Source organism: Acidovorax sp. GBBC 1281, assembly GCF_028473645.1.
Taxonomy (GTDB): Bacteria; Pseudomonadota; Gammaproteobacteria; order Burkholderiales; family Burkholderiaceae_C; genus Paracidovorax.
This window is the reverse complement of record NZ_CP097269.1, coordinates 5578499-5690272: the sequence shown is the minus strand read 5'-3', so window position 1 is coordinate 5690272 and position 111774 is coordinate 5578499. Positions and strand designations below refer to the sequence as shown.

Annotated in this window: 101 protein-coding genes, 7 pseudogenes and 1 riboswitch (1 of these 109 running past the window's edge); of the genes and pseudogenes, 45 read left to right on the top strand and 63 right to left on the bottom strand. The window is 69.2% G+C overall.

Going from position 1 to position 111774, the window contains the following annotated elements; all coding sequences use genetic code 11:
- The 3 genes from mnmE to M5C96_RS26695 form a co-directional block, all read left to right on the top strand.
- Positions 1-1066, top strand: partial view of a tRNA uridine-5-carboxymethylaminomethyl(34) synthesis GTPase MnmE gene (mnmE, locus tag M5C96_RS26705; protein WP_272566395.1) — the 3' portion only. The gene continues 356 nt to the left of window position 1, outside the view; 1066 of the gene's 1422 nt are visible here — the last part of the coding sequence; the start codon falls outside the window, past its left edge; it ends in the stop codon at positions 1064-1066.
- A gap of 85 nt (positions 1067-1151) precedes the next feature.
- Positions 1152-1646 (top strand): Crp/Fnr family transcriptional regulator, encoded by a 495-nt coding sequence (locus M5C96_RS26700; RefSeq protein ID WP_272566394.1) that lies wholly within the window; start codon positions 1152-1154, stop codon positions 1644-1646.
- Positions 1647-1764: 118 nt separating this feature from the next.
- Positions 1765-2622 carry a hypothetical protein gene (locus M5C96_RS26695; RefSeq protein ID WP_272566393.1) on the top strand — a complete coding sequence of 286 codons (858 nt, stop codon included), beginning with the start codon at positions 1765-1767 and terminating at the stop codon, positions 2620-2622.
- A 64-nt stretch (positions 2623-2686) separates the two neighbouring features.
- Here M5C96_RS26695 and M5C96_RS26690 read toward each other — a convergent pair whose 3' ends face one another.
- From M5C96_RS26690 to M5C96_RS26680, 3 genes are all read right to left on the bottom strand, one after another.
- A complete protein-coding gene (locus M5C96_RS26690; protein WP_272569855.1) occupies positions 2687-5284 on the bottom strand; it encodes a sulfite reductase flavoprotein subunit alpha in 2598 nt (865 codons plus the stop codon).
- Positions 5285-5712: 428 nt separating this feature from the next.
- Positions 5713-6267 (bottom strand): adenine phosphoribosyltransferase, encoded by a 555-nt coding sequence (locus tag M5C96_RS26685; protein ID WP_272566392.1) that lies wholly within the window; start codon positions 6265-6267, stop codon positions 5713-5715.
- 132 nt (positions 6268-6399) lie between these two features.
- Positions 6400-8385: a monovalent cation:proton antiporter-2 (CPA2) family protein gene (locus M5C96_RS26680; RefSeq protein ID WP_272566391.1), complete on the bottom strand. Its 1986-nt coding sequence runs from the start codon at positions 8383-8385 to the stop codon at positions 6400-6402.
- Between the two features lie 58 nt (positions 8386-8443).
- On the opposite strand from M5C96_RS26680, the gene M5C96_RS26675 reads away from it, so the two are divergent.
- The 4 genes from M5C96_RS26675 to M5C96_RS26660 are packed head-to-tail and all read left to right on the top strand — an operon-like array spanning position 8444 to position 11509.
- Positions 8444-9445 (top strand): KpsF/GutQ family sugar-phosphate isomerase, encoded by a 1002-nt coding sequence (locus M5C96_RS26675; protein ID WP_272566390.1) that lies wholly within the window; start codon positions 8444-8446, stop codon positions 9443-9445.
- The gene (locus tag M5C96_RS26670) at positions 9445-10056 is read left to right on the top strand and encodes a KdsC family phosphatase (RefSeq protein ID WP_272566388.1); all 612 of its coding nucleotides are present in this window, start codon (positions 9445-9447) and stop codon (positions 10054-10056) included. The genes M5C96_RS26675 and M5C96_RS26670 overlap by 1 nt, the downstream gene beginning before the upstream one ends.
- A complete protein-coding gene (gene lptC, locus M5C96_RS26665; RefSeq protein WP_272566386.1) occupies positions 10053-10670 on the top strand; it encodes an LPS export ABC transporter periplasmic protein LptC in 618 nt (205 codons plus the stop codon). Before M5C96_RS26670 ends, lptC begins: the two co-directional genes overlap by 4 nt.
- 47 nt (positions 10671-10717) lie before the next feature.
- On the top strand, positions 10718-11509 hold the full coding sequence (locus tag M5C96_RS26660) for an SDR family oxidoreductase (protein ID WP_272566384.1): 792 nt from the start codon (positions 10718-10720) through the stop codon (positions 11507-11509).
- A 126-nt stretch (positions 11510-11635) separates the two neighbouring features.
- Here the strand turns inward: M5C96_RS26660 and M5C96_RS26655 are convergent, their stop codons facing one another.
- Both M5C96_RS26655 and M5C96_RS26650 read right to left on the bottom strand, forming a co-directional pair.
- Positions 11636-12175: an RNA recognition motif domain-containing protein gene (locus M5C96_RS26655; RefSeq protein ID WP_272566383.1), complete on the bottom strand. Its 540-nt coding sequence runs from the start codon at positions 12173-12175 to the stop codon at positions 11636-11638.
- A gap of 250 nt (positions 12176-12425) precedes the next feature.
- Positions 12426-12791, bottom strand: coding sequence for an RNA recognition motif domain-containing protein (locus tag M5C96_RS26650; RefSeq protein ID WP_272566382.1), 366 nt, complete (start codon positions 12789-12791; stop codon positions 12426-12428).
- A 224-nt stretch (positions 12792-13015) separates the two neighbouring features.
- A riboswitch (yybP-ykoY riboswitch) is annotated at positions 13016-13213 on the top strand.
- A gap of 10 nt (positions 13214-13223) precedes the next feature.
- Between M5C96_RS26650 and M5C96_RS26645 the strand changes: the two genes are divergently transcribed.
- The 7 genes from M5C96_RS26645 (at position 13224) to M5C96_RS26615 (ending at position 22091) form a co-directional block, all read left to right on the top strand.
- Positions 13224-13790 carry a TMEM165/GDT1 family protein gene (locus tag M5C96_RS26645; RefSeq protein WP_272566381.1) on the top strand — a complete coding sequence of 189 codons (567 nt, stop codon included), beginning with the start codon at positions 13224-13226 and terminating at the stop codon, positions 13788-13790.
- Between the two features lie 160 nt (positions 13791-13950).
- Entirely contained in the window at positions 13951-15141 is a 1191-nt protein-coding gene (gene metX, locus M5C96_RS26640; protein WP_272566379.1) for a homoserine O-acetyltransferase MetX, read from the top strand.
- On the top strand, positions 15138-15722 hold the full coding sequence (gene metW / locus M5C96_RS26635) for a methionine biosynthesis protein MetW (RefSeq protein WP_272566378.1): 585 nt from the start codon (positions 15138-15140) through the stop codon (positions 15720-15722). Before metX ends, metW begins: the two co-directional genes overlap by 4 nt.
- A gap of 372 nt (positions 15723-16094) precedes the next feature.
- Positions 16095-18071, top strand: coding sequence for a methyl-accepting chemotaxis protein (locus tag M5C96_RS26630; protein WP_272566377.1), 1977 nt, complete (start codon positions 16095-16097; stop codon positions 18069-18071).
- 173 nt (positions 18072-18244) lie between these two features.
- The gene (locus M5C96_RS26625; protein WP_272566376.1) at positions 18245-19465 is read left to right on the top strand and encodes a GGDEF domain-containing protein; all 1221 of its coding nucleotides are present in this window, start codon (positions 18245-18247) and stop codon (positions 19463-19465) included.
- An 80-nt stretch (positions 19466-19545) separates the two neighbouring features.
- The gene (locus tag M5C96_RS26620; RefSeq protein WP_272566375.1) at positions 19546-21042 is read left to right on the top strand and encodes a M20 family metallopeptidase; all 1497 of its coding nucleotides are present in this window, start codon (positions 19546-19548) and stop codon (positions 21040-21042) included.
- A gap of 152 nt (positions 21043-21194) precedes the next feature.
- On the top strand, positions 21195-22091 hold the full coding sequence (locus tag M5C96_RS26615) for an alpha/beta hydrolase (protein WP_272566374.1): 897 nt from the start codon (positions 21195-21197) through the stop codon (positions 22089-22091).
- A 59-nt stretch (positions 22092-22150) separates the two neighbouring features.
- Here M5C96_RS26615 and M5C96_RS26610 read toward each other — a convergent pair whose 3' ends face one another.
- From M5C96_RS26610 to M5C96_RS26575, 8 genes are all read right to left on the bottom strand, one after another.
- Positions 22151-22894 carry an SOS response-associated peptidase gene (locus tag M5C96_RS26610; RefSeq protein WP_272566373.1) on the bottom strand — a complete coding sequence of 248 codons (744 nt, stop codon included), beginning with the start codon at positions 22892-22894 and terminating at the stop codon, positions 22151-22153.
- On the bottom strand, positions 22891-24090 hold the full coding sequence (locus M5C96_RS26605) for a GGDEF domain-containing protein (RefSeq protein ID WP_336297876.1): 1200 nt from the start codon (positions 24088-24090) through the stop codon (positions 22891-22893). The genes M5C96_RS26610 and M5C96_RS26605 overlap by 4 nt, the downstream gene beginning before the upstream one ends.
- A 189-nt stretch (positions 24091-24279) precedes the next feature.
- Complete coding sequence (locus M5C96_RS26600) at positions 24280-24723, bottom strand: GNAT family N-acetyltransferase (RefSeq protein WP_272566372.1); 444 nt, start codon at positions 24721-24723, stop codon at positions 24280-24282.
- Between the two features lie 14 nt (positions 24724-24737).
- Positions 24738-27572, bottom strand: coding sequence for an ATP-binding protein (locus M5C96_RS26595; RefSeq protein WP_272566371.1), 2835 nt, complete (start codon positions 27570-27572; stop codon positions 24738-24740).
- 23 nt (positions 27573-27595) lie between these two features.
- On the bottom strand, positions 27596-28291 hold the full coding sequence (locus tag M5C96_RS26590; RefSeq protein ID WP_272566370.1) for a hypothetical protein: 696 nt from the start codon (positions 28289-28291) through the stop codon (positions 27596-27598).
- Between the two features lie 9 nt (positions 28292-28300).
- The gene (locus tag M5C96_RS26585) at positions 28301-29710 is read right to left on the bottom strand and encodes a hypothetical protein (RefSeq protein WP_272566369.1); all 1410 of its coding nucleotides are present in this window, start codon (positions 29708-29710) and stop codon (positions 28301-28303) included.
- A 24-nt stretch (positions 29711-29734) separates the two neighbouring features.
- Positions 29735-30469, bottom strand: coding sequence for a 16S rRNA (uracil(1498)-N(3))-methyltransferase (locus M5C96_RS26580; RefSeq protein ID WP_272566368.1), 735 nt, complete (start codon positions 30467-30469; stop codon positions 29735-29737).
- 59 nt (positions 30470-30528) lie between these two features.
- Positions 30529-31671 carry an aminoglycoside phosphotransferase family protein gene (locus M5C96_RS26575; RefSeq protein WP_272566367.1) on the bottom strand — a complete coding sequence of 381 codons (1143 nt, stop codon included), beginning with the start codon at positions 31669-31671 and terminating at the stop codon, positions 30529-30531.
- An 82-nt stretch (positions 31672-31753) separates the two neighbouring features.
- Here M5C96_RS26575 and M5C96_RS26570 point away from each other — a divergent pair, with 82 nt between their 5' ends.
- Genes M5C96_RS26570 through rsmA form a run of 3 tightly spaced genes read left to right on the top strand, consistent with a single transcriptional unit; the run spans position 31754 to position 36468 of the window.
- Positions 31754-34222, top strand: coding sequence for an LPS-assembly protein LptD (locus M5C96_RS26570; RefSeq protein ID WP_272566366.1), 2469 nt, complete (start codon positions 31754-31756; stop codon positions 34220-34222).
- Positions 34223-34241: 19 nt separating this feature from the next.
- Positions 34242-35663, top strand: coding sequence for a peptidylprolyl isomerase (locus M5C96_RS26565; RefSeq protein WP_272566365.1), 1422 nt, complete (start codon positions 34242-34244; stop codon positions 35661-35663).
- A 37-nt stretch (positions 35664-35700) separates the two neighbouring features.
- Entirely contained in the window at positions 35701-36468 is a 768-nt protein-coding gene (rsmA, locus tag M5C96_RS26560) for a 16S rRNA (adenine(1518)-N(6)/adenine(1519)-N(6))-dimethyltransferase RsmA (protein ID WP_272566363.1), read from the top strand.
- Between the two features lie 112 nt (positions 36469-36580).
- Here the strand turns inward: rsmA and M5C96_RS26555 are convergent, their stop codons facing one another.
- The 11 genes and pseudogenes from M5C96_RS26555 to M5C96_RS26505 form a co-directional block, all read right to left on the bottom strand.
- A complete protein-coding gene (locus M5C96_RS26555; protein WP_217640151.1) occupies positions 36581-36793 on the bottom strand; it encodes a hypothetical protein in 213 nt (70 codons plus the stop codon).
- Complete coding sequence (locus M5C96_RS26550) at positions 36772-37197, bottom strand: barstar family protein (RefSeq protein ID WP_092742419.1); 426 nt, start codon at positions 37195-37197, stop codon at positions 36772-36774. Before M5C96_RS26550 ends, M5C96_RS26555 begins: the two co-directional genes overlap by 22 nt.
- A gap of 137 nt (positions 37198-37334) precedes the next feature.
- On the bottom strand, positions 37335-37739 hold the full coding sequence (locus M5C96_RS26545) for a ribonuclease (RefSeq protein WP_272566361.1): 405 nt from the start codon (positions 37737-37739) through the stop codon (positions 37335-37337).
- A gap of 156 nt (positions 37740-37895) precedes the next feature.
- Positions 37896-40208, bottom strand: coding sequence for an NADP-dependent malic enzyme (locus M5C96_RS26540; RefSeq protein WP_272566359.1), 2313 nt, complete (start codon positions 40206-40208; stop codon positions 37896-37898).
- A 189-nt stretch (positions 40209-40397) separates the two neighbouring features.
- Positions 40398-41867, bottom strand: coding sequence for a M81 family metallopeptidase (locus M5C96_RS26535; protein ID WP_272566358.1), 1470 nt, complete (start codon positions 41865-41867; stop codon positions 40398-40400).
- On the bottom strand, positions 41864-43117 hold the full coding sequence (locus M5C96_RS26530) for a Zn-dependent hydrolase (protein WP_272569852.1): 1254 nt from the start codon (positions 43115-43117) through the stop codon (positions 41864-41866). Before M5C96_RS26530 ends, M5C96_RS26535 begins: the two co-directional genes overlap by 4 nt.
- A 56-nt stretch (positions 43118-43173) precedes the next feature.
- Positions 43174-43878 carry an ABC transporter ATP-binding protein gene (locus tag M5C96_RS26525; protein ID WP_272550174.1) on the bottom strand — a complete coding sequence of 235 codons (705 nt, stop codon included), beginning with the start codon at positions 43876-43878 and terminating at the stop codon, positions 43174-43176.
- Positions 43875-44648: an ABC transporter ATP-binding protein gene (locus M5C96_RS26520; RefSeq protein ID WP_272566356.1), complete on the bottom strand. Its 774-nt coding sequence runs from the start codon at positions 44646-44648 to the stop codon at positions 43875-43877. The genes M5C96_RS26525 and M5C96_RS26520 overlap by 4 nt, the downstream gene beginning before the upstream one ends.
- On the bottom strand, positions 44645-45640 hold the full coding sequence (locus M5C96_RS26515; protein ID WP_272566355.1) for a branched-chain amino acid ABC transporter permease: 996 nt from the start codon (positions 45638-45640) through the stop codon (positions 44645-44647). The genes M5C96_RS26520 and M5C96_RS26515 overlap by 4 nt, the downstream gene beginning before the upstream one ends.
- Positions 45641-45648: 8 nt before the next feature.
- On the bottom strand, positions 45649-46509 hold the full coding sequence (locus M5C96_RS26510) for a branched-chain amino acid ABC transporter permease (RefSeq protein ID WP_272566353.1): 861 nt from the start codon (positions 46507-46509) through the stop codon (positions 45649-45651).
- A 415-nt stretch (positions 46510-46924) separates the two neighbouring features.
- A pseudogene (locus M5C96_RS26505) lies at positions 46925-47194 on the bottom strand (ABC transporter substrate-binding protein); the annotation flags it as partial.
- A gap of 66 nt (positions 47195-47260) precedes the next feature.
- On the opposite strand from M5C96_RS26505, the pseudogene M5C96_RS26500 reads away from it, so the two are divergent.
- From M5C96_RS26500 to M5C96_RS26490, 3 genes and pseudogenes are all read left to right on the top strand, one after another.
- Positions 47261-48343 (top strand): annotated as a pseudogene (locus M5C96_RS26500) (IS5 family transposase).
- A 258-nt stretch (positions 48344-48601) separates the two neighbouring features.
- Positions 48602-49042, top strand: a complete 441-nt coding sequence (locus M5C96_RS26495) for a hypothetical protein (RefSeq protein WP_272566351.1) — start codon at positions 48602-48604, stop codon at positions 49040-49042.
- Between the two features lie 24 nt (positions 49043-49066).
- Positions 49067-49192 (top strand): annotated as a pseudogene (locus tag M5C96_RS26490) (IS5/IS1182 family transposase); the annotation flags it as partial.
- A gap of 6 nt (positions 49193-49198) precedes the next feature.
- On the opposite strand, the gene M5C96_RS26485 reads toward M5C96_RS26490, so the two are convergent.
- The gene (locus M5C96_RS26485) at positions 49199-49450 is read right to left on the bottom strand and encodes a hypothetical protein (RefSeq protein WP_272566349.1); all 252 of its coding nucleotides are present in this window, start codon (positions 49448-49450) and stop codon (positions 49199-49201) included.
- Between the two features lie 132 nt (positions 49451-49582).
- Here M5C96_RS26485 and M5C96_RS26480 point away from each other — a divergent pair, with 132 nt between their 5' ends.
- The 4 genes and pseudogenes from M5C96_RS26480 (at position 49583) to M5C96_RS26465 (ending at position 52552) form a co-directional block, all read left to right on the top strand.
- Positions 49583-50677: an IS630 family transposase gene (locus M5C96_RS26480; RefSeq protein WP_272563777.1), complete on the top strand. Its 1095-nt coding sequence runs from the start codon at positions 49583-49585 to the stop codon at positions 50675-50677.
- Positions 50674-51525: pseudogene (locus tag M5C96_RS26475) on the top strand (IS5 family transposase); the annotation flags it as partial. The gene M5C96_RS26480 and the pseudogene M5C96_RS26475, both read left to right, overlap by 4 nt.
- Before the next feature lie 138 nt (positions 51526-51663).
- Positions 51664-52056, top strand: a complete 393-nt coding sequence (locus M5C96_RS26470) for a BPSL0067 family protein (protein WP_272566347.1) — start codon at positions 51664-51666, stop codon at positions 52054-52056.
- 76 nt (positions 52057-52132) lie between these two features.
- The gene (locus M5C96_RS26465) at positions 52133-52552 is read left to right on the top strand and encodes an STY0301 family protein (RefSeq protein ID WP_272566346.1); all 420 of its coding nucleotides are present in this window, start codon (positions 52133-52135) and stop codon (positions 52550-52552) included.
- A 45-nt stretch (positions 52553-52597) separates the two neighbouring features.
- On the opposite strand, the gene M5C96_RS26460 is transcribed toward M5C96_RS26465, so the two are convergent.
- Together M5C96_RS26460 and M5C96_RS26455 are read right to left on the bottom strand one after the other, a co-directional pair.
- Positions 52598-52846 (bottom strand): DUF3297 family protein, encoded by a 249-nt coding sequence (locus M5C96_RS26460; RefSeq protein WP_272566345.1) that lies wholly within the window; start codon positions 52844-52846, stop codon positions 52598-52600.
- A 248-nt stretch (positions 52847-53094) separates the two neighbouring features.
- The gene (locus M5C96_RS26455; protein WP_272563652.1) at positions 53095-54045 is read right to left on the bottom strand and encodes an IS5 family transposase; all 951 of its coding nucleotides are present in this window, start codon (positions 54043-54045) and stop codon (positions 53095-53097) included.
- 104 nt (positions 54046-54149) lie between these two features.
- On the opposite strand from M5C96_RS26455, the gene M5C96_RS26450 reads away from it, so the two are divergent.
- The gene (locus tag M5C96_RS26450; protein ID WP_272566344.1) at positions 54150-54362 is read left to right on the top strand and encodes a DUF1493 family protein; all 213 of its coding nucleotides are present in this window, start codon (positions 54150-54152) and stop codon (positions 54360-54362) included.
- An 82-nt stretch (positions 54363-54444) separates the two neighbouring features.
- Here M5C96_RS26450 and M5C96_RS26445 read toward each other — a convergent pair whose 3' ends face one another.
- The 4 genes from M5C96_RS26445 to M5C96_RS26430 form a co-directional block, all read right to left on the bottom strand.
- Positions 54445-55698, bottom strand: coding sequence for a nucleoside recognition domain-containing protein (locus M5C96_RS26445; RefSeq protein WP_272566343.1), 1254 nt, complete (start codon positions 55696-55698; stop codon positions 54445-54447).
- A gap of 84 nt (positions 55699-55782) precedes the next feature.
- Positions 55783-56265, bottom strand: a complete 483-nt coding sequence (locus M5C96_RS26440; protein WP_272566341.1) for a DUF2214 domain-containing protein — start codon at positions 56263-56265, stop codon at positions 55783-55785.
- Between the two features lie 8 nt (positions 56266-56273).
- Positions 56274-56666: a DUF6152 family protein gene (locus M5C96_RS26435; RefSeq protein ID WP_272566339.1), complete on the bottom strand. Its 393-nt coding sequence runs from the start codon at positions 56664-56666 to the stop codon at positions 56274-56276.
- A gap of 185 nt (positions 56667-56851) precedes the next feature.
- Positions 56852-57856: a recombination-associated protein RdgC gene (locus tag M5C96_RS26430; protein ID WP_272566338.1), complete on the bottom strand. Its 1005-nt coding sequence runs from the start codon at positions 57854-57856 to the stop codon at positions 56852-56854.
- Positions 57857-58222: 366 nt separating this feature from the next.
- Here M5C96_RS26430 and M5C96_RS26425 point away from each other — a divergent pair, with 366 nt between their 5' ends.
- Both M5C96_RS26425 and M5C96_RS26420 read left to right on the top strand, forming a co-directional pair.
- Positions 58223-58810 carry a Spy/CpxP family protein refolding chaperone gene (locus tag M5C96_RS26425; RefSeq protein ID WP_272566336.1) on the top strand — a complete coding sequence of 196 codons (588 nt, stop codon included), beginning with the start codon at positions 58223-58225 and terminating at the stop codon, positions 58808-58810.
- Between the two features lie 174 nt (positions 58811-58984).
- Positions 58985-59566 (top strand): acyloxyacyl hydrolase, encoded by a 582-nt coding sequence (locus M5C96_RS26420; RefSeq protein ID WP_272566334.1) that lies wholly within the window; start codon positions 58985-58987, stop codon positions 59564-59566.
- Between the two features lie 981 nt (positions 59567-60547).
- On the opposite strand, the gene M5C96_RS26415 is transcribed toward M5C96_RS26420, so the two are convergent.
- From M5C96_RS26415 to M5C96_RS26400, 4 genes are all read right to left on the bottom strand, one after another.
- The gene (locus M5C96_RS26415; protein ID WP_272566333.1) at positions 60548-65050 is read right to left on the bottom strand and encodes an EAL domain-containing protein; all 4503 of its coding nucleotides are present in this window, start codon (positions 65048-65050) and stop codon (positions 60548-60550) included.
- A 124-nt stretch (positions 65051-65174) separates the two neighbouring features.
- Positions 65175-66290 carry a 3-deoxy-7-phosphoheptulonate synthase gene (locus tag M5C96_RS26410; protein WP_272566331.1) on the bottom strand — a complete coding sequence of 372 codons (1116 nt, stop codon included), beginning with the start codon at positions 66288-66290 and terminating at the stop codon, positions 65175-65177.
- 45 nt (positions 66291-66335) lie between these two features.
- Positions 66336-66818 (bottom strand): C40 family peptidase, encoded by a 483-nt coding sequence (locus M5C96_RS26405; protein WP_272566329.1) that lies wholly within the window; start codon positions 66816-66818, stop codon positions 66336-66338.
- 50 nt (positions 66819-66868) lie between these two features.
- Complete coding sequence (locus M5C96_RS26400; protein ID WP_272566327.1) at positions 66869-68215, bottom strand: chloride channel protein; 1347 nt, start codon at positions 68213-68215, stop codon at positions 66869-66871.
- A gap of 175 nt (positions 68216-68390) precedes the next feature.
- Between M5C96_RS26400 and ssb the strand changes: the two genes are divergently transcribed.
- Complete coding sequence (gene ssb / locus M5C96_RS26395) at positions 68391-68960, top strand: single-stranded DNA-binding protein (RefSeq protein ID WP_272566325.1); 570 nt, start codon at positions 68391-68393, stop codon at positions 68958-68960.
- Positions 68961-69066: 106 nt separating this feature from the next.
- Here the strand turns inward: ssb and M5C96_RS26390 are convergent, their stop codons facing one another.
- The 5 genes from M5C96_RS26390 to M5C96_RS26370 form a co-directional block, all read right to left on the bottom strand.
- The gene (locus M5C96_RS26390; RefSeq protein WP_272566324.1) at positions 69067-69339 is read right to left on the bottom strand and encodes a hypothetical protein; all 273 of its coding nucleotides are present in this window, start codon (positions 69337-69339) and stop codon (positions 69067-69069) included.
- 5 nt (positions 69340-69344) lie between these two features.
- Positions 69345-69893 (bottom strand): type 1 glutamine amidotransferase domain-containing protein, encoded by a 549-nt coding sequence (locus tag M5C96_RS26385; RefSeq protein WP_272566323.1) that lies wholly within the window; start codon positions 69891-69893, stop codon positions 69345-69347.
- 102 nt (positions 69894-69995) lie between these two features.
- Positions 69996-70418, bottom strand: a complete 423-nt coding sequence (locus tag M5C96_RS26380) for a DUF6691 family protein (RefSeq protein ID WP_272566322.1) — start codon at positions 70416-70418, stop codon at positions 69996-69998.
- 16 nt (positions 70419-70434) lie between these two features.
- Positions 70435-70863 carry a YeeE/YedE family protein gene (locus tag M5C96_RS26375; protein ID WP_272566321.1) on the bottom strand — a complete coding sequence of 143 codons (429 nt, stop codon included), beginning with the start codon at positions 70861-70863 and terminating at the stop codon, positions 70435-70437.
- Positions 70864-70868: 5 nt separating this feature from the next.
- Positions 70869-71183, bottom strand: a complete 315-nt coding sequence (locus M5C96_RS26370) for an ArsR/SmtB family transcription factor (RefSeq protein ID WP_272566320.1) — start codon at positions 71181-71183, stop codon at positions 70869-70871.
- A 124-nt stretch (positions 71184-71307) separates the two neighbouring features.
- Here M5C96_RS26370 and M5C96_RS26365 point away from each other — a divergent pair, with 124 nt between their 5' ends.
- Together M5C96_RS26365 and M5C96_RS26360 are read left to right on the top strand one after the other, a co-directional pair.
- Positions 71308-72189, top strand: coding sequence for an MBL fold metallo-hydrolase (locus M5C96_RS26365; protein WP_272566319.1), 882 nt, complete (start codon positions 71308-71310; stop codon positions 72187-72189).
- A 150-nt stretch (positions 72190-72339) separates the two neighbouring features.
- A complete protein-coding gene (locus tag M5C96_RS26360; RefSeq protein ID WP_272566318.1) occupies positions 72340-72678 on the top strand; it encodes a serine/threonine protein kinase in 339 nt (112 codons plus the stop codon).
- A 160-nt stretch (positions 72679-72838) separates the two neighbouring features.
- Here the strand turns inward: M5C96_RS26360 and M5C96_RS26355 are convergent, their stop codons facing one another.
- The 6 genes from M5C96_RS26355 to M5C96_RS26330 all read right to left on the bottom strand — a co-directional run bounded on the left by M5C96_RS26355 (position 72839) and on the right by M5C96_RS26330 (position 79391).
- A complete protein-coding gene (locus tag M5C96_RS26355) occupies positions 72839-74500 on the bottom strand; it encodes an L-lactate permease (RefSeq protein WP_272566317.1) in 1662 nt (553 codons plus the stop codon).
- Positions 74501-74717: 217 nt separating this feature from the next.
- Complete coding sequence (locus tag M5C96_RS26350; RefSeq protein WP_272566316.1) at positions 74718-75608, bottom strand: LysR substrate-binding domain-containing protein; 891 nt, start codon at positions 75606-75608, stop codon at positions 74718-74720.
- A gap of 16 nt (positions 75609-75624) precedes the next feature.
- Positions 75625-76752 (bottom strand): tRNA 2-thiouridine(34) synthase MnmA, encoded by a 1128-nt coding sequence (gene mnmA, locus M5C96_RS26345; protein WP_272566315.1) that lies wholly within the window; start codon positions 76750-76752, stop codon positions 75625-75627.
- 193 nt (positions 76753-76945) lie between these two features.
- Positions 76946-77428, bottom strand: coding sequence for an NUDIX hydrolase (locus tag M5C96_RS26340; protein WP_272566313.1), 483 nt, complete (start codon positions 77426-77428; stop codon positions 76946-76948).
- 78 nt (positions 77429-77506) lie between these two features.
- A complete protein-coding gene (locus M5C96_RS26335) occupies positions 77507-78445 on the bottom strand; it encodes a LysR substrate-binding domain-containing protein (protein WP_272566312.1) in 939 nt (312 codons plus the stop codon).
- Between the two features lie 121 nt (positions 78446-78566).
- Positions 78567-79391, bottom strand: coding sequence for a type 1 glutamine amidotransferase domain-containing protein (locus M5C96_RS26330; RefSeq protein WP_272566310.1), 825 nt, complete (start codon positions 79389-79391; stop codon positions 78567-78569).
- A 378-nt stretch (positions 79392-79769) separates the two neighbouring features.
- Between M5C96_RS26330 and paoA the strand changes: the two genes are divergently transcribed.
- Together paoA and M5C96_RS26320 are read left to right on the top strand one after the other, a co-directional pair.
- Complete coding sequence (gene paoA, locus M5C96_RS26325) at positions 79770-80417, top strand: aldehyde dehydrogenase iron-sulfur subunit PaoA (RefSeq protein WP_272566309.1); 648 nt, start codon at positions 79770-79772, stop codon at positions 80415-80417.
- Positions 80414-81370, top strand: a complete 957-nt coding sequence (locus M5C96_RS26320; protein ID WP_272566307.1) for an FAD binding domain-containing protein — start codon at positions 80414-80416, stop codon at positions 81368-81370. The genes paoA and M5C96_RS26320 overlap by 4 nt, the downstream gene beginning before the upstream one ends.
- 116 nt (positions 81371-81486) lie before the next feature.
- On the opposite strand, the pseudogene M5C96_RS26315 reads toward M5C96_RS26320, so the two are convergent.
- The 7 genes and pseudogenes from M5C96_RS26315 to M5C96_RS26285 all read right to left on the bottom strand — a co-directional run.
- Positions 81487-82338: pseudogene (locus M5C96_RS26315) on the bottom strand (IS5 family transposase); the annotation flags it as partial.
- A complete protein-coding gene (locus M5C96_RS26310) occupies positions 82335-83429 on the bottom strand; it encodes an IS630 family transposase (protein WP_272563777.1) in 1095 nt (364 codons plus the stop codon). The gene M5C96_RS26310 and the pseudogene M5C96_RS26315, both read right to left, overlap by 4 nt.
- 67 nt (positions 83430-83496) lie before the next feature.
- Positions 83497-83598, bottom strand: a pseudogene (locus M5C96_RS26305) (IS5/IS1182 family transposase); the annotation flags it as partial.
- A 48-nt stretch (positions 83599-83646) separates the two neighbouring features.
- Complete coding sequence (locus tag M5C96_RS26300; RefSeq protein WP_272566305.1) at positions 83647-84834, bottom strand: acetyl-CoA C-acyltransferase family protein; 1188 nt, start codon at positions 84832-84834, stop codon at positions 83647-83649.
- Between the two features lie 168 nt (positions 84835-85002).
- Positions 85003-85806, bottom strand: coding sequence for an enoyl-CoA hydratase/isomerase family protein (locus M5C96_RS26295; RefSeq protein ID WP_272566303.1), 804 nt, complete (start codon positions 85804-85806; stop codon positions 85003-85005).
- Positions 85807-85899: 93 nt separating this feature from the next.
- Positions 85900-86376: a Cu(I)-responsive transcriptional regulator gene (cueR, locus tag M5C96_RS26290; protein ID WP_272566302.1), complete on the bottom strand. Its 477-nt coding sequence runs from the start codon at positions 86374-86376 to the stop codon at positions 85900-85902.
- A complete protein-coding gene (locus tag M5C96_RS26285; protein ID WP_272566301.1) occupies positions 86373-86570 on the bottom strand; it encodes a heavy-metal-associated domain-containing protein in 198 nt (65 codons plus the stop codon). Before M5C96_RS26285 ends, cueR begins: the two co-directional genes overlap by 4 nt.
- Before the next feature lie 143 nt (positions 86571-86713).
- Between M5C96_RS26285 and M5C96_RS26280 the strand changes: the two genes are divergently transcribed.
- The gene (locus M5C96_RS26280; protein ID WP_272566300.1) at positions 86714-89059 is read left to right on the top strand and encodes a heavy metal translocating P-type ATPase; all 2346 of its coding nucleotides are present in this window, start codon (positions 86714-86716) and stop codon (positions 89057-89059) included.
- 106 nt (positions 89060-89165) lie between these two features.
- A complete protein-coding gene (locus M5C96_RS26275; protein WP_272566299.1) occupies positions 89166-90821 on the top strand; it encodes a methyl-accepting chemotaxis protein in 1656 nt (551 codons plus the stop codon).
- Between the two features lie 118 nt (positions 90822-90939).
- On the opposite strand, the gene M5C96_RS26270 is transcribed toward M5C96_RS26275, so the two are convergent.
- From M5C96_RS26270 to M5C96_RS26260, 3 genes are all read right to left on the bottom strand, one after another.
- On the bottom strand, positions 90940-94050 hold the full coding sequence (locus M5C96_RS26270) for an efflux RND transporter permease subunit (RefSeq protein WP_272566297.1): 3111 nt from the start codon (positions 94048-94050) through the stop codon (positions 90940-90942).
- Positions 94047-95291 carry an efflux RND transporter periplasmic adaptor subunit gene (locus M5C96_RS26265; protein WP_272566296.1) on the bottom strand — a complete coding sequence of 415 codons (1245 nt, stop codon included), beginning with the start codon at positions 95289-95291 and terminating at the stop codon, positions 94047-94049. The genes M5C96_RS26270 and M5C96_RS26265 overlap by 4 nt, the downstream gene beginning before the upstream one ends.
- Positions 95292-95369: 78 nt before the next feature.
- A complete protein-coding gene (locus tag M5C96_RS26260) occupies positions 95370-96728 on the bottom strand; it encodes a TolC family protein (RefSeq protein ID WP_272566295.1) in 1359 nt (452 codons plus the stop codon).
- 112 nt (positions 96729-96840) lie between these two features.
- Between M5C96_RS26260 and M5C96_RS26255 the strand changes: the two genes are divergently transcribed.
- Positions 96841-97560 carry a response regulator transcription factor gene (locus M5C96_RS26255; RefSeq protein WP_272566294.1) on the top strand — a complete coding sequence of 240 codons (720 nt, stop codon included), beginning with the start codon at positions 96841-96843 and terminating at the stop codon, positions 97558-97560.
- Positions 97557-98993, top strand: a complete 1437-nt coding sequence (locus tag M5C96_RS26250) for a sensor histidine kinase (protein WP_272566292.1) — start codon at positions 97557-97559, stop codon at positions 98991-98993. Before M5C96_RS26255 ends, M5C96_RS26250 begins: the two co-directional genes overlap by 4 nt.
- Positions 98994-99036: 43 nt before the next feature.
- On the opposite strand, the gene M5C96_RS26245 is transcribed toward M5C96_RS26250, so the two are convergent.
- From M5C96_RS26245 to M5C96_RS26230, 4 genes and pseudogenes are all read right to left on the bottom strand, one after another.
- The gene (locus tag M5C96_RS26245; RefSeq protein WP_272566291.1) at positions 99037-99567 is read right to left on the bottom strand and encodes a hypothetical protein; all 531 of its coding nucleotides are present in this window, start codon (positions 99565-99567) and stop codon (positions 99037-99039) included.
- A gap of 117 nt (positions 99568-99684) precedes the next feature.
- Positions 99685-100002, bottom strand: coding sequence for a hypothetical protein (locus M5C96_RS26240; RefSeq protein WP_272566290.1), 318 nt, complete (start codon positions 100000-100002; stop codon positions 99685-99687).
- A 121-nt stretch (positions 100003-100123) separates the two neighbouring features.
- On the bottom strand, positions 100124-100429 hold the full coding sequence (locus M5C96_RS26235; RefSeq protein WP_272566289.1) for an NIPSNAP family protein: 306 nt from the start codon (positions 100427-100429) through the stop codon (positions 100124-100126).
- Between the two features lie 102 nt (positions 100430-100531).
- Positions 100532-101649, bottom strand: a pseudogene (locus M5C96_RS26230) (alkene reductase).
- A gap of 352 nt (positions 101650-102001) precedes the next feature.
- On the opposite strand from M5C96_RS26230, the gene tauA reads away from it, so the two are divergent.
- Genes tauA through M5C96_RS26215 form a run of 3 tightly spaced genes read left to right on the top strand, consistent with a single transcriptional unit; the run spans position 102002 to position 104782 of the window.
- Positions 102002-103036, top strand: a complete 1035-nt coding sequence (gene tauA / locus M5C96_RS26225; RefSeq protein ID WP_272566287.1) for a taurine ABC transporter substrate-binding protein — start codon at positions 102002-102004, stop codon at positions 103034-103036.
- 40 nt (positions 103037-103076) lie between these two features.
- Complete coding sequence (locus M5C96_RS26220; RefSeq protein ID WP_442867412.1) at positions 103077-103898, top strand: taurine ABC transporter ATP-binding protein; 822 nt, start codon at positions 103077-103079, stop codon at positions 103896-103898.
- Positions 103895-104782, top strand: a complete 888-nt coding sequence (locus tag M5C96_RS26215; RefSeq protein WP_442867342.1) for an ABC transporter permease subunit — start codon at positions 103895-103897, stop codon at positions 104780-104782. The genes M5C96_RS26220 and M5C96_RS26215 overlap by 4 nt, the downstream gene beginning before the upstream one ends.
- Positions 104783-104825: 43 nt before the next feature.
- Here the strand turns inward: M5C96_RS26215 and gstA are convergent, their stop codons facing one another.
- The 3 genes from gstA to M5C96_RS26200 all read right to left on the bottom strand — a co-directional run bounded on the left by gstA (position 104826) and on the right by M5C96_RS26200 (position 106464).
- Entirely contained in the window at positions 104826-105434 is a 609-nt protein-coding gene (gstA, locus tag M5C96_RS26210) for a glutathione transferase GstA (RefSeq protein ID WP_272566286.1), read from the bottom strand.
- A 39-nt stretch (positions 105435-105473) separates the two neighbouring features.
- Positions 105474-105782 carry a YkgJ family cysteine cluster protein gene (locus M5C96_RS26205; RefSeq protein WP_272566285.1) on the bottom strand — a complete coding sequence of 103 codons (309 nt, stop codon included), beginning with the start codon at positions 105780-105782 and terminating at the stop codon, positions 105474-105476.
- Positions 105783-105867: 85 nt separating this feature from the next.
- Positions 105868-106464 carry an NADPH-dependent FMN reductase gene (locus M5C96_RS26200; protein ID WP_272566283.1) on the bottom strand — a complete coding sequence of 199 codons (597 nt, stop codon included), beginning with the start codon at positions 106462-106464 and terminating at the stop codon, positions 105868-105870.
- Positions 106465-106697: 233 nt separating this feature from the next.
- On the opposite strand from M5C96_RS26200, the gene mnmG reads away from it, so the two are divergent.
- From mnmG to M5C96_RS26170, 6 genes are all read left to right on the top strand, one after another.
- Positions 106698-108704: a tRNA uridine-5-carboxymethylaminomethyl(34) synthesis enzyme MnmG gene (mnmG, locus tag M5C96_RS26195; protein WP_272566281.1), complete on the top strand. Its 2007-nt coding sequence runs from the start codon at positions 106698-106700 to the stop codon at positions 108702-108704.
- Complete coding sequence (gene rsmG, locus M5C96_RS26190; protein ID WP_272566279.1) at positions 108701-109399, top strand: 16S rRNA (guanine(527)-N(7))-methyltransferase RsmG; 699 nt, start codon at positions 108701-108703, stop codon at positions 109397-109399. Before mnmG ends, rsmG begins: the two co-directional genes overlap by 4 nt.
- A gap of 30 nt (positions 109400-109429) precedes the next feature.
- Positions 109430-110044, top strand: a complete 615-nt coding sequence (locus tag M5C96_RS26185; protein WP_272566278.1) for a LysE family transporter — start codon at positions 109430-109432, stop codon at positions 110042-110044.
- Between the two features lie 22 nt (positions 110045-110066).
- The gene (locus tag M5C96_RS26180; protein ID WP_272566277.1) at positions 110067-110837 is read left to right on the top strand and encodes a ParA family protein; all 771 of its coding nucleotides are present in this window, start codon (positions 110067-110069) and stop codon (positions 110835-110837) included.
- Between the two features lie 75 nt (positions 110838-110912).
- Positions 110913-111467, top strand: a complete 555-nt coding sequence (locus M5C96_RS26175; protein ID WP_272566276.1) for an RBBP9/YdeN family alpha/beta hydrolase — start codon at positions 110913-110915, stop codon at positions 111465-111467.
- Positions 111464-111772 (top strand): cupin domain-containing protein, encoded by a 309-nt coding sequence (locus M5C96_RS26170; protein WP_272566275.1) that lies wholly within the window; start codon positions 111464-111466, stop codon positions 111770-111772. Before M5C96_RS26175 ends, M5C96_RS26170 begins: the two co-directional genes overlap by 4 nt.
- Positions 111773-111774 lie beyond the last annotated feature (2 nt).

Here is a 111774-nt window from a genome sequence, read left to right as displayed (position 1 = left end):
CCTGGCGCAGCCGGGCGAGTTCACCGAACGGGCCTTCCTCAACGACAAGATCGACCTGGCGCAGGCCGAAGCCATTGCCGACCTGATCGATGCGAGCACCGAAGCCGCGGCGCGCAGCGCCAGCCGTTCGCTGGCGGGCGCGTTCTCGCACGAGATCCACCGCCTGCGCGATGCGCTCATCCACCTGCGCATGCTGGTGGAGGCCACGCTCGACTTTCCCGAAGAAGAAATCGACTTCCTGCGCAAGGCAGACGCCAGCGGGCAGCTGTCGAATTTGCAGCAGACGCTGGCCGCCGTCATGCAGCGCACGCGCCAGGGCGCGCTGTTGCGCGAAGGCATCAAGGTGGTGATCGCCGGGCAGCCCAACGCTGGCAAGAGTTCGCTGCTGAATGCCCTGGCCGGCGCCGAGCTGGCCATCGTCACACCCATTGCCGGCACCACGCGCGACAAGGTGCAGCAGACCATCCAGATCGAGGGCGTGCCGCTGCACGTGATCGACACGGCGGGCCTGCGCGAGAGCGACGACGAGGTGGAGAAGATCGGCATCGCGCGCGCCTGGGACGAGATCGCCGCGGCCGACGCCGTGCTCTTCCTGCACGACCTCACGCGCGCCGATGCGGCCGACTACCAGTCGGCCGATGCCGACATCGCCGGCACCATCGCCCGGACGCTGCCCGGCCATGTGCCGGTGATCGACGTGTGGAACAAGACCGATCAGGCACCGGGCCACAGCGCAGCCGAAGTGCCGGGCCGACCGGCAGTCCACCTCTCGGCCCGCACGGGGGACGGGCTGGACGCAATGCGCCGCCTGCTGCTGGACGTGGCCGGATGGCAGTCGGCCCCCGAGGGCGTCTACATCGCGCGCGCGCGGCATCTGCAGGCGCTCCAGGCGGTGGACGGCCACCTGATGGAGGCCGCGGCGCAGTTGCATTCGCCGGGCCCGGCGCTCGATCTGCTGGCCGAGGAACTGCGGCTGGCGCAGCAGGCCCTCAACGCCATCACGGGGGAATTCACCTCCGACGATCTGCTGGGCGTGATCTTCTCCAGCTTCTGCATCGGAAAATGACGCACCCGCGGAACGGTTGCGTTTTGTAAGGAGTGGTAAAGAGTGCTTGTGCGCCGAACGCATCGGGCTTAACTTCCGCGCCACTATGAATGCTGTGCTGTCATCCCACACCCCAAAAATGGACCTCACGGGTCTCGTGCAGGCCATCGCCCAGGCGCCGGCGGAAGACAGCATGATGAACCCGCTGACCACGGAGCAATGGGACCTGCTGTCGGGCTACCTGCTGCCCATGTCGCTCGCCACCGGCCACACCCTGTTCACGCAAGGCGCCAGCGACCGCACGCTGTACTTCGTGGAAAGCGGCAGCCTCAGCGTGCATTACGAAGACGAAAAAGACCGCCTGCGCTTGGCGATCGTCGGCCCCGGCTCCGTGGTGGGCGAAAGCGCCTTCTTCTCGCACAAGCCCCGCACCGCCACCGTGCAGGCAGGCGCACCGTCCAAGCTCTGGAACCTGACGGCGCTGCGGTTTTCCGAGCTCTCCAACCGCCAGCCGGCCGTGGCCCTCAGCCTGGCCATGGCCATGGGTTCGGTGCTGTCCAAGCGCCTCGGCAACCGCCGCCGGCGTGTTGCTGCGACCTGACACCTGAGCCCCCCATCGGGCCCGTGCCGGGGCCGGCGGACGCGGGAAAGCCATTGGCTCCCGGAGCGCGCGTTACACTCGTTTTCGAACTTTTGGCGCTATCCGAAAAAGGCACGGCATGTCACTTTTCAGTTGGTTCAACCGCAAACCCCCTGCGCCCCGGCAGCGCCCAGCGGTGGAGCCCTCTGGTCTGCTGAATGCAGACGCCACGGTGCCCCTGGTGCCCGGACGCGGCCCCGGCAAACCGATGGCCGAGCCTGCGGCCGAACACGCGGCCAACCGCAAGAACGAGCGCATGGAGCGGCGCGAATTGCTCTACACCGTGGTGCGCGATGCCATGGTCCGCGCGGGCGTGCTGTCCGCGGGCTACAAATTCAAGGTGCTGTCCTTGGACCAGCGCGGCCGCCAGTTCCTGGTGATGATGGACCTGGCCCGCGAATACGGCGGCGAAACCGTCCGCCTGAGCGAGATCGAGGCGCTCATCGCCCAGACCGCCAAGACCCGCTTCGACATTCTGGTGACCGCCGTGTACTGGCGCATCAACGACCACGTGGCCGTCGGCATGCCCAGCAAGGGCCTCGCGCCCCACGGCGTGGCCGGCCCTTCCGTGCCGCACGTGCCGGCCCCGGTGGCGCGTCCTCCGGTCCACGCGCCGGCCCCTGCACCCGTGGCCGCCCCGCCCATCGATCCGCTGCTCGCGCCGCGCAGCGCGCCCCTGGTGCCACCGGCCCCGCCGGCCCGCGCCCCTGCCAAGGCGTTCGACCCGATCGAGGCCGACGAAGTGGCGGCCTTCAAGCGGGCCCTGGACAACGCCGCTGCGGCCAAGCCCCCCGCACCGGCACCGCGCACGGGGGTGTCCACGCGCTCGGGACCGCTGCTGCCTTCGACGCCCACCGGTTTCGAAGACACGGAAATGCCGGGCAGCGACGCGCGCTCGCCCGACCTGAGCAACACGCAGTACGGCGACCTGCGCTGAGCCGCACCAGCGGCGGCACGGGCCTCATCCCCCCCGCCGCCGCCGCGCGTCGGCCTGCAACGGATCAGTACACGTCGCGCCGGTAGCGGCCATCGGTGATCAGCGCATCGACGGCATCGGCGCCAAGCACCTCCACCATCGCTGCGTCCACGCCGGCCGCCATGCCTTCGGCGCTGCCGCACACATAGACCACCGCGCCCTGCGTGATCCATTCGCGCAAGGGGCCCGCCGCATCGCGCAGCCGGTCCTGCACATGGCGATGGGCCTCCCCATCGCGGGAGAAAACCCGGTCCAGTCGTTCGAGAAAGCCCTGGTTCTGCCAGCCACCGATTTCTTCGGCGCACAGGTTGTCGTGGGCCCGCTGGCGCTCGCCGAACAGCAGCCAGTTGCGCCGGTGGCCCGCCCGCACCCGGGCCCGAAGGTGGGAGCGCAGGCCCGCCAGGCCCGATCCATTGCCGATGAAGAGGCAAGGTGCGTCGCCCGGGGCGGCATCGAAGCGCGGATTGGCCACCAGGCGCAAAGCCACTTCGGCACCCAGCGGGGCATGGGCGGTGAGCCAGCCCGACGCCAGCCCCAGCCCCTGGGCATGCCGCTCCTGGCGGACCAGCAACTGCAGCGCGCCGTCGCCAGGCAGGGAGGCCACGGAATAGGTGCGCGGCGCCAGGGCCACCAGCGCATCGGCACAGGCCTGGGCAGATGCCCCGGCAACGCCCGACGGTGGCGGGGGCAGCACGCTCACCGCCAGGGCCTCGGCCAGCGTGGTCCTGCCGCCCCCGTGCTGCACCGGCGCAGCGCCATCGGCGCCCGCAGCTTGCAACCAGGCCGCGACGGCCCCGGACGCGTGGCGCGGCAGCACCTCCACCAAGGCGCCCGGATGCCATTCGGCCGGGGTGCCTGAGGTGAGCGACACCTCGAACAAGGGGTGGCCCAGGCTACCCGGATTGAGGCAATCGCGCCGCTCCAGGCGCCACGGCGCGTAGACGGGCGCCATACCGCCTTCCGCCAACGCCCCCTCCAGGGCCAGATGCGCGACGCCGTCCAGTGCGGCCAGGGCCTCGCTCCAGCGGGCCAGGGCCGCAGGATCTGCATCGTCCACTTCGATGAGCGGGAACAGCGGCTCGGCGCCCGCCCGGCGCAGGCCTTCGTCCAGGGCGTGGCCGAAGCCGCAAAAGCGCGTGTAGTTGCGGTCGCCCAGCGCGAGCAGGCCGTAGCGCACGCCCTGCAGCGAGTCCGGTGGCTGTTGCGCCAGCAACCGGGCGAAGCGGCGGGCGTTGTCGGGCGGCTCGCCCTCGCCGAAGCTGCTGGCCACCAGCAGCACGCGGCGGTGCCCGGCCAGCATCGCGGGCGTGAGCGCCTGCAGCGATTGCACGGCCACACCCAAGCCGGCGCGCTGCAGTGCGGCCGCGCTCTGCAGCGCCATGCGCTCGGCCTGGCCGGCCTGACTGGCGTAGGCGACCAGCAGCGTGTCGGCGCCCTGCACCGCGCCGCCTGCCGCCAGTGGTGCGGGCTGCCCGTGGGCGGCGCGCGCGGCCTCCGTGGCACGGCGCTGGCGACGGCGCCCCAGGTAGAGCATCCAGCCGGTGACCGCGAAGAGCGGCATGGCCAGGCTGCCCACCATCACCGCCACCCGGCCGGGCAGGCCGAAGTAGGTGCCCATGTGCAAGGGATAGATGGTGGCGAGCGCGCGTGCCGCGGCGCTGCGCTGGGCATGGCGGTCGTCCACCGGCACCTCGCCGGTCAAGGGTTCGATGGACATCCGGTTGCGCTGGCGATCATGCGTTGCATCCGTGGCAAGCCAGGTGAACTGCACGGCCTGCGTGGGCCGCGCCGGCAGGCGCAGGCTGGCCTGGGTCCAGGGCCCTGCCCGCTGCTCGAACGTGCGCCAGGCGCGCGTGAGGTCCAGCGGCGCGGCATCGGCGGCATCGGGCCCGGCCTTGCCGCCCGCGCGCGGGGCAGGGGCTGCCGTGCGCGCCGGGCGCGGAATGCCGGCCCAGCCGTCCACTGTGTCGCGCACCGCATCGAACGCCCAGTAAAGCCCGGTGGCGGTGAGCATGAGGTACACCACCAGCGCCCACGTGCCGACCACCGAGTGCAGCGCCCACAGGAACGAGCGGCCCTTGAGCGCCGGATCGAACGTGAGCCAGGTGCGCCAGCGCAGCGGGTGGCGCGGCCAGCGCAGGTACAGGCCCGAGAGCGACAGCGCAAGCAGGCACAGCGCGAGCACGCCCGTGGCCACGCGGCCGGAGTCGCGCGGCAGCAGCAGCCAGCGGTGCAGCGCCTCGATCCATTCGAAGGCGTCCTGCCCCTTCAGCGCCGGCTGCAGCGCGCCGGTGTAGGGGTGCACGTAGACGGTGTCGCCCCGGCGCTCGCCGGGACGCGCCTGGAAGATCACCCGCGCCGCCGCACCGGGTTGCGATTGCACCGTCAGGGTGCTGATGCGTGGGTGGCCGGGCACGCGCGCCACAGCGTCCACGATCTGCTGCGGGGTGAGCATGGGCCCGGCGTGCGGCGTGACCTGGCGCACGCCGGGGTTGAGGGCGTCCAGGATTTCCTCATGGAAGGACAGCAGCGCCCCGGACAGGCCGATGGCCACGAGCACGGTCCCCGCCGTGATGCCCAGGAACCAGTGCACCTGGAACCACGCCTGCCGCAGCGAGGGCAGCGCCAGCCGGCGCCATGGAGCACGCCGGGCCTCCGATGCCCCGCCCTGCGGCTGGCAAGCCCCGTCAGGGGCCAATGCACCAGCGCTCTGGGCCAGCGGCTGGGATGTGGCGCCGTCGCGGTTCACAGGCCTGCCCCTTCGCCAGGTCCGGCGTGCGCCAGAGCCTGGCCGGGGGCGGAAAGAGAGACAGCCCGCAGGCCGGAGCGGCACGGGTCGAACGGGACAAGGCGAGACATAGCGGACGGAACCCAGGAAAGAAGCGAACGAGAAAAGCCATTCCATCTGCAGCAGCGCCAACGCCCCACGCCGCGGCGGTCTCCAGCCGAACGCCGGAACGAATCCGCCGGATGAGAATGATTGCTAATTTTATCGTGCCTGCCCACCCAGGGGCCGTGGCGGGCCCGGCCAGCGGCGTTCCGTCCCCCGGCTCAGTGGCCGGCGAAGTCCACCAGTGTGTACAGCGGCAGGCCCGCGTCCCGCAGGCGCTGCGAGCCACCCAGCTCGGGCAGGTCCACGATGGCCGCGCCCTCGGTCACCGTCGCGCCCAGCCGCTCCAGCAGATTCTTGCCCGCCATCATCGTGCCGCCCGTGGCGATCAGATCGTCGATGAGCAGCACGCGGTCGCCCGGCTTCACGGCATCGGCACGCAGCTCCACGGTGGCGCTGCCGTATTCCAGTTCGTAGGTTTCCTCGACCGTGGTGAAGGGCAGCTTGCCTTTCTTGCGGATCGGCACGAAGCCCACGTTCAGCTCATAGGCCACGACCGCGCCCAGGATGAAGCCGCGCGCATCCAGCCCGGCCACCACATCGGGCCGCAGGGCCCGGTCCATGTAGCGGTGCACGAAGGCATCGATGAGCACGCGGAACACCTTCGGGTCCTGCAACAGCGGGGTGATGTCCCGGAACTGCACGCCCGGCGCGGGCCAGTCGGGCACCGTGCGGATGTGCTGGCGAAGGTATTCGTTGACGCTGAGGGCTTGCATGGCGCGGAGAAGAAAGCTGGAAGGAAAAGGCCGCCCGCACACGGCCGCACAGGTGCCGCCACGCCGGGGGAAGGGAAAGAAGGGAAGGAATGCAGTGTATCGGTGGGGCAGCCGCTCGCGGCTGCCGGGCGTTCACACCCGCAGCAAGGCGTCTTCCGCCAGCGCCAGCGCCGTGGGGTGGCCCGAGAGCACCAGCGTGTCGCCTTCGGCCAGCACCGTGGCATCGTCCGGCTGCGACATGCGGCCGTCCTTGTGGCGCAGGTTCACCACCCGCACGCCCATCGCATGCAGGGCCAGCGGCCCCAGCGCCTGGCCCAGCGGCCGCACACCGGGGGGCAGCATGATGGACGCCAGCCGCTCCTGGTCGCGCTCGGACACGGTGTCGTCGTCCGCCCCGTGGAAGTAGCCGCGCAGCAGGTTGTAGCGGGCATCGCGCTGGTCCTGCACCAGGCGCAGCACGCGCCGCATGGGCACACCGACCAGCGCCAGCGCATGGCTGGCCAGCATCAGCGAACCTTCGATGGCCTCGGGCACCACCTCGGTCGCACCGGCGGCTTGCAATTTGTCGAGGTATTGGTCGTCCTGCGTGCGCACCACCACCGGCACCTGCGGCGCATGCTCGCGCGTGTTGGCCAGCACCTTGAGCGTGGCGGGAATGTCCAGGTACGTCACCGCCACGGCACTGGCGCGCACCAGCCCGGCCGCCATCAGGGCCTGCAGCCGCGTGGCATCGCCGTACACCACGGAATCCCCGGCCGCCGCGGCCTGGCGCACCCGGTCGGGGTCCAAATCCAGCGCCATGTAGGGAATGCCTTCGCGCTCCAGCATCCGCGCCAGGTTCTGGCCGCAGCGCCCATAGCCGCAGATCAGCACGTGCTTGCTGGTGTTGATCGACTTGCGTGCAATGGTCGTCATCTGCAGCGACTGCTGCAGCCAGTCGCTGGCGACCAGCTTCATCACGATGCGGTTGCTGTACAGGATGAGGAACGGCGTCGCCAGCATCGACAGCACCATCGCGGCCAGGATCGGGTTCATCAGCGCGGGCTGCACCAGCCCGTGCTCCTGCGTGAGCGACAGCAGCACGAAACCGAACTCCCCCGCCTGTGCCAGATACAGCCCCGTGCGCAGCGACACGCCCGTGGTGGCGCTCATGCCGCGCGCCAGCACCAGGATCACACCGGCCTTGACCAGCAGGGGCACCACCAGGAGCAGCAGCACCAGCGCCCAGCGCTCCAGCAGGATGTGCCAGTCCAGCATCATCCCCACGGTGATGAAGAACAGGCCCAGCAGCACGTCATGGAAGGGCCGGATGTCCGTGCCCACCTGGTGGCGGTATTCGGTTTCGGACACCAGCACGCCGGCGATGAAGGCCCCGAGCGCCAACGACAGCCCCGCCGTCTCGGTCAGCCAGGCCAGCCCGAGTGTGATGAGCAGCAGGTTCAGCATGAACAGCTCGTCGCTCTTGCGGCGCGCCACCAGCGTGAGCCACCAGCGCATCACCCGCTGGCCGCCCGCCAGCAGCACGCCCACCAGCACCGTGGCCTTGAGCAGCGCCAGGCCCAGCGCGACGAACAGCTGGTCCGGCCGGGAGCCGAGCGCCGGGATCAGCACCAGCAGCGGCACCACGGCCAGGTCCTGGAACAGCAGGATGCCCAGGACGCGGCGGCCGTGCTCGCTTTCCAGCTCCGCCCGCTCGGCCATCAGCTTGACCACGATGGCGGTACTGCTCATCACCAGCGTGCCGGCCAGGGCCAGCGCCGTCTGCCAGCCCATGTCCCAGATGCCGCCCACGTAGCGCGACAGCAGCAGCACGCCCGCCATGGTGGCCGCCATGGTCAGCGCCACCTGCATCAGCCCCAGGCCGAACACGAACTGGCGCATGGCGCGCAGCTTGGACAGGCTGAACTCCAGGCCGATGGCGAACATGAGGAACACCACGCCGAACTCGCCCAGATGGCGCACGCCTTCGGAGTTCTGGGCCAGCGCCAGCGCATGGGGCCCGATCAGGATGCCCGCCGCCAGGTAGCCCAGCATCGGCGGCAGCTTAAGGCTGCGGCACGCCACCACCCCCAGCACGGCAGCCAGCAGGTAGAGCAACGTCAAGGCAAGTGAGGACATGCACGGATGCTAGCCCAGGCGCGACGCAGGCCCATGGTCCGGCCGATAGAATCCGCGCATGCTTTCCGCCCCCGCCGCGCCTGCGCCCTTCCATGCCGACCAGGCGCTGCGCCTGGCCCGCGAAACCTTCGATATCGAGGCCGCCGCCCTGACCGGCCTGTCGGCCCGCGTGGACGCGAGCTTCGCCAGCGCCGTCGAGCGCGTGCTCGCCACCACGGGGCGCGTCGTGGTGATGGGCATGGGCAAGAGCGGCCACATCGGCCGCAAGATCGCCGCCACCCTGGCTTCCACCGGCACGCCCGCCTTTTTCGTGCACCCTGCGGAAGCCAGCCATGGCGACCTGGGCATGGTCACGCCGGGCGATCTGGTCCTGGGCATTTCCAACAGCGGCGAAAGCGCCGAGCTCACCGTGCTGCTGCCCGTGCTCAAGCGCCTGGGCGTACCGCTCGTGGCCATGACCGGGGGGCTTCAGTCCACCCTGGCGCGCCATGCCGATCTGGTGCTGGACTGCAGCGTGGACCGCGAGGCCTGCCCGCTCAACCTGGCCCCCACCGCCAGCACCACCGCGCAGCTGGCCATGGGCGACGCTCTGGCCGTCGCCCTGCTGGACGCCCGCGGGTTCCGACCCGAAGACTTCGCGCGCTCCCACCCCGGCGGGGCCCTGGGCCGCAAGCTGCTCACGCACGTGAGCGACGTCATGCGCTCGGGCGAGGAGATCGCGCGCGTGGCGCCCGGCGCATCGTTCAGCGAACTCATGCGCGAGATGAGCGCCAAGCGCCTGGGCGCCTCGGCCGTGGTGGACGCTACGGGCCGCGTGCTTGGCATCTTCACCGACGGCGACCTGCGCCGGCGCATCGAAGCCGGCGCGGAGTTACGCGGCGCGACCGCAGGCGAGGTCATGCACCCCGGCCCGCGCACCATCGCCCCCGACGCGCTGGCCGTGGACGCCGCCGAAATGATGGAGCGCCACGCCATCACCAGCGTGCTGGTGGCCCATCCGGACGGTCTTCTCGTCGGCGTGGTGCACATCGGCGACCTGATGCGCGCGAAGGTCATCTGATGGACCAGCCCCTCGCCCGCGCCACGGCCGGTGCGGCAACGCCCGCCAGCCAGCCGCTGCCGCCCCTGCGGCCCGCCCTGCAGTTCGATGCGCAACTGCTGCTGCGCGCGCAGGGCGTGCGCGTGGCGTTTTTCGACGTGGACGGCGTGCTCACCGACGGCGGCCTGTACTTCAGCGAAGCCGGCGAGACGCTCAAGCGCTTTCACACGCTCGACGGCCACGGCATCAAGCTGCTGCAAAAGGCCGGAATCACCCCCGCCGTGGTGACGGGCCGCGATGCCCCCGCGCTGCGCCTGCGCCTGAAGAACCTGGGCGTGGTGCATGCCCGCTTCGGCACCGAAGACAAGCGCCCGGCCGCCGAATCCATCCTGGCCGAACTGGGACTCGACTGGGCGCAGGCCGCCGTGATCGGCGACGACTGGCCCGACCTGCCCCTGATGCGCCGCTGCGTCCTCGCCTGCGCGCCCTGCCATGCCCACATCGAGGCCCGCGCGGTGGCCCACCACGTCACCGCCGCGGCGGGCGGGGCCGGCGCGGCGCGAGAGTTCTGCGACCTGCTGCTGGTGGCCAGCGGCCGCTATGCCCAACTGCTGGAGGCCTACACCGCATGATCGCCACGCTGCGCCGGGGCTGGGACCGGCTGTCCATCTACCTTCCCGTGGCCCTCATGGGGCTCATGGCGCTGGGCACGTGGTGGCTGGTGCGCAACGCGCCCACACCGGCCAAGCCCGTGCAGGAACGCCCGCCGACGCACGAGCCGGACTATTTCATGAAGACCTTCTCGGTCAAGAGCTTCGATGCCACCGGCCGGCTGCAAAGCGATGTCCGCGGCGACTTCGCGCGCCACTACCTGGACACCGACACGCTGGAGATCGACAAGGCCCACATGCGCTCGGTCGCGCCCGATGGCCGCCTGACCATCGCCACGGCCGACCGCGCGCTCACCAATGCGGACGGCTCCGAGGTGCAGTTGTTCGGCAACGCCATCGTCACCCGCGAGCCCCTGGTGCGGCCCGGGCGCGAGCCGCTGCCGCGCCTGCAGTTCCGGGGCGAGTTCCTGCACGCGTGGCTGAACGACGAGCGGGTGCAGTCGAACCAGCCGGTCACGCTGACGCGGGGCAAGGACCAGTTCACCGCCGACACCATGGACTACAACAACCTCAGCCAGATCATGCAGCTGCAGGGCCGCGTGAAGGGCATGCTTATGCCGCCGGCCGGCAAGTGACCGGCATTGGACGGCGCACGATGCCTAACCACCCCTCAGGAGCCCCCATGCCTTCCAGCCCCCTGGTGTTCATCACCGGCGCATCCAGCGGCATCGGCCAGGCGCTCGCCCTGCGCTTTCACCAGGCCGGCTACCGGCTCGCGCTGGTGGCCCGCCGCACGGCAGAGATGCAATCGTGGGCCAGCGCAAACAACATCCCGGCAGATAGCTATCAAATTTATAGCGCCGATGTGGCGCAGCCCGACAGCATCGTGGCGGCGGGCCAGGACTGCATGGCCCGGCAAGGGGTGCCCGATGTCGTCATCGCCAACGCGGGCATCAGCGTGGGCATGGACACCGCCGTGCGCGAGGACATCGACGTGATGGCACGCACCTTCGCCACCAACAACATCGGCATGGCGGCCACGTTCCAGCCGTTCGTGGATGCGATGGCCCAACGCGGCAGCGGAGCGCTCGTGGGCATCGGCAGCGTCGCCGGCATCCGGGGCCTGCCCGGCCACGGCGCCTACTGCGGCAGCAAGGCGGCGGTCATCAGCTACTGCGAGAGCCTGCGGGGCGAATTGCGTTCGTCGGGGGTGCGGGTGGTCACGCTGTGCCCTGGGTACATCGACACCCCGCTCACCCGGCAGAACCGCTACGCCATGCCTTTCTTGATGCAGCCCGGGGACTTTGCCGACCGCGCGTTCGCCGCGATCCGTGCGGGCGCGAGCTACCGCGTCATTCCCTGGCAGATGGGCGTGGTGGCCAAGTTGCTGCGTGTGCTGCCGAACGGGCTTTTCGACCGCCTGCTGTCGGGCCGCCCGAGAAAGCACCGGCAAAAAAGCGGCGCCCCGCATTGACCGGGCACGGGGCCCGCCTCGGGGTTCCAGCCGGCGGCGCCCACAAAAAAGGCCCCTGACAAGGGGCCTTTTGTTCTTGCGCGAGAAGCCTTCACGGATGGGAAGGGCCCTCGCTGCGGGAGAGGATCAGTAGCCGCCGTTGCCGCCACCACCGTAGCCGCCACCGCCACCACCGCTGCGGCCACCGCCGCCGCCATTGCGCGAACCGGAGCCGTAGGGGCTGCGGAAACCGCCATCGCCGCGACCACCGCCGCCGCCATATCCACCACCGCCGCCTTCGCCGCGGCCACCACCACCGTAGCCACCGCCGCCGCCATCACTGCGGCCGCCACCGTAGCCACCGCCACGACCACCGCCGCCGCCGTAGCCGCCACCACCACCGCCGCCACCAAAACCGCCGCTGCGGGGGGGACGGGGTTCCATGGGACGCGCCTCGTTCACCACGATGCTGCGGCCGCCCAGGGGCTGGCCGTTCATGCCCTGGATGGCGGCTTGCGCTTCAGGGTCGCTGCCCATCTCGACGAAGCCAAAGCCCTTCGAGCGGCCCGTGTCGCGCTCCATCATGACTTTGGCGCTCGTCACGGCTCCGAATTGGCCGAAGGCCTGCTCCAGGTCACTGTCACGCACCGAGTACGGCAAATTGCCGACGTACAGTTTGTTGCCCATTACGGGACTCCTCAAAAACACATTGATAAAGCGATGGAGTCCCGAAAACGCAGCCAGTGAATCACAAAGATGTCCCATGCGCGAAACTGACGGATCCCCGCAAACGTCGACGCGAAAAATATCTCGCCGATGCATTATGGGCCATAAATTCCGCAAAAAAGCAAGGTGCCGGACACGGGCCAAACGCGCTGGCTCAGCCATGAAAAAAGGGCCCCGAAGGACCCTTTTTTGAAATGCTGTCAGCGTGAGCTTAGTAGCTGCTGCGGCCACCGCCGTAGCCACCACCGCCGCCGAAACCACCGCTGCGGCCGCCACCACCGCCGTAGCCGCCGCCGTTGCCGCCACCACCGCTGCGGGGGGGACGGGGTTCCATCGGACGGGCTTCGTTGACCACGAGGTCACGGCCGCCGAAGTTTTGACCATGCGCGCCTTGGATGGCGGCTTGCGCTTCGGCATCGCTGCCCATTTCGACGAAGCCGAAACCCTTGGAGCGGCCGGTGTCACGTTCCATCATGACCTTGGCGCTTTGCACGGCGCCGTACTGGCTGAACGTTTGTTGCAGGTCGTCGTCGCGGAAAGAATAGGGCAGGTTGCCCACGTAGAGTTTGTTGCCCATGAAGGACTCCTAAAAAAACAAGAAAACGCGATGGAGCCTGACGCAATCAACAAACCTGTGACGACTTCAAAGACGCGAAACCGACCAATCACCGCTACTTGCGTTCCTGCTTGGCAGAAAGGCAAGGCCCATTATTAACCATCTATTCGGGGTCCAAGCACGAAAATTGGCGCGTCTGCAACGTTTTCATTGGGTATTTACCCGAAGGCTGGAAGCGCATCGTTACAATCGGCCCGTCTTTGGGGAGTAGCCCGCCCGGCGCACAGACCGCACGGGGGCATGCATCAACAAACTCGGGCCTGCGCGGCCTGTGGTGCATGCGGTTCCATCGGAACTGGGCGAGACCATTGACTGCACACCGATCCCAAAGGCCGGCGTCGGGGTGCAGTCAATGCTCTGCGACCTGTCCGGCCGGACAACTCCCTGCCCCCAATGGAAGCCTTTTTCGTTTCGACCGCCATCGTCGCCCTCGCGGAGATGGGCGACAAGACCCAACTCCTTTCCCTCGTTCTCGCGGCGCGTTTTCGCAAGCCCTGGCCGATCGTGCTCGGCATCTTGGTCGCCACGCTGGCCAACCACGCGCTGGCCGGCGCCGTGGGCGCCTGGGTGACGACCGTCGTGGGGCCGCAGGTGTTGCGCTGGGGTCTCGGGCTGTCGTTCATCGCGATGGCGGTGTGGATGCTCATCCCCGACCGGCTGGACGACGACGCATCGGGCGGCGCGCCGCGCTTTGGCGTGTTCGGCACCACGCTGATCGCGTTCTTCCTGGCCGAGATGGGCGACAAGACCCAGGTCGCCACGGTGATGCTGGCCGCGCGCTACAGCGCCTACTGGTGGGTGGTGGCCGGCACGACGCTGGGCATGATGCTGGCCAACGCGCCCGTGGTGTGGCTGGGCGAGCGCATCACGCGGCGGGTGCCGATCCGCGCGGTGCACATGGTGTCGGCGGTGATCTTCCTCGCGCTGGGGCTGATCGCGCTTTTCGCACCCGCGGCCTGAACGCGCACGGGCCCATGGCCGGCGGGCCCGGGCTTTGGTATAGTGCCTCTCGCGCCGATTTGCATAGCTTGCGGGCGCTTTATAAATACCGCTAAAGACCCGTCCGCCAAGTGACAGACACACCGACCCGGCCTCGTTTTTAGCGACGCCGGGTTTTTTCATGTCCTTCATTGCCACGCCCCAGTCCCTGCATTTCGCCGACGCGCTGCCGCTGCAGGGCGGCGGTGCCATCCGCGACTACACCCTCGCCTTCGAGACCTACGGCACGCTCAACGCCGACCGCTCCAACGCGGTGCTGGTGTGCCATGCGCTGAACGCCTCGCACCACGTGGCGGGCGTGTACGAGGGCCAGCCCAAGAGCGAGGGCTGGTGGAACAACATGATCGGCCCCGGCAAGCCGGTGGACACGAACCGCTTCTTCGTGATCGGCATCAACAACCTGGGCTCGTGCTTCGGCTCGACCGGCCCGATGGACACGCACCCGGACACCGGCGAGGTGTACGGCGCCGACTTCCCCGTGGTCACGGTGGAGGACTGGGTGAACGCCCAGGCCCGCCTGCTCGACCGGATCGGCGTGCAGCAGCTCGCGGCGGTGCTGGGGGGCAGCCTGGGCGGCATGCAGGCGCTGTCGTGGGCGCTGCAGTACCCGGACAGGGTGCGCCATGCGGTGGTGGTGGCCAGCGCCCCCAATCTCACGGCGGAGAACATCGCCTTCAACGAGGTCGCGCGCCGGGCCATCGTGACCGACCCGGATTTCCATGGCGGACACTTCTACCGGCACGGGGCGATCCCGCAGCGCGGCCTGCGCATCGCGCGGATGATCGGCCACATCACCTACCTGTCGGACGACGTGATGAACGAGAAATTCGGCCGCCAGCTGCGCCAGACGGTGATGGAGGAAACGCTCCCCACGGCGGCCGCCACCGGCGCGCCTGCCGCGCACGGCGGGCCCACGGGCTACCGCTACAGCACGCAGGACATCGAGTTCCAGATCGAGAGCTACCTGCGCTACCAGGGCGACAAGTTCAGCGAGTATTTCGACGCCAACACCTACCTGCTGATCACCCGCGCCCTCGATTATTTCGACCCCGCGCTCGCCTACGGCGGCAACCTCACGCTGGCCCTGGCACGCGCCACGGCCCGGTTCCTGCTGGTGAGCTTCACCACCGACTGGCGTTTCTCGCCCGCGCGCAGCCGAGAGATCGTGAAGGCGCTGCTCGACAACCGCCGCGACGTGAGCTACGCCGAGATCGATGCGCCGCACGGCCACGATGCCTTCCTGCTCGACGATGCGCGCTACATGGGCGTCGTCGGCTCGTATTTCGACAGCATCGCCAAGGAGTTCGCATGACCGAGAAAGCCACCATGCATGCGATTTCCCGGCTGGTGCCGCACGGCTCGCGGGTGCTGGACCTGGGCTGCGGCGATGGCGCGATGCTGTCGTACCTGCAGCGCGAGCGCGGCTGCACCGGCTACGGCATCGAGATCGACGATGCCAACGTGCTCGCCTGCGTGCGCCGCGGGGTGAACGTGGTGCAGCTCAACCTGGAGGAAGGGCTGGCGATGTTCGGCGACAACTCGTTCGATCTGGTGCTGCAGATCGACACGCTGCAGCACCTGCGCAACACCGAGGTGATGCTGCGCGAGACGGCCCGCGTGGGCCGCGCGGGCGTGGTGGCGTTTCCCAATTTCGCGCACTGGCCCAACCGGCTGTCGGTGCTGCGCGGGCGCATGCCCGTCACGCGCCGGCTGCCGTACCAGTGGTACGACACGCCCAACATCCGCGTGGGCACGTTCAAGGACTTCGAGGTGCTGGCGCACAAGAACGCCCTGCGCGTGATCGACGCCTTCGGCCTGCAGGACGGCCGCGAGGTGCGTTTTCTGCCGAACGCCCTGGCGGGCACGGCGGTGTTCCACTTCGAGCACGCCTGACGGGCGCGGGGCTGCGGCCCGGCGGGCGACTTGCCGAGGCATGGGGGTTGCGTCGGGCGCTGTCCCATGTGCCCGGGGCTCCCCTGCACCGGGTTGCGACACCGCAGAAGTGTCACAAGTGCTACAAAACGCATGAAAATCCGATTGCTATTATTTATGCAGCAACATGCCCTAGAAGGAAATGCGCTGAAGGCATTTTTTGCCCCCGAAAGTGCCGCGGCCAAGCAGGCTAAATCCTTCAATACATAGGTTTTTCCCTTAAAGGAATGCCTTCATCCTGCCAAAGTTACGGTTGCTTACGATGGGGCCGGCGTCTTCCGCAGCGCATCCGCCCCTTCTCCCTCCCCTGCGACCAAACCCGAAAAAACCGCCATGACCCCATCTGTCCGCACCCGATCGGTTGCCCGCCGCGTCACCCTGCTGGCGTTGGCGCTCGTCGCCCTCGCCCTGATCGCGGTGAGCATCGCGATCTCGGTCATCACGACGAAAGCCGCACGCACCCAGATCACCGAAGGCGTGCGCGATGCGGTCGATGCCGTGGGCCAGTCGCTCAACGCGGTGGACGAGGCCAACCGCGAACTGGTGCGCCGCTCGGCCCAGGCGTTCCAGCGCGGCTTCGACCCCAGCATGCAGCTGGACGAGGCCAGCGGGCAGCTGACGAGCTTCGGCATCGCGGTGAACGCCGATTACGGCACGGTGGACAAGTTCAGCCAGGACACGGGCGGCGTGGCCACGGTGTTCGCGAGGAAGGGTGAGGACTTCATCCGCATCACCACCTCGGTGAAGAACGAAAAGGGCGAGCGCGCCCAGGGCACGCTGCTCGACCGGGCGAGCCCCGCCTACCCGCCCGTGCTCGCGGGCCAGCCCTACACGGGCCGCACCATGCTGTTCGGCAAGCCGTATATGGCGCACTACGCGCCGGTGAAGGACGCGGCAGGCAAGGTGATCGCCATCCTGTTCGTGGGCAACGACCTGTCGGCCTTCCAGGAGCAGATGCAAAAGCAGGTGGCCAGCATGCAGTTCTACGAGCACGGCGGCATGTACGTGATCGATCCGCGCAAGGGCCCGCAGGACGCGGTGTTCGTCGCGCACCCCACGGCGCGTGGCAAGAAGGTGCTGGAGGCCTATCCGGGCGCGGCCGATTTCCTCGCCGCCCTGAACGCCAGCGCCGACGGATTCGTGCCGCAGGCCGCCGCGCTGCTGCCCGCTCAGGGCGCGGACCCGTGGGCCTTGAGCACCCGGACCGGCTCGGGCTGGCAGGTGGTGGCCGAGGTGTCCGACCACGAGGCGCTGGCCAGCCAGCGGCGCGCGATGGGGGCAGTGTGGCCGGTGATGGCCGTCGCCCTGGCGGTGGTGGGCGCAGGCATCTTCGCGATGGTGCGCCGCGGCGTGAGCGAGCCGCTGCGCGAGCTGACCGGCGCCGTGACGCTGGTGGCGCAGGGCGACCTCACCCAGGCGTTCGAGACGCGCCGCGCCGACGAGATGGGCGCCTTGGTGCGCGAGGTGGAAGGCATGCGCCAGCGCTACCTGCAGGTGCTGCAGCAGGTGCGCACGGCGGTGGACAGCATCACCACGGCCAGCGCCGAGATCGCCACCGGCAACCAGGACCTGTCGGCGCGCACCGAGAACGCCGCCAGCAGCATCGCCCAGACGGCGCAGAGCATGGAGCAGCTGACGGGCACGGTGCGCCAGTCGGCCGATGCGGCGCGGCAGGCCAACCAGCTGGCCGGATCGGCCGCCGAGGTGGCCCAGCGCGGCGGGCGTGTGGTGGGCGAGGTGGTGTCCACCATGGCCGACATCGATGCCAGCTCGCGCAAGATCGCGGACATCATCGGCGTGATCGACGGCATCGCCTTCCAGACCAACATCCTCGCGCTGAACGCCGCCGTGGAGGCGGCCCGTGCGGGCGAGCAGGGCCGCGGCTTCGCCGTGGTGGCGAGCGAGGTGCGCTCGCTGGCCGGGCGCAGCGCCGAGGCGGCGCGCGAGATCAAGGCGCTCATCGGCAGCTCGGTGGCCCGGGTGGAGGCCGGCACGCGGCTGGTGGAGGACGCCGGGCGCACCATGGGCGAGATCGTGGGCTCGGTGCGGCAGGTGGGCGACATCATCGGGGAGATCACCGCCTCGGCGTCCGAGCAGTCGGACAGCATCGTCACGGTCAACACGGCCGTCAACCAGCTCGACCAGATGACGCAGCAGAACGCCGCGCTGGTGGAGGAATCGGCCGCAGCGGCGCAAAGCCTGCGCGACCAGGCGTCGCAGCTGGCGGATGCCGTGCAGGTGTTCCGCCTGACCACGGCGCAGGCCACGCCGCTCGCCCAGCCCGCCCGCCCCGCCCTCGCCGCGGGCTGAACGGAACGCGCCCCCGCCAGCGGCGCCCGGCCGGCCGGCCGGCCGGCCGGACAGTGCGTGCGGCGCGCGCTGGGGCGCATCGCGGCGCCGAGCGGCGCAAACAGCCGGCCGGGGCGGTGGTATATGCTGCGGCCCCCGAGCTGCCCTGGCCGGCACGCCCCACCGCACCCGACATGCCCACTTTTGCCATCGATCTGCCCACGCTGCTGGCGATGACCGTCATCGGTTCCGTCGTCATGGCCGCCTGCCTGGTGCTGGTCGGCCACGAGCGCCGCCGCGACGGCCTGGGCCTGTGGGCCGCCGCCCTGGTGCTGCAGTCGCTGGCCTACGTGCTGCTGGCCCTGCGCGGCCGCGTGCCGGACATGCTCTCCATCGTGGCCGCCAACGGCCTGCTGTCCAGCGTGTTCGCGTGCCTGCTGGCGGCCGTGTGCCAGTTCCACCGCCGCCCGCTGCCCTGGGGGCGGCTGATCGGGCCGGTCGTGCTCACGCTGGCGCTTTTCATGGCGTTCCTGCAGGACTACGGGATGCGCCTGGTGCTGGCGGGCGTGGTCTTTCCCGCGCAGCTGGCGCTGGTGCTGTGGACGCTGTGGCGCTTTCCGTCGCCCGGGCGCGGCGCCGGCCTGGTGGCGCTGGGCATCGTGCTGCAGATGTCGGTGCTGGTGGTGCGCGCCACGGCCGCGGCGACGGGCGCCATGCCGCTGAACGGGCTGCTGCAGGGCGGGTGGCTGCAGCACGCCACGTTCCTGTCCACCTTCATCGCCGTGCAGGCCTCGTCGTTCGGTTTCATCTTCATGGCGCGCGACCGCGCCGACGACACCAACCGCCGCATGGCCGCGCGCGACCCGCTCACCGGCGTGGCCAACCGCCGCGCGGCCATCGCCGCGCTGGACCGCGACATCGCCCGGGCCATCCGCACGCGCGAGCCGCTGTCGCTCATGATGGTGGACATCGACCACTTCAAGCGCATCAACGACGGGCTGGGCCACCTCGTGGGCGACCAGGTGCTGTGCCGCGTGGTCGATGCCATGGGCGAGCGCCTGCGGGCGCAGGACATGATCGGGCGCTATGGGGGCGAGGAGTTCCTCGTGGTGTTGCCCGACACGCCGCTGCACGGCGCACGGCAGCTGGCGATCCAGCTGTGCCGGGCGATCGAGCAGACGCGCTTCGACCTGGGCGGGCACACCGTGCCGGTCACGCTGAGCATCGGCGTGTTCGGCGGGCGCATCGAGGAAGGCGACAGCTGGGACATGCTGATCGCCGCCGCCGACCGCGCCATGTACGAGGCCAAGCGCAGCGGCCGCAACCGCGTTGCCGTCGCGGGCGATCTGCGCGGGGTGGTGCCCGCCTCCGCACTGCACGACAATCCGGAAACCCTTCCTCCACCGGAGCGGTGAACTGCAACGCACCGGCGCGCCCGCCGGATGCCGCGGCCGGTGGCAGGCTCTTTTCCTGGAACGCCCCCCGAGGAACCGCCATGAACGCCCGCACCGCCCCCGACCTCCTGCAACCCGCCGAAGCCCTGGCCCACGTCAGCCGCCAATGGGACGGCGACATCCTGCGCCAGCTCACCGAATACATCGAGATCCCCGCCAAATCGCCCGGCTTCGCCCCCGACTGGGAGCAGCTCGGATACCTGGACCGCGTGCTGCGCAATGCCGCGAGCTGGGTCGAAGCGCAGAAGGTGGCGGGCCTCACGCTCGAGATCGTGCGCCTGCCCGGCCGCACGCCGGTGCTGTTCTTCGAGGTGGCCGCCACGCAGCCCCAGTCGGGCCAGACCGTGCTGATGTACGGCCACCTGGACAAGCAGCCCGAGTTCGAGGGCTGGCGCCGCGACCTGGGCCCGTGGACGCCCAAGTACGAGGACGGCAAGCTCTACGGCCGCGGCGGCGCCGACGACGGCTACGCGGTGTATGCCAGCATCGCCGCCGTGCAGGAGCTCAAGCGCCAGAACGTGCCGCACCCGCGCATCGTCGGCCTGATCGAGACCTGCGAGGAAAGCGGCTCGGGCGACCTGCTGCCCTACATCGACCTGCTGCGCACGCGCTTAGGAAGCGTGGCCCTGGTGATCTGCCTCGATAGCGGCGCCGGCAACTACGACCAGCTGTGGCTCACCACCAGCCTGCGCGGCATGGCCAGCGGCACGCTCAAGGTGGAGATCCTCACCGAGGGCATCCACTCGGGCGATTCGTCGGGCCTCGTGCCCTCGTCGTTGCGCATCATGCGGCAGGTGCTGGACCGGCTCGAGGACAGTGCCACCGGCCGCCTGCTGCCCGCCAGCTTCCACTGCGACGTGCCCACCGACCGCCTGGCGCAGGCCCGCGCCACCGCCGGCATCCTGGGCGAAGAGGTGTACAAGCGCTTTCCCTGGGCGCACTACGACTGCGGCGGCTCCACCACCTTCGCGCTGCCCACCACCACCGACCCGGTGCAGGCCCTGCTCAAGCGCACCTGGGAGCCCACGCTCAGCGTGACCGGCGCCGAGGGCTTTCCGGCCCTGAAGGACGCGGGCAACGTGCTGCGCCCCTACACCGCCTTCAGGCTCAGCCTGCGCCTGCCCCCGCTGGTGGACGCCGCGCAGTGCGTGCAGGAGATGAAGGCGCTGCTGGAGGACAACGCGCCCTACCAGGCCAAGGTCACCTTCGAGGGCGGCGGCGCGGCCAGCGGCTGGAACGCGCCCGACACCGCGCCGTGGTTCGAGGGCGCGCTCAACGCCGCCAGCCAGGCCCACTTCGGCGCGCCGTGCGGCTACATCGGCCAGGGCGGCACCATCCCGCTCATGAACATGCTGAGCCAGGGCTTTCCGAAGGCGCAGATGATGGTCTGCGGCGTGCTGGGCCCCAAGAGCAACGCGCATGGCCCCAACGAGTTCCTGCACGTGCCCTACGCCAAGAAGCTCACCGCCGCCGTGGCGCAGGTCATCGCCAGCCTGCCGCCCGCCGGCGCGCAGGACAGCACGGCCGCGGCCGCCTGAAGCCGCTGCCCGCCGCCACCGTGGCCGCGGCCATCGCCAGAACCCGCCCGCGCCCCGGCGCGGGGCGCACGGGCTGACGCCGGCCGCGCCCACCCCCTTTCCCGCGCGCGCCACCATGGCGCGCCTTTTCCGACAAGCCCCCGCCCCATCGCATGGTCGATCCCGACGCCCCCTCCACCCTCAGCCCCTTCACCGCCGCCGATGGCGAGAACCTCGCCCTGCAGGACTGGCCGCTGTCCCACGCCGACGCGCGCGCCACCGTGCTGCTGGTGCACGGCCTGGGCGAACACGTGGGCCGGTACAACCGGCTCGCCCGGCGGCTGAACGCCTGGGGTTTTGCCGTGCGCGGCTACGACCAGTACGGCCATGGCGAATCGGGCGGGCTGCGCGGCGCCCTCACGCCGCCGAACCGGCTGATGGTGGATCTGGCCGACATCGTCGATGCGACGCGGGCCCGGATGCCGCCCGGCCAGCCGCTGGTGCTGCTGGGCCACAGCCTGGGCGGGCTGGTGGCGGCGGACTTCGTGGCGCAGGCGCTGCGCCCCGTGGATGCGCTGGTGCTTTCCTCCCCCGCGCTGGACCCGGGCCTGAGCTGGACGCAGAAGTTCCTGGTGGCCACCCTGCCCCGCGTGCTGCCGAACCTGCGCCTGGCCACCGGGATCGACCCCACGCACCTGTCCCACGACCCCGCCGTCGTCGCGGCCTACCGCGCCGACCCGCGCTGCCACGACCGCGTCGGCGCCGGGCTCGCGCGCTTCATCGCCTACACCGGCCCGGCCGTCGTGGCCCGCGCCGCGCAGTGGAGCGTGCCCACCCTGCTGATGTGGGCGGGGGCCGACCGGCTGGTCAATCCCGCCGGCAGCCGGGCCTTCGCCCGGGCCGCCCCGCTGGGCGTGGTGCACGCGCAGGAATTCGCCCTGGCGTACCACGAGCTGTTCAAGGAAAGCCCTGAGCACGCCGCGCCGGTGTTCGCGGCCTTGCAGCAATGGCTGGACGCCCGCTGCCCCCGCGCCAGCGGCCTGGAGCCGAATCGGGCTCCAGCACAATAACCACTAGGGCATAGTGCTATATTTTTAATAGCAACCTACAGGCATTGCGCCGGTCCGGGTCACAGGAAAGCGGGAGGCCCCTTGTCGGCCTTGCTTTCCACCGGGTTGGCCAGCAGCCAGTTGGCCGGGTACTGGCGCATGAACTCCCGCGCCTTCTCGGGCCGGGCCGACAGCCAGGCGCCGTACGCGCCCTCGTTGAGCAGGGCCGGCATGCGCTTTTCGCTGCCGGGCGGCTGGTAACGGTGGATCAGCGCATGGCTGTTGGCGTTCACGGTGAGCACGGTGTAGCTGACCAGCTCCTCGCCCTCGGGGCCGGTCCAGCGGGCCCACAACCCCGCCGCGGCCATCGGCAGGCCATCGACGCGCGCGATGCGCGTGGGCACGGCCTTGCCGCTGCGCCAGTCGTCCTCGAAAAACGCCGCCATGGGCACGATGCAGCGCTGGCCTTTCAGCCACGCCTCGCGGAATGGCGTGGCGGTGGAGACCGTCTCGGAGCGCGCGTTCACCAGCTTGGGGGCGCGCAGCCGCCCGTCGGAGGCCGATTTCACCCAGTGCGGTACCAGCCCCCACTGGGCGTGCACCAGTTCGCGCGCCAGCCGGGGGGCGCCTTCCTCATCGGAACCGGCATCGGGATCTGCCCCGGCCGCCGATTCGGTATCGCCCGGCGGGGGCGCCACGGCGCGGATGAAGAAGCCGGGCTTGCGGGGCTTCACGTAGCGTTCGCCGCGCGTGTCCGGCGGCTCCACGCCGAAGGCCTCGCGGTAGGTTTCGGGCAGGGGCAGGGTCTCGTAGCGCGTGGTCATCCGGGGATCGTACCTGCGGCCCCGGCCGCCCCCGCCCCTTCCTCGCACGGGGCAGCCCAGACCGCCCGGTCGCGCCCCTGCGCCTTGGCCGCATAGAGCGCGCGGTCCGCCCGCTCCAGCGTCTGCTCGATCGACTCGCCCACCACGTGCTGCGCCAGGCCGATGGAGACGGTCAGGTGGATCGGCGCCGACCCCGGATGCGTGAGCCGCAGCGCCGAGACGGTGCTGCGCACCCGCTCCAGCAGCGCGCTGGCATCGGCCGGCTGGGTGTTGCACAGCATCAGCACGAACTCCTCGCCGCCCCAGCGCGAGAGCACGTCGGAGTCGCGCACGCTGGCTTTCACCGAGCGGGCGAAGGCCTGCAGCGCGCGGTCGCCCGCCGCATGGCCGTGGGTGTCGTTGATGGCCTTGAAATGGTCCAGGTCCAGCTGCACCAGCACCAGCGAATGCCCGCTGCGCGCGGTGCGGCGCTGCTCCAGCCGCATCAGCTCGATCATGTGGCGGCGGTTGAGCAGCCCGGTCAGCTCGTCGTGCGTGGCCAGCTCGCGGATGTGCTCCAGCGCCTCGGCCAGATCGTGCTTTTGCTGGCGCAGCTGCTGGCGCGTGGCCTGCACCCGCGTGGTGAGGAAGGTGCTGCCCAGCAGCACCACGAAAATCATGATCCCGTAGGCGGCGGCCATCGCGGGGCCCTGGTGCAGGTCCTCGCGCAGTTCCAGCAGCACGCCCCCGGCCCCGAACGCCGCCAGCGAATAGAACAGCACCCCCACCATCTGCCGCGTGGACAGCCCGAAGATCCCGAACATCAGGATCACCGCCAGGATCGGCAGCGTGATGCCCCGCGCCGGCCCCGCGATCACGAAGGCCGCGGCGTTGCAGGCCACGGCATAGAGCATCTGGAACAGCGTGAGCGAAGGGCCGCGAAAGCGCCGCGACACCCCGCTGCGGATCAGCGCGAACACCCCGATCAGGCCCGAGACGCAAAACACCGTCCACGTGTTGACCCATTGCACTTCCGCGATGCCCGCCCGGGCCACGATGTGCATCGCCGCCACGCAGCACAGCATGAGCAGCCCCGCCAACCCCGCCATGGCCGAGCGCACGCGCAGGCGCCGCTCGGTGCCCAGCAGCCCATCGAGCACGCGGGAGGGGGTACGGAACAGGGCGCGGTCGCGCCATCTCGCAAGCCGTGGCGGCAAGGGATCTCCTCGGAGTGGGTCGCAGGCCAGGCCGGCCATCGGGCGGCCCACGACGCCGCCGGGTGGGCCAGCACCGATGGTGCCTGCGGAATTCTAGGAGTCCTGTCGCCTGCGCGGCCACCCGGCATGGGAGGGTTTATACCCATCCCTCTGGCCCGGCCTTGCAACGCGGGCCCTGCCCTGTCGCTGTCAGGGGACGGCCGCGAGCCGTTTCTTCATCGACGGTGCCGGGTGGAGCACATAGCCCCCGCGCTCGTAGAACGCGATGGCCTCGGGCCGTGCGTCCAGGAACACCACGTCCATGGCGCGCGCCTGCGCATCGGCTTCGGCGTAGGCCATCAGCGCCCGGCCGGCGCCGCTGCCCCGCACGGCGGTATCCACCACGAGGTCATCGACATGCAGGTAGGCCCCGCGTGCCAGGGTCTGCACGGGCCGCATTCCCATGACCCCGACCAAGGCGCCGCCCTGGTAGGCGCCCACGAGTTCATAGCCGGCGCACGACTGCTGGCGCACGCGCCGCAGAAACTCGGCCTCGTCCAGCGCGCGCAGCTGCGCCATCACCGGATGGGCGTCCTTCCACTGCGCAGGCAAAAGCCTCCGGATTTGCAGGGCATCGTCGGGGTCTTGGGTCATGGCAATGGCATCTTTCATGCGGGCACCGGCTCCAGCACCGGCACGCCGCGCCGCTTGGCCACCGCGATGGGCGGGGCCCAGCGCGAGCCCTGGGGTTTCTTGCTGGTCACCAGGGTGATCTCGGCGGGCTCGAAGACTTCCAGGTTGTGGGTGATGGGCGTGGTCAGCACGTATTGCGCCTGGGTGGAGCGCAAAAAGTGGCCGACCAGCTGGATGTTGCGCACGTCCAGGTGGGCGAAGGGCTCGTCGATGAACACGAAGCCGCCCGAGCCGCTTTCCTCGTCCTTGAGCAGGCCCACGAGCAGGATGAGCGACTTGATGACCTGCTGGCCGCCCGAGGCCTCGCCGTCGTTCATGCCGATGCTGCCCTTGCCGTCGAACGCGAAGTGCACCTTCAGGCCCGCCTGCGCGAGCACGGTGTCGTCGTTCTCCAGCAGCGGCAGGTCGGCCGCCACCTCCACGCCGGCGAGGGCGCCCAGCTCCTGGATGTTCTTGCGGTAGCGGCGCACGGTGCTGCGCAGCACCTCGATGTAGCTCTCGCGCGCGTTGTGCACGGCGGTGCCGGCCTGGGCATTCTTGGCCTGGTGGTCCGACAGGCTCAGGGTCTGCTCGCGCACGGTGGTCTCCATGCGGCGGTGGCGCTCCTCCACCGTGGCGTCCTGCTCCCAGGTGTTGTGCTCCAGCTCCTGCTCCACGGACTGCAGCCGCAGGCGGGCCTGGGTGTCGTTGACGTATTCGTCCACCAGCGCCTCGCGCGTGGCCGGGGCGATCCAGCGCGGCGGAAAGCCGTGGCGCTGGCGCTGGCTGTGCCCCGCCGCGGCCACGTGGTTGCGCCGGCGGGCGGTCCATTCGTGCGCGGCGCGGTCGCTGTCGCTGCGGGCGCGCTGCAGTTGCTGCTCCAGCCGCTGGTGCTCGTCGGCGAAGGCGCGGTGGCGGTCGTGGGCGCGGGTGGCCTCGGTGTCCAGGCGCTGCCAGCGCTGGGCGGCGGCGATGCGTGCCTGCCTGGCCGTGGGCAGCACCTCGCGCGCCTGGGCGAACTCGTCGCTGCGGCGCGCCAGCTCTTCGGCGGCGCTGTGGCCTTCGAGCGCGCGGCGGGTGTCGGTGATCTGCCGCTTGAGCGCCAGCACGCGGTCCAGCACGGGCGCGAGCTGCGCATCGATCTGGGCCGCGTCGCGCTCGGCGGCGGCGCGGCGGGCGTGCACGGCCGCGGCGCCGAACTGGTGCTCGCGCGGTTCCACCCACATGGAACGGGCGCCGCGCCCGTCGTGCATGTAGGCCTGCGGCGTGATCCAGGTGCCGCCCAGGCGCTTGCCCTCGCGCGGATCGGCCACGCAGCGCAGCTGCTGCATCTGCTGCACCAGCCAGCGCGGCACGGGCGCGGTGAAGCGCACGTGGGACAGCAGCGTGCCGGGATCGCCCTTCAGGGCCTTCTCGCCCGGGCCGACGAGGTAGTGGCGGTAGCGCTCGCGCTCGCCGATCTCGTAGGCCTCGGCCAGGTCGCTGTCCTTGTCCAGCAGCACCACCCAGCGGTGGCCGCGCAGCACGCCTTCGATGGCGGCGCGCCATTGCTCGTCGGCCACCTCGACCACCTCGGCCACGAACCGGTGGCCGATGCCCTGGGCCACCAGGCGCTTGCGGAACTGCTGCACCTCGTGCGGCAGCGGCGGCAGGTGCTGGCCTTCCAGGGCCTGGAGGGCCTGCTGCGCGAGCTTGCGCCGCTGCTGCAGGGCCGATCGCTCGTCCTGCGCCTCGGCCTCTTCGGCCTGCAGCCGGGCCAGGTGGGACTGCAGTTCGTCGGCGTTGCTGCCCTTGTCCACCAGCGCCAGCAGCTCCTGCTCGCGCTTGGCGAGTTGCTCCAGGGGCGATTCGTGGCGCGTGGCGTCGTCCAGCGCGGTGCGGGCCTCGTCGCGCTCGGCCAGCAGCCGGGTGGCGTCGGACTGGGCGCGGGCGCTTTCCTCGATCAGGGTGAGCAGGCGCTTGTTCTGCACGGCCTGGTCGGCCAGGGCGCTGCGGTGCTGGGTCTTTTGGCGGCGCAGTTCGCGCGCCTGCTTGGCCAGGGCCTCGCGCTCGCCGTGCCAGGCCAGCACGGGCAGCACCTCGGTGGCCAGGCGCCCGCGCTCGGCCACCTTGAACTGCCAGCTCTGGTAGCTGGCCACGCGGTTCTGCAGCTCGGCCAGTTGCGCGCGGCCGTGGTCCAGCTCGCGCTCGGCCTGGGCCATCTCGCGCACGAGCTGCTGCTGGTGCTCGCGCGCCTGGTCGTAGGCATCGAGCACCTGCTGGTCGCCGAACACGTCGAACACCAGGCGCAGCAGCTCGCGCGGGCTGAATTCGCACAGGCGGTCGGTCTGGCCCTGCTCCAGTGAGAGCACGCGGGCGATGGCGGGCGACAGGCCCGCCGCGCCCAGCACGCGGCCCCAGGCCTCCACGCCCATGAACCCGAGGTCTTTCTCGGGCGTGTCGCGCAGCTGTTCAATGCCCACGTCGCCGTCGAGCAGGCAGTAGCGGCGCTGCCAGTCGCCACCGTTGCGGTCGATGCGGCAGGCCAGCGTGACCTGGTCGCCGTACAGCAGGCGCCGCGCGAACGGGCGGCTGGAGGTCTGGCGGCCCTGGGGCCGGTTGTCCACCACGGCGCGCAGCCAGGCGGTCTGCGCGCCGGCGTGGCGCGCGTAGGTGCGGTAGTCGCGCGGGGCGGAGCAGCGCAGGCCCAGCAGGGTGCGCATGGCATCGAGCAGCGTGGTCTTGCCCGAGCCGTTGGGTCCGGCGATGGTGATGATGGACGCATCGAGCGGCAGGGCCACGCGCTGGCAGTAGTCCCAGTGGACGAGTTCGAGGGTTTGCAGGTGGAACATGGGGGCGCGGGGTTCGTCGTCGGTCAGGCGGCGGGCGCCGGGGTGGGGTCCGTGGCGGGCTCGGCAGCAACCGGCGTGGCGGCAGCGGCCTCGCTGCGCTCGCGCGCCAGCACGTCGGCCAGGGCGCCGTCGAGGATGCGCGGAGCCATCACGTCGTAGTCGAGCAGCACGTCCAGCAGCGGGCCTTCGGCGATCTCGTCCTGGCGGCGCAGGATGAAGCCGTGGCGCTCCAGCAGCTTGAGGTTGGCATCGAGCCGCATCTTCTTGCCCAGCTGGTTGCCGTAGTCCTCCAGCAGGGTCTTGTACGACAGCACGGGGCTCACCAGCCGCGCGGACGGCAGCGGCTTGGCGCCGGGGAACATGTCGTTCTGGCCCTCGTCGGCCTGCTCCACGCGGCTGGTCTGGCGCTCGCGTTTCGGTAAAACGATCAGCGCCCACAGCACCACCAGCAGCGCCTGCGCGTCGCGCGGCAGGTCGAGGTTGTTGTTGGCGTTGACGCCAGCCTCGCCCAGCACGGCGGTCTGCGCGGGCGGCAGCAGCGCCACGCTCACGTGGTCGGCGTAGATGCTGTCCATGAAGCGCAGGCCCACCTGGGCCAGGCGCTGCTCGACCAGGGCGAAGAGTTCGGCATCGACCAGCGCACGCTTGACGCGCGGGTGGCTGCGCGGCAGCCAGCGGCGCGTGAGGAGTTCGGCAATCAGCAGGGCGGCATCGTCCATAGGGGGTCTTCAAGGGGTCTCGGGGCTGGGGTTCGGCGAAGGATCGGGCGCGGTGGCGGCCTTGGCCGGTGCGTCGGCCGGCACGGCGGTGGCGGGCACCATGCGGCCCTGGCTCAGCAGCTCCACCTGCGGGTGGTCGATGGCCTCGGTGGCGGCGTCCCACTGCACGCGCCAGGGCAGGCGCGCCAGCGCGCCCGTGGCGCCCGGCAGCACGCCGGCCTGGGGGTCGCCCAGCAAGGGCAGCAACTGGGCCTTGTAGGCCACCTGGGCGTAGCGGGCATCGGCGGGCGTGGCGCCCAGCAGCGCGGCGGCCACGCCGTGGGGCACGGCATCGCCCGCCTCCATCGACCAGCCCTGCAGCAGGGCCGACAGGTCGCCCAGCTCGCTCGGCAGGGCCACGGCGGTGAGGTTGCCGGCGGGCGCCGGCTGCGCGCCGGGCAGTTCCTCGGCTGGGCCGGCAACGGGGCGGTCGCGTTCGAACTCGGCCTCGGTCACGTCCAGCAGCTCGTGCGGAGCCAGGGCCGACAGGCCCGCGGGCACGCCCAGGGCGCCGTCCAGCAGCGCATGGGGCGAGCGCACGGTCTGCAGCCAGCGCTTGACGTCGGTGCTGGTGATGCCGGTGGTGCCCAGCGTCACGCGCTGGCGGTCCACCTGCTGCAGCGCGCGGTTGAACTGGCTGGCCATGGCCAGCAGCCGCGACTGGGCCTGCCCCAGCCCGCGCGCGGCGCGCTCCAGCGCGATGTGGCCGTGCGCGTGGCCGATGATGGCGGTGATGGCCTCGGAGGCGCGGTCGATCAGCACCGCCGCGCGGTCGTAGCGCTGGCGCGCGGCGCGCAGGCGGAACTCCGACCCGCTGGCGATGGCGTCGGCGAATTCGCCGTGCAGCCGGGTGAGCTGCGCCTGCAGCAGCTGCACCTGGCCCGCATCGAGCGCGCCGAGCTGGTTGGCGCCCACCACCTGGCCGAGCAGCGCGGCCAGCTCGCCGCCGTCCTCGTCCCCGCCGCCGTCGCTGGCCAGGGGCGCCAGCAGGCCGGCCACGCGCTGCGCGAGCGGCGGCAGCGCGTAGGTGCGGGCGCTGTCGTCCCAGGCCAGCAGGCCCACGTCGCGAAAGCGCTTGAGCACGGTGTCCAGCGCCTCCGGGCGCAGGGCGTGGAAGATCTCGTCGATGCGCTCGCGCGCCAGCGTGGCCTCGCCCTGGCGCGCCAGCTGCAAAAAAGCCCACAGCCGCAGCTGCACCAGCGCCGCCGGGCCGTGGAACAGCCCGCTCAGCGCCTGGGTGACGGCCTGCTCGCGCGCAATGCGCCACAGCAGGGCCGAATCGCCCGCCGCATCGGCATCCCGGAAAAAGTCGAACAGCCCGCCCTCGTTCTCCGCCCCTCCAGGCCACGGCGCCTCGGCCGCCAACACAGTGCTCTCCATGCCGTCCTGTTCAGTGTTCCGTCGTCATTCGAAGGCCAGCTGCGCCAGCGCGGCGACCGAAGCGGTCTCGGCCCGCAGCACGCGCGCGCCCAGGCTGGCCGGCGCGAAGCCGTGGGCCAGCGCCAGGTCTTCCTCCTGCGCGGTCAGCCCGCCCTCGGGGCCGTGCAGCACCTGCACGCGGCCGGCGGCGCCCGCCGCCTCGCGCAGCGGGCGGGAGCCGTCCCGCAGCGACAGCACGAGGCGCGCCAGACCGCCCTCCAGCGCGCGGGCCTCGGCCGCCTGCGCGCGCAGCCAGTCGGCCAGGGCCACCGGGGCATACACCTCGGGCACCCGGTTGCGCCCGCACTGCTCGCAGGCCGCTACAGCGATCGCCTGCCAATGGGCCTGGCGCTTTTGCGCCCGCTCGCCCGACAGCTTGAGCACGCTGCGCGCGGCGGCCACCGGCTGGATGCTGGCCGCGCCCAGTTCGGCGGCCTTCTCCACGAGCCAGTCCATGCGCTCGTTGGCCGGCATGCCCACCACCAGGTGCACGGCGCGCGCGGCCTCGCGCTCCACGGGGTCGTGCGCGCCGACCTCCACGTCCACATCGGAGCGGCCCATGCGGGTGATGGTGGCGGCGTATTCGCCCCCGCGCCCGTCGAACAGCGTGATCGCGTCGCCGGGCTGCAGGCGCAGCACCTGCACGTGGCGCGCGGCCGAGGGCGGCAGCGCCAGCGCGGCGCCGCCCGCCAAGGGCAAGGGGCAATGGAAACGGGGCATTTGCTACTATTTTTATAGCTACACGCCCTAGTACTGATTGCGGCGGTAGCGGGTTTGACTCAAACTCTTCCGAAAGCGAAGCCGGTGGCTTCCTGCGTGCCTTCGATCTCGTCCACCAGCCGCAGCAGCGGCTTGAGCTCGCGGTAGCGGCTGGCTGTCGAGCGGATGTAGCCGATGAAACGCGGAGTGTCCGCCAGGTACTTGGGCTTGCCGTCGCGCAGCGTGATCCGCGCGAAGATGCCGGCCACCTTCAGGTGCCGCTGCAGGCCCATCCATTCGACCGCGCGGTAGAACTCGCCGAAGTCCGCGCCCCAGCCGCTGGCGCTCGCCGCACCGACCAATCCCGACTTTCGCGCTTTTTCCCAGTAACGCACGGTAATGTCGATGACGAAATCCTCTTCCCAGCTGATGAACGCATCGCGCAGCAGGCTGGCGATGTCGTAGGTGATGGGCCCATACACGGCGTCCTGAAAATCCAGCACGCCCAACGGCCCGCCCGCCGGGGGCGCCATGAGGTTGCGCATCATGAAGTCGCGGTGCACGAACACGCTGGGGGCTTCCAGATTGTTGGCGACCAGCACGTCGAAGGTCTTGGCGAGCACGCCCTGCTGCGCCTCAATGAGCGCCACGCCGCGGTGGCGCGCCAGGTACCAGTCGGGAAAAAGGGCCAGTTCGCGCCGCAGCAGGGCCTCGTCGTAGGGCGGCAGCACGCCGGGGCGCGAGGCCTGCTGCCATTGCAGCAGCACGTCGCTGGCCTGCAGGTACCAGGCGTGCGCCGCCTCGGGCGCCGCGGGGTCGAGCCGCTCGATGACCGTCTGCGCGCCCAGGTCGGACAGCAGCATGAAGCCGTGGGCCTCGTCCCAGGCCAGCACCTCGGGCACGTGCAGGCCCGCGTCGGCCATCAGGCGCTGCACGTGGGCGAAGGGGCGGCAGTCCTCCTTGTCCGGCGGGGCATCCATCACGATGCGGCTGGTGCCGTCGGCGGCGTCGATGCGCAGGTAGCGGCGAAAGCTCGCGTCCGCCGAGGCGGGGCGCACGCTCGCGGGGCGCAGGCCGTGCGTGGCGGCCAGTGGCGCCAGCCAGGCCTCGAACGCGGTGCGGCGGGCGGCGTCGGGCCAGGCGACGGCGGGAAAGGCGGGCGCGGCAGCCGCGGCGCCGGCCGGGGCCGGATCGGCCACGATGGGGGAAGGAGGGTGGCTCATGGATAATCCGATTTTACAAACCCGGCCTGCCCGGACCGGGTGGCCTGCGGTGCCTGCTCCGCGCCGCCGACCGGCTGATTCCATGGACATCCCTTCCTTGCCCGATCCGTTCCGACCGACGCCCCCCTTCCTGCCCGCCCGCCGCGGCGCTGCGGCCCGCCGTCCCTCGGCGCCCGCGTTCGAGCGCCGCGCGGTGGCCCGCCTGATCGCCTGGATGCTGTGCGGCGCGCCCCTGGCAGCGCTCGCCCAGTCGGAGGCGGAGCCGGGCGCGCCGGCCGTGCCCGAGGCGGCGCCCGCCCTGCGCGCCAGCCCCCTGCTGCAGGAAAAGATCCCCGAAGCCGTGCGCCCGCAGCTGCCGATCTTCGTGAAAGGCGACAGCGTGACGGGCCAGCCGGACATCAACGCCATCGTCGAAGGCAATGCCGAACTGCGCCGCGGCGACACCATCATCCACGCCGACCGGCTGGAATACGTGGTGCCCGACGACCTCGCCAAGGCGCGCGGCCAGGTGCGCATCAACCGCGCGGGCAACGTGTACGAGGGCTCGGAGCTGGAACTGCGGGTCGACGCCTTCTCGGGCTACTTCGATGCCGCCAACTACCGATTCCTGATGAACGGCGCCCACGGCGAAGCCAGCCGCGTGGACTTCATCGACCGCGACCGCTCGGTGGTGCACAACGCCACCTACACCACCTGCCAGAAGAACGACGAAGCCACCTGGCAGCCCGACTGGGTGCTGCGCGCGCGGTCGATCCGCATCGACAACGAAGAGCAGGTGGGCACGGCCGACGGCGCGGTGCTGGAGTTCAAGGGCCTGCCCATCCTGCCCATCCCGCACATCACGTTCCCGCTGTCCGACCGCCGCAAGTCGGGGCTGCTGCCGCCCACCGTGGCCATCGACAACGTGAGCGGCGTCGAGTACGCGCAGCCTTACTACTGGAACATCGCGCCCAACCGCGACGCCACCATCACGCCCACCGTCATGTCCAAGCGCGGCGTGAACCTGGGCGGCGAATTCCGCTACCTGGAGCCCACCTACCGGGGCGAGCTGCGCGGCGACTACATGCCGGCCGACAAGCTGCGCGACCGCGACCGCTGGGGCTACGGCCTCAAGCACAGCGGCACGTTCGACACGCCGCTGGGCGGCCTGAACTTCAACATGGACGTGAGCCGGGTCAGCGACGACAACTACTGGCGCGACTTCACGCGCAACGTGACCGGCATGACCCAGCTCACCCAGCGCCTGCTGCCCGGCGACGCCACGCTGTCCTGGGGCAAGGACGACATGTCGCTCAGCCTGCGCACCCTCAAGTGGCAGACGCTGCAGGACGTGAGCGCGCCCATCGTGCCGCCCTACGACCGCATGCCGCAGCTGCGCTGGGGCTACAACCCCACGATGCTGCCCTACGGCTTCGATGCCAGCGTGGAGGCCGACTACACCAGCTTCCATGCGGACCGCTCCCTGACCGGCCAGCCCAACGCCCAGCGCAGCTACGCCATGGCGCAGATCAGCCGGCCGTTCCTCGCACCGGCCGGCTTCGTGACGCCGCGCGTGCAGCTGCACGCCACGCAATACCAGTTCGACAGCCCGCTGGCCAACGGCCAGCGCAACGCGCAGCGCACGCTGCCCACGTTCAGCCTGGACAGCGGCCTGGTGTTCGAGCGCGATGCGCGCTACTTCGGCCGCAACTTCCTGCAGACGCTGGAGCCGCGCGCCTTCTACACCTACACGCCCTACCGCGATCAGAGCCTGCTGCCGGTGTACGACACGGCGGCGAACGACTTCAACTTCGCCACCATCTACACCGAGAACGGCTATGGCGGCAACGACCGCCTGGCCGACAACAACCTGCTCACCCTGGGCGTGACCACGCGGCTGCTGGACCCGGACGACGGCGCCGAGGCGGCCCGCTTCGGCATCGCCCAGCGGGTGCGGTTCTCGGACCAGAAGGTCGTGCTGCCCGGCGAGTCCACCGTCAGCGAACGGCTGTCGGACGTGCTGCTGGGCGCGGGCCTGAACTGGACGAAGCAGTGGGGCTTCGACTCCACGGTGCAGTACAACCCCAAGACGGGCCGCTCCATCCGCTCCACCGTGGGCGCGCGCTACAACCCCAGCGCCTACCGCGTCATCAGCGCCGCCTACCGCCTGCAGCGCGGCACCAGCGAGCAGATCGACGTGGGCTGGCAATGGCCCATCAACGACCTGTGGGGCGACAAGGGCCAGGACCTCGGCCCGGGCCGCGGGCAGGGCCCCGGCCGCTGGTACACCGTGGGCCGCCTGAACTACAGCATGCAGGACCGCAAGCTGGTGGACACCGTGGTGGGCTTCGAATACGACAGCTGCTGCTGGGTCGGCCGCGTGGTGCTCGAGCGCCTGCAAAGCAGCGTGACCACCGCCAACACCCGGCTGCTGTTCCAGATCGAGTTCGTGGGCTTTTCCCGCCTCTCGCTCGGCTCCAACCCCCTCACCAGCCTGAAGCAGAACATTCCGCGCTACCAGTACCTGCGCGAGCAGACCAGCACGCCCAGCCGCTTCACCAATTACGACTAACCCGACACCTGCCAACCACATGAACCATCGCGCTTTCACCCTGGGCCTGGTGTGCCTGGCCACCCTGGCCTCCCTCGCACCCGCGGGCGCCTCCGCGCAAGGACTGCGCGCCTCGGGCGCTGCCAGCGGCACCGGCGGTACCGGGCTGTCCTCGCGCGCCCTGCCGCCCGTCACCGTGCCGGACGCCCGCACCGGCGCGGACCGCAGCGGCATCCGCCAGGCCGACTACATCGTGGCCGTGGTCAACACCGCGCCCATCACCAACAACGAGGTGCAGACCCGCGTGGCCCGCGTCGAGCAGCAGCTGGCCGCCCAGGGCGGCGAGCGCCCGTCCCGCGATGTGGTGGCGCGCGAAGTGCTCGAGCGCGTGATCAATGAAAAGATCCAGGTGCAGATGGCCAACGAGAGCGGCATCAAGGTGGACGACATCGCCGTCTCCCAGGCCGAACAGTCGGTGGCGCGCCAGAACAACGTGAGCCTGGAGGAAATGCACCGCCGCCTCGCGATCGACGGCATCAGCAAGGACCGCTTCCGCGAAGAACTGCGCAACCAGCTGCTGGTGCAGCGCCTGCGCGAGCGCGACGTCGAAGCCCGGGTGCGCGTGAGCGACCTGGACGTGGACCAGTACCTGCGCGAGCAGCAGTCCGCCTCCGATCCCGCCAAGGTCGAACTGAACCTGGGCCACATCCTGGTGCTCGTGCCCGAGAACGCAAGCCCCGAGGTCGTGGAGCAGCGCCGGCTGCGCGCGCAGCAGGCGGCCGACAAGGTGCGTGCCGGCGACGATTTCGGCAAGGTCGCGCGCGAGTTCTCCGATGCGGCCGAAGGCGCCTCCGGCGGCCTGCTGGGCCTGCGCCCCGCCGATCGCTACCCCGAGCTCTTCGTGCGCTCGACCCAGCAGACGCCCGTGGGCGGCATCGTCGGCCCCGTGCGGTCGCCAGCCGGGTTCCACGTGCTGAAAGTAGTGGAAAAGACCAATGCCGCGGCCCCCACCGTGGCGGTGCAAAGCCATGCGCGGCACATCTTGCTGCGCGCCAATCCGCAGCTGACCGAGACCGCGGCGGCCGCACGGCTGGCTGACTACCGCCGGCGCATCCTGGCGGGCCAGGCGGACTTCGCCACGCTCGCGCGCGAGAACTCGCAGGACGGTAGCTCCAAGCAGGGCGGAGACCTCGGCTGGGCCAGCCCGGGCCGCTACGTGCCCGAATTCGAGGAAGCGCTCAATGCGCTCAAGCCCGGCGAGATCAGCGAGCCCATCGTCACGCGGTTCGGCGTGCACCTGATCCAGCTGCTGGAGCGCCGCGAGGCCAAGCTCACCCAGCGCGAACAGCGCGACATGGTGCGCGACGTGGTGCGCGAAAAGAAGCTGGACGAGGCCTACGCCACCTGGGCCCAGGAAGCCCGGGCCCGCGCGTACGTGGAATACCGCGATCCGCCGCAATGACACGCCGCCTGCCCACGCGCCTTCGCCGCGCAGCGCCATGAAGCACATCCCGCGCAAGCGCTTCGGCCAGCATTTCCTGTCGGACCACGGCATCATCGATGCCATCGTGCGCGCCATCGGCCCGGAGCCGGGCCAGCCCATGGTGGAGATCGGCCCCGGCCTGGCCGCCCTCACGCAGCCGCTGGTCGAGCGCCTGGGGCGCCTCACCGTGATCGAGCTGGACCGCGACCTGGCAGCGCGGCTGCGCCTGCACGGCCAACTGGACGTGATCGAATCCGACGTGCTGAAGGTGGACTTCGCCCAGGTCGCCCAGTCGCTGAACGCGCCCAAGGTGCGCGTGGTCGGCAACCTGCCGTACAACATCTCCACGCCCATCCTGTTCCATTTGCTGGAGCAGGTGCATGTCATCGAAGACCAGCATTTCATGCTGCAAAAGGAAGTGATCGACCGCATGGTAGCGAGCCCCTCCACGGGCGACTACGGGCGGCTGTCGGTCATGCTGCAGTGGCGCTATGCGATGGAGGATGTGCTGTTCGTGCCGCCGGAGAGCTTCGATCCGCCGCCGCGCGTGGACAGCGCCGTCGTGCGCATGGTGCCGCACGCCTCGCCGGCCCCCGTATCGCCGGCGCTGCTGTCGGAACTGGTGCAGGTGGCCTTCAGCCAACGCCGCAAGCTGCTGCGGCACACGCTGGGCCGCTGGCTGCAAGAGCGCGCCTTCCCGGGCACCTTCGACACCCAGCGCCGGGCCGAGGAAGTGCCGGTGCACGAGTACGTGGCCCTGGCTCAGTCACTGCACCCTGCCTGAGCGCAGGCGGTGCAATGCGGGGACCGGGCCACCCAGCCCCCTGCACTGAAAAGGGTCAAACGCGGCAAGCATTGGCCTGAGGGCCTCGCCTGCTGCGCACTACCGCCTGGGATCAAGCGGCGGCAAGCCAATAACCCGCGTTGAACGGGCTGCTCATGCGCAGCGCCAGGGGCGATACGTCGACGAGCTTGTCGGTCGGCATTTTTTCCGCGGAAGGATCGACTGCGATTTCAATGGGCTGCGCTGCGGCGGTCTCGTTAGCCTCGTTCGCCCGTTCTGCCTGGCTGGTGGATGCAGAACGGGCTACAGAAAAGAATAGAAACACCGGAACGGTATCTTTCGATCGCTCCAGTAGTCCGCCGCTTCCCGGAAGATGTCGAGCAATTGCTCGCGTGCTTCCTTGTCGAACTTCACCGTGGTCGGGATCTGCTCCAGCACCACGATGAAGCCCGGTTGCGGGCCCGATTTATGCAATGGGTCCGTCATGCAGTCGTACAGCGCGTCGAAATTCTTTCCGAAGTGCGCCGGGAACATGAACTGGCCTGCGATCAGGTCCAGCACGTCCTGTTTGGTTTGTGCGTGTGCAAGGTTGGCGTACAGGAAGTGTTGGCCGAGCGCCTTGGCCGACTCTTGCAGGTCTTGCACGCGAAAAGCGCGAATAGACTGCACGATGTTGGGGCGCACGCCACGCAATGGGTTTTCCTGATCGTTACGAAGTGGCATTTCCATCTCCGCTGCTCTTTCTTTATGTAGTCACCAATGAGGAATATCCGGAAGTTCGGTCCAGCGGCCCGCCACCAAGGCGGGGGGCCGACAGGCGGGCAACCGATCGCGGCAATGCCGGCGAGCGCTTTTGGCGTCCAGCGTCATTCAACAATTTTTCGAAAGCTCGCGTAGTGGTCGCCGGTGTAGTAGCAGGCATCGGGAACGCGGGGCGCTCCTCCGCACACGATGCGCCGGGCACCACGGTTCTTTGCACCCGGCGTTCTGACGGTGTATTCGCGGTAATAGCCCCGTTTTTCCGGGGGCAGCAACCGTTCGCGATTGCCGAACACCGAACCATCCTTGTCGTAAGGAAATGGTCCACCTTCGCGAATGAGCCCGTAGGTCGCCCGCCCTTGCGGGGGCAACTCGGCCAGTGCGATGGTGGTCACTCCGTCAGAAGACGGGGGTTTTCGGGCCTGTCCCGTGGTCGGGACCAGAACGAACGCGGCACCCAGTACGCACGCAAGACCTGTCTTGTACGCCTGGATGGCGATAGCCTTCAGCATCAACTACACCTTTCAGAAACTACGGGTTTACCCGAAATTTCGAGCCGTTAGTTTGACTTAATCGCCCCCAAAAAGCAAGCGCCTGCCCAATAAATGGGCAGGCGCTTTCAAGGCCAAACGCGTCTAAAAGTTAGCGCTTGCTACGTCATCACCGCTCTACCGGGAGGCATTTGCATCAGCCACCGTGAGTGCCGTCATGTTGACGATGCGGCGCACGGTGGCGCTGGCTGTCAGGATGTGCACCGGTTCCGCCGCGCCCAGCAGCACGGGGCCGATGGCGATGCCACCGCCAGCCGCCGTCTTGAGCAGGTTGTAGGAAATGTTGGCCGCATCGATGTTGGGCAGGACCAGCAGGTTGGCACTGCCGGCGAGCGTGCTGTGGGGCATGACCATGGCGCGCTGGGCCGCATCCAGAGCGACATCGCCGTGCATCTCGCCATCCACTTCAAGCCACGGCGCCTGAATGCGCAGCAGGTCGAGGGTTTGGCGCATCTTGACGGCGCTCGGCTGGTTGCTGCTGCCGAAGTTGGAGTGCGACAGCAGCGCGGCCTTGGGCTTGATGCCGAAGCGCATCATCTCTTCGGCCGCCATGACGGTGATCTCGGCCAGTTGCTCGGCCGTCGGGTCGTAGTTGACGTGCGTGTCTACCAGGAACACCTGCCGGTCGGGCAGCAGCAGGCCGTTCATGCAGGCATAGGTGTTCACGCCGGCGCGCTTGCCGATCACCTGGTCGATGTAGTTCAGGTGCAGCGCCGTGTGGCCCCAGGTGCCGACGATGAGGCCATCGACCTCGCCCTTGTGCAACAGCATGGAGCCGATCAGCGCCAGGCGGCGGCGCATCTCGATCTTGGCGATGGGCACGGTGATGCCCTTGCGCTCGGTCATGCGGTGGTAGGTCTGCCAGAAGTCGCGGTAGCGGTGGTCGTTCTCGACATTGACCACGTCGTAGTCCACGCCTTCCTTCAGGCGCAGGCCGAACTTCTCGATGCGCTGCGCGATGATGGACGGGCGCCCGATGAGCGTGGGCCGTGCGATTTTCTCGTCCACCACGATCTGCGCGGCGCGCAACACGCGTTCTTCCTCGCCCTCGGCATAGGCCACGCGCTTCTTGGCAGCCGTCTTGGCGGCGGTGAAGATGGGCTTCATCGTGGTGCCGGAGGCATACACGAACGTCTGCAGATGGTCGCGGTACGCGTCCATGTCGGTGATCGGGCGCAGGGCCACGCCGCTGTCGGCGGCGGCCTGGGCCACGGCCGGGGCGATCTTCATCATCAACCGTGGGTCGAACGGCTTGGGGATCAGGTATTCGGGGCCGAAGGCCAGCGGCTCGCCCACGTATGCGGCGGCCACCACCTCGCTCTGCTCGGCCTGGGCCAGCTCGGCGATGGCGTGCACGGCGGCGATTTCCATCTCCAGCGTGATCGTCGTCGCGCCGCAGTCCAGCGCACCGCGGAAGATGTATGGGAAGCACAGGACGTTGTTGACCTGGTTCGGGTAGTCCGTGCGGCCGGTCGCCATCACGACGTCGCCGCGCACGGCGTGGGCGTCTTCAGGCGTGATCTCGGGATTGGGATTGGCCAGCGCGAAGATGACCGGGCGCGCGGCCATCTTGGCCACCATGGCGGGCTTGAGCACGCCGCCAGCGGAGAGGCCCAGGAACACGTCGGCGCCCTCAATGACTTCGGACAGGCTGCGGGCTTCGGTCTTCTGGGCGAACAGGATCTTGTCCTCGTCCATCAGCTCGGTGCGGCCCTCGTAGACCACGCCGGCCAGGTCGGTGACGAACACGTTCTCGCGCTTCAGGCCCACCTTCAGCAGCAGGTTCAGGCAGGCGAGTGCTGCGGCACCAGCGCCCGAGGTGACGAGGCGCACGGAACTGATGTCCTTGTTCACCACCTTCAGGGCGTTGAGCATAGCGGCGGCCACCGTGATGGCGGTGCCGTGCTGGTCGTCGTGGAAGACGGGGATGTTCAGCCGCTTGCGCAACTCGCGCTCCACGTAGAAGCACTCGGGCGCCTTGATGTCTTCCAGGTTGATGGCGCCGAAGGTCGGCTCCAGCGCGGCGATGACCTCGACGAGCTTGACCGGGTCCTTCTCGTTGATCTCGATGTCGAACACGTCCACGCCGGCGAACTTCTTGAACAGGACGCCCTTGCCTTCCATGACGGGCTTGGAAGCCAGCGCGCCGATGTCGCCCAGTCCGAGAACCGCCGTGCCGTTGGTGACCACGCCCACCAGATTGCCGCGGCTCGTGTACTTGAAGGCGGCGTTGGGGTCCTTGACGATTTCCTCGCAGGGGGCGGCGACGCCGGGCGAGTAGGCCAGGGCCAGGTCGTGCTGGTTGACCATCTGCTTGGTGGCGGCGATCGCGATCTTGCCGGGCTTGGGAAACTCGTGGTACTCGAGGGCGGCACGCCGCAGCAAAGCACGTTTGTCGGGCGTCGGGTTCACCGGTGGGGTCTCGGACATCAAGGTCTCCAGCTCTGGGAAGAGTGCCAGGCCGCGCCGCCAGGGCGCTTCGGGGCGGTTGTAGGTTCTTAGGGTGTGCGATTGTAGTCAGCCCGCCATCCATACCCTGGTACGCAATTGTGCTTAATCCGGGTGAAACACCCGTGACCTGCGGCGCCCCGCCGCCCGTCCCAACACGCAACGCGCCGCTCAGGCCGGATCGAGCGGGAACACCGGCCGGCGCACTTTCCTGAACGGGAACAGCGCGTAGTTGGAGCTCGTCACCCCCGTGGGGCTGTCGCACTCGACCAGCGCGTGCGACAGCGGCACGAACACCGGGCGGCAGTACATGCGCGACTTGAGCAGCACGAAGCGGTGGGCCGTGGGGTCCAGGCCCACGCAGGAGAAAACGCCCAGGTCCCACGGCTCGTGCGTGCGCTCGGTCACCACGATGCGCGCCGCGCCGGTATCGAACAGCACCGTGCGCCCCATGGCGCAGCGCTGGCCGGTGTAGATGGGGCCGGTCACGGTGTATTCGCCGTCGCTGACGGCCACCACCGTGCCCTCGACCGCCACGGGCGCCTTGGCCACGCCGAGTTGCGTGAGCGGCACCTTGTTGCCCAGCCGCACGGCAACGCGCGCGCCGACGCCGGCCGCCACCAGTTCGGCGACCGCCCCGGGGTCGCACAGCGGGCCCACGGCGATGTCTTCCAGGCCGTTGGCGAGCGCCGCCTGCAGCACGTCCATCGCATCGCAGGTGCCGCCGGACATGCAGTTGTCGCTGTGGTCCAGCAGCAGCACCGGGCGGTCCGCGCCCACGGCCAGGGCCTGCGCGCGCTGCAGGGACTGGTCTAGCGGCTCGCTGTCGTAGACGAACTCGGCGCGCTCGCTCCAGATGGCGGCGGCGATGCGGTCGGCGGCCGCCTGGGCCGGCTCGGGATCGTCGGCCGGGGCCGTGACCACCACGCTCATGCACGGCGCCTCGATGTCGGCGAGCGAAAAGCCGGCGAACACCGTCACCGCCGGAATGCCGCCCGCCTCGGCCGCGCGGGCCGCGTCCACCGCGCGCAGCATGGCGCCCTGCAGCGTGGTGCTGCGCAGCGTGTGGCCCATCATGGGCAGCGGGTGCCAGCGCACGGTGTAGCGCGCCTGGCCGTGCAGCATGGCCAGCAGCAGGCGCCCGGTGTGTTCGCCGGTTTCGTACATGTCGATGTGCGGGTAGGTCTTGAAGCCCACCATCACGTCGGCGTTGGCGACCATCTTGGGCGTGATGTTGCCGTGCAGGTCCAGCGCCACGCCGACGGGCACGCCCGGTGCAGCGGCCCGCAAGCGCTCCAGCAGGTCGCCTTCGCCGTCGGGGCTGTTCTCGGCCACCATGGCGCCGTGCAGGTCCAGCAGGATGGCATCGCAGCCCGGGGCGGCGTCCACGATGCGGCGGGTCAGTTCGTCGTAGGCGGCGGCATGCACCGGCCCGCTGGGGTTGGCCATGGCCGACACGGGCGTGACCAGCGTGGCGCCCAGCCCCTTGGCCAGGTCGATGAACGCCGCCATGGCCGTGCGCATGCCCTCGTTCTCCTGCAGCGCCTGCGCGCCATAGGCGGGCGAAAAGGCCTCCAGCGGCGTGGGCACGGGCGAGAAGGTGTTGGTCTCGTGGTTGAGCCGCGCGATCAGGATCTTCATGCCGCCACCCCCGCGCTGCGCAGCATGGCCTGCAGCAGCACGTTGCAGCCGGCCTCCAGGTGCTCGGGCTTGGCGTCTTCGATCTCGTTGTGGCTGATGCCGTCCGCGCAGGGCACGAAGACCATGGCAGTGGGCGCCAGGCGCGCCAGGTACACGGCGTCGTGCCCTGCGCCGCTCACCACGTCCATGGCGGTGTAGCCCAGGGCCTGGGCGTCGGCGCGCACGCCCTCGACCAGCGCCGGTGCGAAGGGCTGCGGCGGAAAGTACACGACCTGTTCCACGGCCACCGGCGTGCGGTGGGCCGCGCCGATGCGCTCGCAGGCGGCGCGCATGGCCGCGTCCATCTGCAGCAGCACCGCGTCGTCGGCGGCGCGCAGGTCCACGGTCATGCGCACGCTGCCGGGGATGACATTGCGCGAGCTGGGGAAGACGTCCAGCACGCCCACCGTGCCGCGCGCGTGCGGGGCGTGGTCGAGGGCGATGCGATTGACTTCGGCCACCAGGCGGCTCGCCGCCAGCAGCGCGTCGCGGCGCAACTCCATCGGCGTGGGGCCGGCGTGGGCCTCCATGCCCTGCACGGTCACGTCGTACCAGCGCTGGCCCAGCGCGCCCTGCACCACGCCGATCACGCAGTCGTTGGCCTCCAGCACCGGCCCCTGCTCGATGTGCGCCTCGAAATACGCGCCCACCGCAGGCGTGGGGCCTGGCGTGCCGGCGTACCCGATGGCGGCCAGCGCCTCGGCCACGCTGGTGCCCTGCGCATCGCGCTGGGCCAGTGCATGCTCGAGCGTGAAGGCCCCGGCGAACACGCCCGAGCCCATCATCACGGGCACGAAGCGCGAGCCTTCCTCATTGGTCCACACCGCCACCTCGATCGGCGCCTCGGTGGCGATGCCCGCATCGTTCAGGCTGCGCACCACCTCCAGGCCGGCCAGCACGCCGTAGTTGCCATCGAACTTGCCCCCCGTGGGCTGCGTGTCGATGTGGCTGCCGGTCATCACCGGGGGCAGGGCATCGTTGCGGCCCGCGCGGTGCGCGAAGAGATTGCCGATGGCGTCGATGCGCACGCTGCAGCCAGCCTCGCGCGCCCAGCGCACGAAGAGGTCGCGGCCTTCGCCGTCCAGCGCGGTGAGCGCCAGCCGGCACACGCCGCCCTTGGGGGTGGCGCCGATGCGGGCCAGGTCCATCAGCGATTGCCACAGGCGCGCGCCGTTCACGCGGGGTTGCAGGGCAGGGGAGAGGGTCTTCATGTCCACGGTGGTGATCCTGAAAGAGAAAGCAGAAAGCCGGTTTCGAACAAGGGGGCTCAGGCCAGGCCCACGCCCAGGTAGCGGTCCTTGGTGGCCTCGTCGGCCAGGAACGCGGCGTTGCCGGCCTCGTGCACGATGGCCCCCTGCTCGATGATGTAGTGGCGGTCGGCCAGCTGGGTGCAGACCTCCAGGTTCTGCTCCACCAGCAGGATGGCCACGCCGGCGGCCTTGATGGCTTGGAGCTGGGCCACGATCTCCTCGACGATCACAGGGGCCAGGCCCTCCACGGGCTCGTCGAGCATGAGCAGGCGCGGCGCGTTCATCAGCGCGCGGCCGATGGCCAGCATCTGCTGCTCACCGCCCGACAGCTGCCCGCCGCCGTTGCGGCGCCGCTCCTTGAGGCGTGGAAAGATGCGGTAGATGTCGGCCAGTTGCCAGGGCGACTGCTTGCGCAGGCCCAGCAGCAGGTTCTCTTCCACCGTGAGCAGCCGGAAGATGCCCCGGTGCTCCGGCACCAGGCACACGCCGCGCTGGGCGATGCGGTGCGCGGGCAGGCCCTGCACGTCGTCGCCCATGAAGCGCACGCGCCCCTGGCTGGGCGGCACCACGCCGCAGATGGCCTTGAGCGTGGTGGTCTTGCCCGCGCCGTTGCGCCCGAGCAGCGTGACCAGTTCGCCATCGTTCACGTGCAGGTCCACGCCCTGCAGCACATGGCTCTTGCCGTAGTGGGCGTGCAGCCCTTCGATCTGCAGGATCGTCATGCCTTGCCCCCGGTGATCATGTTGCCCAGATAGGCGCTGCGCACCCGCTCGTCGCTGCGGATGGCGTGCGGGTGCCCCTCGGCCAGCACGCGCCCCTGCTGCATCACGGTGACGGTGTCGGAGATGTCCATCACGATGTTCATGTTGTGCTCGATGAGCACCACGGTGTGCTCGTCCTTGAGGCCCTGGATCAGGCGCTTCATCTCGTCCAGGTCGTCGATGCCCATGCCCGAGGTGGGTTCGTCCAGGAAGATGGCTTTCGGCCCCGCCGCCAGCGCCATGCCCACCTCCAGCCGCCGCTGCTGCCCGTGCGAGAGGTTGCCGACCGGCGTGTCCGCATGGCGCTCCAGGCCCAGGCGCGCCAGCACGCTGGCCACCACGTCGGCGCGGGAGCGAGGGCCCACGGGCGCGCTCCAGCAGTTCAGGGCCTGGGCGGGCGCGGTGCCCTGCGCGGCCAGGCGCAGGTTCTCGCGCACGGGCAGGGTGAGGAACAGGCTGGTGACCTGGAACGAGCGGGCCATGCCGCGCTGCACGCGCCGGTGGTCGGGCTCGCGCGTCACGTCGTGGCCGTCGAACACGATGCGCCCGCCGCTCACGCCCTTGGTGCCGGTGAGCATGTGAAACAGCGTGGTCTTGCCCGCGCCGTTGGGGCCGATCACCGAATGCACGGTGTTCGCGCGCACCTTCAAGTCCACGCCCGAGAGCGCGGCGAACTTGTCGTAGCGCTTTTCCACGCCGATGGCTTCCAGCAGGATGGGTGCGGCGGTCATGCTTTGTCTCCCGTGCCGGCGGCGGTGACGTTCGCGCCGCCCTGGAGGCCGCGCAGGCGCCCCCATGCGGATTCCAGCAGGCCCCACAGGCCGCGCTGCATGCCCAGGCTCACCGCCATCAGCACCACGCCCAGCAGCAGCAGCCAGCGCGGCCACAAGGTGGAGAGCCAGTCGCCCACGATGAGGTAGAAGGCCGATCCCAGCAGCGAGGCCAGCAGGTTGCCGGTGCCGCCGATCACCGTCATCACCAGGATCATCTCGCTCGTGTGGTACTCGGCACTCGCCAGCGGGGCGATGCCGGTCATCATGGCGTGCAGCGCGCCGGCCAGGCCGGTCACCGCGCCCGAGATCACGAACGCCTGCAGCTTGAGCAGCCGCAGGTTGTAGCCGATGGCGCCCGCGCGCTCCTCGTTGTCGCGCACGGCCAGCAAGGTGCGCCCGAAGATCGACGCCGACACCTTCTGCAGCAGCCAGAAGGCCACCAGGAACACCACCGCCACGAAGCCGTAGTACTGCCAGGGCGACTGCAGCGGCCACAGCGTGAACCCGCCCACGGCCAGCGAGGGGCGCGGAATGTCCATCAGGCCGTTGTCCCCGCCCGTGAGGCTGGGGAGGGAATAGGCCAGGAAATAGAACATCTGCGCGAACGCGAGCGTCAGCATCACGAAGTAGGTGCCGCGCTGGCGGATGGCCACCCAGCCCACCAGGGCCGCGCCCAGCGCGCCCGCCGCCACGGCGAGCGCCAGCGCGAGCGGCATGGGCAGCGGCCACCGCGTGAGCGTGAGGGCGATGGTATAGCTGCCCAGCCCGAAGAAAATGCCCTGTCCGAAGGACAGCAGCCCCGTGTGGCCCAGCAGCAGGTTGCAGCCCATGGCCGCCAGGCCGTAGATCAGCACCTCGCTGGCGAGCGAGCCCGACTGCATGGTGAGCGGCATCGCCAGCACGAAGGCCAGGGCTAGCAGCAGGTGGAAGTGTTTGCTCAAGATCGTCATGGCGGTGTTCATCCTTTGCGGCCCAGCAGGCCATGCGGGCGCAGCAGCAGCACGGCGGCCATGGCGATGTAGATCATCAGGCGCGCGCCCTCGGGCCACACCGTGCTCATCACGCTCTGCACGATGCCGATCAGCAGGCCGCCGACCAGCGCCCCGCCGAAGCTGCCCATGCCGCCCACCACCACGACCACGAAGGCCACGCCCAGCGCTTCGATGCCCATGAAGGGCTCGGCGCCGCGGATCGGCGCGGCCAGCACGCCCGCGATGGCAGCGGTGGCCGCACCCAGCGCGAACACCAGGCTGAAGATGCGGAACACGTTGATGCCCAGCAGCGACACCATCTCGGTCGATTCGCTGCCCGCGCGCACCGCGCTGCCCAGGCGCGTGCCTTCCAGCACGTACCACAGGCCCACGGCCAGCACGGCGGTGAAGCCGATCACGAACAGGCGGTACTTGGGATACACGAAGCTGCCCCACATCACCACGCCCTGCAGCAGGTCGGGCACCGCCACGCTGTCGCCCAGCGGCCCCCACTGCAGGATGACCAGCTCCTGGATCGCCAGCGCCAGGCCCACGGTGACCAGGATGTGGAACTCGTGCGGCTTGGCGTACACGTGGCGCAGCACGAGCTTTTCGGTCATCCAGCCGAGCGCTCCCACCACGAGCGGCACCACGGCCAACGCGAGCCAGAAGCTCAGGCCCCAGCGCGTCATCTGGTAGCAGAAATACGCGCCCAGTAGGTAGAAGGCGCCATGCGCGAAGTTCACGAAGCGCAGCAGGCCGAACACGATGGACAGGCCGACGGCCAGCAGGAAATACAGCATGCCGATGCCGATCCCGTTGATGACCTGTAGCAGGTAGATGCTCATGGAGGTGGGGCAGTCAAGGCTTTGGCCCCGCGGCTGCGGGGGCGAAGAGTGAAGTGAGAGTGAGGTGAGTGAGAGTGAGAGTGAGTGGAGTGAGGTGAGAGTGAGTGAGGTGAGAGTGAGAGTGAGAGTGAGAGTGAGGTGAGGTGAGGTGAGAGTGAGAGTGAGGTGAGAGTGAGAGTGAGGGTGAGAGTGAGGGTGAGAGTGAGGGTGAGAGTGAGGGTGAGGGTGAGAGTGAGGGTGAGGGTGAGAGTGAGGGTGAGGGTGAGGGTGAGGGTGAGGGTGAGGGTGAGGGTGAGGTGAGGTGAGGGTGAGGGTGAGGGTGAGGGTGAGGGTGAGGGTGAGGGTGAGGGTGAGGGGCAGGGGCAGGGGCAGGGGCAGGGGCAGGGCGCGGGGCGCAGGAAGGCGGGGCGAGCGGTCAGCCCAGCTTGCAGCCGGTCTGGTCCAGCGGCAGGAACGACTTGCCAGAACTCACCACGTCCACGTAGTCGTCCTTGTTGGCCATCCTGGCCTTGGGCTTGCCCTTGAGCAGGTAGTAGTTCTTGAGCACCTGGTGGTCGCCCTTGCGGATCTCTTCCTCGCCCGTGAGGCCCGCGTACTTCATACCCTCCAGCGCGGCGATCACCGCCTTCTGGTCCACCGTGCCGGCCTTGAGGATGCCGTCGATCAGCAGCTTGGTGCAGATGTACGGGAACCTCTCAAAACCCATCCGGTCCCTTGTTGATCGAGAATGCGTGCTCCATCCTTTGCCATGATCACTCCCCGTAGCGCCCTGAAGTTCGACCTGTTCGCTGAGGCCTCGCGCCAACACAAGAGAGATGAGGTGGGCGATCCGCTGCAGGTGATCGCGCGGCACATCGACTTCGCAGAACTGGCCCGGCTGGTGGATGCCTTGATCGAACGCGGGGTGGCCGCCGGGGCGGTCGGCCCGCCTACCCCACCGAGGTGATGGTGCGCATCCTGGTGTTGAAGCGGCTGTACAACCTGTCCGATGAGCAGATGGAGTATCAGTTGCTGGACCGGGGAGCTACCAGCGGTTTTGCCTGTTGCAGGATGCGATGAACGTGCCGGACCGCAACACGATCTGGCGCTTTGGCGAGCGCCTTGGCGTGGGCGGGGCAACGGCCTTGTTCCAGGGGGTGGATGCCCAACTGCAGCGCCACGGCTACATCGCCCGGGGCGGGCAGGCCATTGATGCCACGCTGGTGCCCGCGCCCCGACAGCACATCGGCCAGCAGGAGCGGCGAACGCTGGCACAAGGCGGGCAGCCGGACTGGAGCCAAGCGCGACGCAGGCAAAAGGATGTGGAGGCCACGCACACGAAGAAGCACGGCAAAAGCCACTTCGGCTACAAGCTCAGCGTGAGCGTGGACCTCAAGCACGGCTTCATCCGCCGCCTCGCCACGGGCACGGCCAGCGAGCACGACGGGCACCACTTCGATGAGGTGCTGGACATGCACAACACCGGGCGGGCAGTGCATGCGGACAAAGCCTACCCGAGCCGCCAAAGGTGCCAGATGCTGAAAGTGCTGGGATTCGTGGATGCGATGCAGCGCCGTGCGCAGGCGGGCCGACCACAGAGCGAATGCCAGAAGGGGCGCAACCAGCGCATCGCAAAGAAACGAGCCAAGGTGGAGCACGTGTTCGCCGGTATCCGCCACCTGGGGGCAAGTTCGTGCGCACCATCGGACAGGCGCGCGCCACGGTGGGGATGACGATGATGGCCGCCTGCTACAACATGAAGCGACTGGCCTGGTTCCTGCATCGGGGCGTGGATGCTTTCTTCAAGCCCGCCACTGGCAAGGCACAAGTGCGCCTGCAAACGGTGAAAGCCTGAGCCACCGGGCCTGCAAGGCCCCTCATGCACCCAGGCGCAGACCGTTGCTGGGCCTCATCACGCTCAAACGGCTACTGGCGCCCACTCCTCCCTATTCGGATTCGTCAAACATGGGGTTGTGAGAGGCTCCCTGCAGGGTGAAAGCGAAGTCGTCGATCTCTGGCTGAACGGCGAAATCACGTGGTACCTGAATTCTTCGGTGGACCGGAATGAAGTGCGCGTCGGCAGGGATGTCTTGTTTGAAAAAATCCCAGCGGAATGCACACCTGCGTCACCGTTGGTCAGTTGTCCCAAGCCTTGATGCGCCCTTTGAAAAAAATCCCGTGTGTCGTGTGGTGCCTGATGCTGGGTGGTTGTGTTGTTTTGGGGTGGCGCGCCACTTCCCCTACGTTCCTGTACAGCTACAACAGTCCTCATGAAATCTATCGCCTTGAGTTCCATCAGGCATCGATCCTGCAGCGCATCGTCCACCGCGATTTCAGGATGCCTTTCGTCGTCCGGCTATATCGCGTTTCGCCCAAAACGCTGTTGCGAGAAAGTGAAGTCGTGGACCTTCAAGGTGGAGGGCAGTTCGACTGGCACCTTGATCCACCAGTCGCTACCAACAAGGTGTACGTAGGCAATGAAGTGGTGTTTGAGGGCATCCCCTCGGAATGTGGCGACCCACCGCTTGCCAGTGGGTGTCCCGCCAAGCCTTGATGAAGCGCTTGCGCCGTGAGCGAGTACGCTTGGGTTGCTGGATTTGGAAAGCTGCGGATCCGATTCGAGAGGCGGCTCGAAATTCATCAAGCCGTGCTCACATTGGCCGCAGCCATCATCTGTTCTCGCTTCGTGGACCCGTCGTGTTAGCCGGTCTTACCTGCGACGGCCCTGCGCCTGGTGCGCGAGCAGGTCTTCAGTGATGTCGTCGAATGTCCAGGCACTGCCATTGCTTTCATTCTGATAAGTGGTGCTGGGGTCCGTGCCGACCCGGACATCGAAGAGGCGATTGTTGAGTGTTGTGTCTGCGAGCGCGTGTGCAGTCAACTCCGGCCCGATAGTCGGCAGCCGCATCTTGCGTAATTGTTTATTGACCTTATCCTGGTCCATCGGCTGGATTGCTTCCATGCGATGGGCATCGCTGCCGGACGGCGCGCGCTCAGTCCAAGTTTCCTCGCGGGCTTCATGGGCTAGTGTCCTGTCCCGTTAATTCGCAGGCACGATAGCTGCATGGTTTCGGGCCATCCTTGAGGTGCCGCCATGCCCAATGCAACGACCCGAACAGAAATTGCGCTTAGTGAAGTGGAGCGCGCGGAACTGACGTCCATGGCGCGATCACGTTCGCTGCCAGCGGCGTTGTCGCTCAGGGCGCGCATCGTGCTGACTTGCGAAGGCACAGATAAAGCCAGCACCGCGGTTGCGCAGGCTCTGGGGATCAGTCGTAGCACTGTCACCAAGTGGCGCGGGCGCTATGCGCGCCATCGCATTGCAGGGCTTTACGACGAGTTGCGCCCGGGTCGCCCCCGCACGGTAGATGACGAGCGTGTTGCTGAGTTGATTACCAAGACGTTGCACACCAAGCCTGCTGATGGGGGTACCCACTGGAGCACCCGCACGCTGGCCGCCGATACGGGCATCAGCAAGAGCACGGTGGCGCGCTATCTGCAGACCTTCAACCTCAAGCCGCACCGGGCCGACAGCTTCAAGCTGTCGACCGATCCGCTGTTCATCGAGAAGCTGCGCGACGTTGTGGGGCTGTACCTGAACCCACCTGACAACGCGCTGGTGCTGTGCGTGGACGAGAAGAGCCAATGCCAAGCTTTGGAGCGTACGCAGCCGATGCTGCCAATGGGGTTTGGCTATGTCGAAGGTGTCACGCACGACTACGTGCGCCACGGCACCACCACCTTGTTCGCGGCCCTGAACGTGATGAATGGCCAAGTGATCGCGCAGTGCCGGCCCCGGCATCGTCATCAAGAGTTCCTTGCCTTCCTGCGCGCCATCGACAAGGCAGTGCCCGACGAACTGGATGTGCACTGCATAGCTGATAACTACGCCAGCCACAAGCATCCAAAGGTGCGCGCTTGGTTGGCCGAGCGGCCTCGCTGGCACATGCACTTCGTTCCGACCTATTCAAGCTGGCTCAATCAGGTCGAGCGCTTCTTCTCGATCATCACCACGCGGGCAATCCGCCGTGGCTCGTTCACCAGCGTGAAGGATCTGATCAACAAGATCGACACATTCATCGCGAATTACAACCAGTCCTGCCAGCCGTTTACTTGGACAGCTACAGCAGACTCCATCCTCGAAAAACTCGCCAGACTATGCGGGCGAATTAACGGGACAGGACACTAGATGAGGGCATGCAGTGGTTTGGCACGCCGACCGGCAGGCGTGGACGCAGCCGAACCTTCTCGGACGCAGCAATCCAGTTCTGCCTGAGCATCAAGTGCCTGTTCGGCCAGCCCTTGCGACAGGCGCTGGGCATGGTGCAGAGCCTGCTGCGGCTGGCAAAGCTGGACTGGCCGGTACCTGACTTCAGCACTGTTTGCCGGCGCCAAAAGACCTTGCAGGTCGAACTGAGCTACCAGCGAACCAACTCGCCGCTGCAGTTGCTGGTGGACAGCACCGGCATCAAGTTCCTGGGCGAAGGAGAGTGGAAACGCAAGAAGCATGGTGCTGAATACCGGCGCGAATGGCGCAAGGTCCATCTGGGCATCGACGCGCAGACGCTGGAAATACGCGCCATCGAGGTGACCAGCAACGCCATTGGGGATGCGCCGATGTTGCCCGGGTTGCTGGCTCAGATTCCCACTGACGAATCCATCGAAAGCGTCAGTGCCGATGGCGCCTACGACACGCGCGCCTGCCTGGACGCCATTGCCGAGCGGCACGCGATGGCGGTGATCCCGCCCCGCAAGAACGCCAGCCATTGGAAGAAGTCGAGTCCGGGCTCGGCGCATCGTAATGAGGCCATTCGGGCGTGCCAGCGCCTGGGTCGCGGCATTTGGAAGAAGTGGAGCGGCTACCACCGGCGCAGCCTTGTGGAGACGAAGATGCACTGCTTCAAGCGACTGGGCGAACGGGTGATCGCGCGCACGTTCGACCGCCAGGTTGTGGAGCTGCATGTCCGCGTGGCCTTGCTCAATCGGTTCAGTCAGATCGGCCGTCCTCACACCGTGTCGGTGACTGCTGTGGCATAGGTCCGTCTGGGGTTGGGGTCATGCCGTCTGCAATTCGATTTGTGCAACAGCGCCGGTGTGATTGCAACCGTTGGAAATAGCTGCGGAAAGCTACAGGATCCCTTTTAAGATCCTCTCTTTTATGTGATGACAAAAACGATGCCTTATATCTACCAAAGTGTCTTGTCGCTTCAGAACACCGACAAGGTTGGCAGCAAGCATTGCGTGGCGCTACTTCAGTATTATGCGAACGTGCCCCACACCAGCATTTGGAAGAAAGGTGAAACGGTATTTGGTAATGCCAATATCAAGCAAGGCACAGCCATCGCCACATTCAACAGCAAGGGCCACTACGGCAGCCTGCCCACGGGCAATCATGCGGCGTTCTTCATCTCCCAGGATGCTGGTGGCATCTGGATCATGGATCAATGGTTGAGCGATGTGAAAAAGCCCAAGGTGTCAAAACGCTACTTGACTCCCAAGCCCCAAAGCAAAAATGGAGTCTTCACTGACGCCAGCAATAACGCCGCGGCGTATTCCGTAATCGAATGACGACGACAACGATGGGATTTCTATGACGTCAGCCTGCCTCCTACGCCGCTCACCCGGCTGGTCCACGGCTCTTGCCGTGGTCATTTTCGCGGTAACAGGTATGCCAAATACAGCTGTAGCTGCTTCTACCACGCTGGAATGTCCCCCTACAGTACAGCTCAACGAGCCACGGGCTTCTGCATCCAGCCTGCCCGCAGGCGCGGAAATCGTGCTGGACGCGAATCCCCTGAGGCTGACCGGCTACAACGTCTTCGATGGTCCTCTCATTCGTGAGGCCGCGTTGATGCCACAGTCAGATAAGCCCGGCAAAGGCGGCTCTACCGCCGTATGGACTTTCGAAGGAGATTACTCACAGGGCAAGTTCCTTTCCTGCGACTATGCTGGCGGCGTGGTGCGAATGGCGCAGCGCGTGGATGACGCGGTGAAGCGCTGTACGGTTGTATCGCGCAAGTCGGGCAAGCCGGCAGTGCTACAGGTACGTTTTCAATGCGAGTGACGCCGGGACCGCCGGTCCAGACAATCCGCCTTCTCGGCGGATTTTTTATTTGTAGAACGCTTCCACCGCGCCCTTGAGCGTGATCATCAGCGGCCGGCCCTTGCGGTCCACCGTCTTGCCCGCGGGCACCTTCACCCACCCCCCGCTCACGCAGTACTCCTCCACGTCGAAGCGCTCCTTGCCATTGAAGCGGATGCCGATGTCGTGCTCGAACACGGCGACGACATGGTGCGGGCTGCGCGGGTCGATGGAGAGGTGGTCGGGCAGGTCGGGGCGTTGCGGAGCGTCGGTCATCAATTTTCTCTTCTGAAAAAAATCAACAATGGAGAGCGAAATAATCGGATGGGTTAATGATTAAATACTGCACGATCAATAACAAAGGGAGTCATCCTGTCAAATACTTATCAATACCATAACCTCGCCGACCTTTCTCCGGAAGAATTATTCCTGTGGATAGCCATCGACCAGACACTGGATCAACTGGGCGGGGCGCTGTTGCACAAATCGAATTGCAGACGGCATGACCCCAACCCCAGACGGACCTATGCCACAGCAGTCACCGACACGGTGTGAGGACGGCCGATCTGACTGAACCGATTGAGCAAGGCCACGCGGACATGCAGCTCCACAACCTGGCGGTCGAACGTGCGCGCGATCACCCGTTCGCCCAGTCGCTTGAAGCAGTGCATCTTCGTCTCCACAAGGCTGCGCCGGTGGTAGCCGCTCCACTTCTTCCAAATGCCGCGACCCAGGCGCTGGCACGCCCGAATGGCCTCATTACGATGCGCCGAGCCCGGACTCGACTTCTTCCAATGGCTGGCGTTCTTGCGGGGCGGGATCACCGCCATCGCGTGCCGCTCGGCAATGGCGTCCAGGCAGGCGCGCGTGTCGTAGGCGCCATCGGCACTGACGCTTTCGATGGATTCGTCAGTGGGAATCTGAGCCAGCAACCCGGGCAACATCGGCGCATCCCCAATGGCGTTGCTGGTCACCTCGATGGCGCGTATTTCCAGCGTCTGCGCGTCGATGCCCAGATGGACCTTGCGCCATTCGCGCCGGTATTCAGCACCATGCTTCTTGCGTTTCCACTCTCCTTCGCCCAGGAACTTGATGCCGGTGCTGTCCACCAGCAACTGCAGCGGCGAGTTGGTTCGCTGGTAGCTCAGTTCGACCTGCAAGGTCTTTTGGCGCCGGCAAACAGTGCTGAAGTCAGGTACCGGCCAGTCCAGCTTTGCCAGCCGCAGCAGGCTCTGCACCATGCCCAGCGCCTGTCGCAAGGGCTGGCCGAACAGGCACTTGATGCTCAGGCAGAACTGGATTGCTGCGTCCGAGAAGGTTCGGCTGCGTCCACGCCTGCCGGTCGGCGTGCCAAACCACTGCATGCCCTCATCTAGCCACATCGTCAACGAGCCTCGCGCTTTCAGCGCCGCGTTGTACGCCTTCCAGTTCGTCGTGCGGTACTTGCTCCGCTGCCTGTTCTTCGTCTCTGTCACGCAGTCAGTCTACGGGCATCAGCATCGCGATTTGTGCAACAAAGCCGCCCCATACCGATCTGGTCAAAGACCTGGGCCTGACCGGCGATGACGCCTTTCATTTCATGGAAAATTTTGCTTCCAGGTTCCATGTGGCCCCAGGCGATTACCGGCCATCCGACTATTTCGGCGCAGAAGGTCTCTGGCTGCTTTCCCCTTTCAAGAAAAGCAAGTGCACCAGACCCATTACCCTGGGCATGCTCCTCCTGGCGGCAAAGGCAGGCGTGTGGGATGCACAAAGGCTTCAACAGGCGCATGAGCAAAAACAGTACGGCTGACTCGCGATCGCAAGATCGCGCAGGCGATTGATCGGCCGGTGCCCGTGGTCGTCTGGGCCCTGACCAGCCGGGGTCAACCCCCTCACCGCAGCATCGCGTACCCCACCCCGATCGCCGCCGCCAGCCCCACCGCATCCGCCACCAGCGCGCACGCCAGCGCATGCCGCGCGTGCCGGATGCCCACGCTGCCGAAGTACACCGCCAGCACGTAGAAGGTGGTTTCCGTCGATCCCTGCACGATGGCAGCCAGGCGGCCGGCGAAGGAATCGACGCCGTGCGTCTGCATGACATCGATCATCAGGCCCCGCGCGCCGGCGCCGGAAAGCACCTTCATCAACCCCACGGGCAGGGCCGGCAGGAACGCGGTGTCCCAGCCCATCGCCGCCACGCCCGCGCCGATGGCGCCCAGCAGCGCATCCATGCAGCCCGCGGCGCGGAAGACGCCGATGGCCGCGAGGATGGCGATGAGGTAGGGCACGATCTGCACCGCCACGCCGAAGCCTTCCTTGGCGCCTTCGATGAAGGCGTCGTAGACGTTCACGCGCCGCACGGCGCCCGCCAGCACGAAGAGCATGACCACGCCCAGGATGACCGCCGCTCCGGTGGTGCCGGCGATGCGCGCGGCCTGCTCGGCCGGCAACCGGGCGAGCGCAGTGACCGCCGCCGCCAGCAGCCCGGCCACGGCCAGCACGGGCAGCAGAAAGCGCGCGCGCCACAGGGGCAGGCGCTGGCACACGGCCACGGCCAGCACGCCCGCCAGCAGCGACGCGAAGGTGACCAGCAGCGTCGGCAAAAAGATGTCCGCCGCGTTGAAGCCCGCGCCCAACCCCTGCTTCAGGGCCAGGCTCTGGCGGATGGCAATGACCGAGGTGGGAATGAGCGTGAGCCCCGCGGTGTTCATCACCACGAACATGATCTGCGCGTTGCTGGCGGTGTCGGGCGGGCCGGGGTTGAGGGTCTGCAGTTCGCGCATGGCCGTGAGGCCGAGCGGCGTGGCGGCGTTGTCCAGGCCCAGCAGGTTGGCCGAGAGGTTCATGGTCATCGCGCCCTGCGCCGGGTGGCCGTCGGGCACGCCGGGGAACAGCCGGCGCAGCAGCGGGGCAGCGGCGCGGGCGAGCAGCTCGATCATGCCGGCGCGCTCGCCCACGCGCAGCAGGCCCAGCCACAGCGCCATCACGCCGGCCAGGCCCAGCGAGATCTCGAAGCCCGAGCGGGCCGCATCGAACAGCGCGGCCAGCAAGGCCTGGAAGATGCCGTCCGCGCCCAGCAGCCAGCGCACGACGGCCGTGGCGAACGCCACGGTGAAGAACCCGATCCAGACCCAGTTGAGCGCCATGGCCGGCATGGTAGCCGCACGGACCCTGAGAACCTGTCCAATGTCTTTTTGGAGATCGCGTTGGCGCTCAATCGCCCGACGTTCTCAGAGAAATCCGATCCAGCGCCCCGCCAGCACGGCCCCCAGCCACAGCGCGAGCGACACCGCGGCCTGCATGCGCACCCAGCCGCCGGCCCGCCCTTCGCGCAGGGCGCGCGCCCAGTGCCCGCCGGCATGCAGCGCCAGCGCATTCAGCAGCGCCAGCCCGATCACCGCCACCTTCACCAGGAACGCCGGATTGGCCAGGTAATCGGCCGGCCGGGTGGCGAACAGCCACAGCCCGGTGACCAGGGCCAGCGCGATCCCCGCCCCCGCCGCGCGCGACAGGAACGGACCCAGCAGTGCCAGGGGAATGCGCCGGCCGACCAGGCGCAGGTCCAGCAGCACGGCGGCGCCCACGCCCAGGCCCAGCACGGCGATGTGCAAGGCGTTGACCACCAGGTAGACCGTGCCGGACTGGCGCAGCCACGCGGCCGGGGCGGACGCGGCCAGGGTGTCCAGCAGGGGCGCGAGCCCGGCGAAATCCATGGGGCCTTCTAGCGTTTGGGGTTCTGGATGCGCTCGGGGTAGAGGTCGTAGGTCTTGCCGCCGACCTGGATCTGCACGGCCTTCATGCGCCGCTGGAAAGTGTCCCGGTCACGGTTGCCGATGGCGGTGATGGCATCGCCCGGCTTGGCGGAGGCCGCGGTGAAACCGGAGCGCTCGGTCTGCGACGGATTGCCCAGCTCCACGCGCCAGAGGGCGCCCTCGGCGGTCTTGACCTCCAGCGTGGGATGGGGCGGCGCGATCTGCACGCGCTGCACGGTGCCGGCCAGCTCGGACTGGGCTTCTTCCGCCCAGGACCAGCCGTGGTGCGCCTGCGCGGGGCCCGCGCACAGGGCCGCCAGGGCAACGGCGGTGCTGACAACGGAACGGGTGATGACGGTCATCGGATACCTCCAGGCAACGGTTTTCACGGGACGTGGGGAATGCGCCGGTCGGCCATCGGTCCAGGCCGGCCCTGCCGCGACAGCCATCGTGCACGCAGCGGGGCGCATCGCCAAACGATGGCCCCACGGCGATGCGGGTTCGCGCCCGCGCGGCAGCGCGCTGTCCCGGGCCGCGGGCCCGCGGGTCAGAACGGTGCGTCGTCGTCTTCGGCACCGTTGGCCGCCACGGCAGCAGGGCTGCTCGAAGGCGCAGGGGCGGCAGTGTCGGCCGCCGGCGCTGCCGGGGGCGTGCCGCCCAGTTCGGTGCGGCCTTCGCCGCCCAGCGCCTCGATCAGGTCGGGAATCAACTTGCTGAGCTCGCCCGTGGCGATGGCCACGTCGGTATCGAAGCCGCCGTCATCGGCCTTGGTGCCTTCGAACACCGTGTCCAGGAACGATATCTTGCGCACCTGCAGGCCTTCGCTCAGCAGGAACGACACGCGATCGTCCCAGGTCATCGCGAGCTTGGTGGGCAGCTTGCCGGCGGCGATGTGCTCGCGCACCTCGTCGATGTCGAGCGGATGGCGGGCATAGCGCACCACGGCCTTGGCCTCGTCGGCGCTCTTGAGCTCGCACTCGCGGTCCACGCTGAAGCCCACGGGCGGCTCCTGCGTGCTGAGCCAGTGCGACATGGCGGCCTGGGGCGAGGTCTGCGTATCGAGCAGCGCCACCGACAGGCCGGGCAGCGCCTCGACCAGCAGCGTGACGACCTCGTCGGCCCGCGACTGGCTGCTGGTGTCCAGCACCAGCCAGTGGGCCTGCGGGTCGATCCACACCCACATCGACCCCTGCTTGGTGAAGGCCATGGGCAGCAGGTCGAGCTTGGCCTCGTCCTTGAGCTCCTTGGCTTCCTTCTTGCCGGGCTTGCGGCCGGTTTCCTGCTCGATGCGCGCGGCCTTTTCCTTGACCTTGCGGTTGAGCACCGAGCCGGGCAGCATCTTGGACTCGACCATGAAGCGCAGCACCCACTGCCCGCCCACGGATTCGGCCATGAGGCCGTGCGCGTCGCCCCGCGGCGGCACCCAGCCCAGCGATTTTTCCTGCGTGGCGCCGCACTCCACGAACGGCGTCTTGGCCAGCGCCTCTTCCACCTGCGACAGGTCCACCTGCCACTGCGGCGCGATGCGGTACACGATCATGTTCTTGAACACGGAAATCCTTCAGCTCTGACGTTCATTGGCACACCCTGGGGCGCCCGCCCGGGGGCGCGGCGCGGTGCAGCGGGGTGCCATTGTCGGGGGTGCGGTCGGCGCCGGGCCCGCGGCCTGGCGCGGCTTTCACCGGCATGGCACCCCGTTTGCTATTTATTTAATAGCTGCACGGGCAATCGATACGCCGGCATGGGGCCATTCCCATGCCCCGTTGCACGGACAGGGCAACCAACCCTTGTCACAACTTTACACAGCCACACGAACGCCTCACGCCGGCGTTACACAGGGGGAAGACACTGGCCCTCAACCGCTGCAACGGTCGTTGCGGCGGACCCACTCGCCCCCTGGGGCAAGAAAGGAACCACCATGTCCATCTTCTTCCAACGACGCATCGCCGGCGCTGCCGCCGCCACCGCCCTGCTGGCTGCCCTCGCCGCACCCGCCTTCGCGCAGACCCCTCCCCCCGCCCCGTCCGCGCCGCCCGCCGCCGGCCAGTCGCAGGACGGCCCGCGCCACCGCATGCCCAGCCCCGAGCAGCGCAAGGCGCACATGGAGCAGCGTGCCAACGCCCTGCAGCAAAAGCTGCAGCTCACCCCGGCCCAGCAGCCCGCCTGGGAAACCTTCAAGGCCGCGATGCAGCCGCAGGAGCGCGGCGCGCGGCTCGATCCCAAGGGCCTCGACCAGCTGACCACGCCCGAGCGCATCGACCGCATGCGGGCCATGCGCGCCCAGCACAGCGCGGAGGCCGACCGCCGCGATGAAGCCACCAAGGCGTTCTACGCTACGCTGACCCCGGCGCAGCAAAAGACGTTCGACCAGGAAAGCCGCCGCATGCACCGCCACCCCGGCATGGGCGGCCCACGCGATGGTGAGCGCGGCAAGGACGGACGCCATGGCGGCCCGCGCGGCGAACGCCCGGCCGTGCCGCCGGTGCCCGCACCCGCGCCGCAGTAAGCGATCGGTCCGGGGGGTTTGCGCACAGTCTGGACATCCCTGCATACCCTCCGGTCAGATCCCGACCGATCAGTACGGTTGAGGCGACTGCCTACAACGCACCCCCCGATGGGCGGCATACAGTGGGTTACACACGTTGTGCAAACCCACAGTCATCCCATCGAGGGAATTTCCATGCCGATCATCCACCTCCTGCGTTCCCGCGCCCTGTTGCGCGGGAACGCTTTTTTCTTGGCGCTGGCCTGCGTCGCCGGCGCGGGCGCCGTTCACGCTCAGCCTTCGGGCACCAGCCCGTCCGTCTACGTGCAGGGCGGCTGGGCAGAACACCAGACCAATTCCGCCGCTGTGGGCGTGACGCTGCCCTGGAACTGGCAGAGCGAGCTGTGGGGCCATGAAGTGCGCGGCTACTGGGACATTTCCGCCAGCCGCTGGTCGTACAACGGGGTCAACGGCTCGGGCGACCTGACCGTGGTCGGCTTCACGCCCACCTTCCGCCTGCGCCTGGACAACGGCAGTGCCAACTGGTTCTGGGAAGGGGGCGTCGGCATCACGTATGCCGACCGCAAGTACCACACCCCCGACAAGGAGTTCAGCACCCGCTACAACTTCGGCTCCCACCTGGGCGTGGGCTACAGCCTGGGCGCGCAGCGCCAGCACGAGATCGTGCTGCGGGTGCAGCACCTGTCCAACGCGGGCATCAAGAAGCCCAACCCGGGCGAGAACTTCGTGCAGCTGCGCTACGCGTACCACTTCTGATCCCTGCCTGCTTCATCCATGCCAACAAGGGCCCTTCGGGGCCCTTTTTTCTTTGGCCGATGCCGATCCGGAGCACATTGTGGACAAGCCTGGGGACATTTCCAGAGCAACCCATGGGTTATCCACAGAAGATACCGATGCGCCAAAGTTGTTGTCGCCCGGCATGCCGGTTCACCCGGCCGGCGCCACAGGGTTTACGGCCATCCAAGTGCTTGGCAGCGTTGAGGAAATCGGCCTTGTCCACAGAAACAGGGCTCCTCTACTACTACTGCTATGTATTGATAGAACCTTTAATGGAATAACAAAGAACCTCCGGGCCGCCGAAAAACCGACCGCCGCGCTCCTTGTCCGAGGCCACCCGGGCCCGGCGCAAAACGAAGGCATCCCGCCCGCCGTGGGAAAAGAAAAAGGGAAGGGAAAGAAAAAGAAGAAAGGGGCGAACGCCTCGCCGTCCGATCGACGGGCTGCGCCCGATCCATGGTCGGCAGGTGTCGGACCTGGCGACATCGCCCGGAAGGGGGCCGCTTTCGCGCCAACGGGTGGAAAGAGGGCGGCCACGGGAACAAGTCTGTGGATATTTCCCGCACAACCGGCCACTTGTCCACAGCGAAAGGCGATGCGCCGGTTTTGTCCCCGCCGCCGCGACAGCGGGAGCCGGGTGCCGCCCACAAGGTTCACGGCATCGCAAGTCCGTTGATCCGCAACGGAAAAATGCAGTTGTCCACAAAGGGAAACCGTGCTTACTACGACTACTATGGATTGATAAAGACATTAAGGAGAAGACAGAAAAAACCGTCGCCCGCGGCCCGCCCCGGATGGCCAGGAGGTGTGGCAGAACGAGACGCTCGTGGCGCAGGAAGGCGCCAGAGGCCTTCGGCACAGCGGAGGCAGGGGGAGGAAGGGGGGGAGGGCCCACCCGGCGCGTGGAGGGCCGCCCAGCCGCCCGGCAGGGGCCTGCCAGGGGCTGTCAGAGGAAAGAGATCAGACGAGCGCGTTCCGCAGGAAGCGCTCGAGCACGTCGGCCGGCAGCGGCCGACTGAAGAAATAGCCCTGGTAGAGCTGGCAGCCCGCCTGCGCCAGGCGGTTGCGCTGGGCGCCGGTCTCGACGCCTTCGGCGATGACGTTCAGGCCCAGGCTGCGCGAGAGCGCGATGATGGTGTCCACGATGGCCGCATCGTTGGGATCGCTGAGCAGGTCGCGCACGAAGCTCTGGTCGATCTTGAGCTGGTCCAGCGGCATGCGCTTGAGGTAGCTCAGGGAAGAGTAGCCGGTGCCGAAGTCGTCCAGCGAGAAACCCACCCCATGGGCGCGCAGCGCCGACATGGTGGCGATCGTGGTCTCCATGTCGTCCACGAAGAGGCTCTCGGTCAGCTCCAGCTTGAGCTGGTCGGCCGGCGCCCCGGTGAACACCAGCGCACGCACCACGTCGTCCACGAAGCCCGCGTGGTGGAACTGGCGCGAGCTCACGTTCACCGCCATGGTGAGGTGCGACAGGGAGGGCTCGTCCTGCCAGCTGGCCAGCAAGGTGCAGGCGGTGTGCAGCACCCAGCGGCCCAGGGGCAGCACGAGACCGGTTTCCTCGGCCAGCGGAATGAAATCGCCCGGCGGCACCATGCCCCGCTTGGCATGCGGCCAGCGCACCAGCGCCTCCACCCCGACCACGCGGTTCATCGTGTCCACCTGGGGCTGGTAGTGCAGCAGGAATTCCTCGCGGGCGATCGCCGTGCGCAGGTCGTCTTCCAGCGCGGCCCGGGCCGTCACCACGGCCTGCATGCCGGGGTCGAAAAAGCGCAGGGTGTTGCGGCCGGCGGTCTTGGCCTGGTACATGGCCAGGTCCGCCTGCTTGAGCAGCTCGCCCACGGTGGACTGGCCGTCGGTGAACGGGGCGACGCCGATGCTGGGCGTGCTGCGGTACTGGTAGCCGTCCAGGGCATAGGGGGCACTCAGCACCGACAGGATCTTCTCGCCCACCACGCGGGCGCTCACGGCCAGTTCGTCGGGCCGGGGGCTGAGCGCCTCGATCATCACCACGAACTCGTCGCCGCCCAGCCGCGCCACGGTATCGACGGTGCGCACGCAGGTGTTCAGGCGCTGCGCCACCTGCTGCAGCAGCAGGTCGCCCTTGTCGTGGCCCAGCGTGTCGTTCAGCGTCTTGAAGTTGTCCAGGTCGATGAACAGCAGCGCCCCGCCCTGGCGCTGGCGCTGCGCCGTGGCCAGGGCCTGGTGCATGCGGTCCATGAGCAGCATGCGGTTGGGCAGGCCGGTGAGCGAGTCGAAGAACGCCAGGCGCTGGATCTCGCGCTCGGTGGCCTTGCGGTGGCCGATGTCGGTGTGGATGGCCAGGATGGATTCGGGCTGGCCGCCCTCGTCGCGCACCAGGGTCCAGCGGCCTTCCACATCGATCGCATGCCCGTCCTGGTGGAACTGCACGATCTCGCCCGCCCACTCGCCCTGGGCCAGGGTGGCCTCGGTGGCGCGCAGGAATTCGGTGGCGTTCTGGTAGAGCAGCGTGTCGATGGTGCGGCCCAGCACCTGCGCCTGCGACCAGCCGTACATGCGCTCGGCGCCCTGGTTCCAGAACGTGATGCGGTGCTTCAGGTCGCGCACGATGATGGCGTCGCGGGCCTTGTCCAGCAGCGAGGCCTGGCGCCGGATGTGGGCGTCCGATGCCTGGCGGGCCATTTCGGCGGTGGCGCGCGCCGCGAAGATGCGCAAGGTGGAGGAAACCAGGGCCGGCCGCTCCAGCGGCTCGCGGAAGATCACGAAGATCAGCCCGATCGGCCGCCCTTCGGCGTCACGCAATTGCTGGCCCACGTAGCTTTGCGCGCCCAGCGCCGCGATGGGCGAGCGCGGATACATCTCGGACACGCCGGAGGTGACGACGTATTCCGCATCGGTCGCCAGACGCAGGCTGGGCGTGCCTTCCAGCGAATATTCGGCATTGGGCTGCACCACGCCGTCCTGCACGCGCGAAAGCGTGATGGCGCGCGGCGGCTGCCCCTCCACCGGCGGCAGCAACCGGGTCACGCAGCCGGCCTGTGCGCCCAGCGCTTCCGCCATGTTGCTGGCCAGCTGCTTGAAGAATTCGGTCCCCGTGCTGGCCGAGATGGCGGCGGCGGCCTTGAGCACCACGCTTTGCAGGCGCTGCTGGTCCTGGCGGGTGCGCAGGCTCTCGATGCCGAAGGCCAGGTCGTTGGCCAGTTGCTGCAGCAGCTCGGTTTCTTCGGAGCCGATCTCCAGCACGCCCGGCGGATACAGGTACAGCAGGCCGAAGGAGCGCTCGGCGTTGCGCAGCGGCAGGCTGATTACCGAGTGCAGGCCCTGCCGGAGCATGCGCTCGGTCCAGGTGGCAAACAGCGGGTCGAGCCGGATGTCGCGCACGATCACCGGCCGGCCGCTGCGCACCGCCACCCCGGCCGGGCCCTGGCCGCCCGGCTGGTCGGCCGACCCGCTCAGTTGGAGCCTTTCGATATAACTTTCGCTGTCCTTGCCTGCGCAGGCCACGGGCTCGATGCTCTGGCGCGCATCGTCGCGCACCATGCCGACCCAGGCCATCCGGTAGCCGCCCACGTCCGTGGCGATGCGGCAGACCTCGCGCAGCAGGTCGGCCTCGGAGGTCGCGCGCACCAGCGATTCGTTGCAGGCGGCCAGCAGCCGCTGGATGCTGCCCACCCGCGCCAGCTCCCGTTCGAGGCGCATGCGCTGCGTGACGTCGGTGGCCAGCACCTGGCGGGCGGGCACGCCGTTGAATTCGATGCCCCCGGCGTACACCTCGGTGTCGATCACCGTGCCGTCCTTCTTGCGGTGGCGCCGGTGCACGGCGTCGCGCCGGGCATTGTGGGGAATGGTGTGCGCCTCCCGGGTGCGGGCTTCGCGGTTGTCCTGCGGCCAGAGGTCGGGCGTGGTCATGCACAGCAGTTCCGCCTCGCTGTACCCGTAGTGGCGCACCATGGCCCGGTTGACGGCCAGGATGCGCAGGGTGCCCAGCTCGTACACCCACATGGGCTGCGGGTGCGCATCGAACAGCAGGCGGTACTGCTGCTCGGACGCGTGCAGCTGCGCGGCATAGCGCCGCAGCTGCACCACGGCGCCCAGCGACTCGGCCAGGATCTGCACGTGCGCCAGGTGGCGCTGCGAGAACGATGCCAGCGGGTCGCCGTTGACCTTGAGCATGCCCACCACCGCATCGCCCGCGCGCACCGGCGCCGCGATGAAGGCCACCGGCCCCGGCTCGCACAGGGCGGCCGAGGGCATGGCCTGGGCAACGGCCGGCTGGCTGCAGACGGTCTCGCCCGCGTCGATGCGGTGCCACAGCTCGTAGCCTTCCAGCGGGCGCACGTCGTTCAGCGGGACGGCGCGCATGCCGGTGCTGGCCTGCACCCGGGCTTTGTCGCCTTCGCGCATCACCACCATCGCACCGCCCGCATCGGACAGTTCCATCGCGGTGCGGGCCACCAGCTGCAACACCTCGTCCATGGACAGTTCGAGCGACGAAATCTTCTGCTGCACGCGCACCAGCTCGGCGTGGGTGCGGGCCTCGTCCTTGGCTTGCAGCGCGCTGTCCTTTTGCGCACTGATGTCGGTCATGCCGCCCACCATGCGGACCGCGCGGCCCTCGGCGTCGCGGATCACGAAGCCGCGGTCCTGCACCCAGGCGTAGCTGCCGTCGTAGCGGCGAAAGCGGTATTCCTCGGCCCAGTGCTTGGCCGTGCCCTCGATCGCCGCGTGGATGCTCTCCAGCACCGCGTCGCTGTCTTCCGGGTGCAGCCGAAGCGTCCACGACGTGCTGTCGTGCGGCAGGGTCTGCATCGGCACGCCGAACAGCGTCTGCATGCCCTCGTTCCACCACATGGAGTCGTCGTGCAGGTTCCAGTCCCAGATGGCGTCGGCTGTGGCGCGCGCCACCAGGTGAAAGCGCTCGTCGCTGGCGGCCCGCTCGGTGGCCATGCGCGCCTGGTTGCGCTGGCTGCGGCGCAGCTCCAGCAGGGCGATGGCCTGCCCGGCCACCGCGCGCAGCGATTCGAGCTGGGGCGGCTGCAGCACGCACGGCTCGGTGGACATCACCACCACGGCGCCCAGCACCCATTTCTCCGCGGTGATCAGCGGCATGCAGGCCACGGCGCGCACGCGCGGCCCGGCGATCACCAGCGGATGGCGGCGCAGCGTGGAATGGGCGTGCGTGTCCTGCACCTGCACCACCCGGCCGTCCACCGCCAGCGTGCACAGCGGGTGGGCCGCATCCAGCGACTGCAGTTCGATGCCGGTGCTGGCCTTGAACCACTCGCGCCCCTGGTCGATGAAACCGATCGCCGCCATGGGCATGCCGCACAGGCGGGCGGCCAGCCGGGTCAGCTGATCGAACGCCTCTTCCGCCGGGGTGTCCAGCACCGCGCAGGCGCGCAGCGCTTCCAGGCGTTTGCCCACGGGAGCGGCCTTGGGCGGCACGCTCAGAAGGCCAGCGGACAGGAAAGTGGCTGTTGGCATGGGTCGGTAGGCGACAGCACCTGCATGGGATTCGGGCGGATCGGGATCTGCGGCGGCAAATGACTACAAAAAGTAACGGTCAATGCTACACCGGCACCGCGACGGCCGGTGTTGCTTCCTGGCCCTATCGGGCCTTACGCCGTTCGCGCACCGCCTGCGCCAGGCCCTGCAGGACCGGCGCCGTCTGCGCCATGCTGATGCAGGCGTCGGTCACTGACACGCCGTGCGCCAGGGGCTGGCCGGCGACGATGTCCTGCCGGCCTTCCTGCAGGTGGCTCTCGATCATCAGGCCCACGATGCGATGGTCGCCCCCGGCCACCTGCCCGGCGACGTCGGCCGCCACGTCGATCTGGCGGCTGTGCTGCTTGCTGCTGTTGGCGTGCGAGACGTCGACCATCACCTGCGCGCGCAGCCCCGCCGCCTGCAGCAGCTGGCAGGCGGCGTCCACGGACGGCGCCGCGTAGTTGGGCTGCTTGCCGCCGCGCAGGATCACGTGGCAGTCGTTGTTGCCGCGCGTCTCGAAGATGGCGGACTGGCCCATCTTGGTCATGCCCATGAAGGCATGCGGCGCCTGGGCCGCCAGGATGGCGTCGCTGGCCACCTTCACGCCGCCGTCGGTGCCGTTCTTGAAGCCCACCGGGCACGACAGGCCGCTGGCCAGCTGGCGGTGGCTCTGGCTTTCGGTGGTGCGCGCCCCGATCGCGCCCCAGCTCACCAGGTCGCTGATGAACTGCGGGCTGAGCAGGTCGAGGAATTCGGTGCCCACCGGCAGGCCCAGCGCCAGGATGTCCAGGAGCAGCGCGCGGGCCATCTCCAGCCCCTCGTTGATGGCGAAGCTGCCGTCCAGGTGCGGGTCGTTGATGTAGCCCTTCCAGCCGACGGTGGTGCGGGGCTTCTCGAAATACACGCGCATCACGACCAGCAGGTTCTGCGACAGCGCGTCGGCCTGCGTTTTGAGCTGGCGGGCGTATTCCATGGCCTGCCCGTGGTCGTGGATCGAGCAGGGTCCCACCACCACGACGAGCCGGTCGTCCTGGCCGTGCAGCACGCGCGAGATCGCCGCGCGGCTGGTCTCGACCAGCTGCAGCGCGCCGGGCGGCGTGGGCAGCCATTCCTGCAGCAGCGCAGGCGTGATCAGCGGGCGCACGGCCTTGATGCGCGTGTCGTCGATGCGCGTCGTGTCGTGGGTGGAGAGCGGGGTGGCGGTGCGGTGCACGTGGGGGGTGGCTGGGGTCGTCATGGCGGCGATTGTCGCGCGCCGCCCGCCGCTGCCCCTCGGCCCCGCTCAGGGCCGGCGGAAGGCGGTTTTCTGCCGTGACCAGTAGCGCGAATCGAGCCGGTCCATCCGCACCTCGCCGCCGGTGGAGGGCGCGTGCACGAAGCGGCCCTCGCCCACGTAGATGCCTGCATGCGTCGGCCGGCCCGCGCCGAACACCACCAGGTCGCCCGTGCGCAGGTCGCCGCTCTCCACCGGCAGCCCGAAGTCGCTCAGCTGCGCCACGGTGCGCGGCGGGGCGATGCCTGCGCGGCTCTTGTACACATAGCCGATGAGGCCGCTGCAGTCGAACCCGCCCTCGGGCGTGTTGCCGCCATAGCGGTACGGCGTGCCCACCAGCCCCAACGCATGGATGGCGATGTCGCTCGACTGGTCGGGCGACAGCTGCGAATACGTCACGCTGGTGCGCGGCGAACGCGGCTGTGGCGTGGTGCCGCAGCCGGCCAGCAGCAAGGCGGAGGACAACAGTGCAAGGCAGAGGGAGGCACGCATGCGCCGAGGGTAACGGATGTGCTGCGGCACCAGGCGCGCGAGCGTGGATGTCAGCGGGGCGATGCGTCCGCCGGTGCCGCCGGCGCCGCGCCCACCTTGTGCAACAGGTGTTCCGCCAGCGTTTCGTACAGCGGGCGCACCAGCATGCGCGACACCAGGCTGGCCAGCATGGCCGAGGCCATCAGGCTCAGCACCATGGCATGGCCGTCCACCATCTCCATCACGATGATGAAGGCCGTGAGCGGCGCCTGCGTGACCGCCGCCAGGAAGGCCGCCATGCCCATGGCGATCAGGGCCGGGGCGATGTCCGCGCCGGTCAGCAGCGAGATGTTGTGCCCCACCCCCGCGCCGATCGACAGCGCCGGCGCGAAGAAGCCGCCGGGCACGCCGCACCAGGCCGTGAGCCAGGTGGCGATGAATTTCAGCGTGACATAGAACGCCGGGACATCGGCCTGCCCCGCCAGCATGTGCTTGACCGCCTCGGAGCCGGCGCCGAACGTGGCGCCGCCGGTGGCCAGGCCGATCACCGCCACCGCCAGCCCGCCCGCCGCCGCGAAGCGCACCGGGAACCGGGCGCGCCACTGGTTCAGCCGGCCCGGCGCACCGGTGAGCGAGGCGGTGATGAGCTTGGCGAACAGGCCGCCCAGCACGCCGCACACCAGGGCCACGCCCAGGCCGGGCAGCAGCGCGTCCCAGCCCAGGCGGGGCACGCGGATCACCCCGAAATAGGTCAGGTTGCCGAAGAACGACACGCCCATCAGCCCGGCCAGCACGATGGCCGCGATGATGAGCCCGCTGCTGCGCGATTCGAGCTTGCGCGACAGCTCCTCGATTGCGAACACCACGCCTGCCAGCGGCGCATTGAACGCCGCGGCGATGCCGGCGGCCCCGCCCGCCACCAGCAATGCATGGCTGGTGATGCCCGAGCGCGGCCCGAGCCAGCGCTGCGCGTGCTGCATCACGCCCGCCGCGACCTGCACCGACGGGCCTTCTCGGCCCATGGAAAGCCCGGCCAGAAAGCCCGCGCTGCCCAGCAGCACCTTGCCCAGCGACATGCGCAGCGAGACGAAGTAGCCGCGCTGGCCGGGCGGCAGGCCCGGCTCCAGCGCCGCCATCACCTGCGGAATGCCCGAGCCCGCAGCCCCGGGGACGAAGCGGCGCGTGGCCCACACGATGGCGGCCGTGAGCGCCGGGGTCCACAGCAGCACGGCCCAGCCGCCCTGCCAGTGCAGCACCTGCTCGAAGCGTGCGAACGCCCATTCCCCCAGGACCGTGAACGCCACCACGAAAAGCCCGGCCGCCGCGGCGTAGACCAGCACGATCGCGCGCTCCACCCACCGCCAGCCGTCCGCGAACTCCTGCCGCAGGTTGTGAAGAAAGTCGGGTTCGCGATGCATGGGAAATGGCCAGGGCAGGCGGTGGAACAAGGCGTTTTGATTGTGGCACGGGCTTCTCGCACGGCCGGTCCGCTCACGGGGCGAATCGGGCACAATCGACGGCTCCCCGCGGCCCCTGACAGGCCGCGCAGGCCGTAGTGCCTTCTCTCCACCATTCTCTACAGGCCCTTACACCATGGCATCCGTCAACAAAGTCATCATCGTGGGCAATCTCGGGCGCGATCCCGAAATGCGCACCTTCCCCAGCGGCGACCAGGTCGCCAACGTCACCATCGCCACCACCGACCGCTGGCGCGACAAGAACACCGGCGAGAACAAGGAAGCCACCGAGTGGCACCGCGTGGTGTTCAACGGCCGCCTGGCCGAAATCGTCGGCCAGTACCTGCGCAAGGGCTCGCAGGTCTATGTGGAAGGCAGCCTGCGCACCCGCAAGTGGACCGACCAGGCCGGCCAGGAAAAATTCACCACCGAAATCCGCGCCGACACCATGCAGATGCTGGGCAGCCGCCAGGGCATGGGCGGCGGCCAGGGCGGCGGTGGCGGCTACGAAGACAGCGGCTACGGCGGCGGTGGCAACGACGGCGGCTACGACAACAGCGCCCCGCCCGCTCCGGCACGCCGCCCGGCACCGGCACCGGTCCAGCGCCCTGCCGCGCCCGCACCGCGCCCGGCACCGGCGCCCGCTGCCCAGGCGCCGCGCGCGGCCTCGGGCTTCGACGACATGGACGACGACATTCCGTTCTGAAGCCGTCGCGCCGTCGTGGCCCATGAAAGGCCTGTCTTCGCAAGGAGACAGGCCTTTTTCGCACCTTTTTCGCGCGGGGTGCCGGGCCAACGACGGGCTGCTCTCTTCATGCGGCTTCCTTGCCCGCGCCTTCCTTTTCCTCGCCGGCCGGCTCCGTTTTCCACAGGCCCCGCACGTTCATCGCCGCCAGGCAGCACTGCAGCGCCATGAGCGCCCAGGCGCGGGTGTGCCATCCCCAGGCCAGCCACAGCACGTTGCTGCCGAGAAAGACCCAGAAGCCGGTATTGCGCCGCGCTGGGTGCGTGGAGGCGACCAGCCAAGCCGCCAGCACCGAGGCCGCGAATGCCGGCCATTGCAAAAGGCCGAGCCAGTCGTCCATCGCGGTCAGGCGCCCACGGCCTGCAGCAACTTCTGGTTGAACACCGGAATGTCGTCGGGCTTGCGGCTGCTGACCCAGTGCCCCTCGACGTGCACGGTTTCGTCCACCCAGGTGGCGCCAGCGTTGCGCAGGTCGGTGGCCAGGCTGGGCCAGCTGGTCAGGGTCTTGCCGCTCACCAGGCCGGCGTCCACCAGCAGCCAGGCGCCATGGCAGATCACGGCGATGGGCTTGCCGGCCTGGTCGATGGCCTGCACGAAGGCCTGGGCCTTCGCGTCCGTGCGCAGCGTGTCGGCGTTGAGCACGCCGCCGGGCAGCAGCACGGCATCGAACCGGGCGGGATCGGCCTGGTCGAGGGTGCCGTCCACCGTGAAGGTGTCGGCCTTCTCGTCGTGGTTGAAGCCCTGCACCTGGCCGGCCTTCGGGGCGATGATCCGGGTGGCGATGCCGGCCTTTTGCAGCGCGTCGCGCGGGCCGGTCAGTTCGACCTGTTCGAAGCCGTCGGTCACGAGGATGGCGACGGTGCGGGTGCCGGCGGCAGGGGAAGATGCGGTCATGGGTGGGATCCTTTCAAAGGCCACCAATCTAGGGGCCGTGGTGCCCGTGGCGTGTCGGCTAACTGCCATCGCGGCGCAGGACATCCGCCTGCACGGCGGTCGTCAGCCGCGCCCGCGCCAGCGCTCGATGCCCTCGAACACGGCCATGCCGGCCAGCAGGGCGGCCACGAACCACACGCCGTCCGGCACCCCCATGCCCAGCAGCACCAGGGCCGGGCCGGGGCAGATGCCGGCCAAGCCCCAGCCGATGCCGAACAGCATGCTGCCGCCCACCAGCCGCGCGTCAATGCCGTGCGCGGCGGGCCACTGCAGCGGTGTGCCGCGCAGCGTGGTGCCCCGGCGGCGCGCGAGCGCAAACGCCACCAGGGCCACGCCTACGGCGCCGGCCATCACCAGGGCGAGCGACGGGTCCCAGGGCCCCGCGATGTCCAGGAACCCCAGCACCTTGGCCGGGTCGGCCATGCCGGACACCAGCAGCCCCAGCCCGAAGACCAGGCCCGCGGCAAAGGCGATCAGAACGGTCATGTCGCGTTCCCTCCGTTCAGCCCAGGTGCCGCAGCACGAAGACCGTGCCCATGCCGGCCGCCATGAAAACCAGCGTGGCCACCAGTGAGCGCACCGACCAGCGCGACAGTCCGCACACGCCGTGGCCGCTGGTGCACCCCGCCCCGTAGCGCGTGCCCACGCCCACCAGCAGGCCCGCGGCGATGAGCAGGCCCGGGCCGGCGTCGATGCGCACCGCCGGCAGCGGCGCGGCCAGCACATAGGCCAGCGGCGCCGCGATCAGGCCCGCCACGAAGGCCACGCGCCAGGCCCGGTCGCCGCGCCGGGGCCGCAGCAGGCCTCCCACCACGCCGCTGATGCCGGCGATGCGCCCCGCCAGCAGGAAAAAGCCCCCGGCCGCCAGGCCGATGAGCGCGCCGCCCGCCAACGCGGTGCCGGGGGTGAAGGCGTTCCAGTCGATGGCCATGGGGTTCACTCCTTGGGGCAGTACAGGCGGTACAGCACCGCCAGGATCTCGAGCAGCGCGGCATCGGCCACGCGGTAGTGGATGTTCTTGCCCTCGCGCCGGGTCTCCACCACGCCCTGGGTGCGCAGCACGCCGAGCTGCTGCGATAGCGTGGGCTGCTGGATGCCCAGGCGCGCCTGCAGGTCGATCACGCACTGCTCGCCCTGCGACAGCTGGCACAGCAGCAGCAGCCGGTCTTCGTTGGCCAGGGCCTTCAGGGCCGAGACGGCCTGGCTGGCCGCCTGGCGCAGGCGTTCGGGGTCGATGGGAGTGGGGTCCATGGGAAGATCGATGCAAAAGCCGTCACAAGGCCACCGAAAGGTCGGCGTTGGATTCAATATATCAAATCACATAATATCTGTGAAAAGATTGTTGTCCGCTGAACCGTTCGAAAGGCCGCCCGCCATGCCCCGCACCACTTCCCTCCAGTCGTTCTTCGATCCCGCCACGGGCACGGTGACCCACCTCGTGTGGGATCTGGCGACGCGGTGCGCGGCCATCATCGATCCGGTGCTCGACTTCGATGCCGCCGCGGGCCGCACCGCCACCCGCTCGGCCGATGCGGTGCTGGCCTGCGTGCGCGAGCGGGGGCTCACGGTGCAGTGGATCCTGGAGACCCACGTGCATGCCGACCACCTGTCGGCCGCGCCGTACCTGAAGGCGCAGGCGGGGGGCCGCATCGCGGTGGGCGAGCACATCCGCGCGGTGCAGGCCGCCTTCGGCCGGCTCTTTCCCGCCGAAACCGGCGCCGCGGACGGCAGCCCGTTCGACCATCTGGTGCGCGATGGCGAGACGCTGCTGCTGGGCGACACGCCCGTCACGGCCCTGTGGGTGCCGGGGCACACGCCGGCCGACATGGCCTATCTCGTGGACGGCGCGGCCTTCGTGGGCGACACGCTCTTCATGCCCGACGTGGGCACGGCGCGGGCGGACTTTCCCGGGGGCGATGCGGCCACGCTCTACCGTTCTATCCAGCGGCTGCTGGCGCTGCCGGGCGACACGCGCCTGTTCGTGTGCCACGACTACCCACCGGCCGGGCGCGTGCCGCAATGGGAGACCACGGTGCAGGCGCAGCGCGAACACAACATCCACGTGGGCGGCGGCGTGGCCGAGGCGGATTTCGTCGCCCTGCGCCGCGCGCGCGACGCCACGCTGGGCGCGCCGACGCTGCTGCTGCCCTCCCTGCAGGTCAACGTGCGCGCCGGGCAGTTGCCGACCCCGGAGGCGAACGGCATCGCCTACCTGCGCATTCCGCTGAACGCGTTCGGGACGCCGCCGGCCGCCTGAGCCCGGGCGTAGTCGGGCCGTGCGGGATCGCTCCTACCCGGTAACAGGTGCCGCGCCCACTGCCCCGGCGCTGGCACGGGGCGAAGCTGTGGGCATCCGGCGCACCGTTGCACGGACCGCGTCCCCACCGACCGACCCAAGGAGCCTGCCATGCGCACCCCCATCGTTCCCGACACCGCCATCGACCCCACCGACGATCCCACGGCCGAAATGCCGGAAGGCGACGACATCAACGACCACCTGGAAGCCGAGCAGGACGTTTCGGACGGCATCGAGGACATCTCGGTGCAGGCCTTCGATGACCCGCGCAGCGGCGGCCCGCTGAACTTCGACGACGGCACCGACATGGCCCACCCTCGCGGCAAGACTGGCCGCGACGGCGGCACCTGGGAGGCCGAGGGCAGCGACAGCGGCGACCTGGAGCCACCGGCCGAGATGCTCTCCGACCGCAACGGCCCGAGCGACCCGGACGCCAAGCGCAACGGCTGACGCGGCGCGGCAGCGCAGCAAAAAAACAAAAAGGGGCGCCTGTGCGCCCCTTTTTGTTTTGCTATTGAAAATATAGCGGTATGCCCTAGTGGAACATGCGGTCGCGGCCAAAAAGGCTTCAAGCGCCTGACGTCGAGGCCGCCGCCGGTTCCACGCCCCCTCAGTGCACCACCATCAGGTGGAAGGGCCACACGTACGCCTGCAGCGTCACGTACAGCCCCACCAGGCAGGCCAGCGCGATCGAGTGGAAGAACACGTAGCGCAGGATGTCGCCCTCGTGGTTGAACCAGCGGGTGGCCGTCGATGCCACCACGATCGACTGCGCATCGATCATCTTGCCCATCACCCCGCCCGAGCTGTTGGCCGCACCCATGAGGTTGGGCGACAGACCCAACTGCTCGGCCGCGACCTTCTGCATGCCGCCGAACAGCACATTCGAGGCCGTGTCCGAGCCGGTGAGCGCCACGCCCAGCCAGCCCATCAGCGTGCCGAAGAACGGGTAGAACACGCCCGTGTTGGCGAACGCCAGCCCCAGCGTGGTGTCGGTGCCCGAATAGCGCGTGAGCGTGCCCAGGGCCAGCATGAGCACGATGGTGAGCAGCGAAAAGCGCACCAGCCACACCGTCTTGAAGAACGTGCGCGCGATGGCGACCGGGTTGTATTTCATGAAGAACGCGCTCACCACCGCCGACAGCAGGATGGCGGTGCCGGTGGCCGACAGCAAGTTCAGCGTGTACACCGCGCCCTCCTTGGTGGGCGTGGGCACCACGGGCGGCACCTTCTCGATCAGGTTGTGCAGGCCGGCCATGGGGAAGGCGGGCGCGAACAGGCCGTTGAGCCAGGCCTTGACCGGCGGCAGGCCCCAGATGAACACGAACACCGACAGGATGACCCAGGGCGTCCAGGCGGCCACCAGCGCGGCGCGGCTGTGCGCGGTGACGGGCTGGGGCGGCTTGGCCTCCGAGGCGCTCACGTCGCGCCCGCGCAGCGAGGCCGAGGTCCACACCGTCTTGGGCTTCCACACGCGCAGGAAGGCCACCAGCGAAGCCATGGAGACGATGGCGGCGATGATGTCCACCAGCTCGGGGCCGATGAAGTTGGACACCAGGTACTGGGGCACGGCGAAGGACACCGCCGTCACCAGGATGGCGGGCCAGATCTCCCACATGCCCTTGCGGCCCGCGAAGGCCCAGATCAGCCAGAACGGCACCAGCAGCGAGAAGAACGGCAGCTGCCGCCCCACCATCGCCGTCACCTCCATCAGGTCGTAGCCGTGCACCTTGGCCAGCGTGATGACCGGGGTGCCCAGCGCCCCGAACGCCACCGGCGCCGTATTGGCGATGAGCGACAGGCCCGAGGCGGCCAGCGGCGAGAAGCCCAGCCCGATCAGGATGGCCGCCGTCACCGCCACCGGGGTGCCGAAGCCCGCCGCGCCCTCGAAGAACGCGCCGAAGCTGAAGGCGATCAGCAGCAGCTGGATGCGCCGGTCGCCGGTGATGCCCGAGAGCGAATCCTGCAGCACCTTGAAGCTGCCGTTCTGCTCGGTCAGCTGGTGCAGGAAGATGATGTTCAGCACGATCCAGCCGATGGGCAGCAGGCCGGTGAAGCCGCCGTACAGCGCCGCCCGCCCGGCCATGTCGGCCGGCATGCCGTAGGCGAAGATCGCCACCAGCAGCGCCGCGACCAGGCCCAGCCCGGCCGCGATGTGCGCCTTGATGTGGAAGAAGCCCAGCGCGGCGAGCATCACGACCACCGGGATCGCGGCCAGCGCGGTGGAAATGATCATGTTGCCGAACGGGTCGTAGATTTGCTGCCAGGTCATGGATTTGTCTCCGGTGTTCTATCGGTGTGCGGATCGCGGGGTCCCGTGCCGCGGCCCTCTGCCGGGACCTGCGCCGGCCCACTGTAGAAATTTGCGAAGCGCGCGGCGTGAAAAACCTTCGCGGCCCGCGTGAAGGCTTTTCAAACCGTGTCAGTTCCGTGTCAGCCGCTGCGCCCGCAGGGGCTGCGCCCCGCTGTCCCGGAGCGCCCGGCGCCCGTCAGGGGCCGTCGTGCAGCGCCTGGCGCAGCCAGTCCACGAAGGCCGCGCACTCCCAGCGATCGAGCGCGCCGGCCTTCCAGCACAGGAAATAGTCGTGCGGCGACGGCAGGCTGTCGCGCGACAGGCGCACGAGCTGGCCGCTCTCCAGCCAGGGCTGCCCCGCGCGCAGGCGCAGCAGCGCCACGCCGAAGCCGGCCACCGCCGCGTCCCAGGCCATGCCCAGGTCGTTGAACTGGCTGCCCACCACCGGCTCGGGCTGGGCGATGCCCACGGCCTTGAACCAGGTGCGCCAGGGCTCCAGCGCGCAGCGGATGAAGCGCACGCGCGCTGCCGCCTCTTCCGTCGCCAGGCCGTCCAGCGGACCGGTCTCGGCCAGGTATTCGGGGCTGCACACCGGCGTGATCCGGTCGGCGAAGAGCTGCACCGATTCGCGGTCGGGAAAGTGCCCGGTGCCGAAGCGCACCTCCACGTCGGCCTCCTCGGCCATCACGTGGTGCACCGGCAGCGACACCTGCAACTGCAGCTCGATGTCCGGGTAGGCGTGGCGGAACTGTGCGATGCGCGGCAGCAGCATCTGGCGCGCGAAGGTCGGCGTCACGCCCAGGCGCAGGCGCGTCGCCTGGCCCACGCCCAGGGTGCCGGGCACATGCTGCAGCGCGGCGATGGCCTCGCGCACCCGCTCCAGGTAGGCGGCGCCGGCGGGCGTCAGGCTGAAATCGCCGCGGGCGAAGAGCTTGACCGCCAGCAGCGTCTCCATCTGGCGGATGCGGTGGCTCACCGCGCTGGGCGTCACGCTCATCTCCTCGGCCGCGTGCGTCACGCTGCGCAGCCGCGCCAGCGCCTCGAACGCCAGCAGGCCCTGGATCGGCGGAATGCGCGGCGGGGCCATGCGTGCGGCGGGCCCGTCAGGCGACGGTGGTGGCCGACGCGATCACGCCGCCCCCGAGGCACACCTCGCCGTCGTACAGCACGGCGGACTGGCCCGGGGTGACGGCCCACTGCGCTTCGGGAAATTCCAGCGCGAAGCTGCCGTCCGCCAGTGGATCGATGCGGCAGGGCGCATCGGCCTGGCGGTAGCGCGTCTTGGCCGCCAGCAGGCCGGCGGCGGGCGGCGCGCCGGCCACCCAGCTCGCATCGCCCGCCTGCAGCGTGTGCGACTGCAGCCAGGGGTGGTCATGGCCCTGCACCACGCGCAGCACGTTCTTGTCCAGGTCCTTGCGCGCGACGAACCAGGGGGCGTGGTCTCCGCTGCCCCGCTGCGCGCCCTTTTCCTTCACGCCGCCGATGCCCAGGCCCTGGCGCTGGCCCAGCGTGTAGAAGCTCAGGCCCTGGTGGCGGCCCAGTGTGCGCCCGCGCTCGTCCTGGATCGGCCCCGCCGCATGGGCGATGTAGCGGTTCAGGAACTCGCGGAACGGCCGCTCCCCGATGAAGCAGATGCCGGTGGAGTCCTTCTTCTTGGCATTGGGCAGGCCGATCTCTTCGGCGATGCGGCGCACCTCGGTCTTGTGCAGCTCGCCCACGGGAAACAGCGTCTTCGACAGCTGCGCCTGGTTCAGGCGGTGCAGGAAATAGCTCTGGTCCTTGGACGGGTCCAGGCCCTTGAGCAGTTCGAACAGGCCGCTCGCCGCGTTCTGCCGCACCCGCGCGTAATGGCCGGTCGCGATCTTCTCGGCGCCCAGGCGCATGGCGTGGTCCAGGAAGGCCTTGAACTTGATCTCGGCGTTGCACAGCACGTCGGGGTTGGGCGTGCGGCCGGCCTGGTACTCGCGCAGGAACTCGGCGAACACGCGGTCCTTGTACTCGGCGGCGAAGTTCACGTGCTCGATCTCGATGCCGATCACGTCGGCCACGGCGGCCGCATCCACGAAGTCGATGTTGGAGGCGCAGTATTCGCTGTCGTCGTCGTCTTCCCAGTTCTTCATGAAGATGCCGACGACCTCATGGCCCATGGCTTTCAGCAGATGGGCGGTGACCGCGGAATCCACGCCGCCGGACAGGCCGACGACGACGCGGTGCTTGGGGGTTGCTGTCATGGCCGGGATTGTATTTTTTATGCCGCCGCGACCGGGGGCGTGCCGGCAGAACGCCGGGTGCGCCGCGGGGCATGCGATCCGGCCGGATCTGATGCGCTATTAAATTAATAGCAAAGAGGACAATCAATCCGCCGGCATGGAGGCGATACGGGCCAAAACGCGGCGGTGGCGGGTGCCGTGCGGCCCGCCGGGGTCAGCGCGGCTGCAGCACGCTGGCGTCGGTGTGGATCAGCTCCAGCGGGTAGCGCTTGCCGGCCAGATAGTCCTCGATGCACTCCATCACCAGCGGGCTGCGGTGGCGGTCCGCGCAGCAGCGGATCTCGTCGAGCGTCATCCACACGGTGCGCACGATGCCGTCGTCCAGCGTGCGCCAGGCATGCACCGGTCCCACCGAGCCGGCGAAGGCGAAGCGCAGGTAGGTGATGTCGTCGCCCGTGCGGGTGCGCGTGAAGCGGTTGAGGTACACGCCCACCAGCGCCGTGGGGGTGAAGTCGCAGGCGGTTTCCTCCAGCACCTCGCGCACGCAGCCGTCGATGGGCGACTCGCCCGGGTCCAGGTGCCCCGCCGGGTTGTTCAGCCGCAGGCCGTCGGCCGTGTCTTCTTCCACCAGCAGGAAGCGGCCGTCCTGTTCGATGACGGCGGCCACGGTGACGTTGGGTTTCCAGCGGTTCGGCATGGCGGCCATTATGACGACGGGGCATGTCAGGCCGTGTAGGGGATGCGCGACAGGGAGCGCTGATTTTCCGCAGCCGGTTCAACCCCTCGCGAAGGGCTGGCCGGTCGGAGCCCCACGCCGGGCGTCCGGGATCTGTTGCGTGCGGCGGAACGCCTCGGCCTCGTCGAACAGCCAGGCGACGAGCGCCTGTGCGGCGGCATTGCGTACCGACCGCTTGGACTGCAGCAGGTGGTAGCCCGCCGCCAGCGGCATGTGCCCGGGCCATGCCTCGGCCAGCCGGCCCTCGCGCACGTCGTGCTCGATCAGGACCGCGTGGCCCACCGCGATCCCCAGGCCTGCCACGGCGGCGGTGAGGGTCGCCTCGGTGTCCTGCAGCTTCATGTGCCGCTCGCTCGCGAGGTCGCCGAGGTGGAACGCCGCGAGCCACTGGGGCCATTTGCTGCTGCGCAGGCTGTCGTGCAGCCAGCAGAATCGGGCGAGGTCTTCGATCCGCTGCAGCCTCGGTCCGGCCAGCAGGCGCGGCGAGACGACGGGAACGAGGCTGTCGTGCATGAGCAAGCGGGCGCCAGGCCATGCCCCGTCCCCGTAGTGGACGGCGATGTCGAACCGCTCCTTGTGGAAGTCGGCATCCCAGATCGACGTCGCCAGCTCGATCTCGGCATCAATGCGGGCGGGCAGCCGGGCGAGCCGCGGCACGAGCCAGCGGGCCGCGAACGACGGCATGGCCAGGATCTTGACGACCGGCCGGCCCCCCGAGCGGGTGGCCCGCACGGCGCCCTGGTCCAGCTCGTCCAGCACCCGCTGCACGGTGTCCAGGTACAGCTCGCCCGCCGGCGTGAGCTGCACGCGGCGGTGGCCGCGCAGCACCAGCGTCTGGCGCAGATGCGCTTCCAGGGCCGCGATGTGCCGGCTGACGGCCGACTGCGCCATGCCCAGGTCGCGGCCCGTGGCCGTGAAGCTGCCGCAGCGCGCGAGCGCGCGGAAGGTCCGCAAAGCCGAGATCGGCAGGTCGTTCATGGGCTGCGCCCCTCCTTTCGTTGGCATGGGCCGGGCGCGCATGGACGCATGCGGCATGCGCCCCGGTGATCGGCATGGATTGTCGCGCTCCCATGCCGAAAACGCATCGCCCCGTGGCCTGCTACGGCCGGGCCCGGGCTGCCAGCGCAGCGGCCACCGCCTCGCCGAACGGCCGGGCCGAAGCGGGGTTCTGGCCGGTGATCAATCGCCCGTCGACCACCACATGGCTCTGGAAGATGCCGGCTTCCTCGAACACGGCCTGTCCCGCCTTCAGGGCCGACTCCAGCGCGAAGGGGACCAGTCGGTCGTATTGGCGCGAGGCCTCTTTCTCGTTGGTGAACGCTGTCAGCCGGCGGCCGGCGATCAACGGCGTTCCGTCGGACAGCTTGAGGTCCAGCAAGCCCGCCGGGCCGTGGCACACCGCGCCCACGACGCCCCCGCGCTCGTAGACCGAGCGAACGATCGCCTGAAGGCCGGCGTTCCCCGCGAAGTCCCACATCGGGCCGTGGCCGCCCACGAGCACCACGGCGGCGTAGCGGGAGGGATCGACCTGGGCCAGGGGAAGGCTGTTGGCCAGCCGGTTCCTCAGTTCCGGCTGGATCCAGAACCAGCGGTTGCCCTCGTCCTGGAGGTCGAAGCCGTCGAACGGCGGCATCCCGCCCTGGGGGCTGGCGATGTCGTAGGCGAGGCCGGCCTGCGCAAACGCCTGAGCCGGGTGCGTCAGTTCCGGAAACCAGAAGCCCGCCACCAGATCCTGGCCTTTTCGGTCATGGCTCGACACCACGATCAGGATGCTCGGGTTCGCCCCCGAGGCGGAGGGCGCCGTGGAGGGTGTCGTGGGGGTCGCCGCCCTCGCGCGCGCAGCACCGCCGCCCGCGGCGGCTGCGGCGAGGGCCAGGCCCATCGCCTGGACGGCCCCGCGCCGGTTGAAGTTGAATGGGTTCATGGGGTTTCCTTTCCGATGGGCTGGTGGATCCGCCGTTCGGCGGTGTGGTCGGTGTGCCGGGTGACCGGCCTCAGGCACCGATTGGATGCCGAAAGACAGCGCAAACCGATGCCGGTTGGAGAACGCATGCCATCCGTTTTGGGGATGGCAGGGCCCTGTTTTTGGGCGTGGCGCAGCGCAGAATGAAGAGGACCGCTCCCTTGGCGTGGCTTCACGTGGCTGACAGGCAGACGCGGCATTGGCCTCCAAACCTTTTCCCCGCCCTCTGCGCAAGATGGATCGGGCAAGGCTTGCAAAGACATGCCCGCGCACGCACTCCCGCACCCTGGCGAGTGGCCAGAGGGCTCCCCTGCCCTGCCCCCAAAAAAGGATCCCACGATGCAAAACTTCACCGACCCAGCGCTGACCCGGCGAGACCTGTTCGTCGTGGGGGCCGCCGCCCGAACCGCGGCGCAGGCCGCTCCACCGTCGCCAAAGCCCGGCACGCTGGCGCCCCAGGGCGAGACGGCCATGCCGGTGCGCATGACCATCAACGGCCAACAGCAGACCCTGTCGCTGGACACCCGCACGACGCTGCTCGACGCCCTGCGCGAGCACCTGCACCTCACCGGCACCAAGAAGGGCTGCGACCACGGGCAGTGCGGTGCCTGCACGGTCATCGTCGATGGCCGCCGCATCAATGCCTGCCTGACCCTGGCGGTGATGCACGAGGGCGCGCAGGTCACCACCATCGAAGGCCTGGGCCAGCCGCAGAAGCTGCACCCGCTGCAGGCCGTGTTCGTCAAGCACGACGGCTACCAGTGCGGCTACTGCACGCCGGGCCAGATCTGCTCGGCCGTGGGCGTGCTGCAGGAAATCAAGGCCGGCATTCCCAGCCATGTGAGCGGCGACCTCACGGCGCAGCCCCTGCTCTCGGCCGACGAGATCCGCGAGCGCATGAGCGGCAACCTGTGCCGCTGCGGGGCCTATTCCAACATCCTGGATGCGATCACCGAAGTCGCCGCCACGAACGGGGGTGCCGCATGAAGCCATTCACCTACGAACGCGCGGCCTCGGTGCAGGCCGCCGCAGCCGCTGCCGCAGGCAACCCGCAGGCCCGGTTCATCGCCGGCGGCACGAACCTGCTGGATCTGATGAAGCTGCAGATCGAGGCGCCCACGCACCTCATCGACATCAACGGCCTGGGCCTGGGCCGCATCGAGCCCCTGCCGGAGGGCGGGCTGCGGATCGGCGCGCTGGTGCGCAACACCGACCTGGCGGCGCATGCCGGCGTGCGGCGCGACTACGGCCTGCTGTCGCGCGCCCTGCTGGCCGGTGCGTCGGGCCAGTTGCGCAACAAGGCGACCACCGCCGGCAACCTGCTGCAGCGCACGCGCTGCCCCTACTTCTACGACACCAACATGCCGTGCAACAAGCGCCAGCCGGGCGCGGGCTGCGCGGCCATCGGCGGCGTCACGCGCCAGCATGCGGTGGTGGGCGCGAGCGAGGCCTGCATCGCCACGCACCCGAGCGACATGGCCGTGGCCATGCGGGCGCTCGATGCGGTGGTCGAGACGGTGCGGGCGGACGGCCAGCCGCGCCGCATTCCCATCGCCGACTTCCACCGGCTGCCAGGCAACACCCCGCACATCGAGACCGCGCTCGACGCCGGCGAATTCATCACCGCCGTGACGCTGCCCGCGCCCGCGGGCGGCACCCACATCTACCGCAAGGTGCGCGACCGCTCCTCGTACGCCTTCGCGCTCATCTCCGTGGCGGCCGTGCTGCAAAAGGACGGCACGGGCCGCGTCGCCCTGGGCGGCGTGGCGCACAAGCCCTGGCGCATGGCGTCGGCGGACGCGGCCCTGCCGCAAGGCGCGCAGGCCGCCACGGCGCAGCTGCTGGGCGCGGCGCGCCCCACCCACGAAAACGCATTCAAGGTGGCCCTGGTCGAGCGCACGCTCGCCGGCGTGCTGGCCGAGGCGAAAGGCCAATCATGAAATTCGACACCCCGGCTTCGCACAATGCCATCGACCAGCTCAAGGTGGTCGGCCAGCCGCTGGGCGCTGTTGCACAAATCGAATTGCAGACGGCATGACCCCAACCCCAGACGGACCTATGCCACAGCAGTCACCGACACGGTGTGAGGACGGCCGATCTGACTGAACCGATTGAGCAAGGCCACGCGGACATGCAGCTCCACAACCTGGCGGTCGAACGTGCGCGCGATCACCCGTTCGCCCAGTCGCTTGAAGCAGTGCATCTTCGTCTCCACAAGGCTGCGCCGGTGGTAGCCGCTCCACTTCTTCCAAATGCCGCGACCCAGGCGCTGGCACGCCCGAATGGCCTCATTACGATGCGCCGAGCCCGGACTCGACTTCTTCCAATGGCTGGCGTTCTTGCGGGGCGGGATCACCGCCATCGCGTGCCGCTCGGCAATGGCGTCCAGGCAGGCGCGCGTGTCGTAGGCGCCATCGGCACTGACGCTTTCGATGGATTCGTCAGTGGGAATCTGAGCCAGCAACCCGGGCAACATCGGCGCATCCCCAATGGCGTTGCTGGTCACCTCGATGGCGCGTATTTCCAGCGTCTGCGCGTCGATGCCCAGATGGACCTTGCGCCATTCGCGCCGGTATTCAGCACCATGCTTCTTGCGTTTCCACTCTCCTTCGCCCAGGAACTTGATGCCGGTGCTGTCCACCAGCAACTGCAGCGGCGAGTTGGTTCGCTGGTAGCTCAGTTCGACCTGCAAGGTCTTTTGGCGCCGGCAAACAGTGCTGAAGTCAGGTACCGGCCAGTCCAGCTTTGCCAGCCGCAGCAGGCTCTGCACCATGCCCAGCGCCTGTCGCAAGGGCTGGCCGAACAGGCACTTGATGCTCAGGCAGAACTGGATTGCTGCGTCCGAGAAGGTTCGGCTGCGTCCACGCCTGCCGGTCGGCGTGCCAAACCACTGCATGCCCTCATCTAGTGTCCTGTCCCGTTAATTCGCCCGCATAGTCTGGCGAGTTTTTCGAGGATGGAGTCTGCTGTAGCTGTCCAAGTAAACGGCTGGCAGGACTGGTTGTAATTCGCGATGAATGTGTCGATCTTGTTGATCAGATCCTTCACGCTGGTGAACGAGCCACGGCGGATTGCCCGCGTGGTGATGATCGAGAAGAAGCGCTCGACCTGATTGAGCCAGCTTGAATAGGTCGGAACGAAGTGCATGTGCCAGCGAGGCCGCTCGGCCAACCAAGCGCGCACCTTTGGATGCTTGTGGCTGGCGTAGTTATCAGCTATGCAGTGCACATCCAGTTCGTCGGGCACTGCCTTGTCGATGGCGCGCAGGAAGGCAAGGAACTCTTGATGACGATGCCGGGGCCGGCACTGCGCGATCACTTGGCCATTCATCACGTTCAGGGCCGCGAACAAGGTGGTGGTGCCGTGGCGCACGTAGTCGTGCGTGACACCTTCGACATAGCCAAACCCCATTGGCAGCATCGGCTGCGTACGCTCCAAAGCTTGGCATTGGCTCTTCTCGTCCACGCACAGCACCAGCGCGTTGTCAGGTGGGTTCAGGTACAGCCCCACAACGTCGCGCAGCTTCTCGATGAACAGCGGATCGGTCGACAGCTTGAAGCTGTCGGCCCGGTGCGGCTTGAGGTTGAAGGTCTGCAGATAGCGCGCCACCGTGCTCTTGCTGATGCCCGTATCGGCGGCCAGCGTGCGGGTGCTCCAGTGGGTACCCCCATCAGCAGGCTTGGTGTGCAACGTCTTGGTAATCAACTCAGCAACACGCTCGTCATCTACCGTGCGGGGGCGACCCGGGCGCAACTCGTCGTAAAGCCCTGCAATGCGATGGCGCGCATAGCGCCCGCGCCACTTGGTGACAGTGCTACGACTGATCCCCAGAGCCTGCGCAACCGCGGTGCTGGCTTTATCTGTGCCTTCGCAAGTCAGCACGATGCGCGCCCTGAGCGACAACGCCGCTGGCAGCGAACGTGATCGCGCCATGGACGTCAGTTCCGCGCGCTCCACTTCACTAAGCGCAATTTCTGTTCGGGTCGTTGCATTGGGCATGGCGGCACCTCAAGGATGGCCCGAAACCATGCAGCTATCGTGCCTGCGAATTAACGGGACAGGACACTAGCCACATCGTCAACGAGCCTCGCGCTTTCAGCGCCGCGTTGTACGCCTTCCAGTTCGTCGTGCGGTACTTGCTCCGCTGCCTGTTCTTCGTCTCTGTCACGCAGTCAGTCTACGGGCATCAGCATCGCGATTTGTGCAACAAAGCCAATCACACCCGCTCGAAGATGGCCGCGATGCCCTGCCCGCCGCCGATGCACATCGTCACCAGCGCATAGCGCCCGCCCGTGCGGTGCAGCTCGGCGACGGCCTTGGTCGTGATGATCGCGCCGGTGGCACCCACGGGATGGCCCAGGGAGATGCCCGAGCCGTTGGGGTTGACCTTGGCGGGGTCCAGGCCGAGTTCCTGGATGACGGCGCAGGCCTGGGCGGCGAAGGCCTCGTTGGCCTCGATGACGTCCATGTCCTCGATCTTCAGGCCCGTGCGCTGCAGCACCTGGCGCGTGGCGGGCACGGGGCCGATGCCCATGTAGGCCGGGTCCACGCCCGCGTGCGCATAGTCGACCAGGCGGGCGAGCGGCTTGGCGTTCAGCGCAGCCACGCGGTCGCCGGCTACCAGCACCACGGCGGCCGCGCCGTCGTTGATGCCCGAGGCATTGCCGGCGGTGACGCTGCCGCCGTCCTTCTTGAACGCGGGCTTCATGCCAGCCAGCACGTCGAGCGTGGTGTTGCCGCGCACGTGCTCGTCGGTGTCGAACAGCACGGTGCCCTTGCGCGTGGCGATCTCCACCGGAACGATCTGGTCCTTGAAATAACCGGCGGCGATGGTCGCGGCGGCGCGGTGCTGGCTGGCGGCGGCCAGTTCGTCCTGCATGTCGCGGCTGATGCGGTAGCGCTCGGCCACGTTCTCGGCGGTGATGCCCATGTGCATCTTCTGCCAGGGGTCGTGCAGGATGCCCAGCATGTAGTCGATGCTCTTGGCGTCGCCCATGCGCTGGCCGTAGCGCGCGGCGGTGTCGAAGTAGGGGCCGCGGCTCATGGATTCGCTGCCACCGCCGATGGCCACGTCGCAGTCGCCCAGCACGATGGCCTGCGCGGCCGACACGATGGCCTGCAGGCCGGAGCCGCACAGGCGGTTGACGTTGAAGGCCGGCGTCTCGATGGGGCAGCCCGCATCGATGGCGGCCACGCGGGCCAGGTAGGCGTCCTTGGTGTCGGTGGGGATGACGTTGCCCATGACCACGTGGCCCACCGTGTCGGGTGCGAGGCCGCTGCGTTCGATGGCGGCGCGCGTGACCGTGGTGGCCAGTTGGCTGTTGGGCACGTCCTTGAGCGTGCCGCCGAAGGTGCCGATGGCGGTGCGGGCGGTGCCGACGATGAAGACGTCGCGGTGGTTCATGGCAGGGGTCTCCTCAAGGAATGAATGGACGGACAGGTGCTGAAAATCGGGGGCCGGTCGTTGCGCTGCGCTGCGGATCGGACGGAATGGTAGGGCCGGGCGGCCGGCAGGGCAGGCGCGTGGGCGTCAGCCGCCGCTGCCGTGTCGTGCCCTGCCGCGCAGGGTTGCCTATCGCCCTTCGAAGCGCGGCTTTTCCTTGGCGTAGAAGGCGGCGATGCCCGCGGCCAGGTCGGCCGTGCGCGCGCAGTCGCCGAAGGCGCGGGTTTCCGCCTCCAGTTGCGCGGGCAGGTCGCGGTCGAACGAGGCGCGCATCAGCCGGCGCATGTGGCCCAGCGCCACCGTGGGGCCGGCCGCCAGGCGCTCGGCGAGAGCGTCCACCGCCGCATCGAGCTGGTCGGCGGGCACCACCCGGTTGACCAGGCCCAGGCGCTCGGCATCGGCGCTGGTGAGCGTGTCGCCGAGCAGGGCGATCTCCAGCGCGCGGCGCAGGCCCACCTGGCGCGGCAGGGCCCACGAGGCGCCCACGTCGCAGCTGGTGCCCAGGTTGATGTAGGCCAGGTTGAAGCGCGTTCCCTCGGCGGCGAGGATGAAGTCGGCCAGCAGCATCAGGCTCATCCCGGCCCCGGCGGCCACGCCGTGCACCTTGGCGATGACGGGCGCGTCGATGTTCGCGAGCAGCGTGGCGGCCTCGTTGAGCGGGCCCAGCAGGTCGGCGGCGCCCTGGACAGGGTCTTCGCGCAAGGTGGCCAGATCGCCCCCGGCCATGAAGCCCTTGCCCGCTCCGCACAGCACCACGGCGCGCACGCCCGAATCGGGCGCGATGCTGCGCGCGGCCGCGCACAGGGCCTGGGCCATGGGCACGTCGATGGCGTTGAGCGCGGCGGGGCGGTGGAACTGCAGCGTGGCAATGGCCCCCTCGCGGCGAAAGACCAGGGGCGGGCTGGCGGCGTCGGGTGCGGGTGGCTGCGGCATCGTTGTCTCCTGTGTTGTACTATTAAAAAATGAGCTGCCATCGCTTTTGCTGCAGCCATTCGCGAGGCTTTTTTGCCTGAATGGCAATTAATGCTAGGGCATGCTGCTATCTTTTTTGATGCGGATGGGCGGCTGCGCAGCGCTTTCGGGCGCTGCGGCCAGATCGTCCAGGATCGGGCAGTCCGGCCGCTCGTCCCCCTGGCAGCAGCCGACCAGCGACTGCAGCGTGCGCTGCATGGCCTGCATGGCGGCGATGCGCTGGGCCAGGTCGTCGATGTGGGCTTGGGCGATCTGCTTGACGTGGGCGCTGGCGCGGCGCTTGTCCTGCCACAGGCCGAGCAGGGTGGCGATCTCCTGCATCGAGAACCCCAGGTCGCGGCTGCGGCGGATGAACCGCAGGGTGTGCACGTCGGCCTCGGTGTACTGGCGGTAGCCGCTGCCGGTGCGCGCCACGCCGGCCAGCAGGCCCAGGGCCTCGTAGTGGCGCACCATGCGCGGCGAGACCCCGGCCCGCTCCGCCGCGGTGCCGATGGGCACCGGGCCGCCCTGCGGTGCGACCGTGGCGCTCATGCGGCGACCGTGTAGCCCTCTTCGGTGATCGCGGCGGCCAGCGCGTCGCGCGCCCGGTCGCTTTCGACCACCACCTTGCCCTGGGCCAGATCCACCTGCACGGTGGCGTCGGGATCGACCTGGCGGACGGCGTGGACGACGGCGCGTTCGCAGTGGCCGCAGGTCATGCCGGTGACTTGGAGATGGTGTTGCATGGGGTGCTCCGTTCAGTGGGTGGAGGAAAAAGGGAGAAGGGTGCCTGCATCATGAACCCTGACATGGTGGCAGAGTCAAGCAGCCCCGTGCTTTCCGCGGGGCGCTTGACCTTGCCATCGCGTCAAGGTTTAAGGTGCCCCCCATGAACCCGACACCCACCGCCCCGCCATCCCCCTCCGATTCCGCCCCGGGCACGCTCGACCTGGGCATCGGCGGCATGACCTGCGCGAGCTGCTCGGGCCGCGTGGAGCGCGCACTGCGCAAGGTGCCGGGCGTGCAGGAGGCCACGGTCAACCTGGCGACCGAGCGGGCGCATGTGGTCTATGCGGCCAGTGCTGCCGGTGCGGGCGGTGCGGGCGCGGCGATGGAGGCGCAGCTGCGCCGGGCGGTGCGCAACGCGGGCTACGAGCCCCGCGCCCCGCAGGCGCAGGACGCCGAGGCGCGTGGCCAGTCGCCCTGGGCGGGCTTCGGGCCGGTGGCCCTGGGGCTGGCGCTGTCGGCGCCGCTGGTGCTGCCGATGCTGCTGGGCGTCTTACCGGAGCGCTTCGGCGCGCTGCTCGGCCCGCACGGCATGCTGCCGGCATGGCTGCAGTGGCTGCTGGCGACGCCCGTGCAGTTCTGGCTGGGCGCGCGCTTTTACAAGACGGGGTGGCGCGCCCTCAAGGCGCGCGCCGGCAACATGGACCTGCTGGTGGCGATCGGCACCAGCGCGGGCTACGGGCTGTCGCTCTGGCTGTGGCTGACCGCGCCCGCCGGCCATGCCCCGCACCTGTACTTCGAGGCCTCGGCCGTGGTGATCACGCTGGTGCTGCTGGGCAAGTGGCTGGAGGCGCGGGCCAAGCGCCAGACCACGGCGGCCATCCGGGCGCTGCACGCCCTGCGGCCCGACGTGGCGCACCTGGTGGGCGCCGATGGCGAGGTGGACGTGCCCGTGGCCGAGGTGATGGCCGGCGACCGGATCGTGGTGCGCCCGGGCGAGCGCATCCCCGTGGACGGCACGGTGTTGGAGGGGCACACGCAGGTGGATGAATCCATGCTGACCGGCGAGCCGCTGCCGGTGCCGCGCACCGCGGGCGAGGCGCTCACGGGCGGCTCGATCAACGGCGACGGGCGGGTGGTGGTGCAGGTGTCGGCCGTGGGGGCCGAGACGGTGCTGGCCCGCATCATCCGGCTGGTGGAAGACGCTCAGGCCGGCAAGGCGCCGATCCAGCGGCTGGTGGACCGGGTGTCGGCGGTGTTCGTGCCGGTGGTGCTGGGCATCGCGCTGGCCACGCTGCTGGGCTGGCTCTGGGTGGGCGCCGGCGGCGAGGCGGCGGTGATCCACGCCGTGGCGGTGCTGGTGATCGCTTGCCCCTGCGCGCTGGGCCTGGCGACGCCGGCGGCCATCATGGCGGGCACGGGCGTTGCGGCCCGGCACGGCATCCTGATCCGGGACGCCGAGGCGCTGGAGCGCGCGCACCGCGTGGGCACGGTCGCCTTCGACAAGACGGGCACGCTGACGGTGGGCCAGCCCCGGCTGACCGCCTTCGAGGTGGCGCCCGGGCAGGACGGTGACGCGTTGCTCGCGGCGGTGGCCGGCGTGCAGGGCGGCAGCGAACACCCGCTGGCCCGCGCCGTGGTGCAGGAGGCCCGCCGCCGCGGCTTGGGTGTGCCCGCGCCGCAGGCCGTGAGCGCCGTGCCGGGCCGGGGCACCGAGGGCACGGCGGCCGGGCGCCATTTCCGCGTGGGCAGCCTGCGCTGGATGGAGGAACTGGGCGTGCCGCTGGGCGCCCTGGCCGGACCCGCCGCCGCGCTGCAATCGGCCGGTGCCACCGTGTCGGCGGTGGCCGAGGCACCGCCGGGCGAAGTGCAGCCGGGCCAGGGTATGGCCGGCCCGGCATGGGTGCTGCGGGCGCTGCTGGCCTTCGGCGACGAGCCCAAGCCCGGTGCGCGAGAGGCCCTGGCGGCGCTGCGGGCGCGGGGCCTGCGCGTGGTGATGGTGTCGGGCGACCACCGGGGCGCGGCCGAGGCCATGGCGCGCCGCCTGGGGCTGGACCCGGATGCCGGCGAGGTGATGGCCGAGGTGCTGCCCGGCGACAAGGCGGCGTGCGTGGCGCGCCTGCGGTCCGAGGCCGTGGCGGGGCCTGGCACTCACCGCCCGGCAGGCCACGCGGTGGCCATGGTGGGCGACGGCGTGAACGACGCGCCGGCCCTGGCCGCTGCCGACGTGGGCATGGCCATGGGCAACGGCACCGATGTGGCCATGCAGGCCGCGGGCATCACCCTGATGCGCGGGGACCCCCGGCTGGTGGCTGCGGCGCTGGACATCTCGCACCGTACGGTCGCCAAGATCCGGCAGAACCTGTTCTGGGCGTTTGCCTACAACGTGGCCGGCATTCCCCTGGCCGCACTGGGCTACCTGAGCCCCGTGGTGGCGGGCGCGGCCATGGCCCTTAGCTCGGTGAGTGTGATGGCGAACGCTTTGCTATTGAAGCGCTGGCGCGTTTGATAGTTACATTCGGTTAAAAGTCGGCAGGTCTGGCACACTGCAACGTTTGGTTGCATATGGTGCGCCTCCTTTTGCTGGCCACCGAAGAGATTAGAGGACGACAACTATGAATTTCTTTTCGCTCATGCGGGGTTTTTCCATCCGGGTACGCATGCTGGGTGCGATCGGAGTGGTGCTGGGTTTGCTGGGATTGCTGGGGGGCGCAGGCATGCTGGGCATGTTCCGCATCCACGCGATGAGCGAGGAATTCATGGCGAATTCCTTCTCCGAGGTGGGCTACATGGCCGAGCTGCGCGGCGAGATGGGAGCCATCCGCCAGTTCGAGAAGGACATGATCATCCAGTACGAGAAGCCCGAGGGCGTCAAGCAGGCGCACACGGCCTGGCTGGCCAACCTGGACCGCGCCAAGAAGGTCGCGGCCCGCTTCCTTGAAGGCCCCGAAGACCCGGACAACGCCCTGGTGCGCGACATCGTCAAGCGGCTGGACAGCTACCGCGAACAGTTCGCGCACGTGGCGCGGCAGCTGGAGGCCGGCGGCTACGACACGGCCACCATCGCCAACCGCATGAGCGGCAAGGCCGTGGCCGAGTTCGCCGAGGCCGACAAGCTCATGGTCCAGCTCGACACCAGCCTGCGCAACGAGGTGGCCGAGGTGGCCGCCCGCCAAAAGCAGGTGTCCGGCGAAACCCAGTGGCTGTTCGTGCTGGCGGTGCTCATCACCATCGTGGTGGTGGTGCCGCTGACCTTGCTCAACATGGTGTCCATCTGCCGTCCGCTGGCCGAGGCCCGGCGCATGGCGCAGGCCATCGCCGGCGGCGACCTCTCGCAGCGCGTGCAGGTGGAGGGCCGCGACGAAGTGGCCGACCTGCAGCGCGCGCTGGACGACATGCAGCAGGGCCTGGGGGCGCTGGTCTCGCAGGTGCGCGATGCGAGCGGCAGCATCGCCACCGCCAGCGCCGAGATCGCCACCGGCAACCAGGACCTGTCCGGCCGCACCGAGCAGACGGCCAGCAACGCCCAGGAGGCCGTGGCCTCGCTGGCAGAGCTCACCACCACGGTGCAGCAGACCGCATCGTCCTCGCAGGTGGCCAACCAGCTGGCATCGTCCGCCTCGGGCATCGCCACGCGCGGCGGCAGCGTGGTGCAGCAGGCCGTGGCCAGCATGCACGAGATCTCCAGCTCCAGCCGCAAGATCAGCGACATCATCGGCGTGATCGACGGCATCGCCTTCCAGACCAACATCCTGGCGCTGAACGCGGCGGTGGAAGCGGCCCGCGCGGGCGAACAGGGCCGCGGCTTCGCGGTGGTGGCCGGCGAGGTGCGCAGCCTGGCCCAGCGCTCGGCCGAAGCGGCCAAGGAAATCAAGGCGCTGATCAGCTCCAGCGTGACCGCGGTGGACGGCGGCGTGCGCCATGTCGAGGACGCCGGCGCGGCCATGAAGGAAATCGTGGACAGCGTGCAGCGCGTGTCGGACATCATCGGCGAGATCAATTCCGCCTCGGCCGAGCAGACCACCGGCATCGGCCAGGTCAACGGCTCGGTGGGCGAGATCGACCGCATGACGCAGCAGAACGCCGCGCTGGTCGAGCAATCCGCCGCCGCCGCCGAATCGCTGCGCGAGCAGGCCGCGCGCCTGTCGCAGGTGGTGCAGCAGTTCCATCTGGCCGACGGGCAGGCCTACGCGTCCGTGCACGCTGGTGGGCAGCTGCAGGGCCTGCCCGCCTCCAGCGGCCTGGCGCGGCCGCAGCTCACCGGGGGCTGAACCGGACGGGCCGGGTTCCCCGGCCCTTGCGTTTCCTTCCTTTTCCTATCTAGCGAAGGCGCCTCGCCCCGGTGCTCCCGGCCGGCGCCATGCCGGCCCGGAGCCACCCGGGCGGCCCTCAGGCCAAGGCCTTGGGGGCGTCGCCACCGGGCGCGGGGTCGCCGGACCGGCCCTTGCGCGGCCCGAACCACGCCACGTACAGCGCCGGCAGCACCACCAGCGTGAGCAGCGTCGCCGTGACCAGCCCGCCGATCACCACGATGGCCAGCGGCCGCTGCGTCTCCGAGCCAATCTCGTGCGACAGCGCCATGGGCAGGAGCCCCAGCATGGCCAGCATGGCGGTCATCAGCACGGTGCGCAGGCGCTGCATGGAGCCCTGGCGCACGGCATCGACCACGGCCATGCCGCCCGACTGCAGCTGCTGGAACACCGACAGCATCACCACCCCGTTGAGCACCGCCTGGCCCGACAGCGCGATGAAGCCGATGGCGGCCGACACCGACAGCGGAATGCCGAACACCCACAGCGCGATGAACCCGCCGATGAGCGCCAGCGGCACGTTGATGAGGATCAGCGAGGCCATCTTGAACGACTTGAAGGCATCGAACAGCAGCACGAAGATCAGCAGCAGCGAGATGGGCACCACCACCGACAGGCGTTTCATCGCGCGCTCCTGGTTCTCGAACTCGCCCGACCAGTTGACCTGGTAGTTGGACGGGATCTTCACGTTCTTCTCCACGCGGGCCTTCATGTCGGCCACCACCGAGCCCATGTCGCGGCCCGCGATGAAGATGCCGATGGCCGTGGTGCGGCGCCCGGCCTCGCGGGCGATGTTCATGGCGCCCGTGCCCTCGCGGATGTGCACCACGTCGCCCAGCTGCACGTAGCCGCCGTCGGGCGTGGCGATGGGGGTGCGCGGCAGGTTGGAGATCACGCGCTCGTCCTTGGGCAGGCGCACGGCCACGGCGAACTTGCGCTCGCCCTCCCACAGGCTGGTGGCGGCCTTGCCGGCCAGGGCGGCCTCGATCACGTCCTGGATGTCGCCCACGTTCAGGCCGTAGCGCGCGGCGCGGTCGCGGTCGATGTCCAGCAGCAGCTGCGGCACCTGGCCGTCGCGGTCGATCTCGGCGCGGGCCACGCCCTGCACCTGCTTGATCTCGCGCGCGATCTCGTCGGTGATGCGCTTCATCTCCACCAGGTCGTCGCCCGCGAGCTTGATGACGATCTGGCCCTTGATCTGCGAGATCGACTCCAGCACGTTGTCGCGGATGGGCTGCGAGAACGCGGGGTCGATGCCGGGGATGGCCGACAGCGCACGGCCCATCTCCTCGGTGATCTTCTCGCGCGTCATGCCGGGGCGCCATTGGTCCTCGGGCTTCACGTCCACGAAGATCTCGGCCATGGAGATGGTCTTGGGATCGGTGCCGTCCTCGGGCTGGCCGGCCTTGGAGACCGTGGTGCGCACCTCGGGCACGCTCAGCAGGGCCTTGCGGGCCATGCGCAGCACGCGCGCCGCCTCGTCGGTGGAAACGTTGGGCGAGAGGGTGAAGTTCACCCAGGTGGTGCCCTCGTCCAGCTCGGGCAGGAACTCCGAGCCCAGGCGCGATGCGGCCACCAGCGCCAGGCCGAACACGGCCAGCGCGATCACCACCACCGTGCGGCGGCGGGCCAGGGCCCAGTCCAGCACCGGGGCGTAGGCGCGCTTAGCGAAGGTGACCACGCGGTTGTCGCCGTGCGGCAGCTTCCTGCGCAGCATCCAGTAGGCCAGCAGCGGCACCAGGGTGAGCGAGAAGATCAGCGAGCCGACGAGCGCGGCCGACACCGACAACGCCATGGGCTGGAAGATGCGGCCTTCGTGGCGCTGCAGCGCGAAGATGGGGATGTGCGCCGCGATGATGATGAGCATAGAAAACAGCGTGGGCCGACCCACTTCGCCGGCGGCCTCGATGATGGTGTCGCGCCGGTCGCGGTCGTCCATGTCCTCGCCGCGCTCGGCCAGGCGGTGCATGATGTTCTCGATCACGATCACCGCGCCGTCCACGATGATGCCGAAGTCCATGGCGCCCAGGCTCAGCAGGTTGGCCGGCACGCCCATGATCTTGAGGCCCATGAAGGTCGAGAGCAGGGCCAGCGGAATGACCACCACCACGGCCAGGCTGGCGCGCAGGTTGGACAGGAAGATGTACAGCACCAGCGCCACCAGCAGCGCGCCTTCCACCAGGTTGTGGAACACGGTGGTGAGCGTCTTGTCCATGAGCCAGGTGCGGTCGTAGAACGGCACGATCTGCACGCCCGGCGGCATGCCGCGCGCGTTCAGTTCGGCGATGCGGTCCTTCACGCCCTTGAGCACCACGCTCGGGTTCTCGCCCTTGCGCATCACGACGATGCCGGTGACCACGTCGTCGTCCAGGTCCTGGCCGACCACGCCCAGGCGCGGCACGGCGCCGATCTTCACCTGGCCGATGTCGCGGATCAGCACGGGCGTGCCGTTGCGCGAGGCCACCACGATGCGGCCGATGTCGTCGGCCGAGCGCAGCAGGCCCAGCCCGCGGATGGTGTACTGCTGCGCGCCCTGCGCGACGTAGCTGCCGCCCGCGTTGGCGTTGCCCCGGCCCAGCGCATCCAGCAGGTTCTGGAAGGTGACCTTGTACGCGCGCAGCCGGTCCATGTCGGGCTGCACTTCGTACTGCTTGATCGAGCCGCCCATCGCCACCACGTCGGCCACGCCGGGCACCTGGCGCAGCGCGCGCTCCACCGTCCAGTCCTCCACGGTGCGGATGTCGGTGGTCGACAGGCCGTCGCCCTTGAGGCGGTAGCGCATGATCTCGCCCACCGGCGTGGCGTTGGGCGCGATCTCGGCCTGCACGCCGGGCGGCAGGTCGATGCTGGACAGCCGCTCGGCCACCTGCTGGCGCACGATGTTCGTGTTGGCCGCGTCGTCGTACGTGACCACGCTGAACGACAGGCCGAACTGCGTGTGCGAGAACACGCGGATCGAATTGGGCAGGCCCGCCAGGGCCGTCTCGATGGGCAGGGTGACCTGCTTTTCGACTTCCTCGGGCGCGCGGCCCGGGTACAGGGCGATCACCGTCACCTGGGTGTCCGTCACGTCGGGAAAGGCCTCGACGGACAGGTTCTTGAACGAGATGAATCCCGCCAGGGCGAACAGCACCGTGCCCAGCACGATGAACAGCGGCTGGTGCAGCGCGTAGTGGATGAGGCGCCTCATGGCTTGGCCGTCCCTTCCGCCTTGCCGCCCGCCGGGCTGGCGGGCGCGCCGGGCGCCGGTGCGGGCGCATCTTCCTCGGCCGCCTGGAACTGGCGGGCCAGCAGCAGCACGTTCTCGGCGACGACCTTCTCGCCGGCCTCCAGCCCGCGGGAGACGACCACCTCGCGCGGGCCCTCGTAGCCCAGCACCACCTTGCGCGGCTCGAACACGCCGGGCTCGCGCTGCACGTACACGGTGTGCTGCGTGCCGTTCAGGGTCACGGCGGCGGCGGGGATGACGACCCCGCCCTCGCGGCTTTCCTGCACGTGCACGGTGGCCAGCATCTCGGCCTTCAGGCGCCGGTCGGCATTGGGCACCACGCCGCGCACCTTGAGCGTGCGCGTGCCGGGGTCGATCGCGTCGGCCGCGGCGGTCACGCGGCCGGTGAAGGTGGCCTCGGGGTAGGCTGGCACCTGCAGCGTGAAGCTGTCGCCGGGGCGCAGCGAGGCCAGGTCGCCCTCGCGCGCGTCGATCTGCACCCACAGCGAGGCGGGGTCGGTCACCACGAACAGCGCCGGGTTGCCCGGTCCGGACTGGTCGGGCCGCACCTCCTGGCCGGGGTTGAGGTTGCGCTCCACCACCACGCCTGCCATGCCGGCCGTGAGTGCCAGCTGCTGGTTCACGGCATTGCCGCCGCCGTAGAGGCTGGTGCGCGCGGCGGCGCGGGCCACCTCGGCCTGGGCGCGGGCGGCGTCGGCTTCGGCCTGCTCCAGGTCCTTGCGGGCCACGATGCCGGCTTCGAACAGTTCACGCTGGCGGCGCAGGCCCTGCTGGGCGAACGACTGGTCGGCGCGGGCCTTGGCCGTGTCCGCCTGGGCCTGGCCGAAGTCGGGCGAGGCCAGCAGCGCCAGTGGCGCGCCCGCCTTGACCGACTGGCCCAGGTCGGCGCGGATGGCCGTGACGCGGCCGGCGAATGCCGGGTACACGCGCTGGGTGCGTTCCTCGTTCCACACCAGGCGTGCGGGCAGGTCCACGGCGATGTCCTTGCTGGCGCGCGCGGGGGCCACGGTCAGCAGCGCCAGCTGCGGGTGGCCGGGCGGAAAGCGCAGCTGCCCCGACTGGGCGATGGGGGGTGCGGCTTCCGGCGCCGTGGCGGGTTCGGCGGCCTTGCTGCAGCCTTGCAGAAGCGCGCCGCCGCCGAGGGCGAGGACGAGCAGGCCGCAGGTGGTCAGGCGCGGGAGGGAGAGGGCAGGGTGCACCATGGTGGACTTCGCGATACGAGAGGTGGAAGGGGAACGGCGGGGCATGGATTGGCGTGGCTGGACGTGGGGCGGGGTCGTTCAGGGCAGGCTGCCCAGCAGGGCTTGCGGCTGCGTGCGCAGCAGCCAGGCGCCCTGGGCCTTGGCATAGTCGGCACGGGCCGAGAGCGCCTCCAGTGCCGTGGCGCGCAGGGTGCGCTGGGCGTCCAGCAGGTCGGTCAGCGGCATGGCGCCCTTGCGGTAGGCCAGCTCGGCGCTCTGCGCCACCTGGCGGGCGCGCGGCAGCACGCCTTCGTCGTAGCTGGCGGCGCGGCGCGCGGCGCTCAGCGCGGCCTGCTGCAGGTGCTGCAGGTCCAGCAAGGCCAGGCGGCGCGTGTTGTCCAGCGCGTCCTGCGCGCGGGTCAGCTCGGCCTGGGCGCGGCCGATCTCGCCCTGGAACTGGTAGCCCCACTGCAGCGGGATCTGCACGCGCACTTCCAGCAGGCGGTTGGAGGTGCCGGGGTAGTGGTCCACCGAGGCACCCACCGTCCAGTCGGACTTGCGCAGGGCGCTGGCGTTGTCCAGCGCCGCCTGGGCGGATTGCACGCGGGCGATGGCGGCGCGCACGTCGGCCCGGGCTTCGGCCCAGGCGCCCAGATCGCCGCCGCCGTCCAGCGGGCCGCTGCCGGGGGCCGCGCCCGAGGCGGCGGCTGCGGGCAGGGCCGGCCAGTCGGTGCCCCCAGCCTGCACCGCCAGGCTGCTGGCCGTGACCTGCGCCAGTGCCAGCGCGGCCTGCTCCTGCAGTTGGGTGGCGGCCTGCGTGTCGGCGCGGGCGCGCTCGGCCTCGATGCGGGTGCGCGACGCGTCCTGCGCGGACAGGTCGCCTGCCTTCACACGGCGGTCGGCCAGGCGGGCCAGCTCGGCCACGCTGCGTTCGATCTCGGCGGTTTCGCGCACGCGCTCCTGCGCGGCCAGCAGGTCGTAGTAGGCGGCCAGCGCGGCCTGCAGCTGCTGGGTCTGCGTGTCTTCCACATCCGCCTGGGCTGCATCGGCGGCGCGCTGGGCGGCCTGTGTGCGCAGCTCGCGCTTGTTGCCGCGCTCCCAGGTCCAGTCGATGCCCACCGACTTGTCGATGCGCTTGCGCGTGAGCACGTTGCCGGGCCCCAGGCCGTGCTGCAGGTCCATGGAGGTGGCCTTGGAGCTGAACACCGGCAAGGGGGCATGGTCGGCGCTCAGCACGTCGGCGCGCGCCGCGGCCAGGGCCTGGCGGGACTGGATCACGTCGCTGTTGTCGCGGGCGGCGGCCAGGGCCTGCGCCAGCGTCCACTGCGGCGCCAGGGGGGCAGCGGCAGGGGCCGTGGCGATCGGCGCTGCGGGGCTGTCGGAGGCGCGGGTCTGGCTCCAGCCCGGCAGTGCGCAGGCCAGGGCGCAAAGAAGGATGCAGGGGTGTCGTATGCTCATGCCGCGTTTATCGGCGGGCGTGCCTGACCGCTACCTGACCTCGGGACTGCGGAAACTGCGTACCCCTCGCCCCGGCGCACCGCACAGCCGCCCAACAACCCAGCCCCAACCCATGCGAATCCTGGTCGTGGAAGACGATGACGTGCTGCGCGGCGTGATGCTGCGCAGCCTGACCGATGCGGGCCACCGCGTGGATGCCGCCGCCAGCGTGGCCGAGGCGCACCACTTCTGGAGCGTGCAGCCCTTCGATGCCGTGCTGTTGGACCTGAACCTGCCGCAGGGCGGCCCGCCAGGCGGCGCCCTCACCAGCGCAACGGCCAGCGGCCTCACCGTGCTGCGCGCGGCGCGGGCCCGCGGCGACCGCACGCCGGTGCTGGTGCTCACCGCGCGCGACCGCACCGAGGAGCGCATCGCCGGCCTGGACGCCGGCGCCGACGACTACCTGGGCAAGCCCTTCGATCTGGCCGAGGTGGAGGCCCGCCTGCGTGCCCTGGCCCGGCGCACGCTGGGCGCGGACGACCGTGCCGCCGTCGGCGCCCTGGTGCTGGACCGCCGGGCGCGCCGCTTCACCCTGCACGGCGCGCCGGCCGAACTGCCCGCGCGCGAATTCGAGGTGCTGTGGGAGCTGATGACGCCGCCCGGGCGCGTGGTGAGCAAGCGCACCCTGTCGGACAAGCTCTCCGACTTCGACGAGGCCCTGGGCGACAACGCGCTGGAGGCCTTCATCTCCCGCCTGCGCAAGAAGCTGCAGGGCAGCGGCGCGGGCATCCGCACGCTGCGCGGCCTGGGCTACATGGTGGAGCCCGAGGCGGGCGGGCCCGGCACGCCATGACCGCCACCCATCTCCCCTCGCCCCCGCCGGCGCCTGCGCAGCGCGAGCCCCGCTCGCTGCAGGCGCGGCTGCTGCGCCACGTGCTGGTGCCGCTGGGCCTGACGTGGCTGGTGGGCACGGCCGGCTCGGTGCTGCTGGCCAATGCCTTCACCCAGCGCGCGTTCGACCGCTCACTGCTCGACGATGCCTACGCGGTGGCCGCCAACGTGCGCGCCAAGGGGGACGCGCTCGATTTCGCGCTCACCTCGCGCGAGGTCAAGGCCGTGCTGTTCGACCAGGTGGAGACGGTGTACTTCGCGGTGCTGCGGCCCGATGGCTCCATGCTGGCGGGCAATGCCGGCGGCATGCCGGTGCCGCCGCCGCGCGGCGACGAGGCCTACCGGTTCTCCGACATCCAGTTCCATGGCCGGGCGCTGCGCGCGGTGCGGCTCGATGTGCGCGAGCCCCTGCCGTTCAAGGTCGTCACCGCGCAGACCGTGCACAGCCGCAGCGCCATGCTGCGCAGCGTGCTGCTGTACTCGGGCGTGTCGCAACTGCTGCTGCTGGTGGCGCTGGCCGTGTGGCTGCGCCGCGCCATCCAGCGCGACCTGCAGCCCCTGGCCGCGTTCCAGCAGGCGCTGGACCGCCGCGACGCGCGCGACCTGGCGCCCGTGCCCGTGGAGGCCTCCACCCGCGACGTGCAGCACCTGGGCGCCGCGGTGAACGACCTGCTCGCGCGCGTGGCCCAGGGGGTGCGCGCGCAGCGCGAGTTCGCCGGCAACGTGGCGCATGAACTGCGCACCCCGCTGGCGGGCATCCGCGCGCTGGCGGGCTATGGCCTGGCCCACAGGGACCCCGCCGTGTGGCGCGAGCAGCTGGCCGGCATTGCCGACAGCGAGGCCCGCGCCAGCCACCTGGTGGACCAGCTGCTCGCGCTGGCCCTGGCTGACGAGGCCCGCGGCGCCATGCCCCGCCAGCCCGTGGCCCTGGACGAGCTGGCGCGCGACGCCGTGCTGCGCTTTCTGCCCCGCGCCGATGCGACGGGCGTGGACCTGGGCGCCACCGGCCTGGACCAGCCCGTGGTCGTGCAGGGCCAGCCGCTGCTCATCGAAGGGGTGCTGGGCAACCTGATCGACAACGCCCTGCGCTACGGCCGCCCGGGGGCCGGCACGCGGCCCCGCGTGACCGTGGAAATCTCGCGCGAGGCCACGGTCGATGGCCGCGAAGCCACCGTGCTGGCCGTGGTCGACAACGGCCCGGGCCTGTCGGCCGCGCAGCGCACGGACCTGCTGCAGCGCTGGGCCCAGGACCGCGAGGGCGAGCGCCTGGGGCAGGGCGCGGGCCTGGGGCTCGCCATCGTGGCGCGCTACGCCGAACTGCTGGGCGTGCGCCTGGCGCTTGAGCCTGGGCCGCAGGGCGAAGGCCTTTGCGTGCGACTGGTGTTCGCTGGGTGAGTGCAGTGCCCGCGTCGGGATGCGCAGCATGCACGGCTGCGGGTCAGAACTTGACCAATTTCAGATGCGACATCAGTTGCCTGAACAGCGCGGGCGACAGGCGCCCCGACACCATGTAGTAGTGTTCAGGATCGGGGGTGAAGAGGTACAGCCGGTCCAAATCGGGCTCTATGTCCTGGATGCGGATGGCGGTGAAAGGGCCCTTGGAAAATTTCTCGTAGCGCACCGAATTCGCAACGCCCTCGACCTTGCGGGCCCGGTCGATCACGGGATCGCCCAAATTGGCCTGCCCCAGCAATTCGTAGAACGCCAGCGGTGTCTGGATGCCATGCTTTTCGAGCACGCCGAGCTTCTGGTAAAGCTCTTGCAGCTTGGTGAACTCCTTCAGTTGAATTAGGGGGCCGTCAAGCAAGCCATTTTCAGTGGGCGCGAAAGCGATGAAAGGGTCGCCCGCCGGCGGTACGAAGAACTTGCCCACCAGATGCTGGGGAACTTTCAGTTCCAGCCACCCGTACTGCAAGGCCACGCATCCGGAGCAACGCTGGTAGGGTGGCCAATCGCGGTCTTCCAGCATGCCCTTCTCGCTGGCGAAGGCGGGGCCGGCCAGCGATGCATGCAGCAGTGCGCAGAAAAGAAGCGGCTTCAGGCGCATGGCATGAACATCAGGGCCGCGATGCCCGTGGATGCCATTTCAAAAGGGGAGCGGAAATTGCCAATGGCTTTTCTGGCACAAGCCAAGTTGAATTTGTTCTCGATGTTCCGGTAGCCCATGGCTGCCAATTGGGTGGCAAGCCATAGCCCCTCCTGCGGGGCGGGGAACGAAAGACATCGCGTTGGAACATTTGGCGGTTGCCAACAGCATCTGGTGGAAAACCAGGGCCACGCCGTCGTTGACGGTGCCGTCCCAGTTCAATTGGACATTAGCGAACCGGAAGAACGATTCGATCATCGCCCTGAGTTCATCCTGCGATTTTTCAGCAGCGTCGCCCTTGGGAACGGCGTTGGACATGGAAAACCTTCCTTTGAATGCGTTTGAATTCTGTCAAGCGGAACGAAATATAAATAGGTTTGGATGCACGCAGTCTTCAAAATTGCAAGATGACGTAACTAAATATCAAGCTTCGCACCCATCATTCGAAGACGGGCCGGAAGAAGCTGCGCTCGTAGCTCAGGATGCAGCGCGTTTCCTGCGCGTAGCGGAAGGCGGCGAGGCATTCCGGGTCCTGCATCGACTGCGCGCGGTAGGTCTCGTACGCCGCCAGCGAGGGAAAGGTGAACAGCGCCAGCGCGATGTTGTTCGCGCCTTCGGACGGCAGGAAATAGCCGTGGTGCTGGCCGCCGAATTTTTCCACCAGCGGGATCCAGAGCTTGCCGTAGTGCTCGAATTCGGCGAGCTGGTGGGGGTCGATGACGTAGCGCAGGTAGCAGGTGACCATGGGAAAGGTGCCGTGAAAAAAGGGGGGGGACGAAAAAAAGCCCGCCGGGCCTTCGGGGCCGTGGCGGGCCGTGCCAGCGGGCACTTTACGCTGCAGCGCGCGTCAGGCGGCCTTTTCCGCCAGCGTGGGGTAGTCGGTGTAGCCCTTCTCGCCGCCGCCGTAGAACGTGCTTTGGTCCCACGCGTTGAGCGGTGCGTTCTGGCGCAGGCGCTCGACCAGGTCCGGGTTGGAGATGAAGGGCTTGCCGAAGGCGACGATGTCGGCATCACCGCTGGCCACCGCCTGGGTGGCGAGGGCGCCGTCGTAGGCGTTGTTCACCATCCACGCGCCCTTGCCGGCCGCGCGGTAGGCGGCCTTGAGCGCGGCGTAGTCGAAGGGGCGGCCTTCCACTTCGCGCGGCCCGCCGGTGGCGCCTTCGATCACGTGGATGTAGGCCAGGCCCAGCGGTGCGAGCTGGCGGATCACGTAGTCGAACAGGGGCTGCGGGTCGGCATCGGCGATGTCGTTGGCCGGCGTCACGGGCGACAGGCGGATGCCCACCTTGCCGCCGCCGATGGCATCGACCGCGGCGCGCGTGGCCTCCAGCAGCAGGCGGGCACGGTTTTCGATGCTGCCGCCGTAGTCGTCCGTGCGCTGGTTGGCGCCGGTCTTGAGGAACTGGTCCAGCAGGTAGCCGTTGGCCCCGTGGATCTCCACGCCGTCGAAGCCCGCCGTCTCGACCGCGTTGCGCGCGGCGGCGGCGTAGTCGTGCACGATGCCGGGCAACTCGCCCGCATCGAGCGCACGGGGCTCGGACGTGGGCACGAACTGGCCCTTGCCAGTCGCGCGGTCCACCAGGTAGGTCTTGGACTTGGCGGTGATGGCCGATGGGGCCACGGGCTTGCCGCCGTCCGGCTGCAGGTCGTTGTGCGAGATGCGGCCCACGTGCCACAGCTGGGTCACGATCTTGCCGCCGCGTGCGTGCACGGCCTCGGTCACGCGCTTCCAGCCATCGGCTCGGTGCCGTACAGGCCCGGCACGTCGGCATAGCCCTGGCCCTGGTGGCTGATGGCGGTGGCTTCGGTGATGAGCAGGCCGGCGGTGGCGCGCTGGGCGTAGTAGGTGGCCGTGATGTCCTTCGGGATGGCCTCGGGCGAGCGGTTGCGCGTGAGCGGCGCCATGGCAATGCGGTTGGCCAGGTGCAGATCGCCGGCCTGGACCGGATCGAAGAGAGTCGTCATGACAAGGGTGCTTTCTTTGGAGGGACAGGGGAAAAACGGGGCCTGGGCTCCGGGGTGGCACGGGGCCGGGCCCGTTCCAAGCCAGGGACACGAACTTACCGCCATTTCCCGAAGGCTGCAGTGCACTGGCGACCCCAAGGATTTGCCGACTGTGCTAGCGGCGGCTGCGCCTCTCGCGCCGCAGGCGCGCTGACGCGTTTTCCGGATATCGATGCGCGAAACGGGCGCATGCGGCGCCGGGGCCGGTTCCTAGAATTTTGTGCAAGGGCCCATCGACGGCCCGGCCCGCGCACCCTGCGCCCCAGGGGCTGCCCGTTGCGGGTGCCCTCTCTTTTGCTCCAAGGAACCCCCTATGCCTTCCCCGTTCTCCGCCACCCGCAGGGCCGCCGTGCGCGGCCTTTCCGCCCTGCTGGGCGCCACCTTGTTCTGCGCGGCGGCCGGGGCGCAGGGCAAGAAGGAGGTGGTGATCGGCTACCAGGACATGGTCGTGCCGTGGCGCTATGCGCAGGAGACCCGGGAGGTCGAAAAGCGCACGGGCTACCAGGTCACCTACCGCAAGCTGGGCAGCGGGGCCGAGGTGGTGCGCGCACTGGCCTCCGGTGCGATCCACATCGGCGAGGCGGGGTCTTCGCCGTTCGCCTCGGCGCTGTCGCAGGGCGTGCCCATCGAGGTGTTCTGGATCCTGGACGACATCCACGAGGCCGAGGCCCTGGTGGCCCGCAACGGCTCGGGCGTGAAGCAGCTGGCGGACTTGAAGGGCAAGAAGATCGGCCTGCCGTTCGTCTCGACCACGCACTTCCACGCGCTGGTGGCGCTGCAGGCGGCGGGCGTGGACCCCAAGGGCGTGAAGATCGTGAACCTGCGCCCGCCCGAGATCCTGGCGGCGTGGGAGCGCGGCGACATCGACGCCACGTTCGTGTGGGACCCGGTGCTGGCCAAGGCCAAGCAAAGCGGCACGGTGATCGCCACCTCGGGCCAGATCGCCGCGCAGACCGGCAAGGCCACGTTCGACGCGCTGGCCGTGTCCAGGCCGTTCGCGCGCGAGCACGACGCCTTCCTGACCCAGTTCGTGCAGGTACTGGCCGATGCCGACCGCGCGTACACGGCCCAGAAGGCCGCCTGGACGGCCGATTCGCCCCAGGTCAAGGCGGTGGCCAAGTGGACCGGCGCCGAGGCGCCCACGGTGCCTGCCAGCCTGGGGCTGTATGCCTTCGTGCCGCCGGCCGAGCAGGCCTCGCCGAAATGGCTGGGCGGCGGCGCGCAGTCGGTGGCGGCGCAGTCGCTGGCCGCCACGGCCGCCTTCCTGAAAGAGCAGGGCACCATCCAGGCCGTGCTGCCCGACTATTCGGTGGGCGTGAACCCCACCTGGGTGCAGCGTGCGAAGTAGCCTGCCGGCCGCGGGCGAAGACCCTGCGGCCTTGCCACCCGTGGCCCATGGCGCGGGCGATCTGGTCATCCGCGGCCTGAGCGTGCGCTACGCCGGGGCGCGCGGGGCCGCGCCGGTGCTGGCGCTCGCCGGCGTGGACCTGGACATCGCTGCGGGCGAATTCGTTGTCGCCCTGGGCGCATCGGGCTGCGGCAAGACCACGCTGCTCAACTGCATTGCCGGATTCACGCCGGCCTCGGCGGGACACATCGCGCTGGGCGGGCGCGTGGTGCGCGGGCCGGGGGCCGAGCGCGGCGTGGTGTTCCAAAAGCATGCGCTGATGCCCTGGCTCAACGTGATCGACAACGTGGCCCTGGGCCTGCGGCTGCGCGGTGTTCCACGTGGAACACGCCGGGCGGTGGCGGCCGAGACGCTGGCCCTGGTGGGACTGGAGGCGTTCGCTCAGGCGCCCGTGTGGCAGCTGTCGGGCGGCATGCAGCAGCGCGTGGGCATTGCCCGCGTGCTGGCCAGCGACCCGGACGTGATGCTGATGGACGAGCCGCTGGGCGCGCTCGACGCCTTCACGCGCGAATCGCTGCAGGAACTGGTGCTGCGGCTGTGGCAGCGCACGGGCAAGACCATTTTCTTCATCACCCACGATCTGGAGGAGGCGCTGTTCCTCGCCTCGCGCCTGGTGGTGATGTCGCCCCGCCCGGGCCGCATCGTGCGCGAGCAGGCCCTGGCGTTCAACCGCGCCCATCTGGGCGGCCAGGCGGCGCGCGCGGTGAAATCCAGCCCGGACTTCATCGCCTGGCGCGAGCGGGTGCTCGATTGGGTGGGACCGCAGGCCGGGGTGCCCGGGCCGGTGGGGGCCGGGGCATGAGCGGCGGGATGGGGCAGCAGGTGGCCCCGCAGGACGCGGCGCTGCGGCCCCCCGTTCCGGAGGAGCCCGATCCGGCCACGGTGCGCCCCGTGTCGCCCTTCCTGCGGCCCGGTGCGGGCAGCAGCCGGGCCTTGAGCGCCCTGTGCGTCGTGGCGCTGCTGGCCCTGTGGTGGGCCGCCACGCACTGGCGCTGGGTGCCGCCGCTGTTCCTGCCGGCGCCGAGCGCCGTGGCGCGGGCGTTCTTCGATGCCTGGCACGGGCGGATCCAGGGCGGCGAGCCGCTGTGGGTGCACCTGCAGTGGAGCGCCCTGCGCGTGTTCGGCGCGTTCGCCCTGGCCGCGGTGACGGCCGTGCCGGTGGGCATCGCCATGGGGGTGAGCCGCATCGCGCGCGGGGTGTTCGACCCGCCGATCGAGTTCTACCGGCCCCTGCCGCCCCTGGCCTACCTGCCGCTCATCGTGATCTGGCTGGGCATCGACGAGGCGTCGAAGGTGCTGCTGATCTACCTGGCGTGCTTCGCGCCCATCGCCCTGGCCGCCAAGGCCGGCGTGCGCAGCGCCAGCACCGAGCAGCTCAATGCCGCGGCCTCGCTGGGGGCGAGCCGCCTGCAGGTGGTGTGGCATGTGGTGGTGCCGGCGGCGCTGCCGGAGATCCTGGTGGGCCTGCGCATCGCCCTGGGCTTCGGCTGGACGACGCTGGTGGCGGCCGAGATGGTGGCCGCCACCGTGGGCGTGGGGCAGATGGTGCTCAACGCCTCGAACTTCCTGCGCACCGACCTGGTGGTGATGGGCATTCTGGTGATCGGCCTGGTGGCCTGGTCCTTCGACCTGGCCGTGCGCTGGGCCGAGGCGCGGCTGGTGCCGTGGAAGGGGGGGCGTGCCTGATCCAGGCACCGAAGGCACGCCCGACCCCCGCCGTTGGTCTGGCTTACTTGAGCAGGCCTTCGGCCTTGAGGGCTGCCTGCACCGCAGGGCGGGCGCCCACGCGGGCGTGGTGGGCCGACAGGTGGGTCAGGTGGGACGTGTCCAGGCCCACCACCTTGCCCCAGCCCACGACGGTGAACAGGTAGCCGTCGGCCACCGAGAAATGCTCGCCCATGAGCCATTCCTTGCCGTCGAGCTGGCTGTCCACCCATTGCAGGCGCGACAGGAGCTTTTCGCGCACGGTGGTCTTGTATTCCTCGGGCGTGGACGTGCCGAACAGGGGGCTGAAGCCCTTGTGCAGTTCGGTGCCGATGAAGGTCAGCCATTCCTGCAGGCGGTAGCGGGCCAGGGTGCCATTGGCGGGGGCCAGGTTCTTGAGGGGGGCCTGGTCGGCGATGTACTGCACGATGGCCGGGCCTTCGCGCAGGCGGGTACCGTCGTCCAGCTCCAGCAGGGGCACGTAGCCCAGCGGGTTGATCGTGTAGTAGTCCGTGCCGTCCTGCAGCTTGTGGCTCTTGGTGCTGGCCAGCACGGGCGTGAAGGCCAGGCCCGCTTCGTGCAGGGCGATGTGGGGGGAGAGCGAGCAGGCGCCGGGGCTGTAGTAGAGCTTCATGGATGACCCGAAGGTGTGGTGTTGGACAAGCTCTGCATGCTAGCCGGAAGCGGCCGAGGCCGCTGAAGGCGGGGGCGCCGGGCGAGTGACCGCCTCCAGCTGGCCCAGGTAGTGCAGGGCGTGGGCCCGGTCCGGCCCGCACATGGCCGGCTCGGGCTGCAGCGAGCCGCACACGGCCGGGCGCCCCGGGTGGCCGAAGATGCGGCAGCGCTGCGCATCGTCCAGCTGGATGCAGCGCACGCCGGCCGGCTTGCCCTGGGGCATGCCGGGGATCGGGCTGGTGATCGAGGGGGCCGTGCAGCAGGCGCCGCAGCCGGGCCGGCAAACCGTCACGACTGCATCTGCCATTGGTTTGCTATCGAAATAATAGCTAAATGCCCTAGTGGATATTGCGGTGCGGCACCGTTCGGGCCAGATCCCTGGGTGGCCTGCCTCAAGCGGGCAGGCCCGGCATGGCCAGCCGGTCGGCCGCCCACAGCACCTGGTCCACCACCGCGCGCACGCGCTGGCGGTGCGGCTCGTGCGCCAGCGTGCCCTGGTCGTCCAGGGCGCTGGCCGCCAGGCCCAGGGCGAAGGACTGCGGGGCCACCCAGCACTCCAAGTTGATGAGCAGGGGCGCCAGGTGGCTCTGCGAGCGCAGGCCGCCCAGGCCGCCGTTGGAAGCGCTCAGCATGCCCACCACCTTGCCGCGGAAGGGGCGGGTGCCGTCGCTCCACACCGGGTGGCCGGCCACGGGGCTGGAGGCCCAGTCGATGGTGTTCTTGAGCAGGGCGGTGTAGCTGCCGTTGTATTCGGGCGAGCAGATGATCCAGCCCGGGTGGGCGTCCAGCGCAGCCTTCAGGCGCAGCACGTCGGGCGGGGTGCCGGCGGCTTCCAGGTCGGCGTTGTACATGGGGATGTCGAAGTCCGACAGTTCGAGCAGCGTCACGTCGGCCCCGGCATCGCGCGCGATGTCGGCGGTGGCGCGGGCGAGACGGCGGTTGAACGACTGCTGGCGGGTACTGCCCGCGAAGACGAGGAGTTTTTGCATGGCCGCGATTGAAGCACACCGATGGGGCAGGAAACCTGCAAGAAACCCGTTGTCGCAAGGCGCCTGTTCCACGTGAAACAGCACCGGTGGCAGGGGCGGGCCCGAAGTGGGAAAATCACGCGTTTTCCAGCCTGCCAGGGCCGGCCTTCGGCGCCGCTCCTGCCGGGCACGCCCCGCGCCCTGCGGCGGCGATCGAATCGATGAACGGCCCCGCGGGGCCCCGGAGCAGTCCCATGTTGTACCCCCAGGAATTTGATGTCATCGTCGTCGGTGGCGGCCATGCCGGCACCGAGGCCGCGCTGGCCGCCGCGCGCATGGGCCAGCGCACGCTGCTGCTCACGCACAACATCGAGACGCTGGGGCAGATGAGCTGCAACCCCTCCATCGGCGGCATCGGCAAGGGCCATCTGGTCAAGGAAGTGGATGCACTGGGCGGTGCCATGGCGCTGGCCACGGACGAGGGTGGCATCCAGTTCCGCATCCTCAACAGTTCCAAGGGCCCGGCCGTGCGGGCCACGCGCGCGCAGGCCGACCGCATCCTGTACAAGGCCGCCATCCGCCGCATGCTGGAGAACCAGCCCAACCTGTGGCTGTTCCAGCAGGCCGTGGACGACCTGATGGTCGAGGGCGACCGCGTGGTGGGCGCCGTCACGCAGGTGGGCCTGCGGTTTCGCAGCCGCACCGTGGTGCTCACTGCCGGCACCTTCCTGGACGGCAAGATCCATGTGGGCCTGAACAACTACGCCGCCGGCCGGGCGGGCGACCCGCCGGCCGCCAGCCTGTCGGCCCGCTTGAAGGAACTGAAGCTGCCGCAGGGGCGGCTGAAGACTGGCACGCCCCCGCGCATCGATGGCCGCAGCATCGACTTTTCCCGCTGCGAGGAGCAGCCCGGCGACGGCATGCCCGGCGGCGTGAACGAGGGCGCCGTGCCGGTGTTCAGCTTCATGGCGCATGCCCACGGCGGAGCGGCCATGCACCCGCGCCAAGTGCCGTGCTGGATGACCCACACCAACGAGCGCACCCACGACATCATCCGCAGCGGCTTCGACCGCAGCCCGATGTTCACCGGCAAGATCGAGGGCGTCGGCCCTCGCTACTGCCCGAGCGTGGAAGACAAGATCAACCGGTTTGCCGACAAGGACAGCCACCAGATCTTCCTGGAGCCCGAAGGGCTGACCACGCACGAGTTCTATCCCAACGGCATCAGCACCAGTCTGCCGTTCGACATCCAGTACGACCTAGTGCGCAGCATGGCGGGGCTGGAGAACGCGCACATCCTGCGGCCCGGCTACGCCATCGAGTACGACTACTTCGACCCGCGCTCGCTCAAGAGCACGTTCGAGACGCGGCAGGTGCAGGGATTGTTCTTCGCCGGTCAGATCAACGGCACCACGGGCTACGAAGAGGCCGCGGCGCAGGGGTTGTTCGCAGGCATCAATGCCGCGCTGCAGTGCCGCCAGATCAAGGGCGAGGCCAACGATTTCGGGGGCGCCTGGCTGCCGCGGCGGGACGAGGCCTACCTGGGTGTGATGGTGGACGACCTCATTACCAAGGGCGTGACCGAGCCCTACCGCATGTTCACCAGCCGGGCGGAGTTTCGCCTGCAACTGCGCGAGGACAACGCGGACATGCGCCTGACCGAGGCCGGTCGCCAGTTGGGCCTGGTGGACGATGCGCGGTGGGATGCCTTCAGCCGCAAGCGCGACGCGGTTTCACGTGAAACAGAGCGCCTCAAGGGCACCTGGGTCAACCCCCGCAGCCTGCCTGCCGACGAGTCGGCCCGGGTGCTGGGCAGATCCATCGAGCATGAATACAACCTGTTCGACCTGCTGCGCCGCCCCGGAGTGGACTACGGCACGCTCATGGGCATGGACGGCGGCCGGTTGGCGTCGCCGGACGTTTCACGTGAAACACTGGGTGAACTGGCGGACCCGGTGGTCGAGCAGGTGGAGATCGCCGCCAAGTATTCTGGCTACATCGACCGTCAAAAGGACGAGGTGCAGCGCGCGGCCCATTTCGAAACGCTGCGCCTGCCCGCCGAGCTGGACTACCTCCAGGTGCCCGCGCTGTCCATCGAGGTGCGCCAGAAGCTGCACAAGCACCGGCCGGAAACCCTGGGCCAAGCCTCGCGCATCTCGGGGGTGACGCCCGCCGCGATCTCGCTGCTGCTGGTGCACCTGAAGAAGGGCGGGTTCAAGGGCTTCGGCACCGCGGCGGCGGTTGCGCAGGTGCCGGCATGAGCCCGCAGGCGTTGGAAGGCACGCTGACCGAAGGGGCACAGGCCCTGGGGCTGGGACTCGGCAGCGCCCAGATCGGCCAGTTGCTGGAATTCCTGTCGCTGCTGCAGAAGTGGAACAAGGTCTACAACCTGACGGCCGTGCGAGACCCGCAGGAGATGCTGACCCACCACCTGCTGGACAGCCTCGCTGCGGTGCCGCCACTGCGCCGCCAACTGGCGTTGATACCGGCAGACCTGGATGCCAACCCCGCGTTGCCGCCCCGCCTGCTGGATGTGGGCTCGGGCGGCGGGCTCCCCGGCGTGGTGTTCGCCATCTGCTGCCCGGGCCTGGATGTGAGTTGCGTGGACACCGTGGCCAAGAAGGCGGCGTTCATCCAGCAGGCCGCCGTGACGCTGCGCCTGCCCAACCTGCACGGCATCCACGCCCGGGTCGAGACCCTGGCCGGGCCGTACGACCTGGTGAGCTGCCGCGCCTTCGCCTCGCTGCCGGACTTCACCACCTGGTCGAGCGGCGCCATGGCAGGACACGCCGTGTGGCTGGCCATGAAGGGCAAGCGGCCCGATGACGAGATCGCCGCGCTGCCGGCGGGCGTGCAGGTGTTTCACGTGGAACCTCTCGCCGTGCCCGGCCTGGATGCCGAGCGCTGCATCGTCTGGATGCGCCGCCCGGCGGGTGCGCCGCCGGCCGTCGCTTAAACTCGCTCCTCCAGTTTTCGGGGGGCTTTCATGTTTGGCGTAGCAGATTACGGCGCGTTCGTCGCAGCCATCGTGTTGTTCCTCGCCATCCCCGGCCCCGGCAACCTGGCGCTCATCACCTCCACCAGCAAGGGCGGCGTGCGCGCAGGCTTGGCCGCCACGCTGGGCGTGATGGCCGGCGACCAGGTGCTGATGTGGATGGCGGTGGCGGGCGTCGCCGCGCTGCTGGCCTCGTACCCGGCGGCCTTCCATGCCGTGCAGTGGCTGGGCGCGGCCTACCTGGCGTGGCTGGGCTTCAAGATGCTGACCGCCCAGCCCGGCGGCCAGCCGGTGCTCCACATCGAGCCCCGGCACTACTTCCAGCAGGCGGCGTGGATCACGCTGCTCAACCCCAAGGCCATCGTGTTCTACATGGCGTTCTTCCCGCTGTTCGTGGACCCGGCGCGCCACCAGGGCCTGCTGACCTTCGGCGCCATGGCGGCCACCATCGCGGTGCTCACCTTCCTGTACGGCCTCGTCGTCGTGCTGCTGACCCACCGCCTGGCCGAGCGCATGCGCGCCAACCCGAAGATCGCGCGCGGACTCGAAAAGATCGCCGGCGTCTTCCTCATCGGCTTCGGCATCAAGCTGGCCCTCTCCAAATAATTTCCGCGAAACGAAAGCAGCCATGGCCAAGATTTTTTGCATTGCCAATCAGAAGGGCGGGGTGGGCAAGACCACGACCTCCGTCAACCTGGCCGCGGGGCTGGCCAAGATCGGCCAGGGGGTGCTGATGGTCGATCTGGACCCGCAGGGCAATGCCACCATGGGCTCGGGCGTGGACAAGCGTGCGCTGGAGCTGACGGTGTACGACGTGCTGCTGGAGTCGTCTTCCGTCAAGGAGGCGGCGGTGCTGTCGGAAAAGTGCGGCTACCACGTGCTGGGCGCCAACCGCGAGCTGGCCGGCGCCGAGGTGGAACTGGTGGCCCTGGATCACCGCGAGCGCCGCCTGAAGGCCGCCCTCGCCGAGGTGGACGCGAACTACGATTTCATCCTCATCGACTGCCCGCCGTCCTTGAGCATGCTGACCCTGAACGGCCTGTGCTGCGCCCACGGCGTCATCGTGCCCATGCAGTGCGAGTATTTCGCACTGGAGGGGCTGACCGATCTGGTCAACACCATCAAGCAGGTGCACGCCAATCTGAACAAGGACCTGCAGATCATCGGCCTGCTGCGCGTGATGTTCGACCCGCGCATCACGCTGCAAAGCCAGGTGAGCGAGCAGCTCAAGGACCACTTCGGCGACAAGGTGTTCAACACGGTGATCCCGCGCAACGTGCGCCTGGCCGAGGCGCCGAGCTACGGCCTGCCCGGCGTGGTGTTCGATCCGTCCGCCAAGGGCAGCCAGGCGTTCGTGGACTTCGCCCGCGAGATGGTCAAGCGCGTCAAGCGCATGTAGGCCGCAGCGGATTTTAGCGCCAGATCGCCCCCATGCCGGCGGATTTATTGCCCTTTTTGCTATCAAAAACATAGTATGAAACCAGACAACGTGCTGCTGCTTCCCGGTTGGCAGAACTCCGGGGAAGACCACTGGCAAAGTCGCTGGGAGCGCCTGCACGGCTACCGGCGCGTGGAGCAGCACGACTGGATGCACCCGCTGCGCGGCGACTGGTCCGCCCGCCTGGAAGAGGTCGTGGTGGACGCCGGCGGCCCCGTGGTGCTGGTGGCGCACAGCCTGGGCTGCATCCTCACCGCGTGGTGGGCGGCGCATACCAAGAATGCCCACCGCGTGCGTGGCGCGCTGCTGGTGGCCCCCGGCGACGTGGAGCACCCCGATATCGCGTCCCTGCTGCCCGGCTGGGCCCCCATCGCGCGCCAGCCGCTGCCTTTTCCCGCCGTGCTGGTGGGCAGCCGCAACGACCCCTATTGCAGCTTCGAGCGCGTGCAGGCACTGGGCCGCGACTGGGGCGCGCGCTTCGTCGATGCGGGCGCGCTCGGCCACATCAATGCCGAATCGGGCCTGGGGGACTGGGGCGAGGGCCTGGCATGGCTGCAGCCGTTGCTGCAGGCCCCGGGGCCTGCAGCATGACGACGCCGGCCGCTCCCATCGATCTGCTGGCGCTGTCGCGCTCGGCCCCGCAGGCCTGGCGGTCGCAGGTGTGCGGCGTGGCCGCGGGCGCGCAGGTGAAGGTGCTGCGCATGGATGCGCAGGCCTACCCCGACGAGATCCACGATTTCGACGAGGCCCTGCTGGTGCTGCAAGGGCAGATGAACCTGGAGATCGGCGGGGCCCGCCACATGGTGCAGGCCGGCGAGGTCTTCATCGTTCCCGCGGGCACGCCGCACACCGTGGCGCCCGGCAGCCACGGCACCCTGGTCATCCTCGACCGCTGAAC

What these genes read in the sequence shown, in the direction of transcription:
- M5C96_RS26700 (WP_272566394.1), top strand. Translation starts at nt 1,152, where the DNA reads ATGAATGCTGTGCTGTCATCCCACACCCCAAAAATGGACCTCACGGGT.
- M5C96_RS26695 (WP_272566393.1), top strand. Translation starts at nt 1,765, where the DNA reads ATGTCACTTTTCAGTTGGTTCAACCGCAAACCCCCTGCGCCCCGGCAG.
- M5C96_RS26685 (WP_272566392.1), bottom strand. Translation starts at nt 6,267, where the DNA reads ATGCAAGCCCTCAGCGTCAACGAATACCTTCGCCAGCACATCCGCACG.
- M5C96_RS26680 (WP_272566391.1), bottom strand. Translation starts at nt 8,385, where the DNA reads ATGTCCTCACTTGCCTTGACGTTGCTCTACCTGCTGGCTGCCGTGCTG.
- M5C96_RS26675 (WP_272566390.1), top strand. Translation starts at nt 8,444, where the DNA reads ATGCTTTCCGCCCCCGCCGCGCCTGCGCCCTTCCATGCCGACCAGGCG.
- M5C96_RS26670 (WP_272566388.1), top strand. Translation starts at nt 9,445, where the DNA reads ATGGACCAGCCCCTCGCCCGCGCCACGGCCGGTGCGGCAACGCCCGCC.
- lptC (WP_272566386.1), top strand. Translation starts at nt 10,053, where the DNA reads ATGATCGCCACGCTGCGCCGGGGCTGGGACCGGCTGTCCATCTACCTT.
- M5C96_RS26660 (WP_272566384.1), top strand. Translation starts at nt 10,718, where the DNA reads ATGCCTTCCAGCCCCCTGGTGTTCATCACCGGCGCATCCAGCGGCATC.
- M5C96_RS26655 (WP_272566383.1), bottom strand. Translation starts at nt 12,175, where the DNA reads ATGGGCAACAAACTGTACGTCGGCAATTTGCCGTACTCGGTGCGTGAC.
- M5C96_RS26650 (WP_272566382.1), bottom strand. Translation starts at nt 12,791, where the DNA reads ATGGGCAACAAACTCTACGTGGGCAACCTGCCCTATTCTTTCCGCGAC.
- M5C96_RS26645 (WP_272566381.1), top strand. Translation starts at nt 13,224, where the DNA reads ATGGAAGCCTTTTTCGTTTCGACCGCCATCGTCGCCCTCGCGGAGATG.
- metX (WP_272566379.1), top strand. Translation starts at nt 13,951, where the DNA reads ATGTCCTTCATTGCCACGCCCCAGTCCCTGCATTTCGCCGACGCGCTG.
- metW (WP_272566378.1), top strand. Translation starts at nt 15,138, where the DNA reads ATGACCGAGAAAGCCACCATGCATGCGATTTCCCGGCTGGTGCCGCAC.
- M5C96_RS26630 (WP_272566377.1), top strand. Translation starts at nt 16,095, where the DNA reads ATGACCCCATCTGTCCGCACCCGATCGGTTGCCCGCCGCGTCACCCTG.
- M5C96_RS26625 (WP_272566376.1), top strand. Translation starts at nt 18,245, where the DNA reads ATGCCCACTTTTGCCATCGATCTGCCCACGCTGCTGGCGATGACCGTC.
- M5C96_RS26620 (WP_272566375.1), top strand. Translation starts at nt 19,546, where the DNA reads ATGAACGCCCGCACCGCCCCCGACCTCCTGCAACCCGCCGAAGCCCTG.
- M5C96_RS26615 (WP_272566374.1), top strand. Translation starts at nt 21,195, where the DNA reads ATGGTCGATCCCGACGCCCCCTCCACCCTCAGCCCCTTCACCGCCGCC.
- M5C96_RS26610 (WP_272566373.1), bottom strand. Translation starts at nt 22,894, where the DNA reads ATGACCACGCGCTACGAGACCCTGCCCCTGCCCGAAACCTACCGCGAG.
- M5C96_RS26600 (WP_272566372.1), bottom strand. Translation starts at nt 24,723, where the DNA reads ATGACCCAAGACCCCGACGATGCCCTGCAAATCCGGAGGCTTTTGCCT.
- M5C96_RS26595 (WP_272566371.1), bottom strand. Translation starts at nt 27,572, where the DNA reads ATGTTCCACCTGCAAACCCTCGAACTCGTCCACTGGGACTACTGCCAG.
- M5C96_RS26590 (WP_272566370.1), bottom strand. Translation starts at nt 28,291, where the DNA reads ATGGACGATGCCGCCCTGCTGATTGCCGAACTCCTCACGCGCCGCTGG.
- M5C96_RS26585 (WP_272566369.1), bottom strand. Translation starts at nt 29,710, where the DNA reads ATGGAGAGCACTGTGTTGGCGGCCGAGGCGCCGTGGCCTGGAGGGGCG.
- M5C96_RS26580 (WP_272566368.1), bottom strand. Translation starts at nt 30,469, where the DNA reads ATGCCCCGTTTCCATTGCCCCTTGCCCTTGGCGGGCGGCGCCGCGCTG.
- M5C96_RS26575 (WP_272566367.1), bottom strand. Translation starts at nt 31,671, where the DNA reads ATGAGCCACCCTCCTTCCCCCATCGTGGCCGATCCGGCCCCGGCCGGC.
- M5C96_RS26570 (WP_272566366.1), top strand. Translation starts at nt 31,754, where the DNA reads ATGGACATCCCTTCCTTGCCCGATCCGTTCCGACCGACGCCCCCCTTC.
- M5C96_RS26565 (WP_272566365.1), top strand. Translation starts at nt 34,242, where the DNA reads ATGAACCATCGCGCTTTCACCCTGGGCCTGGTGTGCCTGGCCACCCTG.
- rsmA (WP_272566363.1), top strand. Translation starts at nt 35,701, where the DNA reads ATGAAGCACATCCCGCGCAAGCGCTTCGGCCAGCATTTCCTGTCGGAC.
- M5C96_RS26550 (WP_092742419.1), bottom strand. Translation starts at nt 37,197, where the DNA reads ATGGAAATGCCACTTCGTAACGATCAGGAAAACCCATTGCGTGGCGTG.
- M5C96_RS26545 (WP_272566361.1), bottom strand. Translation starts at nt 37,739, where the DNA reads ATGCTGAAGGCTATCGCCATCCAGGCGTACAAGACAGGTCTTGCGTGC.
- M5C96_RS26540 (WP_272566359.1), bottom strand. Translation starts at nt 40,208, where the DNA reads ATGTCCGAGACCCCACCGGTGAACCCGACGCCCGACAAACGTGCTTTG.
- M5C96_RS26535 (WP_272566358.1), bottom strand. Translation starts at nt 41,867, where the DNA reads ATGAAGATCCTGATCGCGCGGCTCAACCACGAGACCAACACCTTCTCG.
- M5C96_RS26530 (WP_272569852.1), bottom strand. Translation starts at nt 43,117, where the DNA reads ATGAAGACCCTCTCCCCTGCCCTGCAACCCCGCGTGAACGGCGCGCGC.
- M5C96_RS26525 (WP_272550174.1), bottom strand. Translation starts at nt 43,878, where the DNA reads ATGACGATCCTGCAGATCGAAGGGCTGCACGCCCACTACGGCAAGAGC.
- M5C96_RS26520 (WP_272566356.1), bottom strand. Translation starts at nt 44,648, where the DNA reads ATGACCGCCGCACCCATCCTGCTGGAAGCCATCGGCGTGGAAAAGCGC.
- M5C96_RS26515 (WP_272566355.1), bottom strand. Translation starts at nt 45,640, where the DNA reads ATGACGATCTTGAGCAAACACTTCCACCTGCTGCTAGCCCTGGCCTTC.
- M5C96_RS26510 (WP_272566353.1), bottom strand. Translation starts at nt 46,509, where the DNA reads ATGAGCATCTACCTGCTACAGGTCATCAACGGGATCGGCATCGGCATG.
- M5C96_RS26495 (WP_272566351.1), top strand. Translation starts at nt 48,602, where the DNA reads ATGCACACCTGCGTCACCGTTGGTCAGTTGTCCCAAGCCTTGATGCGC.
- M5C96_RS26485 (WP_272566349.1), bottom strand. Translation starts at nt 49,450, where the DNA reads ATGGAAGCAATCCAGCCGATGGACCAGGATAAGGTCAATAAACAATTA.
- M5C96_RS26480 (WP_272563777.1), top strand. Translation starts at nt 49,583, where the DNA reads ATGCCCAATGCAACGACCCGAACAGAAATTGCGCTTAGTGAAGTGGAG.
- M5C96_RS26470 (WP_272566347.1), top strand. Translation starts at nt 51,664, where the DNA reads ATGCCTTATATCTACCAAAGTGTCTTGTCGCTTCAGAACACCGACAAG.
- M5C96_RS26460 (WP_272566345.1), bottom strand. Translation starts at nt 52,846, where the DNA reads ATGACCGACGCTCCGCAACGCCCCGACCTGCCCGACCACCTCTCCATC.
- M5C96_RS26450 (WP_272566344.1), top strand. Translation starts at nt 54,150, where the DNA reads ATGGAAAATTTTGCTTCCAGGTTCCATGTGGCCCCAGGCGATTACCGG.
- M5C96_RS26445 (WP_272566343.1), bottom strand. Translation starts at nt 55,698, where the DNA reads ATGGCGCTCAACTGGGTCTGGATCGGGTTCTTCACCGTGGCGTTCGCC.
- M5C96_RS26440 (WP_272566341.1), bottom strand. Translation starts at nt 56,265, where the DNA reads ATGGATTTCGCCGGGCTCGCGCCCCTGCTGGACACCCTGGCCGCGTCC.
- M5C96_RS26435 (WP_272566339.1), bottom strand. Translation starts at nt 56,666, where the DNA reads ATGACCGTCATCACCCGTTCCGTTGTCAGCACCGCCGTTGCCCTGGCG.
- M5C96_RS26425 (WP_272566336.1), top strand. Translation starts at nt 58,223, where the DNA reads ATGTCCATCTTCTTCCAACGACGCATCGCCGGCGCTGCCGCCGCCACC.
- M5C96_RS26420 (WP_272566334.1), top strand. Translation starts at nt 58,985, where the DNA reads ATGCCGATCATCCACCTCCTGCGTTCCCGCGCCCTGTTGCGCGGGAAC.
- M5C96_RS26415 (WP_272566333.1), bottom strand. Translation starts at nt 65,050, where the DNA reads ATGCCAACAGCCACTTTCCTGTCCGCTGGCCTTCTGAGCGTGCCGCCC.
- M5C96_RS26410 (WP_272566331.1), bottom strand. Translation starts at nt 66,290, where the DNA reads ATGACGACCCCAGCCACCCCCCACGTGCACCGCACCGCCACCCCGCTC.
- M5C96_RS26405 (WP_272566329.1), bottom strand. Translation starts at nt 66,818, where the DNA reads ATGCGTGCCTCCCTCTGCCTTGCACTGTTGTCCTCCGCCTTGCTGCTG.
- M5C96_RS26400 (WP_272566327.1), bottom strand. Translation starts at nt 68,215, where the DNA reads ATGCATCGCGAACCCGACTTTCTTCACAACCTGCGGCAGGAGTTCGCG.
- ssb (WP_272566325.1), top strand. Translation starts at nt 68,391, where the DNA reads ATGGCATCCGTCAACAAAGTCATCATCGTGGGCAATCTCGGGCGCGAT.
- M5C96_RS26390 (WP_272566324.1), bottom strand. Translation starts at nt 69,339, where the DNA reads ATGGACGACTGGCTCGGCCTTTTGCAATGGCCGGCATTCGCGGCCTCG.
- M5C96_RS26385 (WP_272566323.1), bottom strand. Translation starts at nt 69,893, where the DNA reads ATGACCGCATCTTCCCCTGCCGCCGGCACCCGCACCGTCGCCATCCTC.
- M5C96_RS26380 (WP_272566322.1), bottom strand. Translation starts at nt 70,418, where the DNA reads ATGACCGTTCTGATCGCCTTTGCCGCGGGCCTGGTCTTCGGGCTGGGG.
- M5C96_RS26375 (WP_272566321.1), bottom strand. Translation starts at nt 70,863, where the DNA reads ATGGCCATCGACTGGAACGCCTTCACCCCCGGCACCGCGTTGGCGGGC.
- M5C96_RS26370 (WP_272566320.1), bottom strand. Translation starts at nt 71,183, where the DNA reads ATGGACCCCACTCCCATCGACCCCGAACGCCTGCGCCAGGCGGCCAGC.
- M5C96_RS26365 (WP_272566319.1), top strand. Translation starts at nt 71,308, where the DNA reads ATGCCCCGCACCACTTCCCTCCAGTCGTTCTTCGATCCCGCCACGGGC.
- M5C96_RS26360 (WP_272566318.1), top strand. Translation starts at nt 72,340, where the DNA reads ATGCGCACCCCCATCGTTCCCGACACCGCCATCGACCCCACCGACGAT.
- M5C96_RS26355 (WP_272566317.1), bottom strand. Translation starts at nt 74,500, where the DNA reads ATGACCTGGCAGCAAATCTACGACCCGTTCGGCAACATGATCATTTCC.
- M5C96_RS26350 (WP_272566316.1), bottom strand. Translation starts at nt 75,608, where the DNA reads ATGGCCCCGCCGCGCATTCCGCCGATCCAGGGCCTGCTGGCGTTCGAG.
- mnmA (WP_272566315.1), bottom strand. Translation starts at nt 76,752, where the DNA reads ATGACAGCAACCCCCAAGCACCGCGTCGTCGTCGGCCTGTCCGGCGGC.
- M5C96_RS26340 (WP_272566313.1), bottom strand. Translation starts at nt 77,428, where the DNA reads ATGCCGAACCGCTGGAAACCCAACGTCACCGTGGCCGCCGTCATCGAA.
- M5C96_RS26335 (WP_272566312.1), bottom strand. Translation starts at nt 78,445, where the DNA reads ATGAACGACCTGCCGATCTCGGCTTTGCGGACCTTCCGCGCGCTCGCG.
- M5C96_RS26330 (WP_272566310.1), bottom strand. Translation starts at nt 79,391, where the DNA reads ATGAACCCATTCAACTTCAACCGGCGCGGGGCCGTCCAGGCGATGGGC.
- paoA (WP_272566309.1), top strand. Translation starts at nt 79,770, where the DNA reads ATGCAAAACTTCACCGACCCAGCGCTGACCCGGCGAGACCTGTTCGTC.
- M5C96_RS26320 (WP_272566307.1), top strand. Translation starts at nt 80,414, where the DNA reads ATGAAGCCATTCACCTACGAACGCGCGGCCTCGGTGCAGGCCGCCGCA.
- M5C96_RS26310 (WP_272563777.1), bottom strand. Translation starts at nt 83,429, where the DNA reads ATGCCCAATGCAACGACCCGAACAGAAATTGCGCTTAGTGAAGTGGAG.
- M5C96_RS26300 (WP_272566305.1), bottom strand. Translation starts at nt 84,834, where the DNA reads ATGAACCACCGCGACGTCTTCATCGTCGGCACCGCCCGCACCGCCATC.
- M5C96_RS26295 (WP_272566303.1), bottom strand. Translation starts at nt 85,806, where the DNA reads ATGCCGCAGCCACCCGCACCCGACGCCGCCAGCCCGCCCCTGGTCTTT.
- cueR (WP_272566302.1), bottom strand. Translation starts at nt 86,376, where the DNA reads ATGAGCGCCACGGTCGCACCGCAGGGCGGCCCGGTGCCCATCGGCACC.
- M5C96_RS26285 (WP_272566301.1), bottom strand. Translation starts at nt 86,570, where the DNA reads ATGCAACACCATCTCCAAGTCACCGGCATGACCTGCGGCCACTGCGAA.
- M5C96_RS26280 (WP_272566300.1), top strand. Translation starts at nt 86,714, where the DNA reads ATGAACCCGACACCCACCGCCCCGCCATCCCCCTCCGATTCCGCCCCG.
- M5C96_RS26275 (WP_272566299.1), top strand. Translation starts at nt 89,166, where the DNA reads ATGAATTTCTTTTCGCTCATGCGGGGTTTTTCCATCCGGGTACGCATG.
- M5C96_RS26270 (WP_272566297.1), bottom strand. Translation starts at nt 94,050, where the DNA reads ATGAGGCGCCTCATCCACTACGCGCTGCACCAGCCGCTGTTCATCGTG.
- M5C96_RS26265 (WP_272566296.1), bottom strand. Translation starts at nt 95,291, where the DNA reads ATGGTGCACCCTGCCCTCTCCCTCCCGCGCCTGACCACCTGCGGCCTG.
- M5C96_RS26260 (WP_272566295.1), bottom strand. Translation starts at nt 96,728, where the DNA reads ATGAGCATACGACACCCCTGCATCCTTCTTTGCGCCCTGGCCTGCGCA.
- M5C96_RS26255 (WP_272566294.1), top strand. Translation starts at nt 96,841, where the DNA reads ATGCGAATCCTGGTCGTGGAAGACGATGACGTGCTGCGCGGCGTGATG.
- M5C96_RS26250 (WP_272566292.1), top strand. Translation starts at nt 97,557, where the DNA reads ATGACCGCCACCCATCTCCCCTCGCCCCCGCCGGCGCCTGCGCAGCGC.
- M5C96_RS26245 (WP_272566291.1), bottom strand. Translation starts at nt 99,567, where the DNA reads ATGCTGGAAGACCGCGATTGGCCACCCTACCAGCGTTGCTCCGGATGC.
- M5C96_RS26240 (WP_272566290.1), bottom strand. Translation starts at nt 100,002, where the DNA reads ATGTCCAACGCCGTTCCCAAGGGCGACGCTGCTGAAAAATCGCAGGAT.
- M5C96_RS26235 (WP_272566289.1), bottom strand. Translation starts at nt 100,429, where the DNA reads ATGGTCACCTGCTACCTGCGCTACGTCATCGACCCCCACCAGCTCGCC.
- tauA (WP_272566287.1), top strand. Translation starts at nt 102,002, where the DNA reads ATGCCTTCCCCGTTCTCCGCCACCCGCAGGGCCGCCGTGCGCGGCCTT.
- M5C96_RS26215 (WP_442867342.1), top strand. Translation starts at nt 103,895, where the DNA reads ATGAGCGGCGGGATGGGGCAGCAGGTGGCCCCGCAGGACGCGGCGCTG.
- gstA (WP_272566286.1), bottom strand. Translation starts at nt 105,434, where the DNA reads ATGAAGCTCTACTACAGCCCCGGCGCCTGCTCGCTCTCCCCCCACATC.
- M5C96_RS26205 (WP_272566285.1), bottom strand. Translation starts at nt 105,782, where the DNA reads ATGGCAGATGCAGTCGTGACGGTTTGCCGGCCCGGCTGCGGCGCCTGC.
- M5C96_RS26200 (WP_272566283.1), bottom strand. Translation starts at nt 106,464, where the DNA reads ATGCAAAAACTCCTCGTCTTCGCGGGCAGTACCCGCCAGCAGTCGTTC.
- mnmG (WP_272566281.1), top strand. Translation starts at nt 106,698, where the DNA reads ATGTTGTACCCCCAGGAATTTGATGTCATCGTCGTCGGTGGCGGCCAT.
- rsmG (WP_272566279.1), top strand. Translation starts at nt 108,701, where the DNA reads ATGAGCCCGCAGGCGTTGGAAGGCACGCTGACCGAAGGGGCACAGGCC.
- M5C96_RS26185 (WP_272566278.1), top strand. Translation starts at nt 109,430, where the DNA reads ATGTTTGGCGTAGCAGATTACGGCGCGTTCGTCGCAGCCATCGTGTTG.
- M5C96_RS26180 (WP_272566277.1), top strand. Translation starts at nt 110,067, where the DNA reads ATGGCCAAGATTTTTTGCATTGCCAATCAGAAGGGCGGGGTGGGCAAG.
- M5C96_RS26175 (WP_272566276.1), top strand. Translation starts at nt 110,913, where the DNA reads ATGAAACCAGACAACGTGCTGCTGCTTCCCGGTTGGCAGAACTCCGGG.
- M5C96_RS26170 (WP_272566275.1), top strand. Translation starts at nt 111,464, where the DNA reads ATGACGACGCCGGCCGCTCCCATCGATCTGCTGGCGCTGTCGCGCTCG.